General features: G+C 40.4%; 107 protein-coding genes, 1 pseudogene and 2 riboswitches. Of the genes and pseudogenes, 20 read left to right on the top strand and 88 right to left on the bottom strand.

Going from position 1 to position 115,343, the window contains the following annotated elements:
* Positions 1-65: 65 nt before the first annotated feature.
* The 4 genes from PFZ69_RS16355 to PFZ69_RS16340 form a co-directional block, all read right to left on the bottom strand.
* Complete coding sequence (locus PFZ69_RS16355; protein ID WP_270182171.1) at positions 66-1,454, bottom strand: bifunctional metallophosphatase/5'-nucleotidase; 1,389 nt, start codon at positions 1,452-1,454, stop codon at positions 66-68.
* A gap of 138 nt (positions 1,455-1,592) precedes the next feature.
* Complete coding sequence (locus PFZ69_RS16350; protein WP_270182170.1) at positions 1,593-2,780, bottom strand: MFS transporter; 1,188 nt, start codon at positions 2,778-2,780, stop codon at positions 1,593-1,595.
* A 91-nt stretch (positions 2,781-2,871) separates the two neighbouring features.
* Positions 2,872-5,103, bottom strand: coding sequence for an AAA domain-containing protein (locus PFZ69_RS16345; protein WP_270182169.1), 2,232 nt, complete (start codon positions 5,101-5,103; stop codon positions 2,872-2,874).
* 73 nt (positions 5,104-5,176) lie between these two features.
* The gene (locus PFZ69_RS16340) at positions 5,177-6,046 is read right to left on the bottom strand and encodes a LysR family transcriptional regulator (RefSeq protein ID WP_270182168.1); all 870 of its coding nucleotides are present in this window, start codon (positions 6,044-6,046) and stop codon (positions 5,177-5,179) included.
* 106 nt (positions 6,047-6,152) lie between these two features.
* On the opposite strand from PFZ69_RS16340, the gene PFZ69_RS16335 reads away from it, so the two are divergent.
* Positions 6,153-7,184, top strand: coding sequence for a YeiH family protein (locus PFZ69_RS16335; RefSeq protein ID WP_270182167.1), 1,032 nt, complete (start codon positions 6,153-6,155; stop codon positions 7,182-7,184).
* A gap of 49 nt (positions 7,185-7,233) precedes the next feature.
* On the opposite strand, the gene dacB is transcribed toward PFZ69_RS16335, so the two are convergent.
* From dacB to PFZ69_RS16200, 27 genes are all read right to left on the bottom strand, one after another.
* A complete protein-coding gene (gene dacB, locus PFZ69_RS16330) occupies positions 7,234-8,715 on the bottom strand; it encodes a D-alanyl-D-alanine carboxypeptidase/D-alanyl-D-alanine endopeptidase (protein WP_270182166.1) in 1,482 nt (493 codons plus the stop codon).
* 136 nt (positions 8,716-8,851) lie between these two features.
* Positions 8,852-8,992 (bottom strand): hypothetical protein, encoded by a 141-nt coding sequence (locus PFZ69_RS16325; protein WP_270182165.1) that lies wholly within the window; start codon positions 8,990-8,992, stop codon positions 8,852-8,854.
* Positions 8,993-9,151: 159 nt separating this feature from the next.
* On the bottom strand, positions 9,152-10,327 hold the full coding sequence (locus tag PFZ69_RS16320; protein ID WP_270182164.1) for an acyl-CoA dehydrogenase family protein: 1,176 nt from the start codon (positions 10,325-10,327) through the stop codon (positions 9,152-9,154).
* A 90-nt stretch (positions 10,328-10,417) separates the two neighbouring features.
* Complete coding sequence (locus PFZ69_RS16315) at positions 10,418-10,960, bottom strand: hypothetical protein (RefSeq protein WP_270182163.1); 543 nt, start codon at positions 10,958-10,960, stop codon at positions 10,418-10,420.
* Between the two features lie 87 nt (positions 10,961-11,047).
* A complete protein-coding gene (locus PFZ69_RS16310; protein ID WP_270182162.1) occupies positions 11,048-11,683 on the bottom strand; it encodes a sterol desaturase family protein in 636 nt (211 codons plus the stop codon).
* 118 nt (positions 11,684-11,801) lie between these two features.
* The gene (locus tag PFZ69_RS16305) at positions 11,802-11,936 is read right to left on the bottom strand and encodes a hypothetical protein (RefSeq protein WP_270182161.1); all 135 of its coding nucleotides are present in this window, start codon (positions 11,934-11,936) and stop codon (positions 11,802-11,804) included.
* Between the two features lie 91 nt (positions 11,937-12,027).
* The gene (locus PFZ69_RS16300) at positions 12,028-12,219 is read right to left on the bottom strand and encodes a hypothetical protein (RefSeq protein WP_270182160.1); all 192 of its coding nucleotides are present in this window, start codon (positions 12,217-12,219) and stop codon (positions 12,028-12,030) included.
* A gap of 76 nt (positions 12,220-12,295) precedes the next feature.
* Positions 12,296-12,916: a methanogen output domain 1-containing protein gene (locus PFZ69_RS16295; protein ID WP_270182159.1), complete on the bottom strand. Its 621-nt coding sequence runs from the start codon at positions 12,914-12,916 to the stop codon at positions 12,296-12,298.
* Between the two features lie 75 nt (positions 12,917-12,991).
* Entirely contained in the window at positions 12,992-14,302 is a 1,311-nt protein-coding gene (locus tag PFZ69_RS16290) for a lysine N(6)-hydroxylase/L-ornithine N(5)-oxygenase family protein (protein ID WP_270182158.1), read from the bottom strand.
* 98 nt (positions 14,303-14,400) lie between these two features.
* Positions 14,401-14,814, bottom strand: a complete 414-nt coding sequence (locus PFZ69_RS16285; protein ID WP_270182157.1) for a DUF4395 domain-containing protein — start codon at positions 14,812-14,814, stop codon at positions 14,401-14,403.
* 105 nt (positions 14,815-14,919) lie between these two features.
* On the bottom strand, positions 14,920-15,213 hold the full coding sequence (locus PFZ69_RS16280) for an antibiotic biosynthesis monooxygenase family protein (RefSeq protein WP_270182156.1): 294 nt from the start codon (positions 15,211-15,213) through the stop codon (positions 14,920-14,922).
* A 17-nt stretch (positions 15,214-15,230) separates the two neighbouring features.
* Positions 15,231-16,304: a nitric oxide synthase oxygenase gene (locus PFZ69_RS16275; RefSeq protein ID WP_442865198.1), complete on the bottom strand. Its 1,074-nt coding sequence runs from the start codon at positions 16,302-16,304 to the stop codon at positions 15,231-15,233.
* A gap of 172 nt (positions 16,305-16,476) precedes the next feature.
* The gene (locus PFZ69_RS16270) at positions 16,477-16,683 is read right to left on the bottom strand and encodes a DUF6501 family protein (RefSeq protein WP_270182155.1); all 207 of its coding nucleotides are present in this window, start codon (positions 16,681-16,683) and stop codon (positions 16,477-16,479) included.
* A 44-nt stretch (positions 16,684-16,727) separates the two neighbouring features.
* Positions 16,728-17,579, bottom strand: a complete 852-nt coding sequence (locus PFZ69_RS16265) for a GNAT family N-acetyltransferase (RefSeq protein ID WP_270182154.1) — start codon at positions 17,577-17,579, stop codon at positions 16,728-16,730.
* A gap of 74 nt (positions 17,580-17,653) precedes the next feature.
* Positions 17,654-18,967: a 2-oxoglutarate dehydrogenase complex dihydrolipoyllysine-residue succinyltransferase gene (gene odhB, locus PFZ69_RS16260; RefSeq protein WP_270182153.1), complete on the bottom strand. Its 1,314-nt coding sequence runs from the start codon at positions 18,965-18,967 to the stop codon at positions 17,654-17,656.
* Positions 18,964-21,819 (bottom strand): 2-oxoglutarate dehydrogenase E1 component, encoded by a 2,856-nt coding sequence (locus PFZ69_RS16255; protein WP_442865195.1) that lies wholly within the window; start codon positions 21,817-21,819, stop codon positions 18,964-18,966. Before PFZ69_RS16255 ends, odhB begins: the two co-directional genes overlap by 4 nt.
* Before the next feature lie 370 nt (positions 21,820-22,189).
* Complete coding sequence (locus PFZ69_RS16250; RefSeq protein ID WP_270182152.1) at positions 22,190-23,527, bottom strand: aspartate aminotransferase family protein; 1,338 nt, start codon at positions 23,525-23,527, stop codon at positions 22,190-22,192.
* A gap of 16 nt (positions 23,528-23,543) precedes the next feature.
* Positions 23,544-25,010, bottom strand: a complete 1,467-nt coding sequence (locus PFZ69_RS16245; protein ID WP_270182151.1) for a CoA-acylating methylmalonate-semialdehyde dehydrogenase — start codon at positions 25,008-25,010, stop codon at positions 23,544-23,546.
* 108 nt (positions 25,011-25,118) lie between these two features.
* Complete coding sequence (locus tag PFZ69_RS16240) at positions 25,119-26,708, bottom strand: PucR family transcriptional regulator (protein WP_270182150.1); 1,590 nt, start codon at positions 26,706-26,708, stop codon at positions 25,119-25,121.
* A 170-nt stretch (positions 26,709-26,878) separates the two neighbouring features.
* Positions 26,879-27,121 (bottom strand): hypothetical protein, encoded by a 243-nt coding sequence (locus tag PFZ69_RS16235; RefSeq protein WP_270182149.1) that lies wholly within the window; start codon positions 27,119-27,121, stop codon positions 26,879-26,881.
* Between the two features lie 12 nt (positions 27,122-27,133).
* Entirely contained in the window at positions 27,134-27,361 is a 228-nt protein-coding gene (locus PFZ69_RS16230) for a hypothetical protein (protein ID WP_270182148.1), read from the bottom strand.
* 13 nt (positions 27,362-27,374) lie between these two features.
* Positions 27,375-28,847 (bottom strand): NCS1 family transporter, encoded by a 1,473-nt coding sequence (locus tag PFZ69_RS16225; protein ID WP_270182147.1) that lies wholly within the window; start codon positions 28,845-28,847, stop codon positions 27,375-27,377.
* A gap of 23 nt (positions 28,848-28,870) precedes the next feature.
* Complete coding sequence (gene hydA, locus PFZ69_RS16220) at positions 28,871-30,289, bottom strand: dihydropyrimidinase (RefSeq protein ID WP_270182146.1); 1,419 nt, start codon at positions 30,287-30,289, stop codon at positions 28,871-28,873.
* 12 nt (positions 30,290-30,301) lie between these two features.
* Positions 30,302-31,582 carry an NAD-dependent dihydropyrimidine dehydrogenase subunit PreA gene (gene preA, locus PFZ69_RS16215; RefSeq protein ID WP_270182145.1) on the bottom strand — a complete coding sequence of 427 codons (1,281 nt, stop codon included), beginning with the start codon at positions 31,580-31,582 and terminating at the stop codon, positions 30,302-30,304.
* Between the two features lie 14 nt (positions 31,583-31,596).
* Complete coding sequence (locus PFZ69_RS16210; RefSeq protein ID WP_270182144.1) at positions 31,597-32,958, bottom strand: NAD(P)-dependent oxidoreductase; 1,362 nt, start codon at positions 32,956-32,958, stop codon at positions 31,597-31,599.
* Positions 32,959-33,023: 65 nt separating this feature from the next.
* Positions 33,024-33,914 (bottom strand): nitrilase-related carbon-nitrogen hydrolase, encoded by an 891-nt coding sequence (locus tag PFZ69_RS16205; protein WP_270182143.1) that lies wholly within the window; start codon positions 33,912-33,914, stop codon positions 33,024-33,026.
* 160 nt (positions 33,915-34,074) lie between these two features.
* On the bottom strand, positions 34,075-34,479 hold the full coding sequence (locus tag PFZ69_RS16200) for a thiol-disulfide oxidoreductase DCC family protein (RefSeq protein WP_270182142.1): 405 nt from the start codon (positions 34,477-34,479) through the stop codon (positions 34,075-34,077).
* A 121-nt stretch (positions 34,480-34,600) separates the two neighbouring features.
* Here PFZ69_RS16200 and PFZ69_RS16195 point away from each other — a divergent pair, with 121 nt between their 5' ends.
* Entirely contained in the window at positions 34,601-35,959 is a 1,359-nt protein-coding gene (locus tag PFZ69_RS16195; RefSeq protein WP_270182141.1) for an MATE family efflux transporter, read from the top strand.
* 35 nt (positions 35,960-35,994) lie between these two features.
* On the opposite strand, the gene PFZ69_RS16190 is transcribed toward PFZ69_RS16195, so the two are convergent.
* The 3 genes from PFZ69_RS16190 to PFZ69_RS16180 form a co-directional block, all read right to left on the bottom strand.
* Positions 35,995-37,614, bottom strand: a complete 1,620-nt coding sequence (locus PFZ69_RS16190; protein ID WP_270182140.1) for an ABC-F family ATP-binding cassette domain-containing protein — start codon at positions 37,612-37,614, stop codon at positions 35,995-35,997.
* Positions 37,615-37,696: 82 nt separating this feature from the next.
* Complete coding sequence (gene bshB2 / locus PFZ69_RS16185) at positions 37,697-38,359, bottom strand: bacillithiol biosynthesis deacetylase BshB2 (protein ID WP_270182139.1); 663 nt, start codon at positions 38,357-38,359, stop codon at positions 37,697-37,699.
* Between the two features lie 14 nt (positions 38,360-38,373).
* Positions 38,374-38,718, bottom strand: a complete 345-nt coding sequence (locus tag PFZ69_RS16180) for a YojF family protein (protein ID WP_270182138.1) — start codon at positions 38,716-38,718, stop codon at positions 38,374-38,376.
* A gap of 179 nt (positions 38,719-38,897) precedes the next feature.
* Between PFZ69_RS16180 and PFZ69_RS16175 the strand changes: the two genes are divergently transcribed.
* On the top strand, positions 38,898-39,803 hold the full coding sequence (locus PFZ69_RS16175) for an ATP-binding protein (protein WP_270182137.1): 906 nt from the start codon (positions 38,898-38,900) through the stop codon (positions 39,801-39,803).
* On the top strand, positions 39,804-41,681 hold the full coding sequence (locus tag PFZ69_RS16170) for a vWA domain-containing protein (RefSeq protein ID WP_270182136.1): 1,878 nt from the start codon (positions 39,804-39,806) through the stop codon (positions 41,679-41,681). It begins immediately after the preceding gene.
* 29 nt (positions 41,682-41,710) lie between these two features.
* Here PFZ69_RS16170 and mug read toward each other — a convergent pair whose 3' ends face one another.
* The 4 genes from mug to PFZ69_RS16150 form a co-directional block, all read right to left on the bottom strand.
* Positions 41,711-42,199 (bottom strand): G/U mismatch-specific DNA glycosylase, encoded by a 489-nt coding sequence (mug, locus tag PFZ69_RS16165; protein ID WP_270182135.1) that lies wholly within the window; start codon positions 42,197-42,199, stop codon positions 41,711-41,713.
* 10 nt (positions 42,200-42,209) lie between these two features.
* Positions 42,210-42,977 (bottom strand): class I SAM-dependent methyltransferase, encoded by a 768-nt coding sequence (locus tag PFZ69_RS16160; protein WP_270182134.1) that lies wholly within the window; start codon positions 42,975-42,977, stop codon positions 42,210-42,212.
* A 110-nt stretch (positions 42,978-43,087) separates the two neighbouring features.
* Complete coding sequence (locus PFZ69_RS16155) at positions 43,088-43,687, bottom strand: alpha/beta hydrolase (protein WP_270182133.1); 600 nt, start codon at positions 43,685-43,687, stop codon at positions 43,088-43,090.
* Positions 43,684-44,631, bottom strand: a complete 948-nt coding sequence (locus tag PFZ69_RS16150) for a ring-cleaving dioxygenase (protein ID WP_270182132.1) — start codon at positions 44,629-44,631, stop codon at positions 43,684-43,686. The genes PFZ69_RS16155 and PFZ69_RS16150 overlap by 4 nt, the downstream gene beginning before the upstream one ends.
* Before the next feature lie 191 nt (positions 44,632-44,822).
* Here PFZ69_RS16150 and PFZ69_RS16145 point away from each other — a divergent pair, with 191 nt between their 5' ends.
* The gene (locus PFZ69_RS16145) at positions 44,823-44,912 is read left to right on the top strand and encodes a putative holin-like toxin (protein ID WP_270182131.1); all 90 of its coding nucleotides are present in this window, start codon (positions 44,823-44,825) and stop codon (positions 44,910-44,912) included.
* 43 nt (positions 44,913-44,955) lie between these two features.
* Here PFZ69_RS16145 and PFZ69_RS16140 read toward each other — a convergent pair whose 3' ends face one another.
* Both PFZ69_RS16140 and gltB read right to left on the bottom strand, forming a co-directional pair.
* Positions 44,956-46,440: a glutamate synthase subunit beta gene (locus PFZ69_RS16140; RefSeq protein WP_270182130.1), complete on the bottom strand. Its 1,485-nt coding sequence runs from the start codon at positions 46,438-46,440 to the stop codon at positions 44,956-44,958.
* A 12-nt stretch (positions 46,441-46,452) separates the two neighbouring features.
* Positions 46,453-51,045, bottom strand: coding sequence for a glutamate synthase large subunit (gene gltB / locus PFZ69_RS16135; protein WP_270182129.1), 4,593 nt, complete (start codon positions 51,043-51,045; stop codon positions 46,453-46,455).
* A gap of 176 nt (positions 51,046-51,221) precedes the next feature.
* On the opposite strand from gltB, the gene PFZ69_RS16130 reads away from it, so the two are divergent.
* Positions 51,222-52,127 (top strand): LysR family transcriptional regulator, encoded by a 906-nt coding sequence (locus PFZ69_RS16130; RefSeq protein WP_270182128.1) that lies wholly within the window; start codon positions 51,222-51,224, stop codon positions 52,125-52,127.
* Positions 52,128-52,582: 455 nt separating this feature from the next.
* Here PFZ69_RS16130 and PFZ69_RS16125 read toward each other — a convergent pair whose 3' ends face one another.
* The 4 genes from PFZ69_RS16125 to PFZ69_RS16110 form a co-directional block, all read right to left on the bottom strand.
* Complete coding sequence (locus PFZ69_RS16125; protein WP_270182127.1) at positions 52,583-53,983, bottom strand: MFS transporter; 1,401 nt, start codon at positions 53,981-53,983, stop codon at positions 52,583-52,585.
* Between the two features lie 29 nt (positions 53,984-54,012).
* Positions 54,013-54,579, bottom strand: coding sequence for an HAD-IA family hydrolase (locus PFZ69_RS16120; protein ID WP_270182126.1), 567 nt, complete (start codon positions 54,577-54,579; stop codon positions 54,013-54,015).
* A 58-nt stretch (positions 54,580-54,637) separates the two neighbouring features.
* Positions 54,638-56,020 carry a glycine--tRNA ligase gene (locus PFZ69_RS16115; RefSeq protein ID WP_270182125.1) on the bottom strand — a complete coding sequence of 461 codons (1,383 nt, stop codon included), beginning with the start codon at positions 56,018-56,020 and terminating at the stop codon, positions 54,638-54,640.
* A gap of 383 nt (positions 56,021-56,403) precedes the next feature.
* Positions 56,404-56,565 carry an anti-repressor SinI family protein gene (locus tag PFZ69_RS16110; RefSeq protein ID WP_270182124.1) on the bottom strand — a complete coding sequence of 54 codons (162 nt, stop codon included), beginning with the start codon at positions 56,563-56,565 and terminating at the stop codon, positions 56,404-56,406.
* A gap of 26 nt (positions 56,566-56,591) precedes the next feature.
* A riboswitch (cyclic di-GMP riboswitch) is annotated at positions 56,592-56,682 on the bottom strand.
* 210 nt (positions 56,683-56,892) lie between these two features.
* On the opposite strand from PFZ69_RS16110, the gene PFZ69_RS16105 reads away from it, so the two are divergent.
* Positions 56,893-57,123 (top strand): hypothetical protein, encoded by a 231-nt coding sequence (locus PFZ69_RS16105; protein WP_270182123.1) that lies wholly within the window; start codon positions 56,893-56,895, stop codon positions 57,121-57,123.
* Positions 57,124-57,158: 35 nt separating this feature from the next.
* On the opposite strand, the gene PFZ69_RS16100 is transcribed toward PFZ69_RS16105, so the two are convergent.
* From PFZ69_RS16100 to PFZ69_RS16090, 3 genes are all read right to left on the bottom strand, one after another.
* Positions 57,159-57,473 carry a thioredoxin family protein gene (locus tag PFZ69_RS16100; protein ID WP_270182122.1) on the bottom strand — a complete coding sequence of 105 codons (315 nt, stop codon included), beginning with the start codon at positions 57,471-57,473 and terminating at the stop codon, positions 57,159-57,161.
* A gap of 82 nt (positions 57,474-57,555) precedes the next feature.
* The gene (locus tag PFZ69_RS16095; protein ID WP_270182121.1) at positions 57,556-58,170 is read right to left on the bottom strand and encodes an SGNH/GDSL hydrolase family protein; all 615 of its coding nucleotides are present in this window, start codon (positions 58,168-58,170) and stop codon (positions 57,556-57,558) included.
* Between the two features lie 43 nt (positions 58,171-58,213).
* Entirely contained in the window at positions 58,214-58,456 is a 243-nt protein-coding gene (locus PFZ69_RS16090) for a glutaredoxin family protein (RefSeq protein ID WP_270182366.1), read from the bottom strand.
* Positions 58,457-58,565: 109 nt separating this feature from the next.
* On the opposite strand from PFZ69_RS16090, the gene PFZ69_RS16085 reads away from it, so the two are divergent.
* Positions 58,566-59,255 carry a Crp/Fnr family transcriptional regulator gene (locus PFZ69_RS16085; RefSeq protein WP_270182120.1) on the top strand — a complete coding sequence of 230 codons (690 nt, stop codon included), beginning with the start codon at positions 58,566-58,568 and terminating at the stop codon, positions 59,253-59,255.
* A gap of 89 nt (positions 59,256-59,344) precedes the next feature.
* On the opposite strand, the gene PFZ69_RS16080 is transcribed toward PFZ69_RS16085, so the two are convergent.
* The 16 genes from PFZ69_RS16080 to PFZ69_RS16005 all read right to left on the bottom strand — a co-directional run bounded on the left by PFZ69_RS16080 (position 59,345) and on the right by PFZ69_RS16005 (position 79,069).
* Complete coding sequence (locus PFZ69_RS16080; RefSeq protein ID WP_224882559.1) at positions 59,345-59,551, bottom strand: hypothetical protein; 207 nt, start codon at positions 59,549-59,551, stop codon at positions 59,345-59,347.
* A gap of 108 nt (positions 59,552-59,659) precedes the next feature.
* Entirely contained in the window at positions 59,660-60,775 is a 1,116-nt protein-coding gene (locus PFZ69_RS16075; protein ID WP_270182119.1) for an aminopeptidase, read from the bottom strand.
* 111 nt (positions 60,776-60,886) lie between these two features.
* Entirely contained in the window at positions 60,887-62,335 is a 1,449-nt protein-coding gene (gene aldA / locus PFZ69_RS16070; protein ID WP_270182118.1) for an aldehyde dehydrogenase, read from the bottom strand.
* Between the two features lie 81 nt (positions 62,336-62,416).
* Positions 62,417-63,289 (bottom strand): patatin-like phospholipase family protein, encoded by an 873-nt coding sequence (locus tag PFZ69_RS16065; protein WP_270182117.1) that lies wholly within the window; start codon positions 63,287-63,289, stop codon positions 62,417-62,419.
* 93 nt (positions 63,290-63,382) lie between these two features.
* Positions 63,383-63,520: a hypothetical protein gene (locus PFZ69_RS16060; RefSeq protein WP_270182116.1), complete on the bottom strand. Its 138-nt coding sequence runs from the start codon at positions 63,518-63,520 to the stop codon at positions 63,383-63,385.
* A gap of 342 nt (positions 63,521-63,862) precedes the next feature.
* Positions 63,863-65,254, bottom strand: a complete 1,392-nt coding sequence (argH, locus tag PFZ69_RS16055; RefSeq protein ID WP_270182115.1) for an argininosuccinate lyase — start codon at positions 65,252-65,254, stop codon at positions 63,863-63,865.
* Positions 65,255-65,266: 12 nt separating this feature from the next.
* Complete coding sequence (locus tag PFZ69_RS16050) at positions 65,267-66,484, bottom strand: argininosuccinate synthase (RefSeq protein ID WP_270182114.1); 1,218 nt, start codon at positions 66,482-66,484, stop codon at positions 65,267-65,269.
* Between the two features lie 70 nt (positions 66,485-66,554).
* Complete coding sequence (argF, locus tag PFZ69_RS16045) at positions 66,555-67,517, bottom strand: ornithine carbamoyltransferase (RefSeq protein WP_270182113.1); 963 nt, start codon at positions 67,515-67,517, stop codon at positions 66,555-66,557.
* A gap of 13 nt (positions 67,518-67,530) precedes the next feature.
* The gene (carB, locus tag PFZ69_RS16040) at positions 67,531-70,722 is read right to left on the bottom strand and encodes a carbamoyl-phosphate synthase (glutamine-hydrolyzing) large subunit (protein WP_270182112.1); all 3,192 of its coding nucleotides are present in this window, start codon (positions 70,720-70,722) and stop codon (positions 67,531-67,533) included.
* Entirely contained in the window at positions 70,709-71,788 is a 1,080-nt protein-coding gene (locus PFZ69_RS16035; RefSeq protein WP_270182111.1) for a carbamoyl phosphate synthase small subunit, read from the bottom strand. Before PFZ69_RS16035 ends, carB begins: the two co-directional genes overlap by 14 nt.
* Positions 71,785-72,951 (bottom strand): acetylornithine transaminase, encoded by a 1,167-nt coding sequence (locus PFZ69_RS16030; protein WP_270182110.1) that lies wholly within the window; start codon positions 72,949-72,951, stop codon positions 71,785-71,787. Before PFZ69_RS16030 ends, PFZ69_RS16035 begins: the two co-directional genes overlap by 4 nt.
* On the bottom strand, positions 72,935-73,777 hold the full coding sequence (argB, locus tag PFZ69_RS16025) for an acetylglutamate kinase (protein WP_270182109.1): 843 nt from the start codon (positions 73,775-73,777) through the stop codon (positions 72,935-72,937). Before argB ends, PFZ69_RS16030 begins: the two co-directional genes overlap by 17 nt.
* Positions 73,740-74,972, bottom strand: coding sequence for a bifunctional glutamate N-acetyltransferase/amino-acid acetyltransferase ArgJ (gene argJ, locus PFZ69_RS16020; RefSeq protein WP_442865192.1), 1,233 nt, complete (start codon positions 74,970-74,972; stop codon positions 73,740-73,742). Before argJ ends, argB begins: the two co-directional genes overlap by 38 nt.
* 25 nt (positions 74,973-74,997) lie before the next feature.
* Entirely contained in the window at positions 74,998-76,035 is a 1,038-nt protein-coding gene (argC, locus tag PFZ69_RS16015) for an N-acetyl-gamma-glutamyl-phosphate reductase (RefSeq protein WP_270182108.1), read from the bottom strand.
* 561 nt (positions 76,036-76,596) lie between these two features.
* The gene (locus PFZ69_RS16010) at positions 76,597-78,753 is read right to left on the bottom strand and encodes a DNA topoisomerase III (protein ID WP_442865191.1); all 2,157 of its coding nucleotides are present in this window, start codon (positions 78,751-78,753) and stop codon (positions 76,597-76,599) included.
* A 94-nt stretch (positions 78,754-78,847) separates the two neighbouring features.
* Complete coding sequence (locus PFZ69_RS16005) at positions 78,848-79,069, bottom strand: DUF2553 family protein (RefSeq protein WP_270182106.1); 222 nt, start codon at positions 79,067-79,069, stop codon at positions 78,848-78,850.
* An 89-nt stretch (positions 79,070-79,158) separates the two neighbouring features.
* Between PFZ69_RS16005 and PFZ69_RS16000 the strand changes: the two genes are divergently transcribed.
* Positions 79,159-81,396: a poly(ethylene terephthalate) hydrolase family protein gene (locus PFZ69_RS16000; RefSeq protein WP_270182105.1), complete on the top strand. Its 2,238-nt coding sequence runs from the start codon at positions 79,159-79,161 to the stop codon at positions 81,394-81,396.
* A 45-nt stretch (positions 81,397-81,441) separates the two neighbouring features.
* On the opposite strand, the gene msrA is transcribed toward PFZ69_RS16000, so the two are convergent.
* The 4 genes from msrA to PFZ69_RS15980 form a co-directional block, all read right to left on the bottom strand.
* Positions 81,442-82,089: a peptide-methionine (S)-S-oxide reductase MsrA gene (gene msrA, locus PFZ69_RS15995; RefSeq protein WP_270182104.1), complete on the bottom strand. Its 648-nt coding sequence runs from the start codon at positions 82,087-82,089 to the stop codon at positions 81,442-81,444.
* Between the two features lie 98 nt (positions 82,090-82,187).
* Positions 82,188-82,301, bottom strand: a riboswitch (SAM riboswitch).
* A gap of 83 nt (positions 82,302-82,384) precedes the next feature.
* A complete protein-coding gene (locus PFZ69_RS15990; RefSeq protein WP_270182103.1) occupies positions 82,385-83,788 on the bottom strand; it encodes a Na+/H+ antiporter NhaC family protein in 1,404 nt (467 codons plus the stop codon).
* 74 nt (positions 83,789-83,862) lie between these two features.
* Positions 83,863-84,897 carry a type 2 isopentenyl-diphosphate Delta-isomerase gene (fni, locus tag PFZ69_RS15985; protein ID WP_270182364.1) on the bottom strand — a complete coding sequence of 345 codons (1,035 nt, stop codon included), beginning with the start codon at positions 84,895-84,897 and terminating at the stop codon, positions 83,863-83,865.
* Positions 84,887-85,405: a glycosyl-4,4'-diaponeurosporenoate acyltransferase gene (locus PFZ69_RS15980; protein WP_270182102.1), complete on the bottom strand. Its 519-nt coding sequence runs from the start codon at positions 85,403-85,405 to the stop codon at positions 84,887-84,889. The genes fni and PFZ69_RS15980 overlap by 11 nt, the downstream gene beginning before the upstream one ends.
* Positions 85,406-85,591: 186 nt before the next feature.
* Here PFZ69_RS15980 and PFZ69_RS15975 point away from each other — a divergent pair, with 186 nt between their 5' ends.
* From PFZ69_RS15975 to PFZ69_RS15960, 4 genes are read left to right on the top strand one after another with little or no spacing between them, the layout of a single operon-like run.
* On the top strand, positions 85,592-87,097 hold the full coding sequence (locus PFZ69_RS15975) for a phytoene desaturase family protein (RefSeq protein WP_270182101.1): 1,506 nt from the start codon (positions 85,592-85,594) through the stop codon (positions 87,095-87,097).
* Positions 87,098-87,114: 17 nt separating this feature from the next.
* Positions 87,115-87,927 carry a carotenoid biosynthesis protein gene (locus PFZ69_RS15970; protein ID WP_270182100.1) on the top strand — a complete coding sequence of 271 codons (813 nt, stop codon included), beginning with the start codon at positions 87,115-87,117 and terminating at the stop codon, positions 87,925-87,927.
* Positions 87,927-89,048, top strand: coding sequence for a glycosyltransferase (locus PFZ69_RS15965; protein WP_270182099.1), 1,122 nt, complete (start codon positions 87,927-87,929; stop codon positions 89,046-89,048). The genes PFZ69_RS15970 and PFZ69_RS15965 overlap by 1 nt, the downstream gene beginning before the upstream one ends.
* Positions 89,045-90,535 (top strand): phytoene desaturase family protein, encoded by a 1,491-nt coding sequence (locus tag PFZ69_RS15960; RefSeq protein ID WP_270182098.1) that lies wholly within the window; start codon positions 89,045-89,047, stop codon positions 90,533-90,535. The genes PFZ69_RS15965 and PFZ69_RS15960 overlap by 4 nt, the downstream gene beginning before the upstream one ends.
* Positions 90,536-90,588: 53 nt before the next feature.
* Here PFZ69_RS15960 and PFZ69_RS15955 read toward each other — a convergent pair whose 3' ends face one another.
* The gene (locus PFZ69_RS15955; RefSeq protein WP_270182097.1) at positions 90,589-90,792 is read right to left on the bottom strand and encodes a transcription initiation factor TFIIIB; all 204 of its coding nucleotides are present in this window, start codon (positions 90,790-90,792) and stop codon (positions 90,589-90,591) included.
* Between the two features lie 167 nt (positions 90,793-90,959).
* Between PFZ69_RS15955 and PFZ69_RS15950 the strand changes: the two genes are divergently transcribed.
* Genes PFZ69_RS15950 through PFZ69_RS15940 form a run of 3 tightly spaced genes read left to right on the top strand, consistent with a single transcriptional unit; the run spans position 90,960 to position 93,302 of the window.
* Positions 90,960-91,832, top strand: coding sequence for an ABC transporter ATP-binding protein (locus tag PFZ69_RS15950; RefSeq protein ID WP_270182096.1), 873 nt, complete (start codon positions 90,960-90,962; stop codon positions 91,830-91,832).
* 16 nt (positions 91,833-91,848) lie between these two features.
* Positions 91,849-92,646 (top strand): ABC transporter permease subunit, encoded by a 798-nt coding sequence (locus PFZ69_RS15945; protein ID WP_270182095.1) that lies wholly within the window; start codon positions 91,849-91,851, stop codon positions 92,644-92,646.
* A gap of 17 nt (positions 92,647-92,663) precedes the next feature.
* Positions 92,664-93,302 carry a TetR/AcrR family transcriptional regulator gene (locus PFZ69_RS15940; protein WP_270182094.1) on the top strand — a complete coding sequence of 213 codons (639 nt, stop codon included), beginning with the start codon at positions 92,664-92,666 and terminating at the stop codon, positions 93,300-93,302.
* A 29-nt stretch (positions 93,303-93,331) separates the two neighbouring features.
* Here PFZ69_RS15940 and PFZ69_RS15935 read toward each other — a convergent pair whose 3' ends face one another.
* From PFZ69_RS15935 to PFZ69_RS15915, 5 genes are all read right to left on the bottom strand, one after another.
* Entirely contained in the window at positions 93,332-94,513 is a 1,182-nt protein-coding gene (locus PFZ69_RS15935; RefSeq protein ID WP_270182093.1) for a M20 family metallopeptidase, read from the bottom strand.
* A 121-nt stretch (positions 94,514-94,634) separates the two neighbouring features.
* Positions 94,635-95,471 carry a phytoene/squalene synthase family protein gene (locus PFZ69_RS15930; RefSeq protein ID WP_270182092.1) on the bottom strand — a complete coding sequence of 279 codons (837 nt, stop codon included), beginning with the start codon at positions 95,469-95,471 and terminating at the stop codon, positions 94,635-94,637.
* 6 nt (positions 95,472-95,477) lie between these two features.
* Positions 95,478-96,914 carry a phytoene desaturase family protein gene (locus PFZ69_RS15925; protein ID WP_270182091.1) on the bottom strand — a complete coding sequence of 479 codons (1,437 nt, stop codon included), beginning with the start codon at positions 96,912-96,914 and terminating at the stop codon, positions 95,478-95,480.
* The gene (locus PFZ69_RS15920; RefSeq protein ID WP_270182090.1) at positions 96,911-98,416 is read right to left on the bottom strand and encodes a phytoene desaturase family protein; all 1,506 of its coding nucleotides are present in this window, start codon (positions 98,414-98,416) and stop codon (positions 96,911-96,913) included. The genes PFZ69_RS15925 and PFZ69_RS15920 overlap by 4 nt, the downstream gene beginning before the upstream one ends.
* Before the next feature lie 83 nt (positions 98,417-98,499).
* Complete coding sequence (locus PFZ69_RS15915) at positions 98,500-99,018, bottom strand: metallophosphoesterase family protein (protein WP_270182089.1); 519 nt, start codon at positions 99,016-99,018, stop codon at positions 98,500-98,502.
* Positions 99,019-99,060: 42 nt separating this feature from the next.
* Between PFZ69_RS15915 and PFZ69_RS15910 the strand changes: the two genes are divergently transcribed.
* Positions 99,061-99,558: a L,D-transpeptidase family protein gene (locus PFZ69_RS15910; protein ID WP_270182363.1), complete on the top strand. Its 498-nt coding sequence runs from the start codon at positions 99,061-99,063 to the stop codon at positions 99,556-99,558.
* A gap of 40 nt (positions 99,559-99,598) precedes the next feature.
* Here the strand turns inward: PFZ69_RS15910 and PFZ69_RS15905 are convergent, their stop codons facing one another.
* From PFZ69_RS15905 to PFZ69_RS15865, 9 genes are all read right to left on the bottom strand, one after another.
* Positions 99,599-100,393: a serine hydrolase gene (locus PFZ69_RS15905; protein WP_270182088.1), complete on the bottom strand. Its 795-nt coding sequence runs from the start codon at positions 100,391-100,393 to the stop codon at positions 99,599-99,601.
* Positions 100,393-101,295, bottom strand: a complete 903-nt coding sequence (locus tag PFZ69_RS15900; RefSeq protein WP_270182087.1) for a C40 family peptidase — start codon at positions 101,293-101,295, stop codon at positions 100,393-100,395. The genes PFZ69_RS15905 and PFZ69_RS15900 overlap by 1 nt, the downstream gene beginning before the upstream one ends.
* Positions 101,282-102,382, bottom strand: a complete 1,101-nt coding sequence (locus tag PFZ69_RS15895) for a dipeptide epimerase (protein WP_270182086.1) — start codon at positions 102,380-102,382, stop codon at positions 101,282-101,284. Before PFZ69_RS15895 ends, PFZ69_RS15900 begins: the two co-directional genes overlap by 14 nt.
* Positions 102,383-102,460: 78 nt before the next feature.
* Entirely contained in the window at positions 102,461-104,092 is a 1,632-nt protein-coding gene (locus PFZ69_RS15890) for a peptide ABC transporter substrate-binding protein (RefSeq protein ID WP_270182085.1), read from the bottom strand.
* Between the two features lie 61 nt (positions 104,093-104,153).
* The gene (locus tag PFZ69_RS15885; RefSeq protein ID WP_270182084.1) at positions 104,154-105,104 is read right to left on the bottom strand and encodes an ABC transporter permease; all 951 of its coding nucleotides are present in this window, start codon (positions 105,102-105,104) and stop codon (positions 104,154-104,156) included.
* Positions 105,105-105,106: 2 nt separating this feature from the next.
* Complete coding sequence (locus tag PFZ69_RS15880) at positions 105,107-106,036, bottom strand: ABC transporter permease (protein ID WP_270182083.1); 930 nt, start codon at positions 106,034-106,036, stop codon at positions 105,107-105,109.
* Positions 106,037-106,051: 15 nt separating this feature from the next.
* Entirely contained in the window at positions 106,052-106,873 is an 822-nt protein-coding gene (locus tag PFZ69_RS15875; RefSeq protein WP_270182082.1) for a M55 family metallopeptidase, read from the bottom strand.
* Positions 106,874-106,978: 105 nt separating this feature from the next.
* On the bottom strand, positions 106,979-108,862 hold the full coding sequence (locus PFZ69_RS15870) for an ABC-F family ATP-binding cassette domain-containing protein (RefSeq protein ID WP_270182081.1): 1,884 nt from the start codon (positions 108,860-108,862) through the stop codon (positions 106,979-106,981).
* 403 nt (positions 108,863-109,265) lie between these two features.
* Positions 109,266-109,673, bottom strand: a complete 408-nt coding sequence (locus PFZ69_RS15865) for a DUF2203 family protein (protein WP_270182080.1) — start codon at positions 109,671-109,673, stop codon at positions 109,266-109,268.
* A gap of 169 nt (positions 109,674-109,842) precedes the next feature.
* Here PFZ69_RS15865 and PFZ69_RS15860 point away from each other — a divergent pair, with 169 nt between their 5' ends.
* On the top strand, positions 109,843-110,166 hold the full coding sequence (locus PFZ69_RS15860; RefSeq protein ID WP_270182079.1) for a 2Fe-2S iron-sulfur cluster-binding protein: 324 nt from the start codon (positions 109,843-109,845) through the stop codon (positions 110,164-110,166).
* Positions 110,167-110,206: 40 nt separating this feature from the next.
* On the opposite strand, the pseudogene PFZ69_RS15855 reads toward PFZ69_RS15860, so the two are convergent.
* Positions 110,207-110,698: pseudogene (locus PFZ69_RS15855) on the bottom strand (dihydrofolate reductase); the annotation flags it as partial.
* Positions 110,689-111,483 (bottom strand): thymidylate synthase, encoded by a 795-nt coding sequence (locus PFZ69_RS15850; RefSeq protein ID WP_270182077.1) that lies wholly within the window; start codon positions 111,481-111,483, stop codon positions 110,689-110,691. The gene PFZ69_RS15850 and the pseudogene PFZ69_RS15855, both read right to left, overlap by 10 nt.
* 104 nt (positions 111,484-111,587) lie before the next feature.
* Here PFZ69_RS15850 and PFZ69_RS15845 point away from each other — a divergent pair, with 104 nt between their 5' ends.
* Positions 111,588-112,031, top strand: coding sequence for an Hsp20/alpha crystallin family protein (locus tag PFZ69_RS15845; protein WP_270182076.1), 444 nt, complete (start codon positions 111,588-111,590; stop codon positions 112,029-112,031).
* Positions 112,032-112,064: 33 nt separating this feature from the next.
* Here PFZ69_RS15845 and trxB read toward each other — a convergent pair whose 3' ends face one another.
* Positions 112,065-113,006 carry a thioredoxin-disulfide reductase gene (trxB, locus tag PFZ69_RS15840; RefSeq protein ID WP_270182075.1) on the bottom strand — a complete coding sequence of 314 codons (942 nt, stop codon included), beginning with the start codon at positions 113,004-113,006 and terminating at the stop codon, positions 112,065-112,067.
* 198 nt (positions 113,007-113,204) lie between these two features.
* Here trxB and PFZ69_RS15835 point away from each other — a divergent pair, with 198 nt between their 5' ends.
* A complete protein-coding gene (locus PFZ69_RS15835; protein ID WP_263622934.1) occupies positions 113,205-113,441 on the top strand; it encodes a YuzB family protein in 237 nt (78 codons plus the stop codon).
* A 204-nt stretch (positions 113,442-113,645) separates the two neighbouring features.
* Here PFZ69_RS15835 and PFZ69_RS15830 read toward each other — a convergent pair whose 3' ends face one another.
* The 3 genes from PFZ69_RS15830 to PFZ69_RS15820 all read right to left on the bottom strand — a co-directional run bounded on the left by PFZ69_RS15830 (position 113,646) and on the right by PFZ69_RS15820 (position 115,030).
* On the bottom strand, positions 113,646-113,867 hold the full coding sequence (locus PFZ69_RS15830) for a hypothetical protein (RefSeq protein ID WP_270182074.1): 222 nt from the start codon (positions 113,865-113,867) through the stop codon (positions 113,646-113,648).
* Between the two features lie 48 nt (positions 113,868-113,915).
* Positions 113,916-114,566: a YpjP family protein gene (locus PFZ69_RS15825; protein ID WP_270182073.1), complete on the bottom strand. Its 651-nt coding sequence runs from the start codon at positions 114,564-114,566 to the stop codon at positions 113,916-113,918.
* 128 nt (positions 114,567-114,694) lie between these two features.
* Entirely contained in the window at positions 114,695-115,030 is a 336-nt protein-coding gene (locus PFZ69_RS15820; protein WP_270182072.1) for a transporter, read from the bottom strand.
* Positions 115,031-115,343: the final 313 nt, after the last annotated feature.

The raw sequence follows: 115,343 nt of genomic DNA, 5'->3' as shown, positions 1-115,343 counted from the left end.
AATACGGTAATTGAAATTTTAGAATAATGCATTAATTTTAAAGGGAGGTTATCCCTCCCCCTTTATTATGATAAAACGTTACTAACGTCTTTCCACCGTGTATCGTATGCTTGTACAACAAAGTCATTTTTCTTTGCGTATTCTCTAATCACGTCTTTTATCTCATCGGGTTGATACGTGAAATTCCGGTTATTAGCTAATGCGGGATAACCTGATCCTCTCAGTAAGTAATCGGATGAAGCTATGCTATACCATCTTTCTTCGTCTATTGGCTCTCCGTTAATTGTAATCGAATTGACCTCTGTACCATCATATTCGATTTCTGCCCCGGAAACATGCAACCTTCCAACATATTTACCTCTGAATCCTGGTCCCCTTCCGTCAGCCATACAAACGGAACTGTCGAGAGAATGCTCAAACGCTTCTTTCAAATACTTCCCCTGTATTTCGAAATAAGTAGGGTTTAAAGGAGATGGACAGATTTCAATCAACTTCTTCTCAGAAACAAATTGAATGATTCCTGCATTCGCTATTCCGCTGTTGATTAAACCGATCTCACATTTAAATCGATCTCTTAATCCATCCGCAATCAAATTAGATAGTGGGTTCTCTTCCAAGATATCATGCCAGAGCGGCTTTTCCACTGTGTACAGAGGTGTGCTTAAATTCTTAACAGCCTCTTCTTTACTACTTTCTAAAATACGTACGATTTCTTCATCTTGTTGTGCTTTGGAGGTAGAGATTGTTGAAGAAGCTAATAGTTCGATGCCTTCTTCAGCTATTTCTAATTCTACAATCCCAATATATTCACCATAGTTACCTGCTGAATTAATAATCGTACCATTCACAACTCTTGCCTGGTCATATAAAACGTGATCATGAGCGGATAGAATAAGGTCGATCCCATCGATGGCTTCAGCGAGTTCAATATCCGCTTCAGTTCCAACATGATTTAAAACAATGCATAGATCATACTTTCCCTGATGTTTGTTCATCTCATCTTTAATCGCCTGCTTGAAGTCTGAAATTGTAAAACCCATCAGTTCATTAAATTCTTGAAGATCAGGGGAAGCACCCGTTATTAAAATGTTAATCTCATTATGTTGTATAATTACGCTACTTCTAACACCTTGGATCGGTTCTCCGGTGACTTTACGTAAATTGCAGCTAATAAAAGGGAGAGAACTGTTTGTTGCCATATGTTCAAGTGTTTCGATTCCGTTGAACAATTCATTATTACCGATCGTGATAGCAGAATACCCTACACTTTCGAGTAGCTTGACCGCTGCTAATCCTCTTGTCCCCTGTAGTTCTATACTTTTAAAATCAGCAAAGTCTCCACCATCCAGTAATATGGTGTTTTCATCCATGTAATGTCTAATCAATGAAGCCGCTTTAACGAAATTTTCAAAATGGCTATGTACATCGTTTGTGTGTATAATGTTTACCTTCATGAATGCCTCCAATAGTATGTAAAAAACACTTATTTTCTTCCAATAGTACGTATTCTTAACTAACGGATAAAGTCCTGCTCTTACTTACAATTTTCTTATTATAGGATAAAGAAAAAACCCCGCATAAAATGCGAGGTTTTATTTCATCTGTACTGCTTCATGTTGATGATGTGATGCTTGGCGCTTCACGTATACCACATAAATAACCATCGCAATTGCAACAGACGTAGCAGATGCTAAGTAAATATCTGAATAACTAAACGTAGAAGCGATTAAGCCGAATAATATTGCTCCTAAACCAACACCTAGGTCAAAAAATGAAAAGAACGTAGCGTTTGCCATCCCTTTTCGATTTAATGGAGCTTCTTGAACAGCCCATGCTTGAAGAGCTGGTAACACCGTGCCAAAACCTGTTCCAAACAATACTGCTGCGAGTAAAAGCATAAATTCATTACTTAACAAGGTCAAATCGATCATCGCAAAAAAGACGAGCATAGTCCCCGGAATAAATACAGCTTTATGCCCTTTACGATCATATATTTTTCCAGCGAACGTTCTGACGATCATTAGTGAAAAGGCAAATACAACAAAATACAGTTCGATGCCTTCTATGTTTAAGCTTGTCGTATACAAAGGTAAGAATGTAGCGATACCTCCGAATACCATCGTTATGAAAAACAAAAGAATCGAAGGCATAAGAGCTGTTTTTTCAAAGAGATCCCACTTTTTTCTTTTAACGATCGTTTTTTCTCTAGGTTTGTAGTGGATGGTCGCTGCAATAAGAAATGCAGCTAAACCACCGCCGGCTGCAATCATAAACAAACCAGAAAAATTGATAAAAGGGATAAGAAAAAGTCCAAGAGCAGGCCCAAATGCCATCGCTAAGTTACCGGCAAGTCCAAAATACCCCATTCCTTCTCCTCTTCGCTTAGGTGGGATTAAATCTGTAGCGATCGTTCCAACTGCTGTAGTAGACATTCCCCACCCTAACCCTTGGACGATACGCATCAAAAACAGTAAGGCTAGACTTCCAGTGAAAGCATAGGAACCAACAGAAACGACAAAAACAAAAAGACCGATTAAGTAAACGAACCTTCTCCCTAAAGACTCTAACATATGACCACTCCATGGCCTTATAAGAAGTGCAGAGAGTGTAAAGACTCCGACTACGAGTCCTATAAGCTGATCACTTCCTCCTAGATCATTCACAAAAAGAGGAAGCGTTGGTAAGGTCATTTGAAAACCAGCAAAAATAAAAAAATTAGAAAAACATATAAAGATAAAGTCTTTAGTCCATATCTTTTCTTCTGCGTGCGGCCGACTCATCAAATTCCTTCTTTCTCATTTCATTATTGTCTACATCATACCTCATTAAAAGCTTCGACTCCCGAAATATGCTCATAAAAAAAGTGTAGCTCTATGAGCGTGAGCTATCACTTAACAAGACTTGATTAAGAAACTCTCGTATGACTTTGGGAGATTCTAACCTAGCCGCTACGGCTGGTGGGAGCGTTCCTCTCATCCCTTCAAAAGGCGTACCGATCCACATTCTTTCACGGTCGGTCACCACAAACGGGAAGGACACGGTACAATTTATGTACTCTTTGTCTTCTACTCCCTCAATCTTTGAACTTGAGATGATCGTGACGTTGTCTTCTAGTTGGTTGATTACTCGTTTCCACTCTTTGTTTAGTTTCGTACCATACGGAATGGAGATGAGAACTTCACCTGCTGATTTCATTTCTTTAAATAATTGCTCTGTTTTAATCGCATGGAACCACGTTAATTTAGGGTGTGGATGTTTAATCCAACTACCAATTTGTGATGGACTCACTAATTCTCCTCGATCGATTTGGTGAAAAACAAGTTTTCGCAGTGTTTTTGTTGACGATAGCTTCTTTTGAATAAAATCAACATTTGAGACGTGAATAAACTTACCTTTTGTTCTCGTCATCGCAACATTTATGAGTCTTTCACTATTCGCACCTGTAATTAACATACCAGCTCGATCTTCAGGATCACCATCAACCGTATCAAATACCATCATATCTTTTTCGCTTCCTTGAAAACGATGCACAGTTGCTGCTAACAAATCTAGGTTATCTACTTCTAATAAATCTTCTATTAAAAAGTTCATTAAATTTGCCTGAGCTCTGTATGGGGTGACGTAACCGATCGATGTCATTCCGTCTTTGATTGCTTCATAGATTGCTTGAAACGATAACAATAGCTGCCAAATGTTCATTCTTGATTTCGATGAATGACCAATAAAACAAAACTGACCTGTATTGCTTGTATCGAGTAGAACAGAGGGTTGGTCTTTAAAAGGGTGCTTCCTAGCAATCTCTGCTCTCGACGAACGTGTGGAGGGATGGTCCTTTACAAGGGAATGGTAGATGTGATGATTTGTAAAGGATGATATCGCTGGATGGGTTCGTCGTTGTTCATTCAACAGGAATAAGTTTGGGTGGATGCTAGATTCATCGACGCCTCTAACAATTCCTGAACAATAAAAGATGTCTTCACGTAACCACTTTGTTATCAAAGAACTTCTTCCTGAAGCAATTGGGGGAAGTTGTTTAAAATCACCGCAAATAATTACTTTTTTACCAAGAGAAGCGGCAAATGCCGCCTGTGGCACATAAGCCATGCTTGCCTCATCAACAATCACTAGGTCAAAGCGTTTCCTATAGATCGTTTCATCAATGGCAGCTCTCGAAAGTGTTGTACCAACAACTGCTGCCTCTTTTACAAATTTTGCTTCTTTTACACGTATCTTTTCGAGTACGTTTGCGAGTTTTGATTCGAGCCTTACTAACTCCTCTGAATCACGTCGACTGAAAGATTTCGATAAATCCTGCTTTAAGTTCTTACGCTCTTCAACTAGTCGTTCTTTTTCTCCTGCTAAACCAGGGTGTTTCTCCAGTAAGAGTTGGTCCGTAAATATGGGAAGATGAGAGCTGATATTTCGTTGCGATCCATACCTCATAATTTTGCCTTCTTCAAACTTGTCCTTAGTATCTGTGAACTGAACCGTTTCTTTCATAAGAACATCTACAGCTTGATTACTATGTGACAGAATAAGAACCCTTGCCCCTTTAAAATAATGGTTAGCTGCGGTTCTGGCTAATTTATGCGTTTTTCCTGTCCCAGGAGGTCCCCACACATACGTCACCGGGTTGTATTTCGAGCGTAAAATCAGCTCGTGAAGGCTGTTCTTTACTTTGTTCTCTGGGTGTTTGGTCGTTTTAGAAGGGTTCATCAATCTCTTGACTCGTTCTGATCTTACTTTACTCTCTTTGATTTCATCCAACCTTAGGATCAATTCCTCTAACAACTCCCAAGGGTCGTGGAACAACCTTGCTTCTTTAATGACGGTTCCAAAGCCGCCCTCTAGTTTTACGATCACGTTACTGCCTTCTGAAGACAAGATCCGTCCTTCTCTTTTAATATCTTTTATTTCTAACCGAACTTTAGAACCCGTTGGTATTTGAACGCTACTAGTCGTCTCAAAATAATATCTGTATTCTCCATTATTACTCGATAACAGTTGCCCATTAATGATCCGGTGTGGTTTACTTCCAAATTTCTTTAAATAGAGGATCTCTGATTGCAGTGCTTTCTGCCATTCTTCAAATATCTGTTTCATCTTACATCTCTTCCTTTTCAAAAGCCTTAATGGCCTTTAACACTATATCACGGACTGTTCATTCTCTCTACCACTAGTTCGTGTGATTTTTTACACGTTGGAGAAAAACTTCTAGCGCTTTTGTTTGGAATGGTGATCTCATGACGATTGAGAACATTCGTTTATATAGAAAACCTGGCAGCTCCACCACCGCTAATGTCCCAAGTTTTAGTTCTTTTCGTATCGCCCATCTCGAAAGAAAGCTTATGCCGATGCCTGCTTCAACAGACTCCTTTATTAGCTGAGTACTTCCGAATTCCATTTTGTTTGAAGGAGATAGATCTAACTGATGCCACATGTTTTCAGTCGCTTCTCTTGTACCAGACCCACTTTCACGGACAATCCATGTTTCTGATGATAAGGTGTTTAATTCCCCTGTTACTAGGGGATGATTTGGCTCAGAGACGATGACCATTTCATCTTCCGTAAAATTTGTTACCGAGAGTTCTTTTAACGGATGATCTCCCTCAATAATGCCTACATCCAACTGATGTGAGTAAACTAAATCTCCTATCTCTTTCGAATTTCCAATCGTTACGGTTGGAGATATTAAAGGGTATTTTTGATGAATATGTGCTAACACGTGAGGAAGTACATATTCCCCGTACGTATAACTCGCTCCGATACTGATTTTCCCACTTGTTTGATTCGTAAGTTCATCGATTAGATCAGTCATTTTAGAATATACGTTCAATAATTCCTTCGCATGATGATAGACGATTTCACCAGCTCTGTTTAACGACATCGTTCGATTATCCCGTTCAAGTAGCCTCGTGCCAAGCTTCTGTTCAAGATTCTTTATGTATTGACTAACTGCAGGTTGCGTCATATGTAAATCGTTTGCAGCTTTAGAGAAATTTTTGTTCTCTACGACCGAAACAAACACTTTTAATTGCTGATCCATTTTTATACCCCCATTATAAGTAATAACGTATATACATCATTATAATTATTTATTTCACTTATAACAAATGACGTTATAAAATGGAAGAGGAATGGAGAGTGCGGTTATGAACATAAATACAATGAAACATGAGGCACAGCTGTCACATAGAACACGCTGGTTTGCCGGAATACTATTTACTTTTGTTATAGCGACGCTAGGGTATTTTCTAGCAAAATTACCAGGGTTCCAACTAACCGGTCAGCTTGCATCTGCAATATTTATCGCCATTGTTTATCGACAAGTAGCAGGCTATCCAGAACTATTTCGTGAAGGCATAACGTTTTCATCAAAAAAGATTCTGCGATTTGCCATCGTTCTTTATGGCATCAAACTTAACGTGGGTTTTATTGTACATGATGGCTTATCGATCATCTTGATGGGAGTAGGAGTTATTCTGTTTTCATTTATAGCAAGCCACTGGCTATCAAAGCTATTGAAAGCGGATCGTTCGATAACAACATTGCTCGCTGCTGGAACTGGTATATGTGGAGCAGCTGCGATTGCAGCTGTTGCACCGATATTCCGATCAAAGGATGAAGATACCGCAATTGGTGTAGGAATCATCGCTTTGTTCGGAACGATCTTCTCGGTGGGATATACAGTGATTCGTCCTTTACTTTCGTTTAGCCCGAGTGAATATGGTGTATGGGCAGGTATTTCTCTTCATGAGGTAGCGCATGTTGCTCTTGCCGCTGCCCCTGCTGGAGAAGAAGCTTTAGCGATGGCACTTCTCGCAAAGTTGGGCCGTGTATTCTTACTGGTCCCCGTCTGCTTGATCCTTATCTATTTGATCAGTAGAAAACGAGATAAGGGAGAGTCAAGTACGATTCCTTTTCCATGGTTTTTAGTTGGGTTTGTGGTGATGAGCCTCGTGGGTACGTATGTATTAGGTCCAGTCGTTCCATTTACTGAAGATGCCATGCAGATGGTAAACACGGTAACAACCTGGTGTCTAACAGCTGCGATGGTTGGTCTGGGGTTAAATGTAAGCTTGAAAGATTTAAAAACAAAAGCATTAAGACCGGTCTTCGTCCTTTTGATCGTGTCGACTAGTTTATCAACACTCACATATGTACTTGTAAAGGTCATTTATTAATTCGACCATATTGAAAAGAGGCAACGTCATAGACGATGCCTCTTCTTGTTTACTGGAAATCATACTCTGCGAACGCAATTGCAATTTGATTTTCGATATCTTCAATTTTGTCTTCATCTAAAAATTGATTGATGATGATTGAGAAAACAAGCGGCTCATTCTTCATCACATAACCCGATAAAGAAGATACACCTTGTAATGTACCTGTTTTAGCGATTACGATGTTTTCAGCTGCTGTGTCATTCATACGGTTTCTCAGCGTTCCACCAACTAATCTACCACTCGCTCCAGCGATCGGTAATGACTTTAAATAATAGTCAAACCATTCCTTAGACTGTAGCTTGTAGAGTAATAGACTAAGCTGATTCGGCTGCACCAACGTAACGTGAGATATTCCTGACCCGTCACGAAGTAACATCTCTTCAGGGTTTAGACCTTCTTCAGTGAGGTATTCATTCACAACCTCTAGTCCTGCTTCCCAACTTCCCTCGTGTTTCGTTAACTTACCCATCTCTTTGACTAAAATCTCCCCATGCCCATTGTTGCTTAGTTTCATAAAAGGAATGAGTAATTCATGAAGTGGCATCGATTTTTTTTCGATCAAACCATTCATTTCTTTAGGCGCCTTCCCGACGCTTATGTCTCCCTCAATCGCTATACCAACATCCTTTAGCAATCGTTCAAACAAGTGAAGTGCATAGGCTGCAGGGTTTGAAACAGAGATCCAACTTTTTTCTAATGAGTCGTTCAGTGAAATGACACCTTCGATGGTAATGATATTCGTGCCATGTTTACGGTTTATCGTTAAATCCGTTTCTACATCTTGGCTAGTTGTCGTCGCCGTATTTTGAACCAATACGTAATCGGTATCAGGAGAAGTTCGTACTATAGCTCGCTCCCCTTCCTTACTACCCGGATAAACTTCTATAATAATCGTACCTGCGTCATAATCGGTATTCGGAGATAAGGTTAACGCAGAAACTTGTGAACCATAATACTCACTTTCATCCGTCCAAATCATATCTTCAGAAAGCTTTGTGGAATCGTACCAAGATTCGTCTCCAATAAGGTTTCCTTCGATACTCTTAATTCCCTTTTCTCTTATCGTTCTCGCAAAATGTTGATAATCTTCTAGTAGTAATGTTGGGTCTCCCTTTCCGATAAGAAAAAGGTCACCCTTTAACGTATTCCCTTTTATCGTTCCATTCGTAGCGATTTCTGTCGAAAATTGATAATCATGACCAAGTGTTTCTAGCGATGCTGCTGCTGTAATCAATTTCATGTTCGAAGCAGGAGTTAGCCTCGTGTCTCCATGATGATCGAAAAGTAATTCTCCTGAATTCGCTGATCGCACGCTTATGCCTGCAATCGATCCTTTGAGCCCTTCATCTGAAAGAATCGTATTGAGGCTTGTTGATAAATCTTGTTTCTTTTCTGCTTCAGATTGATTTCCTTTGCCGAATGATAGATTAGAGAGTAACAGTATTGCACTAAGCATGATGCCAACGCCCACCTTAATCGAAAATTTCAATAATTGATCTCTCCCCTATATTCTTTGTTAATTTTCAGATTACCTTCTTATGATGGAAAATAAAAAATGGAGTCATAGCGATTTATTCACGTCGCTTGACTCCATTACAAATTATATATAGTTAGAATGAACGTTATCATTTAGTATGTTTCAGCTCCTGTTCTGGCTTCATTCGTGACACTTTTTCTTCTTTCTTATACTCTTCTTGCATCTGAAGTCCCCAGCCGTCAGGAAAAAGCAAGCTTCCGCTCAGCGATACGGTCCTTCTTTCACGCATTTTCTCATCTCCTTTTCGATTATTTGTATAGTATTTCGTCAACCGAATGTTTTTTTCCTCTTTATAAGTCAAAAATATATCTTTTTACCTAAAACCTTGTCTAAAGTACTATACCGCTGGTGAAGTTTGACTATTTATCAATAAAAAAGCCAGGAACCATTAAGGCTCCTGGGGATCTTCCAATGCTTTCTTTGCTAGTAGGGAAATGACGGCATCATCCATCGGTGGATTGTGAAGCCCTGCCCGAACATCGCGATAATAACGTTGCATCGGGTTATCATTAAATAAACCTCTAGCTCCTACGATTCTCATTGCAAGATCCACAACATTAGCCGCTCCGTTTGTTGCGACATGTTTAACTGCTGCAAGCTCTTCACCCATGTTCTTTCGCTTTTCTGGCTCAGTCACCCATCTAAAAGCTATACTATACATCATCTCTCTCGCTCTTAAGAGTTCTAACTCCATTTCCCCTATTTTACGTTGTACTTCAGCGACATCTTTTATTGGACCAGGTAAGCTGTTAGGACTGTAAACAGTCGCGAATTTCACCGCATAATTTCTTGCAGCGATTGCAACCCCTAGATAGCATGCGGGTATATGGAGTAACCACGCTTTTGGTAGCTTCATTCCCTTAGAGTTTAGCGAATCTTCGATGAGTGCATCGTTAGGTAATTGAACGTTTGTTAACACAAGATCATCGCTTCTTGTCCCTCTCATCGACATGGTATTCCATTTTTCTTCAATGGTAATTCCGTCTGACTTCACGTTTACTAGAAAGAAACCTTTATTCCCGGAATCATTGATCTCAGCGGATACTAGAGCGTAATCAAGAGCTGGTGCCATCGAAGTGAAGCTTTTTCTTCCACTAATGGTCCATCCGTTTTCATGTTCGATGGCTTTCGTTTCGGGCATTCCCCCTCGTGTAGGACTACCGCTCGCAGGCTCTGTAGCCGCTCTATTCAACAACGCTTGTTCATTGACCACCAAATTAGCCATACGTTCAAACAACTCGTCAGACCATTCTTGGTCATCAACCATCTCGAGCATGATACCAAGATGCCAACCGACCGATAAAGCGGTGGAAGCATCACCTGATGCAATTCTTTCTTGTAACATGACAAACTCATATAGATCGATCCCTTTTCCCCCGAACTTTTCCGGGACGGTAAGAGAAGTATATCCTTTTTCTTTCATGGCCTTAAAATTCTCAAAAGGAAAGCGACCTTCTTCGTCTATATCATTCGCATTTTCCGAAAACGTATCAGCTAGATCGTCTGCGAGTTCTAACAGGTTTCGTTGACGCTGGTTTTTTACATATGGGTCATATAAATGCATGTCACTGCCTTCCTTTCCAATCCGTTCTTCCCATCATCATACAACAACGAAGAACATAATCTCTAGTAAATTGATCGGAAATAGAAAGCCTTACTTGTTCTGAAAGCGATACACAAGATCTTTATAATAAAATTCAGGAGATACGATCAGATCCATCTCTTTCACATCTTTTTCAATAGCATAGATCAGAATCATTTTAACGTGCCCTTCAGATTCCAGCCTGAACTTATTCCACCCTTTCTTATCAACAACAACAAAGTCCACAGGCTCTACTTGTTCACCTTGTACTTTCAATTTAGTATAGTAGCCTTTAAAAGCCTTTCCATATTCTTCGAAATTTTCTACGAACAGTTCAAAAAAGGCATACTCTTTGTTTGCAGGAAGTTCATTCAATTCAGCATCTTCAGGTGGCTCTTGTAGCCTTGTTACTTGTAACGTTAGTAATTTATTATCATCCATATCTTCTTCAACAAAGCTTTCGCCGTCTTCATATATTTTTTCTTCTTTTACAATCGGCTCTTCTTCAACAACTTTACTAGCTGCTTCAGGATCTCTGATCATGGTATACCAGGCTCCTGTAAAAAAAGCTGTAATCAAAAGTGCCATCGTGATTCCAACTAAGATCACCCTCATCAACCATTCCCCCTCTACCCTTATAGACGAATGCACGTTAGAAAAGTTGCAATTAAAAAAACAGCCTTTTCAATAAGGCTGCCTTCTTTAAAACTTGACTTCTTCATTTGTATTTTCTCCAACCAGATCACGTACAGTTTGACTCTTATCGACTTCTTTACCATCCTTATGTGTACCAAAAAGCATATCGATAAACGGATTAGAGACACCATACCAATAATTTTCATTTTTATAGTGATGTAACAAATGAGTTTGTTTCAACCACTTTCCAAATTTGGTTTTAGGAGTAAGAGGCTGATGTGCAACAAAGTGTTTCCACTCATACACGAGAAGCATCGTCATCAAGCCTGAAGCAAACGCAATCGTATTCACGATAGAAGGAAATAAAAGGTAGTATACGAAAGAAATAACAAGCATTTGAGGGATACTATACCATACTGGTAAAAACATTAAATGTAGGTCGTTGGGATCTTTGTGATGGTCATAATGCAGTCTTTTTAATAGTTTAAGTGCAAAGAGGTTTTTTGGTGGCTTCAAATGAAAAAGAAATCTGTGGGTGATATATTCATTAAAGATAAAGAGAATCAACCCAGCAATAAATGAAAGGGCAATGAAATGTGATCGTCCATTAACGAATAGGTAGATTAGGCATATGGAAAGTAACGCCAATATGAGCATAATATCCTTTATCCTAATAAACTTTTGAAATCCTGTTTTTTTCAATAGAATTCCTCTTCCCCTATTTTTTGATGAAACATACGACATAGTGAAATAATATTTATTAGGGTTATTCTCGATTCATGATTAAAAACCTTCAAAAAAAACCACCCAAAAAGGATGGTTAAATTTTCGTAGGTTTTTGTTTAAGCTTTGACTTGCGATTTTGGTGAGCGGCTGGTGAAGTTTTTACCCTTTCCTTCTCCGTCTTCGCGTCCTGTTCAAATGCTGCCATACCTTTCCCGAATAAAAGGCTCATAGGTGAATCCTCCTTAAAATAACATTACACACCAATTTCCGATTTATCGACGGTTAAAACTTAAATTTGGAAATTTCTTATAGGAAATTTATTAATGCTCTTCAAGCTTGCTTTCTGTTTCACTACAGTAGGCTTGTACAGCCTGCAACTGACTTAAAGATTCTTCAATTCGTTGCTTGTTATGCTCTTTTTCGACAGTTTGTAATGCTTGTTGTAAACTCGCTTCGGCTGCTTTTAAATCTCTGCATGTATCCTGTACGTACCCTCTTGCATTCTTTTCCATCGTCCCACCCCTTTAATAGTAGTATGGAGATAACGTTATTTTTTCATTCATAAAAAGACAGGCTATGTGCCTGTCTTCAAGATCCGTCTACTTGATCTTTGAGATCTTCAAGTTCTTTTAGGAGTGTTAGAACCATTTCGTCACTTTGCTTTAACTCTTCATTCAACAAGGTGATCGTATCTTCTTTCCAGGTGAACGGTTCACCGTCGTCAGGGATTTTCTTTACCTGCTCGTACTTTTCTCCTTCTTCAATTCCAGGTACAAAAGCGATTAACACTTCACAGCCTGCGTCGCCGAGCGCAATTCTTTTCCTTAAACTAACTTCGCCGTAGTCAAAGTGTCTAGCTGCTATACCACCAAATACGCTTGACGTCATCGTACAAAGGTGTGGGGCGTCCTTTACAAACTCACCAAAAGGGCACGAATGTGCTTTAACAATGACATAGTGAGGTGTAACTTCCGAGATATAAAATTCTCCTCCGATGGAATTTTTAATATCTACGATGACGTCCGCATAGTGATCAGGAGTCCAATCATGTATTTGATAGTAAGATTCAAACCACTCTCCTGTGCGGATACCTAACTGTTTGATGTATTCTTGAGCTTTAGACCCAATTGTTCGATGATGGATATGAGCATACTGAGTAATCAGCTTACAGAGAAATTTTTTTGCTGACAGACACTGGTTAACAGTCATACTCACCACCTGTCCTTTATGCTGTTTCTTTAATCATAATGCATAACCGACAAAAATAATAGAATTTTTAGAAAATTAACTGTTAAGTTCAAATTTTTGAAAGATATTATCTTCTAAAGGTGGATAGATTTCTTTACCTGCAATTTGATTTATTATAATTTTATTTCGGTTAACTGAAAGGCCCAGATTCGTAGAACCAACACCATGAGTATGTTGCATGCCGCTATGCACAAATATTTCTCCAGTGGTATCCTCGTTTAACATCAACTTGTAATCCTTTGAGACATTGTATCTTCCTAAGTCATCCCACTGAATCAAGTTACTCAATCCGCTAATGCAGTTCGGTACGAACGGACGGTATCCTGTTGCAGCGACAACCACTTCGCTTTCAATGAGAAATGACTCGCCCTTTTCCCATTGTCGACATTTCAGTTCATATCCACTTTTCGCTTCCTTTTCAGATATGCCATTCACTTCAGTCAATGGCATTAAGGTCACATCCATTTCTTTACCGCCAACCGTTTGTTCATATAAAAGATTATAGATATCTGTAATCGTATGAGGACTTATTCCCTTATACAGAAGCTGTTGGTTACTGAAGATCTCATCTTTTTGTTCCTGAGGCAGTTCATAAAAGTAATCGATATACTCAGGTGAGAAATGTTCAAGACTTAACTTTGTTTCTTCCATCGGGAAAAACCCTTTTGACCTCGTTATCCAATTGATCGAATATCCATGTTCTGTTCTCTCTTTCAAAAGCTCCCTGAAAATTTCAGCAGCACTTTGCCCTGAACCAATAACCGTTATACTTTTCGCTTTCTTGCAACGATCTTCATGTTGTAGATACGTTGAAGAATGGAAGACATCTTCTTCAGACATTCCTCGTAGTGATTTAGGTAAAGAAGGAATCGTTCCTACACCTAATATCAGGTTTTTCGTAAGGTATGAATGCGTCTCTCCAGTTTTCGTATTTTCGATTTCAACTTCATAGCGGTCGATCGGCGTTCCTAAAGGCGTTACCGAGGTAACTTTACTACTGAACTGACAGCTCTTCAATCGTTCAGACGCCCATTGACAGTAATGATTGTATTCATTTCTAGGCATTTCAAGCCTTTGAAGGAAGTAAAAGTTGTATAATCTGTTTTGGTGTTTTAGATAATTTAAATAGCTAAATTCATTTGTAGGGTCAGCCATCGTAACAAGATCCGCCATAAATGGAACTTGTAGCCGCGTCCCTTCAATAAGCATCCCAGGATGCCAATCAAATTCTTCTTTTTGTTCAAAAAACAGTGAATCGATCTCCTTGATAGGGTCTAATAAAGCAGCAAGTCCTAGATTAAATGGTCCAATTCCGATACCGATGACATCATATACTTTCTCTCTCATATAATCCTATCCTTTCTATCTTCTCTCTAAGAATAAGTATAGCAGAAATGTGCCTGATTTATTTTTCAAACAAAAAAAGACAGCCCTCTTAGACTGTCTTACATAGAATGTTGCGTTCTTTTATATTGATATTTTTTCCACTGAAAACGTACGAAGCATCCAATGCAAAATCCGAGGATCGCAATAAATGAGGCGAGGGCTACCATGATAGAAGCAGTGATGGCTAACCATTTGACGCTTGAAAGAACAGCGAGTAATGCTATTGTGAGTAAACTAACAGCGATTTTTTGGTTGAACGCTTGTTGATCTTTGTCTTCTAAAATATAAGGAGGTTTACCTATAAACAATTTACCAACGGACATGATCGGATTGAAACCAAACAACAAACTCGAAATACCAATCAATAATGGGATGACTAAAAATATATAGTGAAGTGTGAAAATGAATGCAGTAGCAAATAAAAAGATAAACCATTGATTAATTCGAACTAAAGGGCGTGGAATACCAGACATTTAAATCCAACCTTTCTTATAGGAATATACTTCTTTTATTTTAAACGTTTGCTCAAGAATTGTATAGTTATTTGCCCATAAAAAAACCCGCATTAAGCGGGTAAATTAATCGGTGGTTATCGGAACTAGATGCTCCATCTCAACATTTTTTAAGAAAGGATCCATCAACGATACAAACTCATTGAACCGATCTGACTTCATAAAGCCTTCGGTGTGAGCAGCGAGAGAGTCCCACTCCACAAAAATTACGTATTTGCTTTCAGTCTCGATCGACTTTGTTAATTGATGGCTTATAAAACCTGGAGAAGCTGATATGTACTGAACTGCCTTCATGAATGTTTCTTCAAAGTCTTTCTCCATTCCTTCATTTACGATAAAAGCTGCTTTTTCAATGACCACGAACGTTCCCACTTTCTTTAATAAGGTTTTTCTTGATAAAAATAATTTGGAGATACAATCGTATTCTTATACGGTTTATGGAAAATATGAGTTGTTGCTGGAGAAATCGGTGGAATTAACCATGTCCAATTTCCTGTTACTTTCCGCTCAGCTCGCGCTTCATTTGTCTCGAACTTATGAAACTGTCGAGCAGCTGTATGATGGTCTACGATACTAACGTTATCTTCTTGAAATGAGTATAATACAGCTCTGTTAAGCTCGACCAAGGCCCTATCTTTCCATAACGAGGCATTTGAAGAAGTGTCTAAATTCATGATCTCAGCCATTTCTGGAATTAAATTGTAGCGTGTTTCGTCCGCTAAGTTTCGTGCACCGATCTCTGTTCCCATATACCACCCATTAAATGGAGCTGCAACGTAATCGATACCGCCAATTTCAAGCTTCATGTCAGATATGATAGGTACCGCATACCAACGAGCTTGTAAGGAAGAGATATCAATTTCCGGGTGTCTAAGCTCCACTTGAAGAACGATTTCAGGTGGTATGGTAATGACGGTAGGCTCGTTATCATCTAGTTGGAAAATAATTGGTAACACATCATGTGGCGTACCCTTTCCTCTCCATCCGAGTTTAAGAGCTTGCTTAGTTATTTCTATCGAATCAGGATCACCGATCGTACCCTTTTCTAACTCATAACCAGCATAGCGAATGAGTTGGTGATTCCATATTCTAATTCTTCCAGGCTGGAAAATCGTAATTGTTGGTCGAATTCTTCCATTGTTTGTAGCTGAGTGAATATGATGGAGTAAAGCGTCCGCTACCTCTTCAACTGTTGTTGCAGAGCGCTTGTCAATTACGGTTAGAGTATTCCAAAACAGCCTTCCGATACATTTATTACTATTACGCCATGCCATCTTTGCTCCGTGCTGTAACTCTTCAAATGTATGCTCATACACACCTGTTTTTTCAATTTGGTCTTTAACCTCGTGTTTGCGTTCTTTTAAACGTTCAGGTGTATGATTTAATTCGTAATATGCTTGCTCTAAAAAAGAGTAAGCTTCTTCTAGCAATGTAGCATTGTTCACGTTCATGTCCCTCCTGCAGCTAGAGACGGTCTTATCGCCTGTTTAATTGCTCTTATGTAAGAGTCCAAGAGTATCATACCACAATGTTGGTTGATCCTATAATAAATACGTTTCACGAGAGGAAAAGGTATGGATCTACAACAGAAACGTCCAGGTCATCGTGACCTGGACGTTTACATTATTTTACTTCCTCGAAGTACTCCTTGTAGAAACCTCCGACCTTACCTGTGTTATCAACTACAAATAAGAATTCTTCAGTTTCATTTTTAACTTCGTAGGTTTTCCCTTCAGTCAACACACGGTTCACCATGTATTTTTTTGCGTCAGTGTGCACGCATTTTACTTCTCTTAGAGTTGGGCCATCTTTCCAATTTTCATGAATCATAACGTTCACTCCCTTTCCATTTCTTATTCTACTACAAGTTAGATTCAATCCTCAAACGAATACACGATCGAATCTCCTACAGGTTTATATCCCATCTTCATATAGATCGAATTAGAAGTTGGGTTTGATAGATCTGTATATAGACAGCAATAACGGTTCCCTTTATCTAATAAATATTGGCTAAAAGCTGCTACGCATGAAGAGGCATACCCTTTCCGTTCATGCTCAGGAGGTGTAAAAACAAAGTTAACCGTTGTTCCTCTCATGGTCGGTCTAGATTCATTTGCCATCGAAACCACTTCTCCATCAACCTCCCAGAGTACGGCTGATTTTTCATCGATAAATTGTTGCGCTCTTTCATGACTATCTTCGTCAGAGAATGGTTCACCCATCGCACATGAAAAAAGATAAACCCATTCTTTCAACAGAGTAAAATCCTCATTTCTGATTTTTCTTAATTTTCCACCTACACGTTTAGGAGGAATGACGGTATCTAATCGATAGATACGCTGGTTCATTTTTAGATTCCGCTTGCAGCTCGTAAGCTCGCAGTACCTCTTTGAAAAATAATCTACAATTGTTTTCTCACCTAGAACACCTGGAAACAAATAATCTTGATGAAGTTTTTTAACTGCAAAATCTAATGTTTCGTGTGATACTTGTTCACCTGCAAGTATAAGATTATGAGGCGGTGTTTGAATAAAGCAAAGTGTAATACGCCCTGCCTCTTCTATTGTACCGAGGAGAACCTTCTCTAGTTCTTCACCATTTTTTTGATTTTTTACAAGTCTAACCAGAAGCCCTAAAGGGAGACTATGTAATGCTTCGTTTTGCTCAAGAAAATCCTGGACATAACCTAGATACTCACTTGGATCAGTAAATGTACGTAATTCCACTTAAATTCCCCCTGGTTACAAATCAACTATTATTAAAAGAGAACCTGAATCATTATGATTCAGGTTCTCGATTATTACCCTTCTAAAAGCAATTGTTCTGGATCTTCAAGAAGATCTTTAATCTTCGCTAGGAAGCTAACGGCTTCACTACCATCTACAATTCGATGATCGTAAGAAAGCGCAATATACATCATAGGACGATTTTCCATTCGATCTTGGTCAATCGCTACAGGGCGCCACTGGATTTTATGCATTCCAAGAATTCCAACTTGCGGAGCGTTTAGAATTGGCGTGGAAAGCATAGAACCAAATATACCGCCATTTGTTATTGTAAAGGATCCGCCTTGAAGTTGATCTAGTGAAAGCTTGTTATCGCGAGCTTTCTTAGCTAGCTCACTAATCTCGCTCTCGATTCCTGCAAATGATAGTTTGTCTGCGTCACGCACAACAGGAACGACTAGTCCTTCCTCAGATCCTACTGCAATACCGATGTCGTAGAATTTCTTAAGAACCATTTCTTTGTCCTGAATTTCTGCGTTTAGACGAGGATATTTCTTCAATGCCCCAACTACCGCTTTTGTAAAGAAGGACATAAATCCAAGTTTTACATCATTATCTTCTAGGAATTTGTCTTTACGACGCTTACGCAAGTCCATGATCGCAGTCATGTCTACTTCATTAAACGTTGTTAACATAGCAGCAGTGTGTTGCACTTCTACTAAGCGTTTTGCAATCGTTTGACGACGACGAGACATCTTCACTCTTTCTACTGGTTTACCGTTAAATTCGTCCTTAGCCTGCGCAGCTTTTTCAGGTTGCTTCTCTTGCTTTTTCTCTTGCTTTGGAGCTTCTTTTTCTTTCTTACTAGAGTCAGCATGAGCTTTTACATCGTCTGGACGAACGCGGCCGTAAGGATCTTGAGTTTGAACTTTATCTAGATCGACACCTAGTTCACGAGCAAGCTTTCTTGCAGAAGGAGATGCTACTGTACGTCCGTTACCTGACTTTTCTTCTGAAGCTTCAGGTGCAGCGTGTGCAGAAGCTTCCTCGTCAGACTTAGATTCTTCAGGCGTTTCGTTTTGCTGTTTTTTCGCTTCAGCCTTTTCTTCTTTATTGTCAGAAGAAGGTTGTTCAGAGGAAGAGTCTTCCTCGCTTGCGTCACCAAGGTAAGCAATGATTTCTCCAACTTCTACGTTGTCACCAGGCTCTTTCAATAATTCCTTGATTACTCCGTTGTTTTCAGCGCTTACTTCGATATTTACTTTATCAGTTTCAAGTTCAACAAGGTTATCACCTTTTTCAACTTTGTCGCCTACTTTAATTAACCATTCGGAGATTGTGCCTTCTGTAATAGATTCTGCTAGTTCAGGTACTTTAACTTCGATCACGACGATTTACCTCCTTGGTGGGATACTGTTTTAGATGGCTCTAAGACTTCTTGAATGATACGTTCTTGGTCTCTCTTATGGATATTAGGCTCTCCACCTGCTGGACTAGATCGATCAGGACGACCGATATAATCGATCGAAACTCCCTCAGGAGCAATTTCACGAATTCGTGGAGAAATGTAATTCCATGATCCCATATTTTTTGGTTCTTCTTGTAACCAAACGATTTCTTTTACGTTAGAATAGCGTTCGAAAATCTTCTTAATTTCTTCTTCAGGGAATGGGTACAGCTGCTCTACACGTAGAACATGTAGCCAGTCCATGTCTTTATCTGAAGATTCGATTTCTGCTGCTAGATCTACAGCGACTTTACCAGTTGAAAGAACGATACGCTCAACTTTATCTTTCTTTTCACCGAGTCCTTGTTGTTCGATCACACTTAAGAATTGTCCTTGGCTGAACTCAAAACCTGGTGAAGAAGTACGTTGATTACGCAGTAAGCTCTTTGGAGTCATGATAACGAGTGGTCTAACCTCTTGCTCTCCAAGTATAGCCGCTTGTCTTCTTAAAATATGGAAGTATTGCGCTGCACTCGTCAAGTTCGCAACTGTCCAGTTGTTCTCAGCAGCAAGTGTTAAGAAACGCTCAACTCTTCCGCTGGAGTGCTCAGGACCCTGTCCTTCATAACCGTGTGGAAGCAAGAGTACCATTCCAGATTTTTGACCCCATTTCGCTCTTCCTGCGGATACAAACTGATCAAAGATGACCTGTGCAGCATTCGCAAAGTCACCGTACTGAGCTTCCCAAATCACGAGGGATTCTGGTGCGAATACATTGTATCCATATTCGAAACCGACAACGGAAGCTTCAGATAAAGGACTGTTATGAATAGCAAAGGAAGCTTTAGCCTCTGGTAATTCGTGTAACGGACAGAACGTTTCTCCTGTTTCCTTGTCGTGTAAAACAAGATGACGCTGCGCGAAGGTTCCTCGCTGTGAATCTTGCCCTGTTATACGGATAGGTGTACCTTCGCTCAAAATAGTAGCGAATGAAAGCGTCTCACCTAATGCCCAATCAACTTTTCCGCCTTCTTCTAACATATCTAATCTACGCTTAAGAATTCTTTCAAGTTTAGGGTAAACGTTGAAATTATCCGGACGTGTAAGTAGATTGTTATTAATTTCTTTTAATGTATCTAGCGGCACGGATGTATCGATCGAAGGTATTCCTTTAACGATTTCTTTCGGTGGCTGTATTTCCTGAACATCTCCACCATCTTCATTATCCTTAGCCACTTTGTTATAATCCTCTGAAAGCTCATTCAATACTTCTTCATCTAGCTTTTCACCGTATCCAGATTCAAGAATTCCTTGCTCTTCTAGGTAGCTAGCATAACGTGCTCGCACTGTAGGATGGTTTTTGATTTTCTCGTAAAGATGTGGCTGCGTTACAGCAGGATCGTCCATTTCGTTATGTCCGAATCTTCTGTAGCCAATTAGATCGATAAGAAAATCTTTATTGAACTTCATTCTATACTGATAAGCAAGGTTCATTGCTGATAAGCATGCTTCAGGATCATCTGCGTTAACGTGAACAATCGGTATTTCATATCCTTTTGCTAGGTCACTCGCATATCTCGTTGACCGTGAATCAGTGCTCTCAGTCGTGAAGCCAAGCTGGTTGTTAGCGATGATGTGGATCGTACCACCTGTATGGTAGCCACGTAGTTGGCTAAGGTTTAACGTTTCCGCTACAACACCTTCACCAGGAAAAGCAGCATCCCCATGAATAAGGATCGCAAATGACTTTCTTATATCCTGGATCGGTTCACCTTTTTGGTCCCTTGTTTCCTGTGCCGCTCTTGCATAGCCCTCAACGACTGGATCTACGAACTCCAAGTGACTTGGATTATTTGCTAAGGTGATCGTGGCTTCTGCAGTTTCAGAACCTTCAAACTTACGATCAGCACCCATATGGTACTTCACATCGCCTGTCCAACCGTAGTTGATTCCCATTGAACCTTCTGATGGAACAAGCTCCTTATTCGGTGCATGATGAAACTCAGAGAAGATCTTTTCATAAGGTTTATTCAAAACATGTGCAAGAACATTTAAACGACCTCTGTGTGCCATTCCGATCATGACATTTCGAGCACCGTCGCTTGCACCATCTCGAATGACTTCATCAAGCATCGGCACCATCGAATCAACGCCTTCGATCGAGAAACGTTTTTGCCCTACAAACGTTTTATGAAGGAATTTTTCGAACCCCTCAACCTCTGTCAGCCTTCTTAGAAGTGCCTCTTGTTTTTCTTTGTCTAAAGAACTAGTTACTGATCCACCCTCTACCATCTGATCGAGCCAGTTACGTTCTTCACTGTTGTGAACATGACTGAACTCATAAGATAGAGATCTTGTATAGAGATCCTGCAAACGCTGAATCGCTTCATACCCATCATTGATATCAGAAGGGGCATTGTTCCAGATCACTTCTGCAGGAATCGCTTTCAAGTCTTCTTTTGTAAGATCATACTTTTCAGGATTCATAAAATCATGATTCGATTTTTCTTCTTTAAGTGGGTTGATAGCTGCAGCTAAATGACCATATGTACGAATGTCATCAGCTAGCTTGACCGCTGCAATGACTTTCTTAAGATTTCCGGGTTGAACGTTTGATTCAACAGCGTCATTAGAACTTGGTGGCGGCCCCCACTGTTCAAATTTTTCACGTAGATCAGGATCTACTGATTCGGGGTCTTCCTGAAATTTCTCATATAGTTCAATGGCATAGCCAAGGTTTGGTCCATAGAATTCCTGCCAAGGATGTTCCATTCTGGACTGTTTGGTATTCAAAGCTCGCTACCTCCCTACTGGGAATGTTCTAATACGTTTGTATGATAAATTGTATTAGCTCCCATATTACCGCTCGATAAAAAGTTCTGCGGTTTCATTATTAGTCCTTTTCACTCTTTTACAAGTTTAAAAACCTCATTTGTAAAAAAACGCTTACATGGATAGTTTAGCACAGTGTATATATAGTCACAAAGCACTTAACCAACTTTTCGAAAAAAATTTCAAAAATGATGGTATAAGAGGAAATATTTTTCGAATATTTACACAGCGCAATACTAAATTACCATAAAGTATTCCCATAGTGAATACATATATCGATAATAAACTGGTATTGTTTGCAAAAATAAAAAGTACGCCGATTTGGCGCACTTTAAAGCTGATGTATCCCCTCCACAATTGTTTGAATAAGAAGGTTGAGGTCGTCTTCTTCAATCGATAGGGGTGGCGACATGGTAAGGATGTTATTATAGCCAGCAACAGTGTCTCCATTTTTACCGATCAACACGTGACGGGACTTACAGTATCCGATCACTTTGTTGAGAGATGCGACGTCTAGTGGTTTCTTCGTGTGACGATCTTCAACGAGTTCAATTCCTACAAGCAATCCTAAACCTCTAACATCCCCTACATATGGATGGTTCGATAACCTGCTTTGAAGCTCGGTCCTTAGCTTTTCTCCTAGATCTTTGGATCGATCGAACAACTTTTCCTTCTCCATAATCTCTAGATTCTTTAAAGCGACGGCACAAGATGCTGGGTTTCCTCCAAACGTGTTGATGTGTCGGAAGTGATCATATTGATTATTCCGTTTAAATTCGTCATAGATCTCTTCTTTAACCGCTGTAGCTGATAGAGGTAGATAGCCGCTAGTCAGTCCCTTTGCCATCGTTACGATATCTGGTTTAACTCCATAATTCATAAATCCAAATGGTTTACCAGTTCTACCGAAACCACAGATTACTTCGTCACAGATGAGAAGTGCACCGTGCTTTTCACACACTTCTTTAACTTGTTTCATGTAATGATCTTGTGGTATTAAGATACCTCCACCAGTAATGATCGGTTCCATGATCATCCCTGCGATCGTTTCACTCAGTTCCCAGGTCATCATGTTGTCGACCGCTGTAACGGATGGGAGAGTATGTTCCTCATTCACCACATCTCGATATGAATCTGGCGGTTGTACGTGAAGAAATCCCTGTCCTAACGGTTCATACTTATATTTTCTTTGTGCCTGGCCGGTAGCGGCTAATGCGCCCATCGTATTTCCGTGATATGCTCTGTACCTAGAAACGAACTTGTGTCGATGAGTGTCTCCTTTTTGCTCGTGGTACTGCCTCGCAATCTTAAAGGCCGTCTCATTCGCTTCAGAACCACTATTAGAGAAAAAGATCACATATCCTCCACCAAGCATGTTGTTTAGCTTTTCAGCAAGTCGAACTGCTGGTGAGTGTGTATGCGTGAGTGGATAATAAGAAAGTTCTTTTAGCTGAGTATATGCAGCCTCAGCAAGCTCCTGTCTTCCGTATCCTACATTTACACACCATAGTCCAGCCATGCCATCTAAATACTTATTCCCCTCATAGTCTGTAACCCAGGCACCATTCGCTTTTTCGATCACCATCGTCGATTTTGGATCAAAAGGTCGCATGGCATGCCAAACGTACTTTTCGTCTTTACCTGCAAGGTTTTCGTGTGCTGTATGCATTCTCCACTCCCCCTTACTAATAGTCAAAACGGGTCGTAATCATTTTACGCCGCGTATAGAAATTTACGCCATCTTTCCCATTTGCATGTAAGTCACCGTAGAATGAATCCTTCCAACCTGAAAACGGAAAGAATGCCAACGGTGCTGGTACACCGACATTTACTCCAAGCATTCCTGCATCTGCTTCTTCACGAAATTTACGAACGGCAGCAGCGTCTTTTGTATAGATCGTTGCTCCATTCCCATATCTTGATTTTTCGATAATGCCTAGTGCATCTGATAACGTATCAGCATGCAGTAAACTTAAAACGGGTGCAAAAATCTCCTCTTTTGCAATCGTCATATCTGGCGTTACCTCATCAAAAATAGTTGGACCGAGAAAATTCCCGTTCTCTTGTTCTTCCATTTCTTTTCTTCCATCACGAATTAAGCTAGCACCTTCTTGCAATCCTTTTTGAATATATCCTAAAACCTTCTCTCGATGTGATTTACGAATCACTGGTGTAAGTAAAACATCTTCATCTAATCCATTTCCTAACTTCAACTCATCTGCTTTTAGTTTTAAAGATGTTTTAAACTTTTCCCCATCTCCAACGACTACAACGGCACTACATGCCATACATCGCTGGCCAGCACTTCCGAACGTAGAGCTTAAGACTTGTTGTACGGCTTTTTCAATGTCAGCATCAGGCATGATGATGTGATGGTTTTTCGCGCCAGAAAGTGCTTGAACTCGCTTACCATTCAAAGCGGCTTTTTCATACACATATTTTGCAACTGGCTGTGATCCAACGAAAGAAATCGCTTTCACATCTTCATCTGTGAGCATCCCGTTCACCACATCATGGGCACCGTGAACGATATTGAAGACTCCTTTTGGAAGTCCTGCTTCTGTTAAAAGTTCAGCAAGTCGGTTTGCTAAGATGGGAGTGCGTTCAGAAGGCTTCAATACGAATGTGTTACCACAAGCGATCGCAAGTGGGAACATCCAAAGTGGAACCATCATAGGGAAGTTAAACGGTGTGATACCTCCAACGACGCCCACTGGATACCGATACATCTCAGAGTCGATATCTTCAGCGATTGTAGAAAGGTTATCACCCATCATAAGGGTAGGAGCTCCTGCAGCAAATTCTACGCATTCGATCCCTCGCTGCACTTCCCCATAAGCTTCTTTATAACTCTTACCGTTCTCTTTCACCACAAGTTCTGCTAGTTCTTCATGGTGGTGAACTAGCAATGAATGAAAGGTGAACAGCACTCTAGCACGCTTCGGGACAGGAACATTTCTCCAAGTTTTAAATGCCTCTTTAGCAGAACGAACAGCAAGACTTACATCTTCCTTGGATGAAAGAGGTACACAAGCTAATCTCTCTTCAGTTGCAGGGTTTTCAACATCTAGCGTATCGATACTCCTTGCACTGACCCATTCACCGTTCACGAAATTCTTCAAAACTACCGTATCGTTTTTAATAACTGCCATGAAATGCCCTCCTTTAGTCTAACTCCTACAATTATTGTAGGTGATTAGTGATTAAAGGGTCATTAGACAAAACGTAACATGGTTTCTGTAGTTGTTTTACACGGTGCTTTATGTCTGCAGGTAATCATATGCGTGAAGAGAAAACTCGATCGCTTGTCGTTTCGGAGAACTCATAAAATCTTTGCCTAATAATTCTTCAAGTTTTTCAAGGCGATGATAAAGCGTTTGTCTTACAACATAGAGTTGTTCAGCCGTTTCCTTTTTAGAACCATTGCAACACATATATACTTTAAGTGTATTTAATAGGTTACTATTATTCTTCTCATCATAATGAATCACTGGAGATAAATAGTCGAACATAAATTCCTGCAATTCTTTGTTTTTTGTAAGCTGGAAAATCATACGATAAATGTGGAAGTCTTGATGATAGATGACTTTAGAACTTTTGTTACAGAGCTTATCATTGATCGTTAAAGCTTCTAATGACGATTCATAACTCTTGTGCATTTCTTTCAATAACCGTACATGTTTCCCGATACTAATCCGGTCAATCTCAGGAACTGTCCGATTTTTCAGTGTATCGTTTGCCATCAATCGATCGAAAGCAGTCCTTAGTCTTTGAATGACATCCGATTCTTCACGTCGATTTAGTAATATAATGACTAGTTTATTTCTTGTGGTTAATGAAAGAACGAAAAAGCCTTCTTGCTCAAAGAGCGATCTAACGAGAAGCATGAAGTAAGTGATCTGCGACGATGTCTCGTTTTTCTTATTAACAAAACGGCATGTGCACACTAATAGCCCTTTTGGAATCAATGTTGCATCGATATCTACTAAGTAAGATAAGATTCTCTCTTCTGTGTGTTTGCCTTCTAGCCAATCATATAACCATTCTGTTTCCTTGACGCGCTTTTTCTCTTCGATATATAATTCGCGAAGTAAAAATTGAGCGATGGCAGTTGCGCTTCGATCTAATAAGAGCATGTCGTAATCCGATACAGAAGTATGCGGAGCTGGAACTAGGATTAACTTAGCAAATAAATAATCCATCGCCTGGACGTTTTGAAGGACGAGGCCCTTACCCATAGGCTGCAATGTAATGAAATGAAGAAAGGTTTCTTTTTTTTCGTTAGACACGTCGGGTACAAATTGTGCTTGACCATCTTTTGGTTGGTAGATCACTTGCATACCTGTTTTATTAGAAAGATGCGCTAGAATGTTTTGAAGACACTGGGGCTGGAGCAGTAAACTATTCAATTCTTGTGAAAACTGTTCAAGATCTGAAATCAATTGATAATGATGCGCGATAAGGAGAGAGTGTAAATCTTGGGTAATATCGACAAACCTTACTTCCTGATTGAAGATGATGATAGGGAACTTGGATTCATCTGCAAGCTGTATAATCTCTTCAGGGATTGAGTCCATATATGTACCGATTTCTATACAAAGCCCTGCAGCATTGCTCTGGATCAACTGCTTGACAATCGATAGAAAAACATCGAGGTTATCTTTCCATACGAATCCTGTTGATAAAATCAGTTCGTCCCCATTAAGCAATTGTCTAACTGATGTTACTTCCATAACATGCACCCATTTTATTCTACGGTTCAATCCTTCACGTCCAGCAATCACGGTTGCATTTTGAAATTGTTCTCGTTCAAGGACTTCCTGTACCGTTAAGCTCGTCATCCGAAGCATTCTTTCTCCCCCTGTCATTCAATCGTCTAATGAGAAAGGTATTGTTAGGAGATACGCTTTTATCTTTTTAGTCTATTAAATATAGTTATACTTCTTTGTTTTGAATTCCTTCAAAATATTCAAAATAGTACGGTAATTGAAATTTTTATATGAGAAACAAAAATACCGGACTATTGTCCGGTATCTGCACGAGACTCCATTTCCTCCAAAACCTCTAGTAAGTAATGATATTGTTTTCTACTTCTGAAATCTTCCTCTTTCCAATTTCCTCTAATCCAGGTTGTTAAGTCTTCAACAGAATTAAACACTTCTCCACTCGTGTCAGCTTTCCGAATCATGTAGCGACCATTCTCATCGTCGATTGTAACTTCACAAGGATAAGCGCTGTCCTTAGAATACAGATTGTATTCCATCCCCATCCTCCTTTAGGATACAGATTGAATTTGCTTTAATAAAAGTGCAGAAAAGTACTTTCTCCCATTAGCAGTTTTGATTTGGAGAGTCTCTTTAGAGTCTTCTTTATTATCTGTATTCATGCTAAATTCTATAAATGCGCCTTCCAAATTTTCTAACACACCGCTGATCTTATAGCCTCTATCAATAAAGTAGTCGATCTTTTCACGTTCGATTATATACGCCTCATGTTCACTCATTGCACTTCCTCCTTTATTCGATTGAACTACCGACCTCTTTCACTGACTCCTTTTCGGTCTCAGTATCAATGATCCAATCTCTTCCTACGGTTATCCCTAAGTATTTCTCGTCACTAGGCTCAAGGATCTCTGCTTGAGAGTACTTCTTAAACCACCAAAACTTTGCAAGTAGATAGTAAGAGATAGCACCAACAAGAAAACCAACTAAGAAAGAATAAGTAGATAGATAGTACGCTGCTACTCCTCCAATAATCCAGGCGATCAAACCAGCGAGATTAACCCCATAAGCGTAGCGGAATTGTCCATGATCTTCATAAAGGTCTGGCACATTCACCCTTCTTTTTCTCAATACGTAATAGTCACAATACAAAATGCCGATAATCGCTGATAAAATACCGCCGACTACAAGTAAGATCGGTATAAGAATATTGAACAAGCTCCACGGCTGTACGACGGACCCTACGATACCAGCGATGAATACACCTGCCCAAAAAGGAACTTTTGGTCCTCCTACGTTTGAGAAAATCGTAGCTGCTGGCACAAGGTTAGCAGATACATTTGTCGACCATTGTGCTAATACGATCATCAATAGTAAGATGCCTAAGATAAGTCCCGTGGCAGCTTCTTGCAATGCAACGACTGGGTCATAGTTTGAAACGGCTATATAAGAAACTCCTCCGATGATTACCATGAACGTTTGTGTTAGCGGCAATGCGATTACACTCCCGATCAACGTTCCTTTATTCCGTTTAAGCCAGCTCCTTTCAAACTGAGGAGCTTTAATAAATCGAGAGATAGAAGGAATATCTGCTGAAATCGTCGCCCAAAACCCCATGTTGCTAAAGATCACGACTAAAAATGCTGAGACAGCTGCTCCTCCGGTTACGGGACTCTCGATCCAGCTCCAAACTTCTCTACCTTGTGCAAGAGCTTGATCAGAGAGTGAGATATACATCCAAACAGAAATAAGGATGATTACTGGAGCAGCAAGATCTGCGAACCTTTCGACAGCTTTAATGCCAAGAGATGTATTCACTAATTGAACTGTCGCAAATAGAAGGAAACATACGAACCAGTTATCAAAACCGAACAAAACATTTAAGATGGCATTCATAGCAGTTGAACCAAAATACGTGTTGATTCCAAACCAGAACGAAGCAGCTAGTCCCCTTACAATCGAAGGGATATGTGTGCCAAGGGTGCCAAACGGTGCTCTCATGTATACTGGAAATGACAGACCGTGTTCGATGCCAATATCTCCGATTATCGTAATAAATAACCCGATCGCAACGGAACCGATCAATGTTGCGATCACAACCCACGTAAGGGAAAGTGATTGTACACCAGCCCCACCGATCGCAAACGCTGCTAACACCACTGCCATACCGACCCACATCATCGCAAAACCAGTCGTTCCGATTTTCTTATCCTTATGAGCAATTGGCAATAAGTCAGGTGATTTCAAATAGCTTACATCTTTTTTCATTCAGCTATCTCCTTTAACACTGCTTATTGTATTGTGATGGTTTTGTCTGTCTTTTGGCTAAACTGTCCGTATTTTGCACGCTTCATATAGTGTCCAGATCCCGGTGTGCCTACGAATTGTTTATTCTTGATGACATAATCTCCTCTTACAAGAACAGAAATAGGCTCGCCCGTTACTTCCATTCCTTCGAAAGCATTATAATCAACCGCCATATGGTGTGTTGATGCTGATAACGTTCGCTTTATTTCAGGATCGAATATTACGATATCTGCATCTGCTCCTACGGCAATCGAACCCTTATTAGGAAATAGTCCAAAGAGCTTAGCAGACCGTGTAGACGTAACATCAACGAACTGATTTAAAGAGATTCGTCCTTTTACAACACCTTCAGAGAATAAGATACTAAATCGATCCTCGATCATCGGTCCGCCATTCGGGATTTTTGTAAAGTCATCTCGACCTAAATCTTTTTGTCCCCTAAAATCAAATGAGCATTGGTCGGATCCAATCGTCTGAAGTTCACCTATTCTTAACGCATTCCATAACGCGTCTTGATTCCACTTTTCTCTAAGTGGCGGACTCCATACATACTTTGCACCTTCAAAATTAGGTTTCTCTAGATATGATTGATCAAGAACTAAATATTGTGGACATGTTTCACCATAGATATCATAGCCTTTCTTTCTTGCTTCTGCGATTTTGTCAGCGGCTTCTTTACAGCTCACGTGAACCACATATAGCTGAGAGTTTGCGAGTCCTGTTAGTTGTGCCGCACGACCGGTAGCTTCCCCTTCGACTTCAGGAGGTCTTGTAAGTGCATGGTAGATCGGTTCAGTCTTGCCTTTAGAAAGGGCATCTTTCGTTAAATATTCGATGACGTCACCGTTTTCAGCGTGCACCATAACTAGAGCTCCAAGCTCTTTAGCAGCTAGAAGCGTTCGATAGAGGGTTTCATCGTCTGATTGAAACACATTTTTATAGGCCATGAAGACTTTAAAAGATGTAATGCCTTCATTTTTTATAATTTCAGGCAGTTCCTTCAGTACTGAATCATTAATCTCACTGATCATCAAATGGAAGCTATAATCGATCACAGATTTATCTTTTGATTTGGCATGCCATGTTTTTACGGCGTCTGCTAACGGTTTACCTTTTTCAGTCAAACAGAAATCGATGATAGAGGTTGTCCCACCAAAAGCTGCTGCAATCGTTCCTGTTTCAAAGTCATCTTTTGTAACAGTTCCGCCAAACGGCATTTCGAGGTGTGTATGAGGGTCTATCCCACCAGGAAATACGTAGCAACCTTTGGCATCGATTTCCTCTGCTCCATCCTCATTCAATGAGCTGCCTATCATCGCAATTTTACCGTCTTTGATGAGTAGATCCGCCTGGTAGGTTTCACTTGCAGTAACGATCGTGCCATTTCGAATTATTTTGTTCATGATAAATCCCCTTTACTTTGTAATTTTACTGTCTTTTAACGCACCTAAAAGCGACTGCCGATCGTTCCATGTCATCACAGGTAGTTCATGGGGGACTTCGATCATATCGATCGCACCATCCACTGGACAAACGATCGAACATAGATTACACCCAACACAATCTTCTTCTCTTACACGGAGGATAGGGTTTCCACCCTCATCCTGTAATCGATCGATGCATTGATGAGAAGTATCCTCACAAGCAATATGACACTTATTACAATTGATACACACATCATTATTGATCCGAGCTACCACATTATAATTTAGATCAAGATTTCCCCAATCTGAATAGGTGGGTACTGACTTTCCAATAATGTCTTGAATCGATAAGATTCCTCTATCATCGAGGTAGTTTGATAATCCTTCAACAAGGTCTTCGATAATACGAAAGCCGTGATGCATAGCGGCCGTGCAAATTTGTACGTTACTTGCTCCCATCAACATAAATTCTACGGCGTTCTGCCAGTTAGAAACGCCACCCATCCCAGAGATTGGCACGTTGATACGGCTGCTTCTCGCACACTCACTTACCATATTTAAAGCGATCGGCTTAACAGCAGGTCCACAATATCCACCGTGAGCTCCTTTCCCACTTACATTGGGAATCGGAAGCCATGTATCGATATCAACTCCTGCTAAACTATTGATCGTGTTTATCATACTTACGGAGTCTGCTCCACCTCTTACCGCTGCTTCTGCAGTTGCAGTGATATCTGTTATGTTCGGCGTTAACTTAACGATAACCGGTGTTCCTGCGGCTTCTTTCGCCCAGGCCGTTTGCTTTTCTACAAGGTCTGGAACTTGACCTGATGCTGAGCCCATGCCACGTTCAGCCATACCATGAGGACATCCAAAGTTTAACTCTAGACCGTCTACTCCTACAGCTTCAACTTTCTTTACGATTTCATGCCATGCTTCCTGTTTCGGTTCTACCATTAACGATGCGACTACAGCATGTTCAGGGAAGCGTTTTTTCGTTTCATAGATTTCTTTTAAATTCACTTCAAGAGGCCGGTCCGTAATCAGTTCGATGTTATTAAACCCAGCTACTCTCTGACCATTAAAGGAAACTGCTGCATATCTTGATGAAACGTTTAGAATAGGGTCACCGAGCGTTTTCCATACGGCTCCTCCCCATCCTGCCTCAAATGCACGCTGCACTTGATATCCTGAATTTGTGGGTGGAGCTGAAGCTAACCAAAACGGATTTGGTGATGTTATTCCAGCAAGGTTTGTTCTTAAATCTGCCATATACATTCTCCTTTCTACGCGGAATACATTTCTTTTAAACTTTCGTGTACATGGTACGCAGCTGTTTTTCCTTGCTGAGCAGCTGATACGACCATCGCTTCTCCTTGTCCCTTGCCGAAAATCACGTCACCGCAAGCGTAAACCCGTGAATTTGACGTTTGCATGGAATCTTTATTGATCAAAATGACACCATCATGATGAGCTAAGCCTAACTTTTCAATAAAATCAGTGTGACGCTTTTGTCCAATCGCTTTAACCACAGCATCACATTCGATGATAAACTCAGAATCTGGCACTGGCTCTGGTCTTTTCCTACCGTCACTTGATGCCTCGCCTAACTGCATCTTGACGCATTTTAACCCTTTAACGTTACCATCAGCGTCACCTACTATTTCGATCGGCTGTGTTAGCCAACGAAATTCTACGCCGTCTTGTTTTGCAAACTCATATTCAAAGTCGTATGCAGTCATCTCTTTCTCTGTACGTCTGTAGATGATCTTCACATTTTCTGCACCAAGCCGTACAGAGCATGTTGCACCATCGATCGCGGTATTACCTGCACCGATCACGACGACCTTCTTGCCTTCTAGATGAGTGGGAAATGGAGAAGACTTTGTACTTCTCACAAGTTCGATCGCATCATGAACTCCATTAAATGTTTCACCAGGTACGTTAAGATTCGGTACATTCCCCATACCGATCGCAAGAATAACTCTTTCATTTGTTTTAAGAAGTTCATCAAATTCGATATCTTTACCTACTCTAACTCCTGTGTTTATCGTGACGCCGAGCTGTTCGACCTGCTCTACTTCCCATAGAGAGATCTTCTTAGGAAGCCTGAAAGAAACGATTCCGAATGTGTCTAAACCACCAGCTTCTTTTTCCGCTTCATAAACAGTTACATCATAACCAAGTAATGCTAGCTCTCTCGCAGCAGATAGGCCGCCGGGGCCACCTCCTACAATTGCTACTTTTTTGCCGTTAGGTTCCCCTTTCTTAAATAACACTTGATCGTTTTTAATTGCCCAGTCTGTCGCATACCGCTGTAAATTACCTATCAAGATCGGTTTCGTAGAGTGATTTAATACACAAGCCCCTTCACAAAGCTCTTCAGTAGGACAGACCCTCGAACAACTAGCTCCTACAGGGTTCGCTGTCATAATTGTTGTAGCAGAACCCTTCATGTTACCTGATGCGATTTTCTTAATAAACGATGGAATATCGATTCCTGTTGGACAAGCGTTTATACAGGGAGCATCATAGCAATAAAGACACCTGTTTGCTTCATTTAATGCCTCTTGATTAGAGAGTGGCAACTCAACTTCTTTGAAATTAGCTGTAAACTTGTCAGGTAAAGGCGATTCAACAGTACTCATGAACGTGTCCCCCTTCATTAAAATAAAAAGCAGGTGTATTTCATGCCTACACCTGCTGCTCATTATTACGGTAACAATGACGTCATTTCATTATAGGTTTCCGGTCTTCGATCACGGTAAAACTGCCATAAATCACGAACTTCACGAATCAACTTCTTATCCACTACTCCGATGATGACTTCGTCTTGATCACGTGATCCTGTCGCAACAAAGTTCCCCCTAGGATCAACGAGGTACGATTGACCATAGAACTCCCCCATGTTCCATGGTCCTTCCATACCTACCCGATTGATTGCTCCGAGGTAATAGCCGTTTGCAACAGCATGTGCAGGCTGCTCGAGCTTCCACAAATACTCCGATAATCCTGCAACTGTAGCAGAAGGATTGAATACGATCTCAGCACCATTCAATCCTAGCAGTCGTGCGCCTTCAGGAAAGTGCCTGTCATAACAAATATAAACCCCTACTTTCCCAAATGCGGTATCAAATACGGGATAACCAAGGTTTCCTGGTTTAAAATAGTACTTCTCCCAAAAACCGTGTCCGTTATCACCAACCGCTACCTGAGGTATGTGCTGTTTACGATATTTACCGAGATATGAACCATCTGCATCAATTACTGCTGCTGTATTGTAGTAGGTTGAAATGCCCTCTCGTTCATAAATAGGAAGAACAATAACGATTCCTAGATCTCGTGCAACAGCCTGAAATCGCTTCGTAGTCGGTCCATCTGGAATTTCTTCTGCAGCGTCATACCACTTTTTGTTTTGTTCAGCACAAAAGTAAGGTCCATAGAAGATCTCCTGTAAACAGACGATCTGTGCGCCACGTTCACTTGCTTCCTGCACCAACTTTAAGTGTTTTTCTATCGCTACCTCTTTATGCTTTTCTACTTCTTCATTTCCATCAACATCGTTTTTAGCCTGAATTAAGCCTATTTTTACTGAATCAGACATATGTACGATCCTCCTTTGACCGTCCTTGTAATTGACTGAATTTTCTTTCTATAAAAAGTGTAGAAGATTGTTGTAGATGAAGCACTATACATAATGTAAAATCGTTTCTTCAAAAAACGTTCAAAGTGTCGTAAAAAAAAAAGACTCACATGATGTGAGCCTAACCTATAAACCTGTCATTGTATTTCTTACTTGGAAGCATGCATGAATCTCTTTTACCGAACAATGCATATCTTTTTTTCGCGATCACATCGTACATTTTATCTCTAATGAAGACAGGAAGAATACGAATGATTCTAATGAAGTTAAAAACGCCCCCTAGTCTTTTACATATGTAGAGAACAGCTCTAGATTTATAATAAACGCGTCCATCAGCAATGACGATGATACTATCTGGTATCTCTTCTACATCAGCATTCTTCAACAATTCGGCAGCAACTTCTGATTGAAGCGATGCGAATTTGAAAACACTTTGCTTGTCATGCTTCAACATAAACTGAACGAGTCCATTACATAGATTACATACACCATCGAATAAGATGATGGGATTATTACGATCAGTCATCAAAACCCTCCTTACATGTTCAATACTTCACATTCTTATCATACCATTTCTTTCTAGTTCTTCTCTATAGATATGCTATAATTTTTCTGGTAACGAAACTATACAGTTAGGATGTTCTCATATGTACCCTACTCAATCACTCAGAGACAAACTAAAATTATTAGTAACCGTGTTATATCCAATCCTCATCACACAACTCGGACTATACTCGATGAATTTTTTCGACACACTTATGAGTGGTAGAGCTGGTGCCGGTGATCTCGCTGGTGTAGCGATCGGATCAAGTTTATGGGTGCCTGTATTCACTGGATTGAGTGGGATTTTGCTTGCTATTACCCCTATCGTTTCTCACTATATAGGAGCAAATCAAGAAGATCGCGTCTCATTTTCAGTCTTACAAGGGATCTATTTATCGATCGCCTTATCAGTACTCATCTTAATAGGTGGAGGAATTGCTCTAAATCCTCTTCTATCGCTAATGGACTTAAATGACCACGTGCAATATGTTGCGAAAGGGTATCTAATTGGTTTATCTTTCGGGATTCTTCCCCTTTTTATTTATTCAGTCCTAAGAAGTTTTATCGATGCACTCGGTCAAACAAGAACAACGATGATAATTACACTCTTGTCACTTCCTATCAACATATTCTTCAATTATGTATTGATTTTCGGTAAGTTTGGCTTTCCAAAACTCGGTGGGATCGGTGCAGGGTATGCTTCTGCGATCACCTATTGGTTCATTTTAATAATCAGCTTATTCTTTATCTTAAAAGTACGCCCATTTCGAACGTTCGACTTGTTTAAACGCTGGTATGGTGTATCACTATCCACTTGGATCGAACAACTGAAAATAGGAGTTCCAATAGGGTTTTCAATCTTCTTTGAAGTTAGTATTTTTGCAGCAGTTACGTTATTGATGAGTGCATACTCTACAGAGACGATAGCAGCTCACCAGGCTGCTATCAACTTTGCTTCGCTTTTATATATGATTCCATTAAGTATTTCGATGGCATTAACCATCGCTGTTGGTTTTGAAGTTGGCGGAAAACGGTTTCGTGATGCTAAAGTGTATGGGTATCTAGGTATTGGATTTGCTGTTGGGATGGCATTGTTATCAGCGTTCGTACTCTTTTTCTTCAATGATGCCATAGCGGGTTGGTATACGAGTGACAGGGAAGTTTTCGAATTGATCAAGGTGTTCCTGATCTATGCTGTATTCTTCCAACTTTCAGATGCGATTGCTGCTCCTATACAGGGGGCATTACGCGGTTACAAAGACGTGAACATCACGCTTCTCATGAGCCTCATCTCATACTGGATCGTCGGACTTCCTTCAGGGTATGTTCTGGCTAAATTCACTTCATTCGGACCTTATGGGTATTGGATCGGATTAAGCTCGGGCCTCCTTGTTGCTGCGATCACATTGTTTTTACGATTACGCTTCTTACAAAATAGAATGTCCCAAAAGGCATACACATAAAAAAATGCGTCCCGAATTCGGGACGCATTTCTGTTTTAATTATACATTTTCTCAGCTTTAGCTTGTAACGCTTCATCTTCTAGGTATTCATCGTAAGTTGATTCTTTATCGATGACACCATTTGGAGTAATTTCGATTACTCTGTTCGCAATCGTTTGGACGAACTGATGGTCATGACTCGTAAAGATAAGAGAGCCTTTAAAGTTGATGAGACCATTGTTCAGTGCCGTGATCGATTCTAGATCAAGGTGGTTCGTCGGATCGTCAAGTAGAAGGACGTTTGAACCACTAAGCATCATTTTAGAAAGCATACAACGTACCTTCTCTCCTCCGGAAAGGACGCTTGCCTTCTTGTGAACTTCCTCACCTGAGAATAGCATTCTTCCTAAGAAACCACGAAGGAAACTCTCTGTTTGATCTTCAGGAGAATACTGTCTCAACCATTCTACAAGGTTCAGATCCTGTCCTTCAAAGTAATCGGAATTATCTTTCGGGAAGTATGCTTGAGACGTCGTGATTCCCCACTTATACGTACCGCTATCTGCTTCCATTTCACCCATCAAAATCTTCATTAGTACTGTGTTCGCAATCTCGTTTCTACCAACAAGTGCCACTTTGTCATCCTTGTTAAGACGGAAGCTAACATTATCTAGTACTTTCACACCGTCGATCGTCTTCGTTAACCCGTCTACAACAAGAAGGTCGTTTCCGATCTCACGGTTTGGTGTAAACGCGACGTAAGGATACTTACGAGAAGAAGGTTTAATGTCATCAAGCGTGATCTTATCAAGCAACTTCTTACGAGATGTTGCTTGCTTTGATTTAGAAGCGTTCGCACTAAACCTTGCAACGAAGGCTTGAAGTTCTTTAATCTTTTCTTCCTTCTTCTTGTTTTGGTCCTCTTTCATCTTACGAGCAAGCTGACTAGACTCATACCAGAAATCATAGTTACCTACGTAAATCTGGATTTTACCGAAGTCAAGGTCTGCCATATGCGTACAAACTTTGTTTAAGAAGTGACGGTCGTGGGAAACGACGATAACCGTGTTTTCAAAGTTGATCAAGAACTCTTCAAGCCACTGAATCGCTTTAAGATCAAGGTTGTTCGTCGGCTCATCAAGTAAAAGGATGTCAGGAGAACCGAACAGCGCTTGAGCAAGCAAAACTTTTACCTTTTCAGAACCAGGTAAGTCTGCGAGCTTCTTATGGTGAAGGTCTTCTGAAATTCCAAGTCCAGTTAGCAATACTGCTGCGTCAGATTCTGCTTCCCAACCGTTAAGTTCAGCAAATTCTCCTTCAAGCTCAGCAGCTTTCATGCCATCTTCATCAGAGAAATCTTCTTTCATATAGATCTCATTTTTTTCCTTCATGACTTCATATAAACGAGCATGACCCATAATAACCGCATCAAGCACTTCATACTCTTCGTACTCAAAGTGGTTCTGCTTTAAGACTGCAAGACGCTCGTCTTTCCCCATACTTACGTCTCCAGTTTGAGGTTCAACTTCACCGGAAAGAATTTTAAGGAAAGTTGATTTACCAGCACCGTTCGCTCCGATCAAACCATAGCAGTTGCCCGGAGTGAATTTAATATTTACATCTTCAAAAAGCTTACGATCACCATACCGTAAGCTAACATCAGTAACGTTAATCATTTAGGTCGTATTCCTCCATCTATAATTAATATACAGGGTATTATAACATGTTCGAGCTCGAATAGATATGAACCTCAACAGATTATGTGATCGGATAGATCCAGAACGATTCTTGCTTAATGAACTTTAACATCTCAGAATTGAGATCGAGCGTGCCATCCTTAAGCCTCGGTACCATCGCTTCCGTTTGCGATCTGTGTGCTTCGATGGTTTTTATTTTCGTTTCCATAACATCAGTTACATCGAATACGCGATCGGGTTTCCCTAGTACCTCTTCTCTTTCAGGAGTGATGGGTAAACCATAAATCGTTGGTCGCTTTTCATGTGGTATACGTTTGACAGCCTCCACAACAGCATGCCCGCATGCATCGTGATCCGGATGGATGCCATGCCCTGGGTAAAATGTGATGATTAATGAAGGTTGTAGTTCGTCGATCAACCTTCCTATCGACGAGACAAGAAGTTCTGGATCTTCAAATTCTAGCGTCTTGTCTCTAAAACCAAGCATACGAAGGTCTTTCACACCCATCGCTTTACAAGCATTTAGAAGCTCTTCCTTTCTTACTTCGGGAAGCGTTTCTCTTGTTGCGAAAAATGGATTCCCCATGTTCCTACCCATTTCTCCAAGTGTGGCACATGCATAGGTTACAGGTACACCATCTTGAACAAATTTCGTCATAACCCCGGCTGTCCCAAATGCTTCATCATCTGGATGAGGAAATATCACTAATACTTGCTTTTCCATTTTTTCTCCCCCCCTTATTCGAACGGTGTATGGCTGAGTTGAACAGCAATAGCTAATCGTCCGCTATCATCGTGACCAGCCATCAGAAGTCTTCCTTTATTATCGAGTTGATAGTCTGTTAACCCTTCAGCATACATCCATCCTTCATCTAATTTAAAACCGATTCTGTAAGGACCTGCTCCTGCGATCTTAACGTTTGTAAATCGAACAGAACCGTTCCTTATATATGCACCGACAGATAGTTTTTCTTTATTTTGTGCTGCATAGGCACCACTCGTCGTTTCAAGGTGCAGATATATTTGTTGATTCTCAAATTTTTCAAGTAGTTCTTGTACATGTTCTATTTGTATTGCCTTCATGACATTTGCTCCTTTTTTAAGGCAGATTAACTAAAACTAGTATAGCTCATCTCTTCTTTACGGTAAAACGATACACAATCGACAGTTTGCAAAAAGGTGTTATTAGACAAGATAGGTTTTATTCCGTTATAGTTAACTGTTGAATGTATGCGAAATTGATTTATGCGGAGGGAACGGCAATGAATATCAATGAAGAATATAACATCCCGAATGAAATAAAAGAAAGAATTGAAAAACGACAAAAAGAAGCGAGCGATACCGACTCCTATTTAATAGGTTCAAAAGGCTATACAGCCCCTGACTCATCAATCGTAAAGGACGCAGTAACAGCATTGATTCTAGGAAAAAATGTTCTATTAAAAGGTCCGACTGGTGCTGGTAAAACAAAACTCGCAGAGCTCATCAGCTACATGTTCAACCAACCGATGTATTCGATCAACTGTTCAGTTGATTTAGATGCTGAAGCACTCCTAGGATATAAGACATTGTCTTATGACGATCAGAACAATGCTCATATTACGTTTGTGCCTGGACCTGTTGAAAACGCGATGAAGAAAGGACAGCTACTCTATATCGATGAAATAAATACAGCTAAAGCGGAAACACTACCGATTCTGAACGGAGTACTCGATTATAGACGAATGGTATTGAATCCTTTCACAGGAGAAACGGTTAGAGCAAAAGAAAACTTTGGCGTTATCGCTGCGATCAACGAAGGTTACATCGGAACCGCACCACTAAATGAAGCTTTGAAAAACCGTTTCATCGTCATCGAGGTTCCATACTTAGAAGGTAAAGCCCTTAAAGAGATGCTACAAGATCAATCGTTACTTTCTGAATCAACCCTACTCGATCACTTCGTTACGCTATCTTCTGATCTTCAATCGAAAGTAATCGATGGTCAGATTTCAGAAGAAGCAGCTTCTACCCGTTCTTTACTAGATGCTTGTGATCTTACGACTTACATGGAACCAAGAAGAGCCATCAAACGGGCGATTACAGATAAACTTGAGGATGAACGGGAAAAAGCAGCAGTTGAAAACATTGCAGAAACGATTTTTGGTCGCTATCAGGAGACAATATAAATGAAGTTTTTAAATTTTGCTGAGAATCAGACGGATCCTTTTCTGCATCTTTCACTATCTGACCTAGCAGAAACCTTGAGTAACAGCGAAATTGATGTGCAATTTGCCTTTCATTCTTACTATAGGCCTGAAGAAAGCTTAGTGACAGTGAGCCATTACTGGAACGATATTTTTGATGGTTCGCAGTTTGATGGAATGAAGAGCGATGTATACTTACGCTCACTCGGTAATGTACACAATACCGATTATGTGGAAGTCGACAAGTATCTTTTCAACCTACACAATCGATCATATCCGCTATTTCGTAAGCAATTGTTTTCTCTTCTAGAAGATATACGTCTAGAAGCGATTTGTATTAATAGAAGACCTGGAACGGCTTACGCTTTTGAAACGAGAAAACGTTTATTTCAGAAGCGATTTAGAGGAAGAATGGAAGTCCACGTTCGACAGCAGCAGCATCTTGATGCGCTTTTCTGTGCAATCTACCTTCAAGCAATCGGCAAACCAGTCGCATTGAACGACCACTTATCGCCTTATAAACCTTATATCAGGCATATGATTACTGAAATAAACAAAGCAGGGAGTACTGCGGATGTGGCTAAACTCGCTGAACTGTTTTCTGATGAATTGAGCGGAGATTTGAAGGATATGACAACCGAGTACCTCACGATGTATGGAAAGTCTTCTAAACCTGAAATTGTCACGGAAGAGCAAGCTCCAGAGCTCAAAAATGAGGACACACTAGAAACGAGCGATAATGAAGACAAAGAGTCTCATGATGAAGAGTTGAATACTTGGCATGAAGAACAAGAGCAAGAAGGTTCTAATTTTCTTCAGTTCGATCTAGAAGAAGGTGCGAAATCAGATCTCATCGGTGAAGGTGAGCGTAAAGAAGAGTCTGGAGATCAAGCCTTTGTTAGTGTACAAGGTGCTTCTAAACAGTCTGAAGGAAGTCAGTTTGATGAGGAAGAGATTTTGAAAAACAATAATACCGCCTCATCTTCAAAAGAAGCACCGCTTGGAGAAGCAAACAAATTCGTCAAAGAACAACAACGAGAATCAGAAAAACCTACTGAAGATGAAAAGGCAGCGTATCGTACTGCTAAAGGTGAAATCCAGTATGCTGAGAAATCACTAAGAAGTGCTATTCAAAAAACGATCGAACAGAAACAGATCGCTCCACGAAGTGATCTACACTTTGGGCGATTGAACAGAAAACTCCTTAGACTAGTCACAGATAAGAACCCAAGATTATTCTATAAGAAGAATGCACCTAGCACGAAGCTTGATGTGACTTTCTCTCTCCTAGTCGATTGTTCTGCTTCTATGTATGACAAAATGGAAGAAACACGGCTTGGCATCACGCTGTTTCACGAGACGCTGAAGGGGCTTGATATCAAACACTCGATTACGGGATTTTATGAAGATGCGTTTGAAGCAGATGATGAACAGCAGCCGAACACTCTTTTTAACGTGATCGACTACAACCGCTCTACTCTTCCTAATGTAGGTCCTGCTATTATGCAGCTCGAACCAGAGGAAGATAATCGTGATGGCTATGCGATTCGTAAAGCCGCTCAGGAACTACAGAGCCGTCATGAAAAGCATAAGATTCTCATCGTCTTCACAGATGGCGAGCCTTCTGCTTATGATTATAGTGAAAATGGAATTATCGACACGCATGAAGCAGTTAACAACACTAGGAAGCAAGGGATTGAAGTGATCGGTGTCTTTCTTTCAAATGGTGAACCACAGGAGAAAGAAAAAAACACGATGAAGAACATCTATGGAACGCAAAGCCTTGTCATTCCTTCTGCTCAAGATATTCCTGCTTACCTCACACCACTGTTAAAACGCTTGTTATTACGATTTGTATAGTTATCAAAAACGCGTCCGATTTGGACGCGTTATTTCTTTAGCTGCTTATAAATATCAACGAGTTCTTCAAGACTCATCCTGACGAGACCACTTGTTGAAGGAGCGACGAAATCTCTTGTGCCTTCAACCTGATTATGCTGTTGAAACCCCCAACTCACTTTTTTAATTCCTGAAAACTTTTGGTATACACCTTTGCCAACGAAACAATTTATTCTTGGTCGATACAGCTTAATTTTTTTGAGGAGCTGTTTTCTGCCTCGGTTGTAGTCCTCAGTCGTTAATTCTTTAACACCTCTTGTCGGTCGATCAACAATGTTTGTCAAACCATATCCGTATCGAAGCAATCGACCGTCTTCTTCTGGCTTTAGCTGCCGGTCTGTTAATCCTGAACGGTATAATACTGAGTAAAACCGATTCGTAGGGTTTGCATAATGATGCCCTACTTCTTCTGATTTAAGCCCAGGGTTAAAACCTATGAAAATGATTTGTAAGTTCATATCAAGGTGATCGGGAAGCATAGCACCCCTCCTATAGTTCTATAATTCCGTAATGAAACTTTGAAGTTTTTCGGATTTGCTGGTCAAACCCTAGTTGATCGAATCGGTCGCTTTTCCAGAAATCTTTAAGTACGATCCTTTTCCTTGCTACGCGTTTCGCTTCTTTTACCATCTCAATCGTTAAATCATCGTATATCGCTACGTTTCGAATGCCTTGTACACCGTCAGACTGAAGGATCGTCTCTTCAAACATAGGGTCAAAGTAAACCACGTCATAGGCGTTATCTGGAATGGTAGGCAATACTTCTTCATATCTTTTTAACGTTATCGATACTCTGCTCATCGCCGCGTCTATTTGTTCGTTACCCGTCTTCCACTTCTTCAACCCTTCTTGGAGTAAAATTCCAAGTAATGAACCCTCGCATGCATCTACCATGCCACTCGAGCCCGTTGCTAAGCTCCCTACGATACTATCTGAAGCTAGTCCTGCTGTGCAGTCCAGTAAGCTCATTCCTTCTCTTAATCCACAAGCTTCAACAAATGGATCGCTATTTCCTTTCATAAGGGACTTGCAGCGGAACATAGCGGAGTTTGGGTGAAAGAAGATCGGCTCTCTGCTATCTACATATAAAACTAACTTGTTATTTCCAACTACGAGGATTGGTTGTTGAGTCTCGTTTAAAAGTTCGTTTACGGAACGTTTTCTTCTATTTATGTAATGACCATTATAAGTATGTGCTAATCGTTTTGCTTCTTCTATGGAGGAAGAGGTAGGTCTTCCTGCTGTAGTATAGATCATGTTCTAACCTCTTTTCTATCTAACTATCATACAATAAAATGTCTAAATAGAAGAGGACAAAAAGAGGTAAAAGTAGTTAGTTAAAAAAAGCAGTCGGCAGACTGCTTTTTTTAGAATTTAGAATTATACCATCGAGCCGCTTCCTCGACCTCTTGTTTTGTCAGTTGGTGGCCCATCCTCTCCCAGTGAACGGTTACGTCTGCTCCTGCCTCTGTAAGAATGTTCTTCAATTCGACCGTTTCTTCTGATGAACAAATTGGATCATTTTCTCCTGCACCGATAAAGATCGGTGTATTGGTTAAATCGGATGTCAAACCACGAATCGGAACCATAGGGTGATGTAAGATCGCTGCTCTTAGAGAATTGCTATCATGAAGTAGTAAGCTTCCGGCAATATTCGCTCCGTTTGAATATCCGATCGCGATCACGTTATCTCGATCAAAACCGTATTTCTTTGAAGCATCGGTAATAAAATCGTTTAATTCTTTTGTACGCTCTACTAAGTCTTTTTCGTCAAAAACGCCTTCAGCTAGTCTTTTGAAAAACCTTGGCATCCCGTTCTCAGACACGTTTCCTCTTACACTTAAATAGGAGTTCTCTGGTGCTATGAGGTTTGCGAGTGGTACAAGATCTTCTTCTGTACCACCTGTTCCATGTAGGAGCAGCAGTGTTGGCTTCGTTGAGTCACCTTGTTTAAAGATGTGTTTCATACTTCATCACCTTCCAGTACTCTAGATTCAGCTGGTTCTAATACACGTTCAATCTGCGTCCTTTTCTCTTCTAACCATGGAGGCAAGAGAAGGTTTTTCCCCATTTCTGTTGGGTCTTCATCTCTTGCAAAACCTGGAGGGTCAGTAGCGATTTCAAATAGTATGCCGCCTTCCTCTCTAAAGTAAATCGCATTGAAATATTGTCGATCGATTACAGACGTAGGTTTGTATCCTTTCTCTTCGATATGTGTTCTCCAAGATTCATGATCTTCAAAATCATTTGCTCGCCAAGCAATATGATGAACTGTACCAGAACCGAGTGACCCTGCTTGGAGCCTTGTTTTCTTTACATCTACGGTGTTTCCTATCGTGCCGCTCGATTTAAATCTAACAAAGTCTCCTTCTTCAGCCACTCGTTTAAACCCGAGTACTTCTTCCAATACCTTATTTGTAGCTTCAGGGTGACCTGAAAGAAGTGTGGCACCTCCAAATCCTTTTATTGCATGTGAAGAATCGACACCTCCAAAGCTCCATGTGTTCCGTTCACCTTCTTCTCGTTCAACGAGTTCAAGATGTAACCCATGTGGATCATCAAACTCTAATACACGCTCACCAAATCTAATTCGTTCACTGTTTGTGACATTAAATTTATCTAATCGCTGTTTCCAGAAAGCTAAGCTTCCTTCTGGAATGACAAAACTCGTAACACCTACTTGCCCGGACCCTATCCTGCCTTGGTGCGCATTTGACCACGGGAAGAATGTCATGATCGTGCCAGGTGCTCCTTCCTCATTACCAAAATACAAGTGATAAGTACCAGGATCATCGAAGTTTACAGTTTTTTTAACTAAACGTAAACCTAATACGCCGCTATAGAAATCAACATTTTCTTGAGGGTTTCCTACAATAGCCGTTATATGATGTATTCCAGTTGTATGCTTCATAGTAAACATTCTCCTTTACTAGTTATGGTTGCAATGATTCCCTTTATTTGAATCAATTAATCTTCAAATTATCTTTAATTCGAGATATTTGACTTAAGTGTATTAAACTTTATCACTACTGTCAAATGTTTTGGATTCCGTGTATAGGACAACCCTCTATTACACCATGCTAGTAGTAAAGGAGTGATGTTATGCTAAGTATATATGAGGCTTTAACCATCATGATCAGTTTTTCGGCCCTGGTACTCGCCATCGTTCACTCTAAAGATCGATCGTCCTAAGAAAACAGAAAACCACTCCTAACAAGGAGTGGTTTTCAAACTGTTACGGTAACACTGTTTTATTCATAAGGTAGCGATCGACTTCTCTAGCGGCTCCTCGGCCTTCATTGATCGCCCAAACGATCAAGCTTTGTCCTCTTCGAACATCCCCGGCTGCAAAGACGCCATCGATATTTGTTCGATAATCGTCAAACTCAGCTTTTGCGAGTTTTCTATCGTCCTGTTCGATCTCGAAATGTTCAAGTACCCCTTCTTCGGGTCCAGTAAATCCGATTGCGATCAACACAAGGTCGACTGGCCATACTTTTTCAGTACCAGGTAACTCTTTCATAAACACGTTACCGCGCTTATCGACGTGTTTTTCAATCGTAACGGTATGAAGTTCTTTTACATTACCATTTTCATCTCCAACAAATTTCTTCGTCATGATCGAATATTGTCTAGGATCATCCCCGTGGTTTGCTGCAGCTTCCTCGTACGCATAGTCAAGCGTGAAAATCTTAGGAAATTCAGGCCATGGATTATCGATCATTCGATCAGCAGTAAGCTGAGGGTGCTTACCGAATTGGTGGACACTCTTACAGCCGTGTCGTAAAGAAGTCGCAACACAGTCTGCACCAGTATCTCCCCCACCGATTACGATGACATGCTTATCTTCAGCTGAAACGTACTGCTTATCTTCTAGCTTTGAGTCTAGTAAGCTCTTTGTATTTTTCTTTAAGTAATCCATCGCATAGTGAATGCCACCAAGCTTTCGTCCTTGTATTGGCAAATCGCGATGTTTTTGAGCGCCTGTACATAGAATGACAGCATCATGCTGTTTCTTAAGCTCTTCTCGAGAAATATCTTCACCGATTTCAGTATTTGTAACAAAACGCACGCCTTCTTCAGCGAGGAGCTTCACTCTACGTTCGACTAATTCTTTGTCTAGTTTCATATTTGGAATTCCATACATTAGCAAACCACCGATACGATCATCACGTTCATAAATGGTTACTGAGTGTCCTGCTTTGTTCAATTGGTCTGCAGCTGCTAAACCAGCTGGTCCTGATCCAACTACTGCAATTTTCTTCCCTGTTCTCTTCTTAGGTGGTTTCGGAACCATCCACCCTTCCTTGAACCCACGATCGATGATTTCTTTTTCAATACTTTTGATCGCAACTGCATCACTAGGGATAGCTGCTACACAGGCACCTTCACAAGGAGCGGGACACACTCTACCTGTAAACTCAGGAAAGTTATTCGTTTTTAAAAGACGATCGAGCGCCTCTTTCCACTTTCCTTCGTAAACAAGGTGGTTCCACTCTGGGATAAGGTTATAGAGCGGGCATCCAGAGGCATTGCCGTTTAATTCGATACCAGAGTGGCAGAACGGAGTGCCGCAGTCCATGCAGCGAGCACCCTGTTCTTTCAGTTTTTCTTCAGATTGAGGTAGCTGGTACTCTCCCCAGTCTTTCAATCTAGTCAATGGATCTCGTTCACTAATCTTTTCTCTCGGATAGTCTATGAATCCTGTTGGTTTACCCAAACAAATACCTCCTTATACCGGTTCCAGATCGCTTACTTTTGTCGGCTTCACATTACCGTTCTTAGCCTGCTGGAACACTTCCAGTGCTGCATCATCATCTTTGTATCCTTGTTCTTTTAACTCTTCTAGTGAAGCTGTAATCTTCTTAAATTCTTTCGGAATCACTTTAACAAATTGACCTACGAATTCATTCCAGTTCTGTAAGATCCGAATTGCTTTTGGACTATCAGTATTATAGGCATGTTCCTGTACTAGCTTTTTCACTTCAAGAATCTCTTCATAATTCGTTAAGGATTCCATATGCACTAATTCAGGATTAACATTTTCGAGAAATGCGTCTTTGTTGTCACTCAGTACATACGCGACTCCACCTGACATTCCAGCTGCAAAGTTCTTACCAGTTGATCCGAGTACTACGACACGGCCGCCGGTCATGTATTCACAACCGTTGTCGCCAATGCCCTCAACAACAGCTTTCACGCCACTATTTCGTACACAGAATCGTTCGCCGGCAAGACCACTGATATATGCTTCACCAGATGTTGCACCATAAAAGGCAACGTTTCCGATAATTGTATTTTGATCTCGTTCAAATGTAGAGAGCTTTGAAGGATGGATGATCAGTTTACCACCTGATAGTCCTTTACCAACGTAGTCGTTCGCGTCTCCTTCGAGTCTCATCGTTACGCCATTTGGAACAAAAGCTCCAAAGCTTTGACCAGCTGATCCATTGAAATTCAACTTAATCGTTTCTTCAGGTAACCCCTCTTCACCATAGCGTTTTGTGATTTCATGACCAAGCATTGCTCCCGCTACGCGATTCGTATTGTGTATACTGAACGTTCCTTCGAAGGACTTCTTCTCTTCAATCGCTCCTAAACAAGCTGGAATAATAGAAGTACGGTCGAGTGCTGCATCAAGGTTATGATCTTGGTTTCGTTGATGGAACGTACCAACTTCATCAGACATGTGAGGGCGATATAGCAATGGTTCTAGGTTTAAAAAGCCTGCTTTCCAGTGTTCCTTTGTTCGACGACTCACTTCGAGTACATTCGTCTTTCCAATCATTTCTTCTATTGATCTGAATCCAAGTTCAGCCATAATCTCACGAACTTCTTCAGCTATGAATGTTAAATAGTTAACGACATGATCAGGGCTTCCCATGAATTTCTTACGTAATTCTGGGTTTTGTGTAGCGACTCCTACAGGACAGGTGTCGAGGTGACACGCTCTCATTAAAATACAACCAAGAACAACGAGAGGTGCAGTAGAAAAACCGAACTCTTCCGCGCCAAGTAGCGCCGCCATGACAACGTCTCGACCAGTCATCATCTTACCGTCTGCTTCTAAAACGACGCGATCACGTAGGTCATTCAGCACTAGCGTTTGGTGTGTTTCAGCTAATCCTAATTCCCATGGTAATCCTGCGTGCCTAATACTTGTTCGAGGAGAAGCACCGGAACCACCTTCATAGCCACTTATAAGAATGCAATCTGCCAATCCTTTAGCAACTCCAGCGGCAATCGTACCAACGCCCGCTTTCGCAACGAGTTTTACACTGATGCGAGCTGAAGGGTTTGCATTCTTCAAATCATGAATTAACTGTGCTAAGTCTTCAATCGAATAGATGTCATGGTGAGGAGGTGGAGAGATCAATCCTACACCCGGAGTCGATCCACGTACTTCAGCGATCCATGGATATACCTTCTTACCTGGTAGTTGACCACCTTCACCAGGTTTAGCACCTTGTGCCATCTTGATTTGAATTTCATCCGCATTTGTTAAATAGTGACTAGAAACGCCGAATCGACCAGAAGCAACCTGTTTGATCGCACTTCTACGAAGATCACCATTTTCATCTGCTTTGAAACGGGATGGATGTTCTCCACCCTCACCACTATTACTTTTCCCTCCGATACGGTTCATCGCGATCGCAAGCGCTTCATGTGCTTCTTCGCTAAGTGCACCATAGCTCATCGCGCCCGTTTTGAAACGTCTAGTGATCGATTCAACACTTTCAACTTCCTCGATCGGAACAGAGCCATTCGATTGAAAATCAAAAGCTTGCCTTAAATATGTTAAGTTTTCTTCATGTGCCATCGACGAGAACGTTTTGTAGAGCTCATAATTATTGCTTCTTGCTGCATGTTGAAGGGTGTGAATCGTTTTTGGATTGAAAGAATGGTGCTCTCCTCCCCTTCTCCACTGCATGTCACTTCCTGTTTCAAGCGTCACATCCTCATACTCTGAGTCGTGATATGCGAAATGATGTCTTAGTAAAGTTTCCTTAGCAATAACATCGATCGGGATCCCATCGATTTGAGATGCTGTGCCAGCAAAGTAGCGGTCGATTACTTCATTACTAATTCCGATCGCTTCGAAGATTTGAGCACCTCTATAGCTTTGAATCGTGGATATACCCATTTTAGACATCACTTTAACGATTCCTGACGTTGCAGCATCAATATAGTTATCGATCGCATCTTTGAATGAGAATCCTTGAATCGTGCCGTCACTCAGCATATGAGCGATGGATTCGTATGCTAGATAAGGATAAATCGCATCAGCACCATAACCGATCAACATAGCGAATTGGTGAACATCCCTTGCTTCGCCTGTTTCGATAATAATACTCACTTTTGTTCTAGTTTCTTTCTTGATCAAGTGATGATGTAGCCCACTTATTGCCAATAACGAAGGGATTGCCGTCATATCTTGACCTACACCACTATCAGATAAGACGAGAATGCTCTTTCCATTTTGTATCGCACGATCAGCCTTTTTAAATAGTGCTAAAAGTGCATGCTCCATTTCCGTTTCTCCACGTGACGGATCAAACAATAAGTTAAGTGTTTCAGCCTGCATACTATCATCATGAAGGTTCTGGACTGCATCAAATTTACCCTTTGTCAGAATTGGTGTTTCGAGGCGAATTCTTCTGCAGCTTTCTTTATCTGTATCGAGTAAGTTTCCTTCTGGTCCTAATAGCGTCATCGTTGACGTGACGGATTCCTCACGTATAGAATCGATCGGTGGATTTGTTACTTGTGCAAACAGTTGCTTGAAATAATTAAATAATAGCTGTGGACGATCCGACAACACTGCAAGTGGAACGTCATTCCCCATCGAACCGATCGGATCTTTCTTTTCCGTAACCATCGGTGCAATGTTCTTCGTTAATTCTTCATACGTGAATCCAAATGCTCGTTGTATCTGAACGAGTTCTTTTTCGTTCCTTAACTCTAGATCAACTTCCTCAGACGTGAGACTCATCAAATTATTAGTCAGCCAATCACGGTACGGGTATTCAGTTGCGATTTCTTCTTTGATTTCCTCATCGTAGACTAATCTTTTTTGTTCAAAATCCACCATTAGCATTTTTCCTGGGCTTAGGCGGCCTTTCTCAATGATTTTTTCTTCGTCTATTTCGATGACGCCAACTTCTGACGAAAGAATGAACGTGTTATCATCAGTAACGACATATCGAGCAGGACGTAATCCGTTTCGATCCAGCATCGCTCCAATCTGACGACCATTCGTGAACGCAATTGCTGTAGGACCATCCCATGGTTCCATCAAACAACTATGGTATTCATAAAATGCTTTCTTCGGATCTTGCATCGTCGTATCTTTATCCCAAGGCTCAGGAATCATCATCATCGCTGCGTGTGGAAGTGATCTTCCTGATAAAGTTAAAAACTCCAAGCAGTTATCAAGTGAGGAAGAGTCACTTCCATTTTGACGAATAATCGGTGCGATCTCTTTCATGTCATCTCCGAACACATTTGATTTCAATGCGCCTTCACGTGCTCTCATCCAATTTACATTACCTCGAAGCGTATTTATTTCACCGTTGTGAATCAAATAGCGGTTTGGATGCGCACGATCCCAGCTAGGAAACGTATTCGTACTAAAACGTGAATGCACCATAGAAAAAGAAGATGTAAAATTCGGATTTTTCAAGTCGAGATAAAACTGATCAAGCTGTTCTGGTGTTAACATTCCTTTATAAACGATTGTATCTTTTGAAAAACTAGCCGCATAATATTTCGTTTTCGCTAACTGTGGATCACGTGAAATTTCTTTTTCTGCTTTTTTGCGAATGACATAAAGCTTTCGTTCGAACGCTTCTTCAGAAATATTACCTTTTTTAATAAATACCTGTCTGATGACTGGTTGAGCAATCCGTGCTGCTTCACCAATCGTTGATTCATCGATTGGAACTTCTCTCCAACCCATTAACTCTTGGCCTGCATCTTTTATCTCATTCTCAAGAATCTTTATAGCTCGTTGGCGAAGATGATTATCTACTGGCAAGAACATCATGCCTACACCGTAAGCGCCTTTTTCCGGTAAATCAAAATCCGTTTCACTTGCAAAAAATTCATGAGGAATTCCTAGCATGATACCTGCACCGTCACCCGTGTCAGGATCGCTTCCCTGCCCTCCGCGGTGATCTAGCTGGCGTAGCATATAAATTCCTTTTTCGATGATGCTGTGCGCCGGCTCATTATTCATATCTGCAATGAGTCCGATACCACATGCGTCATGTTCATGAATCGGATCGTACAATCCTTGCTTTTCCGGAAAGTTACTTCTAACCATAATCCCACTCCTCGCTCTTATCACAAATCGCCATGGTTTATCTCTTTACCGCCATAACGTCTTAATTGTTTAAATATTCTACATTTATTGTACGTTGCATGGACTCATGCTTTCAATATATAATTTAGATATAATCAATCTAATAATGATATGAATTAAAGAAAGGGTTGCATAATATGGAGTTACGGCAGCTATATTACTTTATGGAAGTGGCTAGACGAGAACATGTAACAGAAGCTGCTACCTCACTTCATGTTGCACAGTCAGCTGTAAGTAGACAGATTTCAAACCTAGAATCAGAACTTGGTGTTCAGCTGTTCTTTCGTGAAGGAAGAAACGTAAAGTTGACGCAAGTAGGACACATTTTTAAAGATCATGCTGAGACTGCTATTGCAGAAATTGAAAGAGCGACACAAGCTGTTCATGAATATTTAAACCCCGAAACTGGAACCATTCGTGTGGGATTTCCAAACAGTCTTGCAGCAAAAACCCTCCCCACTGTAATTTCTGCATTTAGGAATGAGCATCCAAGCGTTGGGTTTCAACTTCGTCAAGGTTCCTTACAAGAATTAACTGAGGCAGTCAGTAAAGGCGAAATCGATCTAGCTTTCGTCTCTCCTGTCCCGAAAGATCGTACAGATGTAGAAGGTCATATATTCTTTACAGAGAAGCTTCTCGCCCTCCTTCCGTTTAATCATCCGTTAGCTGACAATCCAATGGTCAGGCTCGGCCAACTGAAGAACGATCCTTTTGTACTGTTTCGTTCTGGATATGCGTTACATCATCTCGTTACTTCAGCATGTCAGCAAGTGGGCTTTAAACCACGTATCGCGTTTGAAGGGGAAGACATCGATACGATTAAAGGCCTTGTTGCGGCAGGCCTTGGAGTGAGCTTGCTGCCTGAAATCACGCTTTCTGAACAATTACCCCCGGAAACGGTCAAGATTGAACTATCCGAGCCCAATGTAACGAGAACAGTTGGGGTAATTATTCCAGTCGGAAGAGATCTCGCTCCATCCGAAAGGAAGTTTTTTGAATTTCTTACCCATTTTTATGAAGTTCTTAACCGCTTTGGCCAATAAATAGGACATCGGATACATATTGCACCATCAAATAGAAAAAGGATGAGACATTGAAGTCTCATCCTTAGGTGATAAAGTAGCCAGAATTTTGAGGTTCTGATAACGTAGGAGTTTGAAGACCTCATGCTTTCCTGTGGACGAACGCCCGAGCCTCAAAGCGGACAAAAACCGTCCACTCCGAGTCTCGAACGCACGTTGGACCACGGGGGTCATGAGGTCTTCACTCCTACTAGAATACATAGTTCTCAAGTTAAACTCCCCGACCTAATAAGCTAACAATTTCTCTTTCCTTTAGTTGGAGTTGTATTCTTCCAAAAATCCCTTTATACATTCTATTGAACAAATCACTACAATCTATTTGAAGATAGCTCTTAAGACACTTCAACAATACGAGGATGAGACATTTTTGTCTCACCCTTTATATTTTTTACGACTTAGCACGTTCGATTTTTATGCTACAAAGTCTCACTTTTCTTAGATGGAAGCTTCAAGAAGAACGCTAGTATCATTCCAAGTAGAAATATTACTACGCTTGCTAGGTACATTCTCTCATACCCGGCTAGTACTGTACTTTTTTCTATGGAAACAATCGTTTTATCACTTGCTGAAACTGCAATGAACCCTGCTAATATCACTGGGCCAAGCGATGTTCCGATCGAACGGAACAAACTAACGAGAGATTGACTTGCACCTGCTTCTTTCTCTGACGTGAGCTCAAACATAATGTAGTTAAGAGGAGTACCCATTGTAAATCCTATGCCGACCCCAGAAAAAATCATACCTATGATAAGCATTAGCCATCCGTTTGCTAGGAAACTAAAAATGAGTGCCCCTATTAAACTCAAACTAAAGCCAGTGAGCACAACTTGTTTTGCTCCCCATTTATCGAGTAAAACACCTCCGATCGGTGCAGCGAATCCAGAAGCAAGAGCTAGGATAACCATGACATACCCCCCTCTTCCGGTTGAAAGCCCCAAAAGCAGCTCTGAAAAAGAAGGGATAAAGATCATGCTTATGATCCCTATTCCGGTAATCGTTGAGATTAACAACGCTAAGACAATATTTCGATTACGGAAATATGAAATGTTGATGATTGGATCACTATGCGAAGCTTCTATCGTTAATAATGGATAAACTAAAACAATACTAAAGAGTAATAACGGCCATACTGTTAACGTTGTAAAAGATTCGATAAGGTTATTCGTATCCAGATTTGTCAATCCGAGTAATAACGAAACAATAATGACGGATAGGAAAAGAGCTCCCTTCCAATCAAGCCTCGAACGGTATCCCTTTTGTTCTTCTAACGGCAGCTTTAATGCCATAAGAAAGATGATGAAAGCAATGGGGATATTCATGAAGAAAATCCATCGCCAGCTTACGTGAGCAACTAAAAATCCTCCTACAGCAGGTCCGAGAATAGAAGCGATTCCGAACATGGCTCCTATCAATCCGAGCGCCATTCCTCTCTTCTCTTTAGGAAAACTACTCCCGATAACAGCGTTTGCAATAGGAATAATACCTCCAGCTCCTGCTGCTTGAATCGCTCTTCCTGTTAAAAGCTGTAGGAGTGACCCACTTATACCTGCAATAAGAGAACCGAGAGCTAACAGGAATATCCCAACAAGGAATATTCGCTTCCTACCATAAAGATCTGCCAGCTTACCGATAATCGGCATACTGACTGCGTAAACAAGGGTGTAGATCGTAACGACCCATACAGTAAATTTCAAATCGATATCGAGTTCTTTAACCAATGTGGTTAAAGCAGGTGAAATCACACCTGAGTCTAATGCGCCTAAGAATACTCCTAGGAGGAATGTTAGAAGGAGAAAACGTTGTTGCTTACCCATCATGGTCCACTCCCTTGAGAACAATATTTGGTCTACTTAGACCACAATAATTGCTTGAGTTGTTTGTAATCTTCTACATAAAAGTCTGCTCCAACTGCAGTATTTTGAAATAAACATGTTTTCATCCCAACTTCTTTCGCTGGAATGATATCTAATAAACGGTCACCCACTGCTAAATCTAATTCATGCTTGTTATGTAAATAACGATAAGAAGCTGCGTCTGGTTTTCTTGGATATCCATCATCGCCTGCTACAAGATCGGCAAAAAGATTCTCCATATTAAAATGCTGAAGAATGGTGATGACTTCTTCCCTTGGTTTGTGAGTCATGATGACATTAAGGTCTGATTTGTTCAGAATTTCCATAACACCTTCAAAAGGAGGCTTCTTATCAGGAGAAAGGGCGTTATCTAACACTCTGAATTCTTCAACTTGTTCCATTGTTAATCCAAATACATTTGTTGCATGTCGAAATGAAACTTTTAACTCTTTCAATATCTCTTCATTTGAAACATGTTCAGGAACAAACCGTTTCATAATACTAACAAAAGCTGGATACGTATCGAATAACGTGCCATCAAAATCCCATAAAATCTTCACGACTTCACTCCTTTACGTTAATCCTAAAGAAAAGCCGCTCGATCGAGCGGCTCTTTCATTAAAACTGAGTTTTTTCCTCTAAAAAGTTCTTTAGTTCAGAGATTGGCATTCTTTGTTGTTCCATTGTATCTCGGTCTCGTACAGTTACTTGCTTATCTTCAAGGGAATCAAAATCGAACGTAATCGCAAATGGTGTACCTACTTCATCGTGTCTGCGGTAACGTTTACCGATCGATCCAGCTTCATCGTAATCCACCATGAAATACTTCGCAAGTTCAGCGTGAACTTCCCTAGCTTCATCCGATAATTTCTTTGAAAGTGGCAATACTGCTGCTTTAAACGGTGCTAAAGCAGGATGGAAATGCATGACACTACGAGACGTGCCATCTTCTAATTCTTGCTCTTCATATGCTTCGATTAAGAATGCTAGTGTAACGCGGTCTGCCCCTAATGATGGTTCGATGCAATAAGGAACATAGCGCTCGCCTGTTTGCTGATCGTGGTACGTAAAGTCTTCGTTCGAATGTTCCATGTGCTTTTTCAAATCATAATCTGTTCTTGAAGCAACTCCCCATAGTTCACCCCAACCGAATGGGAATTTGTACTCGATATCTGTAGTTGCATTACTATAATGAGAGAGCTCATCTTCAGCGTGCTCACGAAGTCGGATATTATCTTGATCAACGCCAAGATTCAATAGCCAGTTCTTACAGAAATCTTTCCAATACTGGTGCCATTCTAGTTCATCTCCAGGTTTGCAGAAGAATTCTAACTCCATTTGCTCAAATTCACGCGTACGGAATGTAAAGTTACCAGGTGTAATCTCATTTCTAAAGCTTTTTCCGACTTGTGCAATTCCAAAAGGCACTTTCTTTCTCATCGAACGCTGCACGTTTTTAAAGTTCACGAAAATACCTTGTGCTGTTTCAGGGCGAAGATAAATGTCGCTTGTACTTGAAGTCGTTACCCCTTGCTGTGTTTTAAACATGAGGTCAAATTGACGAATCTCTGTAAAGTCTTGACTGTCACACTCTGGGCACTTAATGTTATGATTTTCAATCAACCGCTCCATCTCTTCAAACGATAATCCGTCAGCAATCATTTCGTTGCCTTCTTCAGAAAGTGCATCTTCAATCAGCTTATCTGCACGATGACGTGTTTTACAGCTCTTACAATCAATCAATGGGTCGTTGAAATTTCCTAGGTGACCAGATGCAACCCAAGTTTTAGGGTTCATCAAAATTGCCGCATCCAGTCCGCTATTGTGAGGAGACTCCTGTACGAACTTCTTCCACCACGCTGCTTTGATGTTGTTCTTAAGTTCTACACCTAATGGACCGTAATCCCAAGTGTTCGCTAAACCTCCGTAAATATCGGAACCAGCGAAAATAAATCCTCTGTGCTTTGAAATGGCAACGATTTGTTCCATCGAAATACTCATCTAAATCTCTCCTTTTTATCATTGTCTAACAACATAAAAAGCTCCCGTCCTCGGACAAAAATTTGTCCGGGGACGAGAGCGTATGCACCCGCGGTTCCACCCCAGTTGATGTGAAAGAACACATCCACTTTACGGTATCAACTCCAGACCGCCGTTTCACTAGACCTTTTTCGGGCTTCCACCGTCCCCGAATCTCTATAAAAAGGGTTACCTAGCTACTATCTGTCCTTCACAGTTGTTAGCTTATATATGTAATTGATATCACATATGATACAAAAAAGTTTCACTTAAAGTCAAGCGCAATCTACTCAGTATTCATAGACTACCCAGTTGCCTAACTGTTTACACACATCAGATTTTTTACTTCTAAAAAAAAAGAGCTATCAATCGATAGCCCTCCGTTTTTGTATACGCACAGGTGTTGGATCTTTTTTGCGGTCGAGAAATGCTCGGATTTCATCTTTTTTCAACCCGATTTCTCGTGCAACTTTCATCAGCATTACCCACTCTTGATCAAGTGCTTGTTCTGGCCTGGTTTTAATCATGGCCACCCTCTCCTCCTTTGATATTTCCAGGAGGACCAGCCGTCATCGTTGAATGTTCTCAACATTAGACCTGTGTCTTTGCGTCCCATTCTTTAGAATGGTTTGCCTTTTTCTGGAGAGTTAGAACAGACACGCACTACAATGTAACGGCAGTGCTAAATCAATAGTAAAACGGGACTAAAAAATGAGAAAGTTTAATAGTTTATACAATTATACTATATTTTAGCAATAATTCAATATATTTTGTATCGATTCTAACACTTTATCTTCTGCATCATAAACTAATCATGTATGATCTTGCTAAAGCTTGATCAGGGAGGGAATCGAATGGAACGAAATCAGATTGGAACCGCATGGCAAGGCACTCACGTCGTTTTACTAAGGTGTACTCCCTTAAACAAAGTTGTAGGATTTTATCCTAGCCTCCATGCACCTACAGAACCTGTAAGTCATCTTTGCAGTGAAGCATTATCGACATACCTCAGCATCGGTTATGTCATATCACATGTACATTCATTACAGGACGGAACGGTCGAGTATATCTTGACAAAAAATTAAAACAGCCCGTCGAGATTGCCTCGACAGGCTGTTTATTAAAAGTCAGATAAGTAATTTTTTACTTGATCTGGATTCTTTGTGTTGGCACTATGAAGATGCCCAACTTTTTTTCCATCTTTATAAACGAGGAGACTTGGAATACCCATTACTTCATTTTCCTCTGTTATTTCAGGGAATTGCTCAATATCAATTTGTGCCCATTGTTTATCGCTATGTTCTTTGATGATATCGTCGATAAATAAGTCAAGGCGTTTACAGTCCGGGCACCAATTCGCTTCGTATTTTAAAATCGTCACTTTAGAATCATTGATTAGATTATCATAAGATTGTTTTGATTCGATTTGTTGCATGTAAATCTTCTCCTTTACTCGTTACTATAGGCTAGTATAACTTACAATAAGATCATTTGTCTGTAATTGTGATTACAGTTTTCTATAAAGAGATACCAGTGTAAACGAGTGCTTCAGAAATAACCATGTGGCCACATTCATTAGGGTGTATGCCATCAAAGGACAAAAGCCGTTCTTCATTGCCCTCAAACAAACGATAAGCATCTGCCACTTTTACATCATTATTCTTTGTACATGTTACTAGATTTTGATTAAATCGATTGACCCAATCTTTTGCGAATGAAAGATGGGGATAAGGATTATACAAATTAACGATTCGAATCATAGCAGGCTTCTTTACTGTCATCGATAGGTGGCTTACAATCCAATTCATGTTTGTACAGCATACTTCGAGCGCTTTCTGGAAAACAACTTCTTCCTTATTTATAGCAAACTCTTCAGCTGCATCGATCAAATCATTTCCACCGGCCGTAATCGTAATAACATTGGCATGTTCGATCGGTAACGATTGCTCTAGCCAGTCTCTAACGTCGCGAGTAGTTGCTCCATTTCTTGCATATTTTGTTAGGAGAACATGTTCTTCTAACTTATCAAAGATAGCCGAACGATAGTAATCTGGAAAAGTCGGTGAAAAAAGGATTGTGCCTGTACCTAATGTAATAGAATCTCCAATAGCCGAATAAAGAAGATGCGACAAACCATCACCTCTTTCCAAAGATGATTTACTATATTCATCGCACCTATAAAAAGTTCATCTCAACATTCGAGTGATTCTGTATTAAAGTGAACTCAGAGCACACTTTATTGTTATAGACAAGCAGCGGTACAAGGAATTCTCCGGCCAATTGATAGAGATCTTCTTGTCTTTCTGGCTGTTCAAGGACATTCACTTCATCAAAGGAAATACCTGACTGCTTAAGGAGTCTTTTTGTTTTCTCACATTCAATGCAACTTGTTATCGTGTATAATCGAATATGTTCCATGTTAGACAAGTACCCTCCTAACAATTAGAGTATAACGGTATACGATTTATGATAATGTAAGCTATCTTACTCGTGAAAATGACTTGATTTAAGAACTGAAGGTGATCTTATGGATAAATTGACGATGCTTTCCCAGATAAACTTATTTGATGAAATGGAAATGAATGATTTAGTACAGATCGATCGTGTTAGCGATATGAAGCCAGTTAAAAAAGGAACCATCATCGTAGGACCTACAAAGCCGATGAAAGCGTTATTTTTATTGAAACAAGGAAATGTACGTTTGTATCGCTCCAATGATAGCGGAAAACAATTAACGGTCGATATTCTTGGAGATGGCAACATTTTTGGAGAAACCTCTAGTTTCTCACTAAGTGATGATTCTGTTTATGTTGAAGCGATGACAGACGTTTATTTATGTATTATCGGAAAAGAACAATTTGAAACTTTGCTCTCAGAAAACCCCAAGCTCGCCATAAAATTCATTGAAATACTGTCTTCACGCTTAAAAGAAATTTATGAAATGAGTGAAAACATTGCACTCAGAAGTGTAAAATATCGGGTGTTGTCTTTACTATTAAAACTTAGTGAGAAATTTGGAAAGCGTAAGAACGAATGGCAAACGATCGAGATCAAGCTTACACATTACGACATGGCTACGATGATCGGTTCTACTAGAGAAACTGTCAGTGCCACAATAGGAGACTTGAAAAAAGCTGGATACATAAAGAAGAACCCGTTAACTTTCGCCATACATGCTGAAAAAGCTAACAATTATTTAAGTGAAAATGGAGAGTAAAGATCAGAAATCTACAAACTTAAGCTGCCGAGGAATCCTCGACAGCTTTTTTAGTCATAATGATACTCTATAAAATACAAATCGAATCATTATGATTGCGTTTTTCCATCCGTTCCTTTTTGATTATCTTTTGTTCCTTCTAATTTATCCCATTTAATCGGTCTGTTTAAATTAAGTTTCTTTTTCAAATTCAATAAGCAGTTAAAATGACCAACATACCACTTATCGAATTTCACCATATGAATGGTCTCCCAGTCTCTCATCTCCTTTGTACATCCATCACAATGTATTTCCATTAAAGGCACTTCCTCTTAAGTAGATTTGTTTATTTATATTCAAACTACCAGGAATGTGATTGGTCATTTGTACGTAAAAAAGCGCATCCGTAGATGCGCTTCCTTATCTTACTTTAAATTTTCAGGATTTAATCCATTGAGATAGTCTGGTACAAACTTACCATCTTTTCTTATCAATTCATCATCAAACCAAATTTCTCCTCCACCATATTCAGGTCTTTGAATCAGCACCATGTCCCAGTGAACTGCTGAATCATTTCCGTTTGGTGCTTCGTCATAAGATTGCCCTGGAGTAAAGTGGAACGATCCGTCGATCTTTTCATCGAACAAGATATCTTTCATCGGCTCGCGAATATACGGGTTAACTCCGATTGCGAATTCACCGATATACCTAGCACCTTCATCAGTATCGAGTATGCTGTTCAATCGTTCTGTATCGTTCGCTGTCGCATCGATAATCTTTCCATTTTCAAACGTTAGCTGAACATTTTCGAAAACGAACCCATTGTATGGAGATGGTGTATTGTACGTGATCACGCCATTAACACTATCCACGACAGGGGCGGTAAATACTTCTCCATCAGGGATATTCAGTTGCCCTGCACATTTAATTGCTGGTATATCTTTGATGGAAAAGCTTAAATTCGTATCAGGTGAAACGATTCTTACAGAATCTGCACGATTCATTCGGTCCACAAGTGCATCCATCGCTTCATTCATCTTCGCGTAATCCATCGTACAAACATTAAAATAATAATCTTCAAATGCTTCTGTACTCATACTAGAGAGCTGAGCCATAGATGGGTTAGGATATCTCATTACAACCCACTTCGTATGTTTAACTCGTTGATTACTATGAACCTTTGTTTTATATACCTGATTAAACAATGCCATTTTTGCTTCAGGTACATCAGCAAACTCATTGATGTTGTCCGCGCCGCGAATACCGATATAAGCATCCATGCCTTCCATCTGGCGAAGATCATGTGTAGTCCAAGCCTCGATTTGCTCCTCGGTCGCATCTAATAATAGTTCACGTATAATCTGATTGTCTCGAAGGTTCACGTGTGGAAAGCCGCCTGCTTTATGTACCTCTTTTACTAAGCTCCGAACAAGTGAATTATCGATATTAAATGCTTCGATTAAAACATGCTCACCTTTTTCAATTCTTGTAGAATAGTGAACAAGATTTTCTGCTAATTTCTTAATACGAGAATCGATCATATTCTCCCTCTTTTCATTAATGACTTTACACCTATATTATAAGCGCTCTGTTATCTATCCTTCAAATGATTCGTTAATAACAAAAAACCGGAGAAAGTCTCCGGTCTTCTGTTATTTCGTATTTGGATCGTATTCCATGTAAATGACATGCGTCTTAAGGTACTCGTTTAGACCATGTTTTCCATCCGCACCACCGATTCCAGATTGCCCCATGCCTGCGTGGAACCCTTGAACAGCTTCAAAGTTTTCACGATTAACGTACGTTTCACCATACTTAAGCTCATTAGAAGCTCTCATCACTTCATGAATATTATCACTGAAGATAGAAGATGAAAGACCGTAGCGTGTATCGTTAGCCGCTTCAAGAACATAATCGAAATCGCTGTAGATTACGATTGGTAGGACAGGACCGAAAATTTCCTCTTGAATGATTTCCATATCTTGAGAAACGTCCGTTAACACGGTTGGTTCAAAATAATAGCCTTTCTCTCGGTCTATTCTCTTTCCACCCGTTTTCACTACTGCACCTGCTTCAACAGCATTGTTCACCATTTTCTCAACTGATTCAAGCTGTTCTTTGTTAACCAATGGACCGATATCGCATCCTTCTTCATCCAAAGAGTTGCCTACCTTTGTATCTTTAAAGGACTGAGTGATTTTTTCAATAAATTCATCTGCAACGTCTTCGTGGACATATACCCGTTCAGCATTCGTACAAGCCTGGCCGTTATTCGTAATTCTAGAAGTCGTGATTTTCTCAACTGCTAAATCGATATTCGCATGCTTTGTAACGATTGCAGGAGCTTTTCCTCCGAGTTCCAGGTTGACTTTCGTGATATTTTTAGCTGCTGCCTCCATCACTTTTGATCCTGCTGGATAACTCCCGGTTAAACTGATCATCGCAACATCAGGTGAAGATGCGAGCGGATTTCCAATATCAGATCCTTTACCAGTCACGAGGTTGAAGACTCCTTTTGGTAAACCGACTTCATGGATGATTGAAGTGAGTTCACATGCAGTGTTTGGAGTATACTGACTAGGTTTAATAATGATCGGGCACCCGGTTACAAAAGCTGGAGCTACTTTTCTAGCGAAGATGAACATCGGAAAATTCCATGGTACGATTCCCCCAACAACGCCAATTGGCTTTTTGAAGACCATGATGTTCTCATTCGGGCGGTCGCTAGGAAGTACTTCTCCTTCATATCTTCTCGCCCATCCTGCCATGTATCTAAAATAATCGATCGTAAGCTCTACTTCAGCTTTCGAAGCGTCTACCGTCTTTCCGTTTTCTTCAGTGAGCATCGTGATAAACGAATCTTTAGCTTCTTCTATTTTATCTGCAATTTTATATAAGTAATCGGCTCGTTCAATCGAGGTTTTCGCTTCCCACTCTTTTTGAGATGCTTTTGCAGCCGAAATGGCACGTTCGATATCCTTTTCATCCCCAAGCTGAATTTGTGAAATGGTTTCTTCCGTCGCTGGGTTGATGACATCGATCGTTTCTTCACTTTTACTATTCGTAAATTCTCCGTTTATATATAGCTGATACCGTTTCAATTGCAATACCTCCTACGTCTTGATGGAGGATACATTCCCAGGAATAAACATTTCAAAACCTTAAGGACGTCTTGAGTATGCTTAGATACTAGTAATTCCAGCGTGTAATGGTCTAGCGATCCATTTTTGAAGTGCTGCATGATGCTGTTTCGCATCTTCATATCCTTGATCATACAGAAGGGATAACCTTTCTTTTGAACGTTCGATACGATCCACTGCTAACGGTGTAGATGGTTGGATGACATAATAGTGTTCGGGATTTGACTCAATATGCTCGAGTGTTCGATTGTATCGTTCATACCTAGAATTGATGGCTAAGGCAAGCTTCGGATTTCTTTTATACAGTCGTTTGATGACCCACGAGAACTTGGACCGTTTCTTTCGATACCCTGCATTCCGTGTTAGTACGACGACATTCAAATGATTACCATCACGTTCAGATTTAAAGATCGGTATTGGATCTGCAATTCCACCGTCCAACAATAGTTTATCCTGTACTCTCACTGGAGGAGCCATAAAAGGTAATGAACTAGAAGCTCTTAAAATCGAAAGGAGCTGATCAGGTGCTTTTTCATTTTGAAAATAAACGGGTTCACCAGTGTATGTATCGGTCGTACCAACTATAAATTTCTCAGTAGTGGATGCGAAGGTGTCGAAATCAAACGGTACATGTTCAGTTGGTATGTCATTAAAAATCAAATCCATTCCAAAAAGCTGTTTCTTTCTTATTAAATTTTTATAAGACAGATATTCAGGGTGATTCACATAGTCGATGGTGACCTTTCTATTCCTCCCTGGCTGCCTTGAGAGATAAGATGCTGCGTTACAAGCTCCGGCAGAAACACCGATCACATAAGGAAAATAAAGCTCGTTCTCCATGAAGTATTCGAGTACGCCAGCAGTATATACACCCCTCATACCGCCGCCTTCTAATACTAAACCGATCGATTCCAAAGATAATCCCCCTTTTACATTTTTTTCTTATAATAAGTGTAAGGGATTACTCCGTTTAGCTCAACACGAAAAAAACCCCTGCAAGGGCAGGGATTATTCTTCACGCTCTTCATTTTTAACCGTTTTGTGACCGGTAGAGGCTTCATTAGGAAATGCTGTTTCATCTGCGTGCTGAGGACGTTTTCGCTGCATGCCTTTCTTCTTATGGTCGAATGCTTTCCCTCTTCCCAAAAGAAATCTCCTCCTTTCCAACTTTCATGAATAGTATCTCTCGCGTACCTTACTCTATTCTGAAATAAAATTAAAAAAGTTGAAATGGATTGTATATAAAACCAACAATGTGTGCATCATATATTTTGAAGAGGGAAGTTAAAAGTGCAAAAGGAATTACGGCTAACTTATCTAGGGAGATGGTCGCGTTGAACAACTCTGTTGGGAAAACAAGGCTCTAACTACTTTCATTAGAAAGAGGTGTCTCCAAAAGACAATTACCGTTTTACCCCATCGCTTTATTAGCAAAAGCTAACCTTCCTTCTTCAAGAGGGTCTTATCCATAAGGGTAGGGCCCTTTCTTTATGTGATGGGTTCTTCAACACTTAGGTGTTTTTTTGCTAAGCCCAGCTGTTGAACGATTTGCTCTGGAGATGTACCACCATAGCTTTTTCTTGCACTCATCACGTTATATGGTTTTAAGACTTCAAAAACATCTTCACTAAATAAGTCTGTAAACTCTTTGTACTCATCAAGACTAAGATCCAGCAGGTACTTGTTTTGCTGAATACAATGGAGAACGATTTTTCCGATCATTTCATGTGACTCTCTAAATGTCATCCCTTTGTTAACAAGGTAATCGGCTATATCGGTTGCATTCGAATAATCTTCATTAACTGCTTGTTTCATGTTTTCTTTCTTCACTGTCATGGTCGCGATCATCGGTGCGAGAAGCTGAAGTGCGCCATCTAGCGTTTTCGCTGTATCAAACATTCCTTCTTTGTCTTCTTGCATGTCTTTGTTATAAGCAAGCGGCAGTCCTTTTAAGACGGTAAGAAGACTGAATAGATTTCCGTAGACGCGACCTGTCTTTGCTCTTAGCAATTCCGGAACATCCGGATTTTTCTTTTGCGGCATGATGCTGGACCCTGTACAGAAAGAATCATCGAGTTCGATGAACTGAAATTCCTGGCTGCTCCAAATCACCAATTCTTCTGATAAGCGAGACATGTGCATCATAAGCATGGAGGCATTCGATAAGAATTCCAGAATAAAGTCGCGATCACTGACAGCATCCATACTGTTTGGATAAACAGCATCGAAACCGAGAAGCTCAGCGGAACGCTGTCGATCGATTGGAAAAGTCGTTCCAGCAAGAGCTCCAGCTCCGAGGGGCAGCATATTCGCACGCTTCAAGCTATCCTGAAATCGTTCTTTATCCCGTTCGAACATCCAAAAGTACGCGAGAATGTGATGAGCAAATGAAACCGGCTGTGCACGCTGCAGGTGCGTATACCCCGGCAATACGGTTTCCACATGCTCTTCAGCCTGGGTGATGATGGCTTCTTGAACAAGCTCAATATGCTTAATAAACTGCTTCACTTTTTTCACAAGATACATATGCATATCTGTTGCAACTTGATCATTTCTGCTTCTACCCGTATGAAGTTTCCCACCTACAGGTCCAATCTCATCGATTAAAGCTTTCTCGATATTCATATGAATATCTTCATGAGAAACATCATATTCAAATTGGCCAGACTGAATTTTTTCGAGGACGATCGATAAACCGCGCTTAATCTCTTTCATATCGCCCTCTGTAATCACACCGCACTCTGAAAGCATTTGAACATGGGCTAGGCTGCCTTCGATATCTTCTTCTGCTAGTTCCTTATCAAATTGAATGGAAGCTGTATATTCTTCAACGAGTTTATTGGTTTGTTTGGTAAAGCGTCCTCCCCATAACTTAGACACACTAACATCTCCTTATTGATGGACTTTTTGCTTTTGCTTTTTGTGAACTTCAGCGTTTACTTTCGTTGGTAAGCCCCACAACTTAATAAATCCTACCGCTGCTTCATGATCGAACATGTCTCCCTTAAGATAAGTAGCTAACTGTTCGTTGTAAAGGGAGTTCTCTGATTTACGTCCAACGACTGTATTCGTTCCTTTGTGTAGTTTGATACGTATTTTCCCACTCACTACTTTTTGCGTTTCGTTAATGAAGCCTTCTAGCGCTTGACGAAGCGGTGAATACCATAAACCGTCGTAAATCAGCTTCGACATTTGTTGATCGATCGTTGTTTTGAACTGAGATACTTCACGTGTGTGTGTTAAGAACTCTAGCTCTTTATGAGCGTTGATCAAGATCAATGCACCTGGGTTTTCGTACACCTCTCTTGATTTGATCCCAACAAGACGATTTTCGATGTGATCGATACGGCCGATTCCATGCTTTCCACCGATGATGTTTAGTTTTTCGATCAAGTCGACGAACCCTAATTGCTCACCATTCAATGCGACTGGGCGGCCTTCTTCAAAGTCGATTTCGATGTATTCAGGTTTATCAGGCGTCATTTCGAGTGGTGCCGTCCAATCAAATGCTGCTTCAGGTGCTTCCGCCCAAGGATCTTCAAGTACTCCAGCCTCACATGCACGACCCCAGATATTCGCATCGATTGAAAACGGGTTATCTAGCTTTACAGGAACCGGAATCCCTTTTTCTTCTGCATAGGCAATCTGTTCATCACGTGTCATGCCCCATTCACGAACTGGAGCAATCACTTTTAGGTTCGGGTTCAGCGCTTGAATGGAAACTTCGAAACGCACCTGGTCATTTCCTTTTCCAGTACATCCGTGTGCGACGGCTGTTGCGCCTTCTTTTTCTGCTACTTCTACAAGAAGTTTCGAAATTAAAGGACGTGAAAGAGCGGAAGACAGCGGGTATTTCCCTTCATATAGTGCGTTTGCTTTTAGTGCTGGTAGCAGATATTCTTCTGCAAGTAATTCTTTACCTTCGATCATATATGCTTTCGAAGCGCCAACGTTCAGCGCTTTTTCTCTAATGGTTTCTAGATCTTTACCTTCACCAACATCAAGTCCAAGAGCAATCACTTCATAGTCGTATTTCTCTTGAAGCCATTTGATTGAAATTGAGGTATCTAGCCCTCCGGAATAAGCAAGAATCAGTTTCTCTTTACTCATGTGATCCACTCCCTATCTCTGTATTAATATATATACTAACGTATATTTATTCAAATTGCATCAAAAAAAATCAATTTTTTAATAAAATTTTTAAAAGTGCTTTTTGGGCATGCAGACGATTTTCTGCTTCCTGGTATACAACGGAATGTGGACCGTCTATAACGCCTGTTGTAACCTCTTCTCCGCGGTGTGCTGGAAGACAGTGCATAAAGATGTAATTTTCATTCGCTTTTATACATAGCTCTTCATTCACTTGATAAGGTTCGAACACACCTTCACGTTCTTCTTGTTCAGATTCTTGCCCCATACTCGCCCATACATCGGTTATGATCACATCAGCATTTTGGATCGCGACTTCTGGATCTGTCGTCACTTCAATAATAGAACCTGTTTCTTGTGCAGTTTCTTTCGCTTGCGACAAGATCGTTTCATCTGGTTCATATCCCTCTGGACATGCGATTGTAAAATGCATTCCTACTTTTGCTGCTCCTTCAATTAAAGAGTGTGCAACGTTGTTTCCATCTCCAAAATAAGCTGCTTTTAGGCCTTTTAAGTACCCTTTCTTCTCTACAATCGTAAGAAGGTCTGCTAGGATTTGAGCTGGATGATGGAGGTCTGTGAGTCCGTTAATTACCGGAATCTCGGATGCTTCTGCGAACTGTTCAATCGTATCGTGTGCATACGTTCGAATCATCACGCCATCGAGATAGCCAGCTAACACATTCGCTGTATCAACAACTGACTCCCCTCGCCCTAGCTGAATATCTTTTGAACTTAGAAAGAGGGCGTGCCCTCCTAGTTGCAGCATCGCTACCTCAAATGAGACGCGAGTTCTCGTTGAAGACTTTTCGAAAATCATCCCAAGGACCTTTCCTTTTAGCTCTTCATGTGGAATGCCTTGTTTTTGTAAGTCTTTTAATTCTTCTGCGACTTTTAGGATATATAATAGTTCTTCAGTTGATAACTCATTGATCGTTAAGAAATCTTTTCCTTTTAAGCTTTCTTCAATTTTCTGTTCATATGTTTGAATCATATTCTCATCCTTCCTATTGTGTAACTTGCTTAAGATCGTGCCATTCTTGAATAGATGTAACGCTTGTTTTCTGTTGTTCGCCTAACGTAATCAATTGAAGTGTGTCTAAGTGTGTGAAGCATGGAATCTTGTAACGTGTACCTAACGCTCTGATTTGGAAACCTAAGCGATTTTTCTCACGTCCGATAGTTGGAATCGAAATAATTGCTTCAACCTCCTTGCTGATCAGTTGTTCAATCGCTGTTAGATTCTTCTCAACTTCTATAGACTGAACGCCTTCGCTCACTAGAAAGTTATGTGTACCAGGAGTTGCATATAATGTGACGCCTTTTTTTGTGAGCTCATCAAGTAGCAGAAGAGCGGCGTCTTTCGTTTCGTTATTGATTGAACATAGAACTGCTTTTGGAAGGCTAGATTTAACTGTAGGGATAATCGCCTTACTCAGTGCTTCCGTAACCGTTGAAGCGACAGAGAGCACTTCTCCAGTTGATTTCATCTCAGGCCCTAGCACATGATCCACGTTTTTTAACTTACCGTTTGAGAATATTGGAAACTTAACGGTGTAATACGGCTGTTCTTTCAATAATCCTTGTTCAGGAAGCTTACTTCCGTTGTTTAACTGCGCTTCGATCGCCCATTCAACGATTGGAACATTCGTCACTTTGCTCATTAACGGCACCGTTCTCGAAGCTCGTGGATTGATTTCCAACACGTAGATAGTATCTTCGCTAATGACAAATTGAATGTTCATGAGTCCACTGCATTGAAGTGCCTTCGATAGCTTTTCTGAATAGGTGGTGATTACTTGTTTTTGTTCATCCGTTAACGAGATTGGTGGATAGATAGCGGTACTATCTCCAGAGTGAACGCCGGCACGTTCAAGGTGCTCCATAATACCTGGAATCGCGATCTCTTCGCCATTACAAATGACGTCTACTTCACACTCCGTGCCTTCAACGAATCGATCTAATAGAAACGGCCACATTTTCTTTGAACTTGAGCCAAGTTTTTTCGTATATCGCTTCAGTTCATCCATCGTTCTAAAAATAAACATATTCTGTCCACCGATTACGTAGGAAGGTCTAACGATGATTGGGAACGTTAAATCAGCTGCTAACTGTTCCATTTCTTCAGGGTCATATGCCATTTTCCCTTCAACATAAGGAATGGTTAAGGAATCCAAAAGCTTATAAAACTGATCTCTGTCTTCCACTTTATTAATGTTCTCAACAGGCGTACCGAGGACTGGAATACCTCTTTCATGCAGTTCCTCCGCAAGGTTGACTGCTGTTTGACCGCCGAACTGAACAGCTACTCCCACAATGTTTTCTTTCTCAATAACAGCTAGCACATCTTCGATTGCAAGTGGTTCAAAGTATAAACGATCAGCAATAGAGTAATCTGTGCTCACAGTTTCTGGGTTGTTGTTCATAACGACAGCGCGGTAACCGAATTTTTTAACTGCGAGAGTGGCATGCACAGAGCAATAATCGAATTCGACTCCTTGACCGATTCGGATTGGACCTGACCCAAGAATAAGAATGGATGCATCAGGCTGATTCTCCGCTTCATCTTTTCCAAGGTACGTTGAGTAGAAATACGGTGTGACGGCTTCAAACTCACCTGCACAAGTATCCACCTGCTTCATTCCTCGCTCGATTCCTACTTTTTTACACTGAGTACGCACGATATCGATTGTTTTACCGATCGCCTCAGCAATAAACTCATCGCTAATATTTAGCTTCTTCGATTGAACAAGCAGCTCTGTATACGGTTCAGTCGTTTGTTTCAATTTCAATTCTGTATCGACGACCTTTTTAATTTTTACGAGGAACCATGTGTCGATCGACGTGTGGTTTCTTACCTCTTCAATGCTCAGCCCTCTTTTGAACGCTTCTCCAATAAGGAATAATCTTTCATCTGTAGGCGTTGTTAAGCTCTTTAGTAATTCTTCATTCTGTAAGTTTTGATAGTGTTCACCAGTTAAGGCATAACGTCCGATCTCTAGTGAGCGGATCGCTTTATTGAGCGCCCCTTCAAAGTTACGATCAATTGCCATCACTTCGCCTGTTGCTTTCATTTGTGTACCTAACACGCGATCTCCTTCAGGAAACTTATCGAATGGAAATCTTGGTAGCTTGACGACAAGATAATCTAGAGCGGGTTCGAATGCTGCGAACGTGTTCCCTGTTATTGGATTTGGCAATTCATCTAAGGTGTAACCGATCGCACATTTTGCTGCCATACGGGCGATGGGATACCCTGTTGCTTTTGATGCAAGTGCTGAGGAACGACTCACCCGAGGGTTAACCTCAATAATGTGGTAATCGTTCGATTCTGGATGTAAACCGATTTGAATATTACAACCGCCGATCACGTCCAGTGCTCGAATGACTTTTAACGAAACGTCTCTTAGCATTTGATACTGATAATCGTTTAGCGTCTGTGAAGGTGCGACGACAATTGAATCACCGGTATGAATTCCGACCGGATCCATGTTTTCCATGTTACAGACAATCATGCACGTATCATTTTTATCTCTCATCACTTCATATTCGATTTCTTTCCATCCAAGCATACTTTTCTCGATCAACACTTGATGTATTGGGCTAAGGGATAGGCCTCTCTCCACGATTTCTTCTAATTCCTGATCATTCGCAGCAAAACCGCCCCCTTCACCGCCAAGTGTATAGGCTGGTCGCACCATAATCGGGTAACCGATTTCCGATGCGAACGTTAACGCGTCTTCTTTTGAAAGAGCGATCTTTGATTCAGGAACCGGCTCTCCGATGTCGATCATCATCTGTCTGAATCTTTCGCGATCCTCACCATTTTGAATCGACTCGACTGAAGTTCCAAGCAGCTCGACATTGTGTTCTTCTAATATTCCTTTTTCATATAAGTTAACGGCAAGGTTAAGCCCTGTTTGGCCGCCTAGTGTTCCGATTAGTCCATCGGGTTGTTCCTTCATCAATACTTCTTCTACATATTCAAGTGTCATTGGCTCCATATAAACGCGATCTGCAATTGAAGAATCGGTCATGATGGTTGCTGGATTATTGTTGATAAGAATAACTTCGATTCCTTCTTCTTTAAGTGCCAGACACGCCTGTGTGCCAGCGTAATCAAATTCTGCAGCTTGACCGATCACGATTGGACCAGATCCTATAATAACGACTTTTTTCAGTTCTTTACGTAAAGGCATAGTGATGTTCTCCTGTTTGTGAAATTTGCTGTAAAAATGAGTTGAACAGAAACGCGGTATCAGAAGGTCCAGCATGTGCTTCGGGGTGGAATTGAACCGATTGGATGCTGAGCTTGTTGTGTTTTAACCCTTCTACGGTTTCATCATTTATATTAGTAAACGATACGGTGAAATTGGTTTTTTCAAGGCTTTCACTTACCACTTCATAGCCGTGGTTTTGAGAAGTGATATAAACTTTCCCTGTCTCTGTATGCTTAACAGGGTGATTTGAACCTCTGTGTCCAAAAAGAAGCTTTCTCGTTTGTGCACCATGTGAAAGCGCGAGAAGTTGATGACCAAGACAGATCCCGAATGTTGGGTATTGTTCACTAATCTTTTTAATGGTTTGGAACTGATCTGATAAGTCTTTCGGATCACCTGGTCCGTTACTTAACACAATGCCATCTGGTTTTAGAGCAGTGATGGATTCGTAACTAGTGTTATATGGGATAACCGTTACACAACATCCTAGATCAAGTAAGGATGTTAAGATCGATTTCTTATATCCATAGTCCATCAAAATCACGTGAGGACCATCAGCAGGATAATGCTTTGTCTCTTTAGTGGAAACGAACGGGACAAACACATTGTCATAGGTCCAATCTTCTTCGATCTCATTGGGAGCTTGTGATGTGATCTTCCCCTTCATCGTCCCATGTCCTCGAAGCAGCTTTACTATAGCTCTCGTATCAACACCGGTAAGGGAAGGAATCTTTTTTTCCTCGAGTCCATTTGAAAATGAGTTCTTAGATAAGTAATGACTAGGGATATCACACTGTTCACCTGTGACGACTCCGTGTAAGTAGAGCCCCTCACTTTCACTATCCAGCTCATTTAATCCATAGTTTCCGATCTGCGGATAGCAAAAAACAATGATCTGTCCTGCATAGGAAGGATCAGAAACAATTTCTTGATAACCAGTCATACTCGTATTAAAAACTACTTCTCCAAAAGCCTCTCCTTCATCATTCGTTAGTTCGCCTTCGAACACAGCACCGTTTTCTAGAACGAGATATCCTTTCTTCATTTGTGATCCTCTCCTTGCAGTTCAAATACTTGCTTCAATACGAATATAAATTCATTTATTTCTTCACAGCTTACATTTAATGGAGGTAAAATTCTGATTACATTCGGCCCAGCTGGTAAAACAAGTACGCCTTTTTCTCGAAGTGCCTTGATGAATGAAGCTGCATGATCTACTTCGATTCCAAGAAGCAGCCCTTTCCCTCTTACCTCATGTACAGCCGGGTATTTCGTGAATGGTTGTAATTCACTCATAAGAGTTTCTGAAACGCTTTTCACTTTTTCCAAAAGGTCCATCACTTCAATCACTGTCGCAACCCCAGCCGCGCTTGCTAATGGATTGCCACCAAATGTGCTTCCGTGAGTTCCTGGGCCAAAGGCCGTCGCGATTTCCGATTTTGCTAACATAGCTCCGATCGGAAATCCAGATCCTAGACCTTTTGCAAGTGTGATAATGTCCGGATCAAACCCATACTGTTCATGTGCAAATAGCGTCCCCGTCCTACCGATACCAGTTTGGACTTCATCCACAACGAGAAGGATATGATGCTTTTTACAAGTAGCAACGAGCTGATCGATCCAATCTTTGTTTGCTGGTCTAACGCCTCCTTCACCTTGAACGAGTTCAAACATCACAGCGGCGGGCTTTAGCTCTTCGATCATTGTGAGGCTTTCATAATCATTGAATGGTAGATAATGAAACCCTTCAAGCATGGATCCGAATCCTTGCTGAAGCTTCGGTTGTGCAGTCGCCGATAACGATCCTAACGTTCGACCATGAAAGGAATTTGAAAAGGTCACGATTGCTTCTTTTCCGCTCCACTTTCTTACAAGTTTGATCGCTGCTTCATTTGCTTCTGTTCCACTATTACAGAAGAACGCTTCGTCAAAACAGCTATTCTGAGTAAGAAGATTTGCGAGCTCTTCTTGTTTTGGGATGTTGTAGAGATTTGAACAATGCCACAGCATATTAAGCTGCTCCTCTATCGCTTTCTTTACGAATGAAGGCTGATGGCCAAGATTACAAGTGGCAATACCCGATGTGAAATCAAGATACTTCTTCCCCTCCGTATCGTAAAGGTAGCTTCCGAACCCTTTTTCTACGGTTAATGGAAGGCGATTGTATGTTTTCATAAGGCTTTCTGTAACTTTAGTTTGATGCGACATCCTCTAGCTCCTTCCGTACGATTCGGGTGCCAATCGAGCGATTCTCGACGGCTTTTTGTAACGCTTGCTCTTCTTTTCCATTTAAAATAATGACAGAACTGACTTCCTCAGATAACGCTGCTAATGCGCTTTTTACTTTAGGAATCATCCCTCCGAAAATAACGCCACTTTCGATCAATTCCATAATTTTTTCTTCATCTAGACACGGATAAACAACGTTCTCTCCGTTCACTGTTTCATAAATTCCTGGTATATCGCTGACAAGGCAAATAGGGGCTCGTAATGCTTTGGCTACGGCAGATGCTGCTTCATCGCCATTGATATTTAGTGTTTCTCCGCCTTGGTCCATACTGATTGGTGAAACGATCGGAATATAGCCACCTTCAGAAAGCTGGGTTATCAGTGTCCTATCTACCTTATTGACTTTCCCAACCCGACCGAGTGCTCGGTCGATGATCTCACATTGAAACAATGCTCCGTCCACTCCGCTTATTCCTACTGCCTTCCCACCAGCTTGGTAAATCTTTTTAACTAGTAACTTATTTACTTTTCCACTTAGGACCATTTCAACGATATCCACCATCTCTTCAGAAGTTACTCTCATTCCATCTACGAACTGTGTCTCGATCGAGGCTTGCTCGAGCATCAATGAGATCTCCGGACCGCCTCCATGGACGATGACTGGATGAACACCATAGATTTCCTTTAATTTTACGATGTCATGATAAAAGCTTTCTGGTAGTTCACTTAGAACACTGCCTCCACATTTAATGACAAAATAGCTTTTCTCACGTTCGGTATGATGCATTGATTCTGACGTAGTCATAAGAAAGGTCACACCCCCAAGCAACGGCTTTTTCGTTCCCATTATGAAGATCGACATGAATCTCAATCGTTTCACTTTCTAAGTATTCCTTTGCTTTCTCTTCACTGAAAGCTGTTGTGATTCCGTGATCGACGACGTTGATCGGTCCGATCGATATGGATAGTGATTCTTCCTCAACTGTTTCACCGCTATAACCGATCGCACATACGATTCTTCCCCAGTTTGCATCGGCACCATGAATTGCAGTCTTGACGAGGTTAGATCCTACGATCGATTTTGCGATCGCTTTGGCACCTTCTTTTGTTTCCGCCCCACTCACATGAACTTCAACTAACTTAGTCGCTCCCTCTCCGTCCTTCGCGATCATTTTTGCTAGCTGCTGGCTGACATATTCTAGAGCGGCAACAAATGTTGACCAGTCTGAATGGTTTTTATTTAACGGCACGTTAGCTGCTTTTCCGTTCGCCATTAAGAGCACCATGTCGTTCGTACTCGTTTCGCCGTCAACAGTGATCATATTATAGGTTCGATTCGTTATGTCATTTAGAGCAGATTGTAATGCCTTCTGTTCCACAGCTGCATCTGTCGTAACAAATGCCAGCATGGTCGCCATATTGGGTTTGATCATTCCAGAGCCTTTGGCTGCTCCTCCGATCGTGACCTCTTTTCCATCAATCTCACATGTTACCGCTACTTCTTTCGTAACTTTATCAGTCGTAACAATCGCCTCAGCAAACTGGTTACCATTCGTTGAATTCTTATAGTCTGGTATTCTATTAATTCCATTAAGAATGGCATCCATCGGCAAGTATTCACCGATAACGCCAGTAGAAGTAACGGCTGTTTCTGTTTCCTTCAAATTCATGATGTTCGCAAACTGTTTTCTCATTTCGTATGCGTCTTCTAAGCCTTTCTTACCTGTAAATGCGTTCGCATTCCCTGAATTGACCACGATCCCTTGTAAGGTTCCACCAAGTAGGCTTTCTTGAGTAACCTTGAGCGGAGGGGCTTGAAAGGTATTCATCGTGAATACACCTGCAGCGACTGCTGGAACATGTGAGGTTATCCATCCTAGGTCTTTACGTTTTCGCTTAAATCCTGCATGAAACCCTCCTGCTTCATATCCTTTTGGAGAAGTCACTGTACCGTTTTCTAAAATAGTAAACTGCCCTTCTTCTTTAACTGCTATCGTCACATCTTTCAATCCTTTCAATTTAGAATCATGGGAATACAGGCGTAAGTTCTAAACCTGCTTTTTCAGGTAATCCGAAGTGTAGATTCATATTTTGTACTGCCTGCCCTGCTGCACCTTTCATCAAGTTATCGATTACTGAAATGACGGTTAAGCGATTTGTTCTAGGATCTACTGAAAATCCAATATCGCAATAGTTCGATCCAGATACTCCTTTTGGTGTTGGCCACTTTCCTTCAGGCATAATTCGGATAAAAGGATGATCGTCATAATAAGAGCGATATAGTTCAATGATGTCACTTGTTGTTTTCGATTCAGTTAAATCAATGTACATACTGCACATCATCCCCCTCGTTAATGGGATTAGATGAGTTGAGAAAGTAACACGACTATCCATGTCAATTTGATCTGACAAAATTTGTTCAATCTCTGGGATGTGCTGATGTTTCCCTAGTTTATAAGCCGATATGTTCTCGTTAACTTCAGAATAATGTGTTGTTTGGCTAATCTTTCGTCCTGCACCAGATAACCCTGATTTGCCATCTATGATTAACGTAGCCGGGTTACCCCACTTTCGTTTTAGGACTGGCAGAATACCAAGTAAGGTCGCAGTCGGATAACAGCCTGGGTTCGCAATTAAAGCTGCTGTGGAAATGTCTTCACGATAGAATTCCGGCAAACCGTACACGGCTTTATTTAACACCTCTTTTGGTGGTGATGTATGTTTATACCACTCTTCGTATGTTCCTTCACCCTTCAATCTGAAATCTCCAGATAAATCTATACATGGAACACCTAATTTGAGCAACGTTGGGATAGACTCAGAGCTAACACCGGCAGGAGTAGCAAAAAAGACGACGTCTACCTTATTGGCAAGCTCCTCACATTGAAGGGAATCGAACTCCTCTATGACAAGATCTTTAAGATGTGGAAACACTTCTTCTACTCTCATTTCTGTATTCGATGGAGATACGATCGTATCAATTTTTATGTGCGGATGTTGAAGCAATATTCGTATCAATTCTAGTCCGCTATATCCACTTGCACCTACAATACCTGCTTTCACTACTTCAACTCCCTTAAATCTTTGTTATTGAATGATTATACATAAACAAGAATATATATACAATAGGTTTTTAGATATTTTAAAAATTATTTTATAAACAATAAAAAAGCACGCCCCTCGATGAGGAGCGTGCTTCAATTTGTAGAAAACCTGACGTATGATGATCCCAATGACGTAGGAGCAAGAATACCTCATGCTTTCCTGTGGACGAACGCCCGAGCATCAAAGCGGACAAAAACCGTCCCCTTCGTGTCTCGAACGCCCGTTGGACCACGGGAGTCATGAGGTATTCGCTCCTACTAAAAAACATTCAAACAATATAAACTTTCCGAACGATTATACTTACAAAACATATCAATTCAATGAACTTCTTAATTTGGATAATTAACCTTACGAGAACGAGGTGCGGAAGACTTCTCGATTCAAGCGAGACGAGTGTGAGGTTGCTCACCGTCCATTGGAAAGGGGCGTTCGCAATTCACTCCTATTCCTTTAGACATACCTCTATAGAATTTATCAATAGCCTGAAGCCCCCCCCCCTCGAAAAGGAGCGTGCTCATGTTATTTTCTATCAAACTCGAAAGTTAGTTTCTTATCAGCCGCATTCCATACCAATGCAGCGTCAAAAGATCCTTTCTTGCCTTTTAACCCTTTTATTATATTCGATTTACCATCTTTAAGTATTTTCTTAGCATTTGCTTGTGAAACTTGTTTTCCAAGGATTCGTTTTGATAACGTAAATGGGCATTTGTTCTTGGAATAACCGCTACATCCATATAATTTCCCTTTATCAATAACATCCGCGCCACATAGTGGACACATTCCAACCTTTTTTCCAAGAGCTTTCTTTGAAGTTGTCGAGGGTTCGATTGTAATTCCTTTTGTATCCCATGACTCTGAAGATCGAATCGCATCTTCTGTTAATTTTGCAGCTAGCTTCTTAACTGATTCCATGAAAGCTTGAGGTGAAGCGTGTCCACTTCCGATCTCTTTTAACCTCTGCTCCCATTTTGCAGTCATTTCTGGACTTGCAAGTACTGCTTCCCCGATCGAGTCGATGAGTAATATTCCTTTTTCCGTTGCTGAAACCTGGTTTTTGACGACTTCGATATATTTTCGATCTTTCAGCATCGTTATTATGCCCGCACGGGTGGCTTCCGTTCCAAGCCCTTCTGTGTCTTTAAGCACTTTTTCTAACGATTCATCTTCAAGATGTTTTCCTGCTGTTTTCATCATCGTAATGAGCTGACCCTCTGTAAATCGTTTTGGAGGCTGCGTTTTGCCCTCTACTACATCCATAGATAATACAGTCCCAGCCTGCCCTTTGTCGATTTGAGGTAGAACTTCGTCTTTTTGCGTTGAGTTTATGACCTTATGCCATCCTTCTTGAACTTTCACTTGTCCCTTAGATACAAATTCTGCACGATCATCTACTAAAGTCGTTAATGTCGTATAATCGACGATTGCGACATCTTCATGTGCAGCGAGTAAGCTTCTTGCGATAAGGTCATAGATTTTTGACTCCTCACCAGATAGCTTTTCTAGTTTAGGAACCTGCTCCGTTGGAATGATCGCGTAGTGATCACTCACTTTTGAGGCATTCACATATCGCTTATCGTTCATGATGGATTGTTTTGCTAATGGAAAAAACTCTTTATATGCGTCTTGCTTCTGGAGTTTAGAGAGAATTGACGGAAATTCTGCAGCTTCCTCTGTCGTTACAAAACTCGAATCACTTCGCGGGTACGATATCATCCCTTTTGTGTAAAGTTTCTGTGCGATATCGAGTGTTTTTTTCGGTGAGAACTTATACTTCTTGTTCGCTGCAGATTGGAGTGACGATAACTGAAATAGATAAGGAGGTTTATATTGTTTCCTTTCTTTTTTTACATCACTGGCCCGGCATGGTTTATTGAGACAAAAAGAGGCGATCGCATTAGCCATCTCCGGAGTATCGATTCTCGTCTTATCTTCTTTTATCCACTTTCCGACTACCTTTTGACCATTGTAATCGAATGTCCCTTTAACTTCCCAAAACGGTTCAGATTTGAAGTTTGCGATCTCTTTTTCACGCTTAACAACTAAAGCTAAAGTTGGCGTTTGAACTCTTCCAGCTGAAAAGACATCCTGGATTCCTTTCTGTTTAAATAAAAGCGTGTATGCCCTCGATGCGTTGATTCCCACAACCCAGTCTGCGCAAGAACGTGCATAAGCTTCGAAATACAAGTTCCGTGTATCACTTTCACTCCGTAAAGCTCTAAACCCTTCTTTAACAGCTTTTTCCGTTAAAGATGATATCCATAGTCGCTTCATCGGTTTTTTGCTGCGAACCTGATTCAAGATCGTCCTCACGATCAACTCACCTTCGCGACCGGCATCACCTGCATGAATAATGGATCCTACGTCTTTCCTATGTACGATGTCTTTTATGACATTGAATTGCTTCCATTTACTTTTTGTAACTTGATATTGAAATTGCTCTGGAATCATCGGTAAAGTCTGTAACGACCATTTCTTCCATTCTGACTTATAGGTTTCAGGAGGGACTAATTCGCAGAGATGTCCTACTGCCCACGTTACATAAGCACCACCCGGAAAATCAGGTGTAGGTTTAATGTAGATGTATCCTTGTTTTTTTTCAGAGGGATAAGGAGCGGCTAATCTTGAGCCTTGGTCTGGCTTTTCCGCAATAATACATACTGCTTCCAATCTAAACATCCCTTCTTCTTCATGAAATCTTTCCTTATCTCAGTATAGCTTACCACGTAATCGTTGTGGGCATAAAAAAACTGCTGGAACGCCAGCAGCATTTTTAACACCAGCCTAAATCACAATCGAACACGAATTGTTTAATGTCTTCTGGTTCTTTTTCTAAAACATAGATGCGGTGATCTTCAACAACATATGAAGCATCTACTTGATAAACAGCTGTTTTGATATTGAGTTCACCAATTTTCACTTTATTTCTATAAAGATCGATGTTACCTTTATTAAGTTTTCCTGTAACAAAACTTGTGACCTCAATTCTTTTCATCCCATATCCCTCTTTTCTAATAAATATGACCTTAAACAAAAGTCGTCTTTGATATAATGAAGAAATGATACGAGAAAGGGAGGGTAACGTTGGAACAACAGCATGACTTCGAAAGACGCAGCACGGTACATAACAAACGAAATAAAATAGGAGTTTTTCTTTCTAAATTAAAAGTTCATATCAACACCTTTATTAGTCGAACGTGGAAAGGAGCATCCTACGGTGCATTGTTTATGACGATGTTCCTCATCTTTTCGATAGGTTTTGATTTCCATACTGGACTCGGTAAAGGAATCGATATACTCATCTTCTCCCTCCTTAGTGTTTTAGGTACGTTTGCCACTTTCTTTATCGTGAGACTCATAATGAGGTTTATCATCAAACTACCGGTGTTCTTTATATCCGCTGCAATCGTTTCGGTTGGAGTGATCATCTATACACTCGATCAATTTAAAGCTTTTGAAAACATCCTTCCACTTGCTTATTTTCTTGCTGGTGCAGGCCTACTCATCGGTGGATTATTTGGTTATCCACTGGTACATGGATTTAAGAGACCTTCTTCTATTTTTATGCTCGCCCTTGGCACCCTAATAACTGGAATGTTCTTCTACTGGCTTTTCACTCCAGGAATTGTTGAAGAACGGTTAGATGTTCAGCAGGAATCTTTTTCACCAGTAAGTGAAAATCCGTCTCTAACAGGACCTTACAATATTAAGACGTTTACATATGGAAGCGGAACTGATAAACACAGAGATGTGTTTAGAGAGAACGTCGATATTGAAACATCCTCTGTTAATGGGTCAGCACTAATTGGAGAATGGTCTTCAATACGTGAATGGTTTTGGGGGTTTTCTGATACGAACCTTCCACTAAACGGCAGAGTATGGATGCCTGACGATAAAGGGAAATTCCCTCTCGTCTTAATCGTCCATGGCAATCATAAAATGGAAGAATTCTCAGATGAAGGGTATAGCTATTTAGGAGAACTGCTTGCAAGTAGAGGGTTCATAACTGTCTCTGTAGACGAGAATTTTTTGAATTCATCATGGTCAGGTGGATTAGGGGGCGATATTAACGGAAGAGCATGGCTTCTCCTCGAACATCTAAAAGAAATTGAGAAGCTTTCTGAAGAAGAGGGAACGCCATTTTATAAGAAAGTGGACTTTGAAAGAATTGCATTGACTGGTCATTCAAGAGGAGGTCAGGCTGCAATTTTAGCTGCGAAGTTCAATCGCTTAGATCGCTATCCAAATAACGCCTACAAGTCGTTTGACTATCAATACAATATACAAAGCGTTATTGCGATCGCTCCGACTGACTATCATACGTTAGCTGATCGAAAAATTGAATTGAACGATGTAAATTACTTAATTCTGCATGGATCATATGATAGTGACCTGTCTGAATTTGAGGGAGATCGACAATTCAATGGCATCGAGTTAACAGGTAGTGAAGATGTGATCAAGTCTGCACTCTACATCGACCGAGCTAACCATGGTCAGTTTAATACAACTTGGGGTGATAACGATACTTACTTTCCATTCACTCTTTTATTGAACAAACAGCCTTTGATCAGCGGAGAGGAACAGAGGCAGATTGCAAAAACATACGTTTCTGGATTTTTAGAAGCTACCTTGAATAACGACAACTCCTACCGACCTATGCTGGAAGATTACCGCTATGCGTTAGATTGGCTCCCTTCAACAACGTACATTAGTAAATATGAAGATACTTCTTATCATATTTTTAGTACATTCGAAGAGGATGTTGACGTCAATACAGCTTCGACCCCTTATATTGAATTGCAAGGAAACGGCCTATTGCAATGGTATGAAGGTGAATTAGACTATAGAAGAAATAAAGTGAGAGATAATCACGGCGTTTACCTTAAATGGAATCACGACTACTCTAGGAATGGTTCATACAAGCTTTCGTTTACCAAAGCGTTAGAAGATCCTTACGCGTTTAAGAAAGATAGCTCCTTAACGTTTGCAGCGGCGAATGTATCTGAAGTAGAAGAAGAAGTTTTTGTGGATTTCACAATAACAGCCACATCTGAAAACGGGGAATCTGCTAGTGTCAAATTGAGCGATGTGATGAGTATGCATCCTGTGCTACCGATTCAGCACACAAAAACGAAGTTCTATGAAGAAGCGCGATTCGGAGCCCTTACAGAACCGGTCCTTCAAACGTTCAACATACCGATGAGTACATTTATTGAACAAAACAACACGTTTGAACCAGATACCCTTACCTCCATAACATTTCAATTTGATCAATCAGAAAGAGGAAAAATATTCTTAGATCACATTGGCGTTAACCGATAATAAAATATAAGAGGCTTCCCACAAAGGGAAAGCCTCTTTTTTAAATTATGAAATTTTACAAGAAGACTGTCCACGCTTTGCTAAGTAGCTCTGATGGTACTCCTCTGCTTTATAAAAATTCGTTGCAGGAACAATTTGAGTTACGATTGGTTTCTTAAAACGTTTTGCTTCAGTAAGCTCGTTCAGTGCAAGTTCTGCTGAAGTCTTTTGCGAATCTGAGTTATAAAAAATAGCGGAACGATACCTAGTACCAACATCTTCACCCTGACGGTTCAAAGATGTGGGATTATGATTATCAAAGAAAACTTGGAGCAGTTCCTCATACGTAATAATCGCTGGATTATATTCGATAAGCACCGCTTCAGCATGACCAGTAAGTTCTTTATAGACTTCTTCATAAGAAGGATCGATCGTACTTCCACCTGTAAATCCTACTGAAGTAGACACGACACCGTTCAGCTGCTGAAATAGTGCTTCTACTCCCCAAAAACATCCTGCTGCAAATACCGCTTTTTCCATTCTTTCCACTCCATTTCTCCAAGTGTTGTTGCTATTTTGAACAGCTTTCTCTGTATATACCTTCTCGAGCTCACTCAGAGTTAACATGTAAAGCTGTTTGCCTTGTTCCTTATAGATACCTTTTCCTAGAAGATGGTTGATTATCATTTGTTTTTTGTCTGACGTTTTCTGCAATTCCATTCACTCCTTGAAGTAGTTTGTATGATGAGGAGTGCATATAAAAAACCCTCATCTGCCCGAACAGAAGAGGGTTTGGATTTACCGATCGCCTCTTCTTATTTTCCGACTTTCGCCGCAGGAATTGGCACGGTGCTCCCGTATAACATTTATAGGAATCCGTTGCCGAGGTATCAAAGGGCCAGTCCCTCCACCTCTCTGAATAAGAAGATCCTTGAAAAGGATTATTAAGTTAATGACAATATTAAAGGTTGTAACAGTAGGTGTCAATAGAAAAGCTTGCATTAGTGTGCTAAACGAACAAAGAAATTAAAAAATATCCGATTGCTGATACGCTAGCACCGATCAGTGCAGGTTTTAGCTTAAAGGAAGCATAAGCCATCGTGTTCAACTTAAGTATCTTGGCTATTGTATTCGTATTATCGCTAAGTGGTGACGAAAAAGCACCGAACGTTCCACTAGCAAACACAGCACCGATCACGAGTGGCAATGAAGTTCCTGTGGTAGCACCGAGAGAGACTCCTAAAGGCATAAGAATTCCCCAAGTCCCCCATGAAGAGCCAATGAAGTATGAAATGAATGCCCCCACCAGGAATAACACCGGTGGCACGAATAATGCAGGAATCCAGTTTAAGTTCTTCGTTACAAACTGAGAAAATCCTAATGCTTCAGCAGAAGAAGCAAGTCCCCAAACGATCGTTAGTAATACGATGACAGACATCATATCATTACCGCCTTCAATAAAGAACGTGACAAGGTTTTTTAATGAGAACCTCTGAAATAAATAAAATAGAAACGTTAACAAAACGGTTGTCATTAGAGCGAAGACCATCGCATCTAATACATCTGCTTCGATGAATGCCTGTACTGGGCTTTTGAACCCTTTCTCATACCCACTCCAATATGTGATTAAAAGCGTTAGGAAAATTACTCCTCCTAGTGGCAGCAAAAGGTTCATAGGTTTTGCCGGAAGATCTTTTGAAACAACAGGATGACAATCTTCCCATTTGTCATCGATTTCTTTCTCCATATTCCCTGCATCAGTAGCCGGGATCTTCGTATGATGAAAGAAACTTAAATAAAATCCGATGATAAGAATCGATATTGAGAAAAAATTGTACGGAATGCTTTGCAAAAACAATCTGTAGCCATCTCCCTCAAGACCCTGTCCTCTTAAAGAAAGGTCGACAACAGAGGACATATAGCCAACGAACGCAGTCGCAATCGGCATTAGAACAATTACTGGAGTTGCTGTGGTTTCAATCACAAAGCCAAGTTCCTGAGGGGTCATCTTCACTTTTTTCAAGAGTGCTTTCATAATCGGGGCAACCGTAACGATGCGAAAGCTCGGAGCACTAAACGTCCCGAGCGTTGATAACCATGTTAAAAATAACGCTCCTTTTTTCGAAGTGATTTTTCCAGAAGCGAATCGAACGAAGCCTTTTATTCCACCAGTATATTTCATCATTCCGATGAGACCAGTAAACATGTATAAAAAGATGATGATTTTAATGTTGCTCTCATCTTTTAAACCACTCATAATAAATTGATAAAACTGCTCGAGTCCTTCTATAGGTTGAGGCTTATGTATGAATGAAGCTGTTAGCAACCCTGCTATTAACCCAGGTATAACGAGTTTCGTCTTCATCGCTACGAGAATCACGACCAAGAACGGTACGATCGAAAGCCAATCCATTTTTCACTCCCCCTTTCCGGTTAGTTTGTGCTCGGAAAAGGGTGCTATACAAAAAGCCGGAGTAAATTCTCCGGCTACGATTGACGAAGCAAATTTGTTTTTTTGAGTTGCGCGATCGAAGACGCGCCAATTCCAAACATAGCAGTTTGTAGTTCGAACTGAATTCGTCTCAGCTGGTCTAATAACGCTTCTTCACTGTCGTCTACTGCGCTATGAAGAAGTGCTCGGCCAAACCCTGCAAGATCAGCCCCCAAGGCAATACTTTTGGCGGCATCAACACCGTTTTTAAGACCGCCACTTGCAATGATCGGCGCTTGTGGGAGTTCATTTCGAACTTCGATCAAACATTCAGCGGTAGCGTTCCCCCAACTTTGAAACGCTTCAGCTGCTTGTTCTCTCATACTCTGATGTGAACGATAGCTCTCGACCTGAATCCATGATGTTCCACCTGCACCAGCTACATCAATAAAGCCTACTCCGCTTTCTACCAACCGCCTTGCAGTATCTCCATCGATTCCCATTCCTACTTCTTTAATCCCGACCGGAACATCGAGTGCCTTCGCGACACTTTCAATTTTAGGCAATAGTTCTTTAAAATTGGTATCTCCTTCAGGCTGAAACACTTCTTGGAGCGGATTTACGTGAAGAATAAGACCATCTGCATCAACAAGCTCGATTGCTTTTTTACATTCATCTATAGTAAATCCATAGTTTAACTGTACAGCTCCAATATTTGCGAAGATGGGGATCGTAGGAGCGTATTTCCTTACTTCGAAAGAATAAGCTGATCGGTCTTCTTGAATCGCTGCCCGCATTGATCCTACACCGAGAGCCCATCCTTCTCTTTCAGCTGATTTCGCAAGCCGCTTGTTGATCTCCCATGCCCTTTTCGTACCACCAGTCATCGAACTGATTAAAAAAGGCGAAGATACTTTTTTACCTAGAAATGAAGTTGAGAGATCGATCTCATCAAAAGCAATCTCAGGCAGAGCTTGGTGTTTAAATCTAAACTTCTCGAGTCCGGTTGTAATACCTCGCCCTTCTACTTCTTCAGTAAGACATATGTCGATATGTTCATTCTTTCGTTTTTCTGTAAGATCATGTTCCATAGGTTTCAACGGTAGACCTCCTACGTTGTTCTTTTTTCTTTAATTTAGGTAAAAGTAGTTCAAGTCTGTTCCGATTGTACCGTTGAATCATGATGAAAGGGATATTTACAACGAGTGCATACCCGACCATAATCCAACCTACTAGAGGCGGGTTCCAGAAGAAAAATAATAGTGAAGGCGGTATTAGAATCCAGTGATTGATTTCCGCTCGTTTCGTTTCAACAATGAACTTGCTAACGTACGCAACCGTAAGCGCTTTAAGTTCTTTTTTTCTAAAACCCCCTCTAAAAACGCCGCCACCATCCGGTAAAATCGTTTTCCAATACTTGATTTTCAAACTTTCATATAAACTAGCTTCAAAGCTTTTTATACGATTCCTTACTATGAAGGACTCATAGAAGGAATCAGGGACTCTCAAACAGAAATAAGAGATACAAACATGTATGGCAAGCCACGCAAAAACGTTAGTTACGATCAAACCGGCAATCGATAGATGAAATACTTGCATGGGCTACCCAACTTTCATTATTTGTTTACAGTCTTTCATTTAAGGTAATAGTTCAGTCATACGTTTTAGAGCAGAGAACACACCAAGACTGTCATCTTACTTTCACAAAGGTTATACTTACACTATACAGCCGCATGTGAAAAAAGTCGACGTATAGACCTTATTTACACTGAGGAGGAGAAAAGTATGGGAAAAAAAGCAATTGTAATCGGTGCAGGACTAGGTGGATTATCTGCAGCCATTCGCTTAGCCGCAGATGGTCATGATGTAACGGTACTCGAAAAAAATGAACGACCAGGCGGGAAACTTAACAAACGTTCTGGAAAAGGCTTTTCCTTCGATACAGGACCTTCCATTCTCACGATGCCATGGGTTTTAGAAAGACTGTTTAAAAGTGCTGATCGAAATGTAAGTGATTATATGAAGATTACACGTATTGAGCCTCAGTGGAGAACGTTTTTTGAAGATGGTGCTGAGATCGATGTAACGAGTGATTTAGCAGTTATGCTTTCAGAGGTACATAAACAATCAGAGAAAGATTATTCCAACTTCCTTTCTTATTTAGATTATTGCAAATCAATGTTTGACCTGAGCTTAAAAAGCTTTTATAGCAAGAGCCTTTCTGGAATACAAGATATGCAAAAGCTTCACTCGTTTAAGGACTTGCTCGCGATGGATCCAATGAAATCGATGAATCAGGCAACAGAAAAGTATTTAAAAGACAAGCATCTTCGTCAACTGTTCAACTTCTTTGTCATGTACATCGGGTCATCTCCATACCATTCTCCTGCAATTTTATCACAGCTAGTCTATGTGCAACTTGGGCTCGGAATCTATTACGTCGAGGGTGGCATGTATAACATTGCCAAAGGGATGTTGAAACTCCTAGAAGAGTTAGATGTTGATGTTGAAGTGAACACAGAAGTTACTCAAATCATGACAAAGGATAAGAAAGCGGTTGGCGTGAGATTATCTAGTGGTCATGTGATGGAAGCAGATTTGATCGTTAGTAACCTTGAGGGCATTCCAGCTCACGATACTTTATTGAAGCAAGAACCTGGTGCTGACAAAGTGAAGCAAGAACTGAAGAAGTACACTCCTACTGTATCAGGTCTCGTCCTACTACTTGGTGTCAATAAGACGTTCGATCAGCTTCAACACCATAACTTCTTCTTCTCAGAAGATCCTAAGCGTGAGTTTCAGCAAATTTTCGACGAGGGTGTTCCGGCTGATGATCCAACAGTATACATTGGTATTTCTTCTAAATCGGATCCTTCGCAAGCACCTGAAGGCAAAGAAAATCTTTTCGTGTTGACTCATGTTCCTCCACTTCAAGCCGGAGAGAGTTTCGAAGAATACCGAGGGAGATACCGAGAAACTGTTCTCGACAAACTAGAACGTATGGGAATGGAAGGTCTCAGGGAATCGATCGTATTTGAATATCAATTTATTCCTGATGACATCCGTGAATTATATGGTTCAAACGGTGGTTCGATCTACGGGGTTGCTACTGATCGCAAAGTCAACGGCGGCTTCAAGATTCCTTCTAGAAGCTCCCTTGTAGAGAACCTCTACTTTGTCGGTGGATCGACTCACCCTGGTGGAGGCGTACCGATGGTAACATTATCAGGTCAGCTAACAGCTGATTTAATCGCTGAAGACCTTAAACTATCTGAAGAACAAACTGGCTAAGAAGGGATCTTCATTACATGCTCAAACTAGATAAAATCGTCTTTAATTTATTTCTATTTTGGTATGGATGTGGAATCATCCTCGTTGGATTCGACATCCTACCTCCATTTCTTGAATGGGCAAATGCTTTCTTCCTCATTCTTTGTGGCGTGTTAGCTACATTTTATTTTATTCGAACGTTCGGTAAGACTCTAGGAACGTCGATCAGCATCTTCATATTTATCATGAGCATGGCAGCGGAATCACTTGGTGTTCATTACGGATGGATCTTTGGTCAATACAACTATTCAGGAGACTTTGGCTATAAAATCGCTGAGGTTCCGATCGGAATTGGATTTGCATGGGTGATGGTCGTAGCTGTTACCCATGTTCTTTCTGCTCAGTTTTTGAAGAAAATGAATGACTCACTACTAAAATGGTTTGCATATTCCCTAATAGGAGCACTTATTGCAGTTCTGATCGATTTGATAATCGATCCTGTTGCATACCTTGTGAAGGGTTACTGGGGTTGGGAAGGAGACAGTTTTTATTATCAAGTTCCGTTACAAAATTTTTCGGGATGGTTTTTTGTTTCTTTCTTCTTTCATGTCCTGCTATATCCCGTTTATATCAGGATTTCTCCACAATCTCAAGAACGTTTCTTATTTTGGAAGCATCGTATGGTCGCCCTATTTGGAATGGTGATGGGCTTTTTTATTTTCTTAGGCATTCTAGATCAGCTCTGGTTTGCTGTAACGATTACTGGTATACCTACTTATGCTTTCTTGTATGCATATCGAAAAAGTATAAAAAACTTTGAGCTGTCTTCTTCTGAAAAGGTGATCGTCTAATGGTGATTAGTTATATTCTCATACTAGCGAGCTTCCTTCTATGGACTATCATAAATTCGCTGTTCATGCCAAGTCTGCGTAACGAAAAAGCAACCAGGGGTAAGGAGGAACTCGTTTCCGTCCTTATCCCTCTTCGTAATGAAGAAGAAAATGTAGTCGATCTTATCACGAATTTAAAAGCACTTTCTTATCCCAACATTGAAGTACTAGTATTAAATGATAACTCTGAGGATCATACATTACCTCTACTCACAAAACATACAAAACGTGATGATCGGTTCACGATACTTGAGGGTGAAGAACTTCCTCCTTCCTGGAATGGTAAAGTGTTTGCATGTCACCAACTAAGTGAACGAGCTAAAGGAAGCTATCTACTTTTTATCGATGCTGATATGCGTCTACATAAGGACACGATTCAAGCATCGCTCGAAATGCTTAGGAGAACGAAGGCATCTATGCTATCTGGATTTCCCGCATTTCCAGTATCATTATTATTAGAGAAATTACTCGTACCCCTTCAGCATTTCGTCGTTAACTTCCATCTGCCCCTTTTACCAGCAAACCATACAACAAGACCAGCTTTCACTGCTGCTCATGGGGCATTTATCTTAGTCGATCACAAGGCTTACAAGCGTGTCGGTGGACATCGCTCCATCCAAAACAGTTTAATCGACGACGTTCACCTTTCACGTACATTTAAGGTAAATGGATATCGCTCGATTTTAGCGAATGTTACCAAATTTACAACATGCTATATGTATCGTTCTAACAAAGATGTGTGGGAAGGGTTTACAAAAAACTTGTTTCCAGGACTCGGTCGGTCTCGTTTGCTCGTTAGTATTCTATTTCTCTTTTACGGCTGTTTTTACTTCTTGCCTGCCGTACTGCTGATCATAGGGGTTGTAAGCTATACGATAGGTGAGCCAATGTACTCTCTTTTCATTCCTTACATATTGATCACGCTCCAAAAAGCCTGGGTCGATTGGAAAACCAATCAGTCCATTCTACTCTCATTCATGATGCCGATTAGTTCACTAGCATTTATGTGTCTTCTGATCAATTCGATGATGAAAGGGATAAAACAAAAAGGATATGTTTGGAAAGGAAGAACCTACTCATGAAACAAATTGCAATCGTAGGTGCAGGACTCGCAGGACTTGCTGCATCGATTAAATTAGCAAGTGAAGGATACAAAGTCGATGTGTATGAAAAAAACGGATACGCTGGCGGCAAGATGATGCCGGTATCGTTAGGAACATACCATTTTGATTTCGGTCCAAATACGATGACGATGCCTGAAGTCTTTGATTCCGTATTTGAAGAAGCCGGTGTTGACCCAAGGAATTACTTTGATTGGATAAAAATTGAACGGCACACTAGAAACATTGATCATGATGGCAGTTCATTCATGATGAGTACAGATCCACAAGATATGGTCGACCAGTTTGAAAAGCTAGATTCATATGCAGCTAAAAACTATCAAACATATCTTGAGGAAGTCGATCGATTATACCGACTATCAAAATCGTCATTTTTCCCGAGGATGTTTCTTTCATGGAAGGACTACTTGTCCCCTTCCCTTTTTCAATCCATGCTAAAGGTAAGACCTTTAGAGAAAATGAATCATTTTCATGAACGATATTTTAAACACCCTCTAATCTTAAAAGCGTTCAATCGCTATGCAACCTATATAGGTTCATCACCTTTTTTATCACCCGCAACGTTTGCGATGATTGGATATTTAGAAATGGTACAAGGCGTATATTATGTGAAAGGTGGAAACACCTCACTTGCACGCGGGATGGAAAAACTAGCATCAGAACTAGGGGTTACAATTCATTTGGAAACCCCAGTGAAGACAGTACATGTTAGTAATGGTCGAGCAGAAATGATCGAAACGGTTGACGGTAAGGTGCAAAAGATAAAAGAAGTCATCATCAACGGTGATCTATTAGAAGTTTACCCTTCTCTCGTCAAAGAGTCTGAGCGACCATCATTTCGAGACACAAGAATTCAAAGCCTATCCCCTTCTATTTCCGCATTTGTCATAATGGTAGGGCTGTCTTCAAGACTTGATTTAGTACACCACCAAGTGTATTTCTCAGAAGACTACCAAAAAGAGTTCAAAGAGTTGTTTAACGGAATATGGCCTGAAGATCCTACAGTTTATATTTCAAATTCTTCTCATTCAGATCCTGATGTTTCGCCTGATGGTGATAACCTCTTCATTCTTGTTAATGCACCGCCTCTTTCTAATCATCATGAGATGCCTGAAGAAGCGTACAAAGAACGGATCTATGACAAACTTGAAAAACATGGGCTTCCTATTCGAAAACTAAAAGTAGTTGAGAAAGTTATCGGTCCATCTCAAATCAAGGACCGCTTTAATGCTTATCGAGGAGCTTTATATGGTATATCCTCCAACACTCTCCGAAATAGCTTTTTACGTCCTTCAAACCGTTCAAAAGACATAAAGAACGTCTACTTCGCAGGTGGAAGCACTCATCCTGGTGGTGGATCACCTATGGTGGTCATCAGCGGAAATAATGTTGCGAATCATATCATATCGAAACACGCAAAAAAAGACTCTAGAGTGTCTTACAACTAAAAAAGCATGGAGGCGCCGACGCTTCCATGCTTTTTTATTATTATGTAATAAGGTTAAAGGGTGTTTTTAAATTTTTCTGGGTTCTTCACATAGCTTTCTATGATAAAACCACAATCCGTACATAATAGGTGTTCAATTTCCGACCCTAAACTCAGTTTTCTTCTCATCGGAGTCATGACGGCATACCCTGAATGCTTTCCTTTTCCAAGATCTGTTCCACCGCATTTTGGGCACGTTGTCGTAGGAAATTTAGTCATTAAGATCCCCTCCTTATTATCCCATTTTCCCTCATCATACAACCAATTTTATCACTGATCTAATAATAGGTACATATCAAAACATGTTATTGACTAAGTAGTCAATGAGGTGTATTCTGAAATTGACTTCAGAGTCAACTATGGTTTGCGGGGGAGGAGCAAATATCATGGAAGCGGTAGAATTAAAGAATCTTTCAAAATTTTACAAGAAAAGCCGTGGGATTGAGAATGTATCACTTACGATTCATGAAGGAGAAATCTTTGGATTTATCGGTCCGAACGGAGCGGGTAAAAGTACAACGATACGTACGCTATTGAATTTACTACAGCCGACAGGTGGAACTGCGACAATTTTCGGTAAAGATATCGTGTCTGACTCGAAGGAAATTAAGAAGATTGTTGGTTATCTTCCTTCAGAAGTTCATTATTACGATGATATGAAAGCAATCGATTTGCTGCAGTATTCTGCTAAATTTCATCATTACAAAAATACGAATCGAATCTATGAACTTGCTGAAAAGCTTCAGTTGGATTTAAACAGGAAGATGGAGGATCTTTCTTTTGGTAATCGCAAAAAAGTTGGAATCATTCAAGCGATCCTCCATGAACCTAAACTTCTCATTCTTGACGAACCTACCGGTGGTCTCGATCCACTGATGCAAAACACATTCTTTGAATTGATTTCTAAAGAAAGGGAAAAAGGAGCAACGATCTTCTTTTCATCTCACATTCTTAGTGAAGTTCAAAAAATGTGCGATCGCGTAGCCATCATTAAAGATGGCAAGTTAGTTACTGTGGAGAAAGTTGAAACCTTAATCAAAAATAGTCTTAAGAAAATTAGTCTCACTATAGAGAATGGTGAAGACGTTCAATTCCCTTTTGAAGGTGTCAAAGATAAACAAACTCATGATAAGAACACAACGTTCCTTTATCGTGGAGACATGAACGTGCTCTTAAACCATCTAGCAACTCTCGATATTATCGATGTTCTCATCCAAGAACCTTCTCTTGATGAAGTATTCATGCACTATTACGAATGAAAGGTGAGTGAACCAAATGATGATCTATAACCGTGAGATGAAGAAAAATATGAAGTCACTTTTGATTTGGTCCATCATTTTAGCTGGAATTATCTTGATGACGCTCAGTATCTATCCTCAGTTTACCCAAGATCAACAGACAATGAATGACTTGTTAAGTGCTTACCCGGATTCATTTAAGCAAGCTTTTGGAATGGATCGACTTAATATTGGCTCACTACTCGGCTTCTACGGGATGCAAATTCATTTCATGACAACATTGTTTGGTAGTATTTTTGCAGTCATGCTTGCGTCGAATATGATTGCAAAAGAAGAAAATGAGAAAACGGTTGAATTTTTACTATCAAAACCGATTACAAGAGCTCGAGTAATCGCAGAAAAGCTACTAGCTGTCTTGACGAATATCGTGATTCTCAATGTCGTTATTATGTTAGTTTGTATAGTCGGGTTTCAATTTGCAGATGAAGATGTTCCTTTAAAAACATTCGGGCTATTGATCATTGGAACACTACTCATGCACATCACGTTCGCAGCTATAGCCCTTTTATTATCCGCAATCATGAAGAAAGCGAGAACAATAACTTCTGTTTCCCTTGGTCTTGTATTAATTTCGTATTTTCTTAGTGTGGTGTCAGGTATAACGGATGGTTTGGAATTCCTAACGTATTTTAGCCTATTCAAATACATTGACCCAGCAGATATTATTTCTAACGAATCGCTGAATTCCTTATACGTTGGCATTATGTTAATCGTTATCGTTTTAAGCATTTGGGGTACATTTAGCTATTATCGTAAGAAAGATATCGCCGTATAGGAAAGGAGGTAATCTGTATGTATTCAAATTTCGAAAAACTGGCAGATGATAAGAAAAAGCGAATTCTCACCATTTGTATAGAAGAGTTTGCCGATACTGGATATGAAAAAACGTCGACGGATACAATCACGGCACGTGCAGGAATTTCGAAAGGAATCTTGTATCATTATTTTAAAAACAAGAAAAACCTTTTCATCTATGTTGTCGACTATTGCCGAAAGCTGATTGGGGACAACATAATGGCCGAATTACAACATGTCGAGTCAGAGGATTTCTTTAACCGAGTAAAAGAAGTTGTCTTAATTAAAAAGCGCGTTCAATTTCATTATTTAAAAGAAACTGAGCTTGTCACACAAACACTTCTTAACCCTCCTCAAGGTATGGAAGAAGAAATTCGATCCATGCTTCAGAAAAACATCGACGTGTATAGTGACCAATACCTTGAAAAGCTTATTGATCGAAGTCTTCTTAAGGAAAATGCAACCCCAGATAAAGTGATCAATCTCACGATGACGATTCTAGACCAAATCGCTCAAAAAAACCTAAAAGCATATCAAGAAAAAGCAATGAGCTTTTCAGAAATACTTGAAAAAATCGAACCCGAGTTAGATGAATATATCGATATCATTAAATACGGAGCGTTGAAAAGAGTCTAAAATAAAATTGCGCGAGGCGCGATTTTTATTTAGCTTCGTTGGGATTTACTATACGATAAAGCGGCCGTCGCCATAACTTTAGCTGCGATTAACATCGCCCTTTCATCAAATGAAAAACGAGGATGGTGATGAGGGTATACTTGTTCTGCATCTTGGTTTAAAGCACCTGTAAAGAAAAAGGTACCAGGCACATGCTGCAAATAATAAGAGAAGTCTTCTCCACCCATTTGAGCTTCGTGTTCAGTTACTTCTTTTACATCAGGAACCAGCTTTGCATAGTTCTTCAATAGCTCTGTTTCAGTTTTATGATTGACTAGTGCAGGATAGCCATGAACATAGTTAAGCTTATAGTCGACATCCGCCGCTAAACATGTCCCTCTAACCACCCTTTCGATCTCTTTTTCCATTAACTCTTTTACGTTCTTTTTGAATGTCCTCACCGTCCCTACTAGTTGAACATTATTAGCGATGACATTGAATGCGTTCCGTGCATCAAATGTTCCAACTGATAGTACAGCAGAATCCAGGGGGTTTACTCTTCTGGATACTAACTGCTGTAAGTTGACTACTAATTGCGAAGCGATCACGATACTGTCCTTTGTTAAATGTGGCTGTGCACCGTGACCACCTCGTCCGATAATTTCTATCTCGAACCGGTCAGCAGCAGCCATAAACGGACCTTCTTTATACATGATCTTTCCCATTTCCTCTGTAGCCCTCAGGTGTGTTCCGAACACGACATCTACCCCTTCTAAGCAACCATCTTCAATCATTGCGATCGCACCACCAGGCTGATATTCCTCTGCATGCTGATGGATAAAGACGATGGTCCCTTCTAACTCATTCTGTATCGCATTTAGCGCTTTTGCTAAACAAAGTAATATAGCCGTATGTCCATCATGACCGCAAGCGTGCATCACACCATCCACCTTGGATTTATATGGAACCTCATTTTCTTCCTGGATTGGCAGCGCATCAAAATCGGCTCTCAAAGCAACGGTTTTACCAGGCTTCGTTCCTTTTAACGTTGCAACTACTCCTCTACCACCAACGTGCTCTCTGACATCATGACCTAACTCTCGATGATAGTTCGCTATAAGTTTGGGAGTTTCAACTTCTTCAAATGAAAGCTCCGGATATTGATGAAAATGTCTTCTCAGTTCTACCATCTCACTATATAAATCTTCAAGCTTATTAAATAGTTGATTCATAGCCTTCTCCCTTCTAAATGAAATGATCTGATATCTTAATAAACTAAAGTTTACCACCTTCAGAATAATAAGAATATAACAACCAAAAAAACCCTCACGTCTTCAGTGAGGGTTCTACCATCTAACTTCCACTTATTGCAGATAATAGTTCTTCTTTTTCGTCATCTGTCACATATGCGCGCTGATCAAATACATTGTACTCTTTTTTTCGAATCGATTTCAGAATCGCTCGGTAGAAAAGTGCTGAACTTTTAACTGGGAGACGGGCGTCGAGAGGGTAAAGGTCGATCGTAGCAAAAGCATTCTCATAGTGATATTCCGCTCGAGCAGCTAGCTTCTCCCACAATTCAATGAATTCTGGCGTTACCTTTCGATTAAAAAGATCTGCCGATGATACACCGCTAGCGTTCATTTCATCAGTCGGAATATAAATACGATCTCGATCAAGATCTTCAGAAATGTCTCTTAATATATTTGTAATCTGCATCCCGATGCCTAAAGAAACCGCGCCATCTGAAAGTGACTCAACCTTTTTCGGTGCTAAAATCGGTAGAAGCATCAATCCAACGGTACTGGCAACGTGATACGAATAATGTTCAAGTTCACTCAACGATTTGTATCTAGATTTATAGAGATCCATCTCCTGTCCTACAATCATATCTTGAAAAGGTTGATGGTCCATCTTAAATTTCTGAAAAACATCGTGGAGAGCAATCCACATAGGGTCATTCACCAATCTCTCACCGTTCAAAAACCGAGCGAATTGAGATCTGAACTCAGTCAATTCTCTCTCTGGATCAGTGCCTTCATCTACAATATCATCGACTCTCCTACAAAAACTATAAACGGCCCAGACTGCTTTCTTTTTGTTTGAGGGTAACAAGGAAAAAGCTTTATAAAATGTTTTTGAATGATGTTTTATAATCGATTCACAATGTTTATACGATTGCTCCAGCATTTTCACTCACACCCTTTCTATTTCTTTTACTAAGAGATCGGCACCTTGCATCACGATAGGTATTCCACCGCCTGGGTGTACAGATGCTCCTACAGCATATAGGTTTTTGTAATTTAATGGTTTAACCTGAGGACGAAATGCACCAGACTGTGTTAACGTTGGTGCTATTCCAAAACTGCCCCCTTCAAATAATCCTTCCACTTCTGCATCAAGTGGGGTCCGAATTTCCATCCATTCGATTGCTTCCTTCAAATGTGGGAAGCCTCTTTCTTCTAGTACTCCGATGATTTCATTTGCTAATGAATCTTTTTCTTCCCAGTTAGTAGCAGTACCTGAAGGCACCGGGATTAGTGCATAGAGGACACCTTTACCTGGAGGGGCAAGAGAATGGTCTATTTTTGAAGGGTGGAACGTGTAGATCGCTGGATCCTTTGAAATCGATCGGTTTTTGAAGACGTCTTTCATATGAGCTTTAAACTCATCCGTCATGAAAAATTGATGGACATCGACTTCTTCATAAATTCGGTCGAGTCCAAGATAAAGGAGCAAGCAACCTGATGATGGTGTATACTTTTTCTTCGGTGGCTTCTCAGCTTTAATCAAATTATGAATCATTGGAAAATCACCGTTAAAAACTACCTTATCATAATAAAATTCACCATCTAAGGCTCGGAATCCTTTACAATCGTTCTGATTTATTATAAACTCTTCAACTGCAGAGCCAAAGTTAACGGTAATCCCTTCTTTTTGAATATGTTTTTCTAATAGGGATATGAGGCTGGCATACCCGCCTTTGATATACCAGATACCATGCTCGTACTCACTAAAAGGTACTAGTGAATAGAGCGCTGGAGATCCAGATGGATCGCCACCGATGTATAGCGTTTGTAGTGAGAATGCATCCTGTAAACGCTCGTCTTTGAAATATTGGGAAGCTTGTGAGCGAACGTTTTGATGAGCTTTTAGTTCTAAGAGGAGCTTCATATTTTTAAAAGTAAAAAATTCTCTCTTATGAATAAAAGACTTTTCTAGAAAAGCTTTTTTTCCTTTATTAAATCTTACTCTCATATCATCTAGGTAGCGTAAAAACCCTTCTTCCTCTCCAGGAAACATCGACCTAATTTCTTCTACCTGATTTTGAATATCACTCGTTTTGGTGAATGAAGAACCATCAGGGTATATCATTCGATAAAGTGGATCGCAGCGGATCATTTCCACTTCTTCTCTATCAACTCCCGCTTTATTTAGAAACTCATAGATCATTTCTGGCAATAGTACGATCGTTGGTCCTTTGTCGATCTTGAAACCTTCCCTTTCGACAAATGCGAGTCTACCACCGAGAACGTTAGCTTTTTCGTGTATCGTAACGTTGTGTCCTTTTCTAGCAAGCATGAGAGCAGACAACATGCCACCGATTCCGCCACCAATAATTCCTATGTTCATGTGCCGCTCCTTTCTTGCTGGATGTTTTCTTGATGTAGAAGATTCGTAGTGATCCTTGCCGATTCCATAATCGTAGGAAGACCACTTCCTGGGTGTGTTCCACCACCTACAAGCCAACAGTGTTCGAATTCTTTAAACTGGTTTGGAGGTCTGAAGAACATCATCTGAGGGAGGTTATGAGCAAGATTAAACGTCGCACCTTTGTAAACGTTCATGTCGTACTCCCAATCAGTAGGTGTGTACATTTCTTCTACCTCAATATGATCTTCAAGATCGTTAAAGCCTGTTTTTTCTTTTATTTGGTTTAATACTAACCTTCTGAAATCATCTTTATGTTTCTCCCAATCTATTAAACTAAAGTTGTTCGGGACTGGAGCTAGAATATAGATAGAAGATTTCCCTTCAGGTGCCAACGTTTTATCCGTTACGCTAGCATTCTGAATATAAATAGAAGGATCTTCTGAAAGCATTTTTTGTTTAGTGATTTCCTCGACATTTTTCTTATAATCACCAGAAAATACAACTGTATGGTGTGATAAATCATAAGATTTGTTAACACCTAGGTAAAGCATGAATGCTGAACAAGAATATTTCTTCCGTTCCATCTTTTTAGGGGAGTATCGTTTTCCTTTTCCTTCTGGAAATAAGTGATTTACGGCGTGTGCAAAATCAGCATTAACGATAACCTCGTCAGCATATTCCTTTCTTCCATCTGCAAGTTCAACACCTTGTACACTTGATCCATCGATAAGAATGCTTTTAACTGCTGTTCCGGTATGGATGGAACCGCCTTCTTCTTCGATGACCCTTGCCATCGCTTTACATATTTGGTTCACGCCTCCGATCGGGTGGAAAATACCATATTCATGCTCCATATACGATAAAATGGTAAACGCTCCAGGGCACTCCCATGGTGACATACCAAGATATTTCGCTTGGAACGTAAACGAGAGGCGAAGACGCTCATCATCAAAATATGTGGACAGGCGTTCATAAACGCTATCCGTTACGGTAAGCTTAGGTAACGCTTTTAAAAACCGCCACCTTCCATAATCAAATAACGAATCGTGCTTGTTTTGTAAAATTGGCATAAGAGCCTCGAACTTCTCTTTTTCTTCTTTCATAAACCTTCTATACCCTTCACCGTTACCAGGGAATAAGTTTTCAATTTGTTCGACCATTTCTTCTCTCTTACGTGTTGGGAAAAATGACATATGACCAAATTTCAACTCATACATAGGATCTACTTCAACTAAATCTATATAGTCATGAACATTACGACCTGATTGCTCAAAAACTTCTTCTAGTATATGCGGCATATTAAGAAAGGTTGGACCCCTATCGAATACGTAACCCTGACGCTCGAACGAGGATGTACGTCCTCCTACAAATGATTGTTTCTCATATATCGTCACTGCATATCCTTTACTGGCTAATAACATAGCTGCAGTCAGTCCGCCTGGCCCAGCACCTATTACAATGACTCTTTTGTTTTTACTCATGAAAACTTCCCCTTCCAGCTCATCCGCAAAAAGTCGTACAATTGTTATACAAACATTATACAGTTACATGAAGATTTGTTCAATTATTTCGATGCTTCCGATTCGCTTTCATCAAAAAATACATGCTCAAGTGTGAAACACCCATCTTCTGATAACTCTAGTTTCCCAAAAGAATACTTTGGTTGTCTTCGTTTATAGGTTGGGGAGCCAGGATTAAAAACGATTTTCCCATCATATTCTTTATGAACAGGGATATGCGAATGACCAAAGATGACGATATCTACCCCATCACCTTCAAATAATTCCACGGAACGTTTTTCAGTTGTTTTACGACGTCCGTGTCCATGAGTAATCCCGATTCGCAATGATCCTATCTCAACGATGCTTTTCAAATCGAACTTTTCTTTAATCTGGTTATCATCGACGTTCCCATATACTCCTGTAGTTGGCGCATAGTGTATTAATTCTTCGTATACATCGATTGTTTGCCAGTCACCCGCGTGGATGATGAAGTCAGCGTCTTCAAGCTCCTTCACAAGTTTAAAAGGCAAGCTTTTCTTTTTCTTTGGTAGATGAGTGTCTGCGATAATTACGATATTCAATACATTCGCTCCTTTGTCGACTATTCCTACAAGAGGTGAATTATCTTGAAGCACACTGTTCGTCCTGGTGAAACTCTAACAAGCATCTCGGAAGATTACCGCGTCCCCCTTTGGGAAATATTACAAGTAAATACTTTACCTAATCCTAACCTTATCTATCCAGGTCAAATCATCTTGATTCCTGGGTATCCTGATCCTTCTACTATTCCCTATACGATTTATGTATCACTCTCTACCCGTAAACTATCACTTTACAAAAATGGTGCCATTGTTAAGGTATACCCTGTTGGTGTCGGTCGTATGCTTCATGAAACCCCAAAAGGTTTGTACATCATCATCAATAAAGCGCCTAATCCAGGTGGGCCATATGGTACGATGTGGATGAGCATTTCAAAAAAACACTATGGTATACATGGTACCAACGACCCTTCATCAATAGGTAACTATGTATCTAGAGGATGTATCCGAATGTATAATGAAGACGTTGAAGAGCTTTCTAGAACGGTTCCTATTGGAACGCGAGTAGAAATAGGTACTTAAACGAAGAGACACCGTCGATTTGACGGTGTCTCTTCGTTTATTATACTTTTTCACTATAGTAATCGTATAGCAATCTGCCTGCATTTGCGATTGCGTCTCTTCCATATCGATTTTCTATCAGTCCAGCTGTTAAAAACGCGTAGAAAACAGGGCCATGCTGAGTGAATAATATTCCTACATCATGCTCGATTCCTTCTAATTCGCCTGTTTTATGAGCGAGTTCCCCTTCTGAAAGATGAGCAATCTTTGAAGGAAACTTATCTTGAAATTGTTGTTTTGTTAATACTGATAATGCCCATTCTTTCGACTCATTTGATAACATGTTGCCAGAATGAATTGCCTGTAACAATGTCACTGTGTCGCTAGCACACATCAAATTGTCTTTTCCTAATTTCAAAGATTCATGATCCATCATCTTTCTCATCAATGTAGAATGGTAACACCCTAATTTTCTCATCGTACTGTTGATAGAGGAAATCCCTAGTAGATCGATCAACTGGTTTGTTGCTGTATTATCAGAGGAGATGATCATCAATATGATAAGATCCGAAACCTTCCATCCATCCTGTATAGAAAGGTGAGACAGCACCCCTGATCCCTGAACACAATTATGGTTCTCTACCATGATCGTATCGTCTAAATGAATCCGTCCATTGTCTGCTTGATATAATGCTTCAATCATAATAGGTATTTTTATTATGCTAGCAGATGATACAGGCTGTTCGGATTGTAATGTGATATCACCATCTGGACCTTTGATAAGAATTGAATGATTACCTTCAAGACCAATGAAACAGTCTTTTACTTTGTTTGAGATCATACTGAAATCTAACATCAATTTCCCCAATATCTCCTAACACCACAGAGCTCCTCTTCGTAGATCGTTCCCTTTAATGGTGTTATTTCGATTATGCGGCCTGTACTTGGAGAGTGAATCATCTTTCCATCACCATAATACATCCCGACATGGTGAACACTCCCTTTTCCTTTCTCATAAGCGAAGAATAATAAGTCTCCCACATCCCAATTTCCATCCTGTACGCGCTCACCTGACTTCATCTGATCATGAGCGTCTCTTGGGATGGTGCAACCGATCGAACGTGCCATGTTATAACTAAAACCTGAACAATCATAGCCATAAGAGGACATCCCTCCCCAGAGATAAAGAAGTCCAATAAATTTTTCTGCGTTTTTTACTAGCTCATCTCCATTTCCAACATCACCATTTACTTCAACTAATTCTGAGTGCTCCTTTTTGATCAAACTATCACCATGTGGTGTCCAAACTCTATATTCATCAATAGTGTGATCAATTAGAGGAAGTCTCGTTTGATAGCTTAGATGCATCTTATCATCACCTTGATTGGTTACCGCAGCACCATGTTTTATTATTGATACATATACTCCATCGCCATCATAAATTTCTTCTGATAGTTGCTCTGTAGGAATCCAGCCTGGGTAGCCTCTTGGATCCTTCGATGATGGCTGAGAAGGAACGATAACATGAGACCAGTCATTTTTTTCTTCTAAAATCAATACCTCATCCCCATAAAGGACCTGAGATTGAACTCGGTTTTCATCGCATAGTGCAAGGCTCGATGAATAGGAAAGTTGATCTAACCATCCTTCTAGATCTACTGGGTTATGTATCGCTTTTTCATCCACGGTTCTAGCGCTTTCCGGATTAGACCACAAAGTGGCTACTGTAGCACTTACTGTTTTTCTAGTTAATTCCAATTTGTAAACCCCCTTGTTTAACTGAATGTATACCTAATCCTGTGTATGAGTTAAATGTTATCATACTTTTGTTGTACGCTACCCCTCCATCAACATTCTCTTCCTTAAACATTAGGGGGGCATCAAAATCGAAACGCGTAATATTTTTCTGACTTGCAGCAAAGTGAGCCGCTGCAGTAATTCCTAGTTTTGATTCGATCATACTTCCAACCATACACTCTATCCCAGCGCTCTCCGCTATGGCATTTATCTTTAAAGCTTGATGGATTCCACCTGCTTTCATTAGCTTAATATTAATCAAGTCAGCTGCACGGATCGAAACTACCTGTAACGCATCTCGCGCTGAAAAAACGCTCTCATCAGCCATGATTGGAGTATTCACAGAATCCGTCACTCTTTTAAGCCCTTCGATGTCATGGGCAGGAACAGGTTGTTCAACAAGATCGAGATTAATTCCTTCTTGCTCTAATTTCGTTATCGCGTAAATCGCTTCTTTAGCTGTCCAGCCTTGATTGGCGTCTAATCTGATACTTGCCTTATTACCTGTGCGATTTTGTACCTCTTTAATCCTTTCTAAGTCACGTTCGATCGTATCCTTGCCTACTTTTACTTTTAATATGTTAAAACCCTCACTCACATATTGAGAGGCATCATCTCCCATCTCTTCAGGAGAATTCACGCTTACTGTGTAGTCTGTTTCAAGCAAATCTCGAAACCCGCCTAGATATTGATAGAGAGGTAGATTGGACTGTTTCGCAAGAAGGTCATAAATAGCCATATCAACAGCAGCCTTTGCACTTGTATTTCTTACTAAAGAAGTGTGCAAGACTTTAAAGATGGTCTCGTAAGAAGATAATTCTAATCCAATCAATTTAGGTGAAATATGATTGTTGATCGATGAAATCACACTTTCCTTACTTTCACCTGTGATCGCAACGGTAGGTGGTGCTTCTCCCCAACCAATTACATCTTCTGCAGTAACTTTCACAATGACAGATTCTGCTGTAGTAACCGTTCGAAGTGCTGTTTTAAAAGGTTTTTTTAATTGTGCACATACAGCAAATGTTTCGATATTAGTTATTTTCATCACGATTCTCTCCTTGCATATGATTGTCTGCAACTTCATAAGAAAGAGCCTGGGCGCAAACGCACCCGGCTCTTTAAACTATTTGATATCTGCCGTTTTAAGCTCCATATAACCAACAGGGTGTCTAACGATTCCTGTTACATCTTCGCTTTGTAAATAAACATGATTGTAGAAGTGAATTGGGAAAATTGGCATTTCATCGAATAAAATCGATTCTGCTTCGTGCATCAATTCAAATCGCTTTTCTTCATCTGTTTCATTCTTTGCTTGTTCGATCAAGCTATCAAACTCGTCATTGCTCCACCCAGTTCGATTCATAGAATGCCCCGTTTGGAAGCTTTCTAAGAAGTTAATTGGATCAGCGTAGTCAGCAAGGAACGAACTACGGGAGAATTGCAGTTTTAATGCTTTCTGCTCTGTTGAGAAGACGTTCCATTCCTGGTTCGCAAGTTCCACATCTACTCCTAGCGATTCTTTATACATTTGTTGAAGTGTTTCAGCAATCTTCTTATGAGAATCACTCGTATTATAAGTAAGTGTTACAGCAGGAAGTGTGTCATACCCTTCTTCTTCCATTCCTTTTTCAAGCAGTTCTTTCGCTTTTGCTGCATCGGTAGAAACCAGATCTCCTCCGACTTCTCTAAAGTCTCCTCCTGATGGATCTTCAAATCCGTATGCAACAAATCCTTTAGCTGGTTTTTCTTGTCCTTTTGTTACGAATTCTACAATTTGCTGCTGATCGACAGCCATTGCGAATGCTTTACGAATGTTTGCATTTTGGAACGGTTCCATTTCAGTATTAAAGCGATAGAAGTACGTTCCAGACTGGTCTTCTACTTGTGCTTTTCCTTCGTCGAATAACTGTTCACTCAAGTCTGCAGGTACGTCGGATGTATGAAGATCTCCTGTCTTATACATTTGATACTCTGTATTTGTATCATCGACCATCGCCCAATGAACTTCGTCAAGGTTTACACTTTCTGCGTCCCAATATTCTTCGTTCTTCTCGAAAACAAACTCCGTTTCATGAGTCCATTTTGAAAGTTTGAATGGACCATTACTTACATAGCTATCTGCTTCTGTATGCCATTCAGGGTTTTGTTCTACTGTTTCTTTATGAACAGGGAAGAAAGCAGGGTTTGAAATTAAAGTTGGAAAGAACCCAACAGGGCTAGTAAGTTGTACTTCAAGTGTTTTTTCATCAACGGCTGTTACCATCATATCTTCAGCGGAACCTTCGCCAGTATTGTAAGCTTCTGCTCCTTCAATAAAGTAAGCAAGAAAAGCAGCTGGTGATGCTGTATCTGGGTTAGCAAGTCGTTTCCACGCAAACTCAAAATCTTGTGCAGTTACAGGCTCCCCATTCGACCAACTTGCGTCTTCTCTAATGTTGAACGTATAGGTTTTTCCATCTTCTGAAACGTCCCACTCTTTTGCAGTAGCCGGTTGTGGCTCATCATTATCGTCGAGCCTCGTCATACCCTCCATCAAGTTATTCAGTGCATTCCATGATACACTATCAAACCCGATCGGTGGATCAAATGACGTAGGCTCTGCTCCATTGTTTAATTTAAGAATTTTTGAGCTTTGTTCTTGGCTATCTCCTTCACTTCCACTATTCGAATTACTAGAGCTGTCTTGCGTTGTTGTACAGCCTACAATTCCAATAAGAAGAAGAAGCGAAAGAAACATGGTGACTATTTTTTTCATTTCGTTTCCCCCTAAACTAGTTTATAGAAAAGTCGCTCATAATGAGCACTCTACTATCCTATTATTTTCTTAGCTTTGGATCTAATGCATCCTGTAATCCATCTCCTAAAACGTTAAAAGCAAACATCGTTAATGAAATGAAAAATGCAGGAAAGAATAATCTCCACCAATGTCCTGACAGTATGGCAGATAGTCCGTCATTCGCCATGACTCCCCAGCTCGCGATTGGAGCTTGGACGCCAAGCCCAAGAAAACTCAGGAAGGCTTCGGCAAATATTGCTGTAGGAACAGTTAAGGTCATTTGAACTATGATCGGTCCCATAGTGTTTGGAAGCAGGTTCTTCCTGATAACACGACCTGCACTAGCTCCAAACGTTCGAGATGCTAGAACATGTTCAGAGTTTTTTAACTGCAATACTTGTCCTCGAACGATCCTCGCCATTCCGACCCATCCTGTAACGGTCAAAGCCACGATAATAGTAAATAATCCTGGTCCCATCACGACCATCAGTAGAATAACCATCAAGAGATATGGAAGACCATAAAGGATTTCGATGATTCTCATCATAAAATTATCTACGCGTCCACCTTTGTATCCTGAAAAGCCACCGTAAGCTACACCAATAATGAAATCGATAAATGCAGCCATAAACCCTACAAACAACGATATTCTTGCTCCATTCCATGTTCGTGTAAACATGTCCCTGCCAAGGTTGTCGGTGCCAAACCAATGTTCGGAAGATGGTGCCTGGTTCCCATTCGTAAGAACTTGATGGTCATACGAATAAGGTGAGATGATCGGTCCAAATACGGCCATCAAGATTAATAGGATCAATACGATTAATCCTGCCATCGATAACTTATTTTGTCTTAAGCGAATCCATGCATCCTTCCAATAAGAGACAGACGGCTTTGCAATATGATCGACATTGTATGAAGAGTTTTCAAGAGGCACGAACAAGTCGTCAGGTGTATAGGGCGTACCTTTGTTTGTTTTTTCTGGTAACGACATCTCTAATTCCCCCTCTTGTGAAGCTTAATTCTAGGATCGAGAATGCCGTAAGCGATATCTACGATAAATAACATCATGATTAAAAACGCACTATAAAACACCGTTGTTCCCATGATAACTGGGTAATCTCGATCATTAATCCCATTGATAAAGTATTTACCCATACCTGGAATTGCAAAAATTTTCTCGATAACAAAGCTTCCTGTCAGTACACCTGCGACTAGCGTACCTAAAATCGTGATGACAGGTAGTAGTGCATTCCTCATCGCATGCTTGATTACGATCTGATACGTTGACATTCCTTTTGCTTTTGCTGTCAGTATATAATCTTGATTCAAAACCTCTATCATGCTCGACCGGGTTAAACGAGCAATGATCGCCATAGGACCTGTAGCAAGCGCAACTGCAGGAAGCACCATATGCATTGGTGAAGACCAAGTGGCCACAGGGAAGATCTCCCAGTTTACAGCTAACTGTTGAATGAGTAATGTAGCCATTATAAAGTTTGGAACGGATATTCCTATAACTGCAAACGTCATTGCTATGTAATCGATCGTGCCATTATGCTTTAAAGCAGCAAATATCCCGAGGATCACTCCCGAAATAACTGCAATCGCTAATGACAGCATTCCTAACTCCGCTGAAACAGGGAATCCCCTACCAATCATCTCATTTACAGAAGTTGATGATTGTTTGATAGAAGGTCCAAAGTCTAACGTTGCAAGTGATTTTAAATAGATAAAGTATTGAACGAATACTGGTTCATTCAAATGGTAGTGTGCTTCAAGATTTCGTTGAACAGCTTCGCTAGTATTACGTTCCTGGTTAAATGGTGATCCAGGAATGGCATGCATTAAAAAGAATGTAATCGTCACGATAATCCACAGTGTAATTAGCATGGCGAATAATCGATTTGCAACGTATTTCGCCAATAAAATCCCTACTTTCTAACTAAATGTCGTTCTTGATGCTAGTTCTGTCATGACAAGCATAGCTTGGTAGGCTTCTAGCATATCTTTTGCCTGAAACTTTACTGTTGTACCAGTTTCAATCTCAGCTCCTGGCATGATACTCGCCCATTCGGCCTGTCCATAATTCGTAAATTCGATACGGAAGATCGGTTTCTTTGGAGGAACTAAAGGATCTACTCGATGACGACTTTCGATGGCAGCAGTCGTTTGCTCCCTTAGTAGTTTGCCAGTTTTGTTGGGTGATGGAACTAATCCGGATGAACGCGAAATGGATTCTTTTACTGTAACAGTGGTAACGTTTGGAATAAGCGCTTCTGCTTCTGCTGTCGCTCTGTCATCTCCAGCTACTAATAAAACAGGAACGCCGTAGTACCCAGCTACGAACGCATTCAACCCTAGTTCTCCAACGGTTATGTCATCAATATAGAAATTTTTTACTGCATGTATCATTGAATGAGACATGATTCCTTTTAATGATGCCCGAGCATGGTAGCCTATGAATCCTGCCCCGTCATATGTATGGTCTAATCCTTCAACCATGGAAAACGGTTTTACATCTCCAGAAATAAGTTTTGCATCTTCATGTAGCTTTTCTACTAAAAGGTTGTTCATCTTGGAATGACTGTCGTTTACAATCACGTCTTCCACTCTACTTGCTAGAGCAGCCTCAATTACGTGGTTTGTTTCTTGCGTCATCAACTCTTGGCCGCGACGATAATTGTGTTTAGATGAATCCACAAACGTATCATCTACGATCCCAGAAATCCCTTCCATATCGACTGATAAATATAGCTTCACTCTTTCCCTCCTTCCACTCAATTCTTAACTTTCTGAATAATTATATCACGAATTCTCAAAATTTACTAAAAAGAAAAACCACCTGTTTCCAGGTGGTTCTCTTTACTAAATCTTTTCAGATAGTTCCGACCAGCGTTCAATTTTTTCTTCTAGCTCCATCGTTAAGGCTTGCTCTTCTTTGTATAATGTATCTACTTTCTCAAAGTCGCTGCCGGATTTTGTGATCTCTTCCTTTACGTTCTCAATCTTCAATTCGATTTCTTCAATCGTTTGTTGAATGGTCTCCCACTCTTTCTTTTCGTTATAGGACATCTTATTTTTCTTCGGTTTGTCCTCTTTCTCTACTACTTTGGTGGTTGCAACCTTCTTTTCTTCAGCTTCAAGCTCTTTTTCTCTTTTCTTCACATCTAAAAAGTCAGTGTATGAACCATAATAGTGATCGATCACACCGTTTCCTTCAAATACAAAAAGCTGTTCTGCAACTTTATCTAAAAAGTATCGATCGTGTGAAACCGTAATAACCGCGCCAGGAAAATCGGACAAATAATCCTCTAAAACTGAAAGTGTTTGTACATCGAGGTCATTTGTTGGCTCATCTAAGAAAAGAACGTTAGGCTCTTCCATCAAGATTCGAAGCAAGTAGAGTCTTCTTTTCTCTCCACCAGAAAGCCTGGATACATACGTCCACTGCAGCTCTGGTGAGAAAAGGAAGCGTTCTAGCATTTGTGAGGCAGTAATACTCCCACCTTTTTGAAGGCGTATTTGTTCGCCCCCTTCTCGAATGTATTCAATCACTCTTAAAGATTCATCTAGTCCTTCGTTTTGCTGAGTGTAAAAACCGATCTTCACAGTTGTTCCAATATCGATTGTGCCGCTATCTGGTTTTATCCGTCCCGCTAGCATGTTTAACAACGTCGTTTTACCAGACCCGTTAGCGCCAATGATTCCGATGCGATCTTGAGGAAGAACAAGGTAGCTAAAATCGTTTGTAATATAATGATCGTTGAACATTTTAGTAACATCTTCTGCTTCGATAACTTTCTTCCCTAGTCGGCTAGAACCAATCGCCATTTCAACGTTACCGTCAGTCTTGTGTTCTGGTGCTTCCTGCATGGTCTCAATTCGCTGCTTTCTCGCTTTTTGTTTCGTGGTTCTAGCTTTTGCCCCGCGTTTTAACCATTCTAATTCGCTTTGTAGCAATTTGTTTTGTTTATGAGCTTCTTTTTGTTCTCTTGCTTCTCGTAAAGCTTTTTGTTCTAAGAATGTTTCGTAATTCCCTCCATATTCAAACAAACGTCCCTTATCAAGCTCAAAAATACGGTTCGTAACACGATTTAGAAAATATCGATCATGTGTTACCAACAACAGTGTTCCTGAATATGTAGAAAGGTATTGTTCTAACCACTCGACCGTATCGTGGTCGATATGGTTTGTTGGTTCATCTAAAATCAATAAATCTGCTGGTTGAATAAAAGCTTTTGCTAAAGCCACTCGTTTTTGTTGCCCACCAGATAGTGTATTCACATTAGATTCAAATTTCGTTAATCCAAGCTTTGTAAGGATCGTCTTCGCTTTCGTACTAAAATCCCATGCATCCAATCGATCCATTTCCTCTTGAGCCGTAAGAAGACGCTCTTGGTAACCTGTATTTTCTGGATTATCAGTTACGTTTTGAAGTGCTACTTCATAGTTCCTAACTGCATTAAACAATGGTATATCACTGTCAAAAACCGTTTCAAGAATCGTTTTTCCTTCATGAAAAACTGGATCTTGTGGAAGATATTCCACTTGAAATGAATTTGCATGAAATAAACTCCCACTGTCTGCTGATTCGAGCCCAGCTAAGATTTTAAGAAGCGATGATTTTCCCGTTCCATTTACGCCTATTAAACCAATCCTCTGTCGTTCTTCTAATGAAAAAGATATTTCATCGAAAAGAGTTTTTTCTCCATAAGATTTGGTAATATTCTCAGCCTGAAGCAAGCTCATGACACTCATCCTTTTCTCTCTATAGTCTGCTTTCTATTTTACCCTTTTTGTCTTTAGAAAGGAACTAATTCACAACAATCACTGGATGAAGTGTGAGTTGCTCATCACTCTCTCGTACTTTGAATTGAAGATCACGGTTTGTCATATTGCATAGCGAAAGGCTCTCGAGATCTTCTCGACAGCCTCCTTATAGTATTGCTTACGCGTTCTTTTTTTGCTTCTTGTTTTTTTTATGTTTTTTGTTGTTGTTTTGGTCAGCAGAAAGTTCACTTGCAAACTCAGTTTCGTGCTTATGAGCTTGTTTTGGATTTTTCATTTTTCTTCACCTCCACTAGTAATAAGGTGTTCTGAATGTTATATTCTTATACTTAGTACGGTATGTGAAATTTCAAATAAGAAACCCTCAAACACGGTCGTCTTCCTTCGATCGTTCTAGCAACGATACCTGAGGGTTAAGCGTCACGTTTTCCTGTCCTTCTTTCCAATAAAGCTCCACCTCTTCACCGTTTAAAACAGCTGGGAATGCAATCAAACCATTTTCGATATCGATGATCTTCACTCCGAAACTGAGTAAGTTTCTAATAAACGTTTGAGCCTCTAATTCCATAAATTCCATTCTAGACTCTTTTTTGAATAGAATATCTTCATCTACTTTTGTTTTGTGACGATATAACAAGGTTTTCTTATGCTGCTCTAGCTGTTCATACTGTTCACCAAAAGATTGAGTCACGCTCTTAAGACCTGCCAGCTCTCGCTTTACTTTAGGAATCGTCTCATTCGCTTCGTGCTCTGTAAAATATCTCTTGTTCATGTGAGTTCTCCTCCATCCGATTATTCAATAGTATGTATTTACCCTTACTTGACATCTTTAAGCATAATTCGACGTATTTTTGCTTTTTGTTGTAAACCCTATAAATAGCTCTACAAATCCGCTATGATGGATAGTGAGGGGAACATTATAAAATAAGGAGGAATTTCTCTTGGCAAAAGTTACTGTACCAGATTATGGAACATTTGATGTAGAGGAAGGAACGAAGCTAACACTTGCGCTTGAAGACAACGATGTACATATTCTTCATCGATGTGGTGGTAAAGCTAAATGCACAACGTGTCGCGTTGAAGTGCTAGATGGCGATTTTGGAGAACTTACTGATATCGAAAAAGAAGCTTTTAAAAGAAAGGGTGTAGAAGAGAACCTACGCCTCTCATGTCAAGTCCGAGTAAACGGTGACTGTGAAGTTAAGCCAGCTATGACGATCGAAAGCTCGGGTCTTGATGATCCTGGTCCTCGCCCAGAGAAATAAAGAGTAAAACGCCGGTTCGTAGGAACCGGCGTTTCGCTTTTTATCTTCTTTCATAAATAACAAAATCATAATCGTAAGGATTCTTCTCATCCTTCTTATTTATATCTCTAGATTTCTCAACCCAATCCTCACTCTTTAAATCAGTGAAGTATGCATCGCCTTGAAATTCATTATGAATTTCTGTGATGTAAAGCCGATCGGCGTAAGGCAAGAGCTGACGGTAAATCTCAGCACCTCCGATTACAAACCATTCCTTTTCGTTATCTTCTTCAGCCATTTTTAGAAATTCTTCGATAGAATGTAGAATTGTTACGTTTTTGATGGAAAGCTCACGCCTTGTAATCACGTAACTTTCTCTTCCTGGTAGAGGCTTCCCAATGGATTCAAACGTTTTCCTACCCATTACGATTGATTTTTGCAGCGTCATTTTTTTAAAGTATGCAAGATCAGCTGGTAGATGCCACGGTAAATCATTGTTCTTACCGATCAAATGATTTTCATCCATTGCAAGTAAAAAAGAAATCATACAGATACCTCTCCCTTTATGTGTGGATGCGGATCATATTCTGTAAGTTCAAAGTCTTCAAATGAAAAATCGAATAATGATTTAACTTCAGGGTTAATTTTCATTTTAGGTAATGGTCTTGGATCTCTTGTTAACTGTAATTCAACCTGCTCAAGGTGATTATTGTAAATGTGTGCATCTCCAAGAGTATGGATGAATTCTCCAGGCTCTAAATCACATACCTGCGCCATCATCATCGTGAGTAAGGCGTAGGATGCGATGTTGAATGGTACGCCAAGAAAGACATCTGCTGAGCGCTGATAGAGCTGACATGAAAGTTTTCCATCAGCTACATAAAATTGAAAGAGACAATGACATGGAGGAAGCGCCATCTCATCCACTTGTGAAGGATTCCATGCCGTAACGATCATTCGTCTAGAATTAGGATTCGTTTTAATTTGATTGATTACGTTTTGAAGTTGATCTACCGTGTCACCATCAGCTCCAGTCCAAGACCTCCACTGGTGACCGTATACAGGTCCTAGTTCTCCATTTTCATCCGCCCATTCGTTCCAAATGCGGACGCCATTATCTTGAAGATATTTTACATTGGTATCTCCATTAATGAACCACAGTAATTCATGGATAATCGATCGTAAATGAAGCTTTTTCGTAGTTAACGCAGGAAAGCCTTCTTGCAAATCGAATCTCATCTGGTGACCAAAAACGCTAATAGTACCAGTACCCGTTCGATCAGACTTCTTTGTACCGTTATGTAGTATTTCTTCGCATAATTGTAAGTATGTTTTCATCTATGCTTCCCTCCCAAACATTTGCTAATTGTTATTGTACCACTGGAACGTTCTCATTCACACATCATATGTTATATGAGAAATTAAGGAAAGGATGATATGTGATGGGAAAAGGAGACAAACTTCCAAAGATTCTTCAGGATCCTAATCTTCAAAATTGGTTGAATACATTCGATGATTTTTTTAAGGATCCATTTTCTAATTTACTTCCACACCAGGCATTTCGTGTCGACCTATATGAAACGAATTCTGCTTTTATAGTTGAAGCTGAACTTCCTGGCGTATCAAAAGAACAAATTAAAGTAGAGCCATTAGGAGATAGCATCCGTATTTCCATTGAATCAGACAGCTTTCAAGAAGAACGGAATGATAAACAAAAGTACTATAAACAGGAAAGAGCGTATTCGAGTACTAGCAGATTGATCAAACTGCCCTATTCCTTTTCAATGAAGAATGTGAAGGGGAAATATGAGAACGGTATCCTCGAAGTCATGATACCTAAGAAAGATCGAATAAAAGATACCATAAACTATTTAGATATCGAATAAAAAAAGACGGAGGGGGATCCCTCCGTTTCTTTATTACATGCTCCAATCGATGAAAGCATTTCCTTCAAGGAATCTTTCACAATCCATCGCTGCCATACACCCAGTGCCTGCTGCTGTAATTGCCTGCCTGTAAGTAAAATCTTGCACGTCTCCACAAGCAAAAACACCTGGAAGGTTCGTACGGGTAGTTCCTGGTTCAACATTGATGTAACCTTTGTCATCCATGTCTATTTTTCCTTCAAGAAAATCAGTGTTTGGCTTATGACCGATCGCTACAAAGATTCCATCCGTCTCGATCGTTTCTTCATTACCTGAATCACTTTCTCTTACTTTGATTCCGCTTACTTTCTTTCCATCTGAAACAACTTCAACAGGTGAGTAGTTAAGCTTCCATGAGATCTTTTCATTATTACGCGCTCTTTCTTGCATGATTTTTGATGCTCTGAGTTCGTTCCTTCGATGAAGAATCGTAACTTCCGAAGCGAACTTAGTAAGGAAAGTGGCTTCCTCCATCGCAGAGTCTCCTCCGCCAACAACGACGATCTTCTTATTTCTAAAGAAGAACCCATCACACGTCGCGCAAGTGCTTACACCTCTACCCATATTCTCGGATTCTCCTGGTATTCCTAATAACTTTGCCGAAGCACCAGTCGAAATCAATACCGCATCTGCTTCTACATCACCAAGCGTATCGGTTTTTAAAGTATAAGGTCTTTTTGAAAAATCGATATCCTTAACCCAGCCTCTTTCAATTCGAGCACCGAAGCGTAATGCTTGTTTCTTCATGTTTTCCATTAACTCTGGGCCAAGTATTCCATCAGCAAACCCAGGAAAGTTTTCTACATCTGTCGTCAAGGTTAATTGACCACCCGGCTCTGGACCCTCGATAACGAGAGGCTCCATATTTGCTCTTGCTAAATAAATTGCAGCGGTTAAACCTGCTGGTCCCGTTCCTACGATAACTGGTTTATTCATAATGACCCTCCTCTATAAGCTTCATTATTTTATTTTTCCTTATTTTAAAGAAATAAACCCTCTATACGCATTTAGTATATCGTATTTACTGAATATTGCTTATTATTCTGCTCAATTGCAAAAGGTTGTTCATTACCATTCCTTCTTGATAAAATGAACAAGTGTAGAACTTGCAATCAGCATTGAGGTGATAATAGCATGAATCCTATCGTAGAGTTTTGTATGAGCAACCTATCAAGCGGTTCACATAAAGCGATGGAAATACTTGAAAAAGACCATGATCTAGATGTATTAGAATATTCTTGTCTAGGGCATTGTACGTTATGTAGTCAGGAGATGTATTGTCTCGTTAACGGAGAGCGCGTTACTGCTACATCTTCAGATGAACTCGTACGTAACGTATATCAATTTATTGAAGAAAATCCTATGTTTTAATTTGAGTTTGGTCTGGGCATAGTATTGAGTGACACCTAAAAGGAGGATTGCTCAATGAAAAGTCGCAATGGCTACGATCCCAAAACAGGGGCTCAGGGTACTAAAAGCGGTGAGGATGCTCTCCAAATGAATAAAAAAAGAGGCCCGCAACAAGCGCGCCCTAAAAAGAAGTAATACGACGCTGCTCAATTGAGCAGCGTTTACTTATGCGATTCTAAAACGATACAAAAACCAGAAATCCTCTATTGGTGACTCACCACTAGCAATGATATGATGCTCCCCTTCGTCATCAACTGTTATCCAGTTCTCGTGATCATCCTGATAGGCTGGATAAAAATTTCCTTTTTTAAATAATTTCCTTTCATTTTCAGTACCTGTTAAAGGATCTTCTTCAAATACATCTCTTATACATTGAACGAGTTCCATCTCTATTCATTCCCCTTCCAATCAAACAGAAACACCCCGCATGCCTCATTATGAGAGCCATTTTGGCGGAGTGTTTTTATCCCAATAAATTTTCCCAACTTCATGATGCTCACTAAAGTTATCTTTTTCGTCATGATAATGGAAGTTAAACCAGTACCCATCCTGAGGTGGATGGTCTCTTCTCACATGAAACCTCATCAAGTCATTCCCTGTTTTCTCGTTGTACACGTGCATGATACGTTCACCATAGCCACCAGATGGTTTATCAGTCAAACGAAGTGAACGAACGAAATCAACATCTAGTTCTTCGACTTTAGATGTAATGACCTCGCTTACTTTCGGAACGATTAAATTTATGTATTCGGACCCAACACGGTTAGCAATCGTGTCGCCAAACTTTCTTATTCCTAATTCTTCAGTTTGTAGTGAAGCATATGTAATGAATTCTTCTACTACCTCAGATGATGAAGAGCGTTCTGCAATCTCAGGCCATCGTAGGGGTTCACTCTCGACTTCTTCATATGATAGTTGAGGAGGCTCGTCCGTTTCAACAACGTGTGAAACGTCTTTTTGGTAGTTAGCTTCAGTCTTTTGTGCAGGTTTAAGATCTTGTAAATATTCTGTTGGTATAACTGTACCAAGCGTGATTACAGCAATGAATGCTACAAAAAGCTTTCTTGACCATAACGGAAAGCGCAATCGTCTACACCTGACTTTCTCAAATAAAAGATTTCTTACATTGTCCCATGAAGACGACGAAAATGCCAGATAATTTTTTAACTATTCTGTTACATATTTTGAGCGCTTCGTTAAAAGCGCTCATCCACTTAACAAGTAAACATTTCGATTCGATTAAGATCAATGCCTGTATATACCCATCTTCTTCCAGTCCATCGAAATCCAGATACAGATCTTCTGCCAACAAAAACTGGCCAGAACCAGAAGCGATTTCCACCTTTCATCCATATATACGTGTAGCGGTATAAACACCCTCTGATCGCAAACGGGTCTACTGCCTGCGTTCCTGCTTGTGCTGACATAGGCATTTGTGGTGTTGTTGATGGTGGACTAGAAGGTGGCTGCATCACTGGTTGTTGTTGACGAGGAGCCTCATAGGTATGAATGTGGTATGCGATGTGCTCATGTTCTTCACTGTACATCATTTCCATCCCTTCTCACTTGATATAGACACTGTATGCCCTTCTTAGGTGAGAGGTTCATTTGGACAACAAAAAAAGCACCTCTTTGAGTGTGCTGTCGCTTCATAATCAATTAAAATTATTATAAGAAATGGTGACCCGTACGGGATTCCGACGCGTTAGCTAGTCCTGCTGATTTCTCTTCTTCGAGAGAACTTCTGCAGGGGAACCCTTGGGTGAGAAGCCCGTAAGCTTCTTTGAAATGGTGACCCGTACGGGATTCGAACCCGTGTTACCGCCGTGAAAGGGCGGTGTCTTAACCGCTTGACCAACGGGC

Source organism: Alkalihalobacillus sp. CinArs1 (genome assembly GCF_947387515.1).
Classification (GTDB): domain Bacteria; phylum Bacillota; class Bacilli; order Bacillales; family Guptibacillaceae; genus Guptibacillus.
Note: the sequence above shows the minus strand (reverse complement) of the source record. Positions and strands in the feature narration are given on the sequence as shown.

What these genes read in the sequence shown, in the direction of transcription:
- PFZ69_RS16355 (WP_270182171.1), bottom strand. Translation starts at nt 1,454, where the DNA reads ATGAAGGTAAACATTATACACACAAACGATGTACATAGCCATTTTGAA.
- PFZ69_RS16350 (WP_270182170.1), bottom strand. Translation starts at nt 2,780, where the DNA reads ATGAGTCGGCCGCACGCAGAAGAAAAGATATGGACTAAAGACTTTATC.
- PFZ69_RS16345 (WP_270182169.1), bottom strand. Translation starts at nt 5,103, where the DNA reads ATGAAACAGATATTTGAAGAATGGCAGAAAGCACTGCAATCAGAGATC.
- PFZ69_RS16340 (WP_270182168.1), bottom strand. Translation starts at nt 6,046, where the DNA reads ATGGATCAGCAATTAAAAGTGTTTGTTTCGGTCGTAGAGAACAAAAAT.
- PFZ69_RS16335 (WP_270182167.1), top strand. Translation starts at nt 6,153, where the DNA reads ATGAACATAAATACAATGAAACATGAGGCACAGCTGTCACATAGAACA.
- PFZ69_RS16325 (WP_270182165.1), bottom strand. Translation starts at nt 8,992, where the DNA reads ATGCGTGAAAGAAGGACCGTATCGCTGAGCGGAAGCTTGCTTTTTCCT.
- PFZ69_RS16320 (WP_270182164.1), bottom strand. Translation starts at nt 10,327, where the DNA reads ATGCATTTATATGACCCATATGTAAAAAACCAGCGTCAACGAAACCTG.
- PFZ69_RS16315 (WP_270182163.1), bottom strand. Translation starts at nt 10,960, where the DNA reads ATGAGGGTGATCTTAGTTGGAATCACGATGGCACTTTTGATTACAGCT.
- PFZ69_RS16305 (WP_270182161.1), bottom strand. Translation starts at nt 11,936, where the DNA reads ATGAGCCTTTTATTCGGGAAAGGTATGGCAGCATTTGAACAGGACGCG.
- PFZ69_RS16300 (WP_270182160.1), bottom strand. Translation starts at nt 12,219, where the DNA reads ATGGAAAAGAATGCAAGAGGGTACGTACAGGATACATGCAGAGATTTA.
- PFZ69_RS16295 (WP_270182159.1), bottom strand. Translation starts at nt 12,916, where the DNA reads ATGACTGTTAACCAGTGTCTGTCAGCAAAAAAATTTCTCTGTAAGCTG.
- PFZ69_RS16290 (WP_270182158.1), bottom strand. Translation starts at nt 14,302, where the DNA reads ATGAGAGAGAAAGTATATGATGTCATCGGTATCGGAATTGGACCATTT.
- PFZ69_RS16285 (WP_270182157.1), bottom strand. Translation starts at nt 14,814, where the DNA reads ATGTCTGGTATTCCACGCCCTTTAGTTCGAATTAATCAATGGTTTATC.
- PFZ69_RS16275 (WP_442865198.1), bottom strand. Translation starts at nt 16,304, where the DNA reads ATGAACGTGAACAATGCTACATTGCTAGAAGAAGCTTACTCTTTTTTA.
- PFZ69_RS16270 (WP_270182155.1), bottom strand. Translation starts at nt 16,683, where the DNA reads ATGATTCATGAAAATTGGAAAGATGGCCCAACTCTAAGAGAAGTAAAA.
- PFZ69_RS16250 (WP_270182152.1), bottom strand. Translation starts at nt 23,527, where the DNA reads ATGCATACAGCACACGAAAACCTTGCAGGTAAAGACGAAAAGTACGTT.
- PFZ69_RS16245 (WP_270182151.1), bottom strand. Translation starts at nt 25,010, where the DNA reads ATGGCAGTTATTAAAAACGATACGGTAGTTTTGAAGAATTTCGTGAAC.
- PFZ69_RS16240 (WP_270182150.1), bottom strand. Translation starts at nt 26,708, where the DNA reads ATGCTTCGGATGACGAGCTTAACGGTACAGGAAGTCCTTGAACGAGAA.
- PFZ69_RS16235 (WP_270182149.1), bottom strand. Translation starts at nt 27,121, where the DNA reads ATGGAATACAATCTGTATTCTAAGGACAGCGCTTATCCTTGTGAAGTT.
- PFZ69_RS16230 (WP_270182148.1), bottom strand. Translation starts at nt 27,361, where the DNA reads ATGAGTGAACATGAGGCGTATATAATCGAACGTGAAAAGATCGACTAC.
- PFZ69_RS16225 (WP_270182147.1), bottom strand. Translation starts at nt 28,847, where the DNA reads ATGAAAAAAGATGTAAGCTATTTGAAATCACCTGACTTATTGCCAATT.
- hydA (WP_270182146.1), bottom strand. Translation starts at nt 30,289, where the DNA reads ATGAACAAAATAATTCGAAATGGCACGATCGTTACTGCAAGTGAAACC.
- preA (WP_270182145.1), bottom strand. Translation starts at nt 31,582, where the DNA reads ATGGCAGATTTAAGAACAAACCTTGCTGGAATAACATCACCAAATCCG.
- PFZ69_RS16210 (WP_270182144.1), bottom strand. Translation starts at nt 32,958, where the DNA reads ATGAGTACTGTTGAATCGCCTTTACCTGACAAGTTTACAGCTAATTTC.
- PFZ69_RS16205 (WP_270182143.1), bottom strand. Translation starts at nt 33,914, where the DNA reads ATGTCTGATTCAGTAAAAATAGGCTTAATTCAGGCTAAAAACGATGTT.
- PFZ69_RS16200 (WP_270182142.1), bottom strand. Translation starts at nt 34,479, where the DNA reads ATGACTGATCGTAATAATCCCATCATCTTATTCGATGGTGTATGTAAT.
- PFZ69_RS16195 (WP_270182141.1), top strand. Translation starts at nt 34,601, where the DNA reads ATGTACCCTACTCAATCACTCAGAGACAAACTAAAATTATTAGTAACC.
- PFZ69_RS16190 (WP_270182140.1), bottom strand. Translation starts at nt 37,614, where the DNA reads ATGATTAACGTTACTGATGTTAGCTTACGGTATGGTGATCGTAAGCTT.
- bshB2 (WP_270182139.1), bottom strand. Translation starts at nt 38,359, where the DNA reads ATGGAAAAGCAAGTATTAGTGATATTTCCTCATCCAGATGATGAAGCA.
- PFZ69_RS16180 (WP_270182138.1), bottom strand. Translation starts at nt 38,718, where the DNA reads ATGAAGGCAATACAAATAGAACATGTACAAGAACTACTTGAAAAATTT.
- PFZ69_RS16175 (WP_270182137.1), top strand. Translation starts at nt 38,898, where the DNA reads ATGAATATCAATGAAGAATATAACATCCCGAATGAAATAAAAGAAAGA.
- PFZ69_RS16170 (WP_270182136.1), top strand. Translation starts at nt 39,804, where the DNA reads ATGAAGTTTTTAAATTTTGCTGAGAATCAGACGGATCCTTTTCTGCAT.
- mug (WP_270182135.1), bottom strand. Translation starts at nt 42,199, where the DNA reads ATGCTTCCCGATCACCTTGATATGAACTTACAAATCATTTTCATAGGT.
- PFZ69_RS16160 (WP_270182134.1), bottom strand. Translation starts at nt 42,977, where the DNA reads ATGATCTATACTACAGCAGGAAGACCTACCTCTTCCTCCATAGAAGAA.
- PFZ69_RS16155 (WP_270182133.1), bottom strand. Translation starts at nt 43,687, where the DNA reads ATGAAACACATCTTTAAACAAGGTGACTCAACGAAGCCAACACTGCTG.
- PFZ69_RS16150 (WP_270182132.1), bottom strand. Translation starts at nt 44,631, where the DNA reads ATGAAGCATACAACTGGAATACATCATATAACGGCTATTGTAGGAAAC.
- PFZ69_RS16145 (WP_270182131.1), top strand. Translation starts at nt 44,823, where the DNA reads ATGCTAAGTATATATGAGGCTTTAACCATCATGATCAGTTTTTCGGCC.
- gltB (WP_270182129.1), bottom strand. Translation starts at nt 51,045, where the DNA reads ATGGTTAGAAGTAACTTTCCGGAAAAGCAAGGATTGTACGATCCGATT.
- PFZ69_RS16130 (WP_270182128.1), top strand. Translation starts at nt 51,222, where the DNA reads ATGGAGTTACGGCAGCTATATTACTTTATGGAAGTGGCTAGACGAGAA.
- PFZ69_RS16125 (WP_270182127.1), bottom strand. Translation starts at nt 53,983, where the DNA reads ATGATGGGTAAGCAACAACGTTTTCTCCTTCTAACATTCCTCCTAGGA.
- PFZ69_RS16115 (WP_270182125.1), bottom strand. Translation starts at nt 56,020, where the DNA reads ATGAGTATTTCGATGGAACAAATCGTTGCCATTTCAAAGCACAGAGGA.
- PFZ69_RS16110 (WP_270182124.1), bottom strand. Translation starts at nt 56,565, where the DNA reads ATGATTAAAACCAGGCCAGAACAAGCACTTGATCAAGAGTGGGTAATG.
- PFZ69_RS16105 (WP_270182123.1), top strand. Translation starts at nt 56,893, where the DNA reads ATGGAACGAAATCAGATTGGAACCGCATGGCAAGGCACTCACGTCGTT.
- PFZ69_RS16100 (WP_270182122.1), bottom strand. Translation starts at nt 57,473, where the DNA reads ATGCAACAAATCGAATCAAAACAATCTTATGATAATCTAATCAATGAT.
- PFZ69_RS16090 (WP_270182366.1), bottom strand. Translation starts at nt 58,456, where the DNA reads ATGGAACATATTCGATTATACACGATAACAAGTTGCATTGAATGTGAG.
- PFZ69_RS16085 (WP_270182120.1), top strand. Translation starts at nt 58,566, where the DNA reads ATGGATAAATTGACGATGCTTTCCCAGATAAACTTATTTGATGAAATG.
- PFZ69_RS16080 (WP_224882559.1), bottom strand. Translation starts at nt 59,551, where the DNA reads ATGGAAATACATTGTGATGGATGTACAAAGGAGATGAGAGACTGGGAG.
- PFZ69_RS16075 (WP_270182119.1), bottom strand. Translation starts at nt 60,775, where the DNA reads ATGATCGATTCTCGTATTAAGAAATTAGCAGAAAATCTTGTTCACTAT.
- PFZ69_RS16050 (WP_270182114.1), bottom strand. Translation starts at nt 66,484, where the DNA reads ATGAGTAAAGAGAAACTGATTCTTGCTTATTCCGGAGGGCTAGATACC.
- argF (WP_270182113.1), bottom strand. Translation starts at nt 67,517, where the DNA reads ATGATTCAAACATATGAACAGAAAATTGAAGAAAGCTTAAAAGGAAAA.
- carB (WP_270182112.1), bottom strand. Translation starts at nt 70,722, where the DNA reads ATGCCTTTACGTAAAGAACTGAAAAAAGTCGTTATTATAGGATCTGGT.
- PFZ69_RS16035 (WP_270182111.1), bottom strand. Translation starts at nt 71,788, where the DNA reads ATGAAGAAAGGATATCTCGTTCTAGAAAACGGTGCTGTGTTCGAAGGC.
- PFZ69_RS16030 (WP_270182110.1), bottom strand. Translation starts at nt 72,951, where the DNA reads ATGTCGCATCAAACTAAAGTTACAGAAAGCCTTATGAAAACATACAAT.
- argB (WP_270182109.1), bottom strand. Translation starts at nt 73,777, where the DNA reads ATGACTACGTCAGAATCAATGCATCATACCGAACGTGAGAAAAGCTAT.
- PFZ69_RS16010 (WP_442865191.1), bottom strand. Translation starts at nt 78,753, where the DNA reads ATGTTTAGATTGGAAGCAGTATGTATTATTGCGGAAAAGCCAGACCAA.
- PFZ69_RS16005 (WP_270182106.1), bottom strand. Translation starts at nt 79,069, where the DNA reads ATGAAAAGAATTGAGGTCACAAGTTTTGTTACAGGAAAACTTAATAAA.
- PFZ69_RS15990 (WP_270182103.1), bottom strand. Translation starts at nt 83,788, where the DNA reads ATGGATTGGCTTTCGATCGTACCGTTCTTGGTCGTGATTCTCGTAGCG.
- fni (WP_270182364.1), bottom strand. Translation starts at nt 84,897, where the DNA reads ATGGAACATGATCTTACAGAAAAACGAAAGAATGAACATATCGACATA.
- PFZ69_RS15980 (WP_270182102.1), bottom strand. Translation starts at nt 85,405, where the DNA reads ATGCAAGTATTTCATCTATCGATTGCCGGTTTGATCGTAACTAACGTT.
- PFZ69_RS15975 (WP_270182101.1), top strand. Translation starts at nt 85,592, where the DNA reads ATGGGAAAAAAAGCAATTGTAATCGGTGCAGGACTAGGTGGATTATCT.
- PFZ69_RS15970 (WP_270182100.1), top strand. Translation starts at nt 87,115, where the DNA reads ATGCTCAAACTAGATAAAATCGTCTTTAATTTATTTCTATTTTGGTAT.
- PFZ69_RS15965 (WP_270182099.1), top strand. Translation starts at nt 87,927, where the DNA reads ATGGTGATTAGTTATATTCTCATACTAGCGAGCTTCCTTCTATGGACT.
- PFZ69_RS15960 (WP_270182098.1), top strand. Translation starts at nt 89,045, where the DNA reads ATGAAACAAATTGCAATCGTAGGTGCAGGACTCGCAGGACTTGCTGCA.
- PFZ69_RS15955 (WP_270182097.1), bottom strand. Translation starts at nt 90,792, where the DNA reads ATGACTAAATTTCCTACGACAACGTGCCCAAAATGCGGTGGAACAGAT.
- PFZ69_RS15950 (WP_270182096.1), top strand. Translation starts at nt 90,960, where the DNA reads ATGGAAGCGGTAGAATTAAAGAATCTTTCAAAATTTTACAAGAAAAGC.
- PFZ69_RS15945 (WP_270182095.1), top strand. Translation starts at nt 91,849, where the DNA reads ATGATGATCTATAACCGTGAGATGAAGAAAAATATGAAGTCACTTTTG.
- PFZ69_RS15940 (WP_270182094.1), top strand. Translation starts at nt 92,664, where the DNA reads ATGTATTCAAATTTCGAAAAACTGGCAGATGATAAGAAAAAGCGAATT.
- PFZ69_RS15935 (WP_270182093.1), bottom strand. Translation starts at nt 94,513, where the DNA reads ATGAATCAACTATTTAATAAGCTTGAAGATTTATATAGTGAGATGGTA.
- PFZ69_RS15930 (WP_270182092.1), bottom strand. Translation starts at nt 95,471, where the DNA reads ATGCTGGAGCAATCGTATAAACATTGTGAATCGATTATAAAACATCAT.
- PFZ69_RS15925 (WP_270182091.1), bottom strand. Translation starts at nt 96,914, where the DNA reads ATGAACATAGGAATTATTGGTGGCGGAATCGGTGGCATGTTGTCTGCT.
- PFZ69_RS15920 (WP_270182090.1), bottom strand. Translation starts at nt 98,416, where the DNA reads ATGAGTAAAAACAAAAGAGTCATTGTAATAGGTGCTGGGCCAGGCGGA.
- PFZ69_RS15905 (WP_270182088.1), bottom strand. Translation starts at nt 100,393, where the DNA reads ATGTTAGATTTCAGTATGATCTCAAACAAAGTAAAAGACTGTTTCATT.
- PFZ69_RS15895 (WP_270182086.1), bottom strand. Translation starts at nt 102,382, where the DNA reads ATGAAAATAACTAATATCGAAACATTTGCTGTATGTGCACAATTAAAA.
- PFZ69_RS15890 (WP_270182085.1), bottom strand. Translation starts at nt 104,092, where the DNA reads ATGAAAAAAATAGTCACCATGTTTCTTTCGCTTCTTCTTCTTATTGGA.
- PFZ69_RS15885 (WP_270182084.1), bottom strand. Translation starts at nt 105,104, where the DNA reads ATGTCGTTACCAGAAAAAACAAACAAAGGTACGCCCTATACACCTGAC.
- PFZ69_RS15870 (WP_270182081.1), bottom strand. Translation starts at nt 108,862, where the DNA reads ATGAGCTTGCTTCAGGCTGAGAATATTACCAAATCTTATGGAGAAAAA.
- PFZ69_RS15865 (WP_270182080.1), bottom strand. Translation starts at nt 109,673, where the DNA reads ATGAACAAGAGATATTTTACAGAGCACGAAGCGAATGAGACGATTCCT.
- PFZ69_RS15850 (WP_270182077.1), bottom strand. Translation starts at nt 111,483, where the DNA reads ATGAAAACATACTTACAATTATGCGAAGAAATACTACATAACGGTACA.
- PFZ69_RS15845 (WP_270182076.1), top strand. Translation starts at nt 111,588, where the DNA reads ATGGGAAAAGGAGACAAACTTCCAAAGATTCTTCAGGATCCTAATCTT.
- trxB (WP_270182075.1), bottom strand. Translation starts at nt 113,006, where the DNA reads ATGAATAAACCAGTTATCGTAGGAACGGGACCAGCAGGTTTAACCGCT.
- PFZ69_RS15835 (WP_263622934.1), top strand. Translation starts at nt 113,205, where the DNA reads ATGAATCCTATCGTAGAGTTTTGTATGAGCAACCTATCAAGCGGTTCA.
- PFZ69_RS15830 (WP_270182074.1), bottom strand. Translation starts at nt 113,867, where the DNA reads ATGGAACTCGTTCAATGTATAAGAGATGTATTTGAAGAAGATCCTTTA.
- PFZ69_RS15820 (WP_270182072.1), bottom strand. Translation starts at nt 115,030, where the DNA reads ATGATGTACAGTGAAGAACATGAGCACATCGCATACCACATTCATACC.